Raw genomic sequence first — 115,343 nt, 5'->3', positions numbered from 1 at the left:
CGCCACCGACGCCGAACTGACCAAGGCGCAGGCGCAGAAGCTCGCCGGGACCTCGCACGACGGCATGGCGCGTGCCGTGCGGCCGGTCCATCTGCTCAACGACGGTGACACGGTCTTCGCCCTCGCCACGGGCGAGCGCCCCCTGGACGCCGCCGCACCCCTCGCGCTCAACGAGATCCTCGCCGCGGGCGCGGACATGGTGACGGCCGCGATCGTGCGGGCGCTGCTGGCCGCGGAGTCCGTCCGGACGCCGGGCGGGACGTTCCCCGCGTACCTCGACCTCTACGAGAAGGGCCGCGAGCGGGCCTCATAAATGTGCCCGCGCTCACACCATGCGGAGGGAACTACTCCGCGTGTCGGGCCGCTCTTTAGTCGTACTGGATCAGAACACGTACTTGGAGCAGCTCGTGACAAGGTCAGTCATAGTCAACCCCCGGCGCCGTGCCCTGCTGGCAGCCACCGCGCTCGCTGCCGTGGGCGCGCTGACCCTCACAGCCTGCGGCGGGGACGCGGACGCCGACAACGACAAGAAGGGTGCGAGCGCCGCCGCCAAGGGCGCCGACATCACCATCTCCTCCAAGGACGGCGCCACCGACGCCTCGATCAACGCCACCGGCGTCAAGGTCAAGGGCGGCAAGCTGACGAGCGTGAAGATGACGTCCGTGACGTCCGGCGCCGCTGTCGAGGGCACCATCTCCGGTGACGGCACCACCTGGAAGCCCAAGGCCCAGCTGGAGCGCGGCACCAAGTACAAGGTGACCGCCAACGCCAAGGACCCCAAGGGCAACGCGGCGACGGAGAACGCGACGTTCACCACCGTCTCCTCGGCCAACAGCTTCATCGGCAGCTACACCCCCGACGGCGGCGCCAAGGTCGGTGTCGGCATGCCGGTCTCCTTCAACTTCGACAAGCCGATCACGGAGAAGAAGGACGTCCAGTCGCACATCACGGTGACGTCCACCAGCGGCCAGAAGGTCGTCGGCCACTGGTTCGGCAACCAGCGGCTGGACTTCCGGCCCGAGGAGTACTGGAAGGCCGGCTCCAAGGTCACCATGAAGATCAACCTCGACGGTGTGAAGGGCGGGAACGGCATCACCGGCGTGCAGCACAAGACGGTCACCTTCACCGTCGGCCGCGCGCAGGTCTCCACCGTCGACGTCAAGACCAAGAAGATGACGGTCGAGCGGGACGGCAAGGTCATCAAGACCGTCCCGATCTCCGCGGGCAGCCCGTCGAACCCGACGTACAACGGCAAGATGGTGATCTCCGAGAAGTTCACCCAGACCCGGATGAACGGCGACACGGTCGGCTTCGGCGGGGAGTACGACATCAAGGACGTGCCGCACGCCATGCGCCTGTCCACGTCGGGCACCTTCATCCACGGCAACTACTGGGGTTCGCCGTCCATCTTCGGCAGCGCCAACACCAGCCACGGCTGTGTGGGCCTCCAGGACGCGCGCGGCGCCGGCGACCCGAACACCATGGGCGCCTGGTTCTTCGACAACTCCCTGATCGGTGACGTCGTGAACGTCACGGGCTCCCCGGACAAGACGATCGCCCCGGACAACGGCCTCAACGGCTGGAACATGTCCTGGAGCGAGTGGACGGCGGGCAGCGCGAGCTGACGCACCCTCCGGGGGCGCGTCTCCCGTCTCCCGGCGCGCACCTCGCGCGCCCCCCAACTGAGCGAGCCACGTGGGAACTTCCCTCGTGGCTCGCGCGTTTTCCCGTTCCCGGACATGATGTCCGACCCAGGGGCTACGGTATGCACTCACCAGGTGACATGCAGCAACGCCGGGAGAAGCCTTGAGCGTTCCGTACGAAACGGCGTACGAGCCATCCGAGTCGCCCGAGCCACACTCTCCGGAGGAGCACCTCGAGCGACTCCTCGGCCGTGCCTTGAACTCCTTCGACCTGCCCGACGAGGTCATAGGCCGCCTCGAGTCGGCTCTCGCGCACGACAGTTCCCTGCACTCCGCGCACCACAGCGCGGGTCTGCACCGCGAGACGTACAGACACACCTGGCTGCTCGCCGACGCCACCGTGCTCACGCTCTGGGAGCTGGTCCACAACACCGCGCCGGGCAGCGCCCCGACGTATGAGGTCTACGCCGACGAGGAGGAGGCGGGCGTCGCCACCTCGCGGCTGCCGCTGCCGCCCGACCCGCCGTCGTGCGGCCGGCCCGCCTTGCTCCAGCTGCCCGCCGACTCCGGGCCCAGCCACGCGTACTCCCCCGACAACTCGGCGGACCACGCGCGCCGACTGCTGCGTCGCGCGGAGAACACCGAGGACCGGCCCGGGGAGGACATCGCGCGCCTGCTGCGCGCGGCGTTCGCGCACCAGATAACGCAGGCGTTCGGCCGTCCCGGCCTGAGCGGTGAGGCGCGTCTGAGCTTCTCGCTCTACGAGCACGCGTTCCTGCTCTTCGACGGCGGCGAGATCAGTCTGTGGGAGGTCGAGCACACGCTCACGCCCGACGGGCGCCATATGTGCGAGGTGTACGCCACCGAGGACGCGGCCCGCGCGGCGATGGAGCGCAGGGCGACGGGCGCGACTCCGGGGCAGTAGAGCCGAGGGCCTTAAGGGCGGCCGTCGCCGTACTGCTGTACGAGACCGGCGAAGGCCGCCCGCTCGTCCGCGGTGAGTTCCACGGCCTCCGCGCGCGGCGGGCCCTGCTGGCCCGGGAGCGCGCGGAGCGCTTGCGGCGCGCGCCACGCCTGCGCCTCGGGGCGCTCCCTGCGCATCACCCGCACCAGGCCGACGGCCCAGACCGCGGTCGCCACGGCGAGCGCGGCCAGGCCTATCTGCTGAACGATCGAGATATCCCGGAGCATGCGGCCCAGTAGACAACACGCCCGGGGGCTTCCGACAGGGGAGTTATGGGGCTTAGGTCCCGAAGTGACGCATGTCGCATCTCTACTCACTCGCCCCCTGCGCCGACTGGTGAGCCGCCGCGGACGGCGGCCGGGGAAGGTCGCCGGTCTCGACGATATGGCGGGCGACGGCGGTGAGCGGGAGACGATGGCGGCGAGCGAAGCCGCGCATGACGGCGAAGGCGTCGTCGAGGGACAGTTCGCGGCGGGCGGCGAGGAATCCCTTCCCCTGCTCGATGACCACGCGGCTGCGGAGGGCCGTGTGGAGCTGCTCATTGACCGTCTGGGCGTGCTTCAGCGTTCGGGCGTGGAGCAGGCCGATGGTGGCCGCGTCGGCGAATGCCTCGGCCAGGGCGAGGTCATCGGTGGGTAGCGGTCTGTCGCTGGTGCACAGGAGCAGCAGGCTGCCGATGGATTCCTCGCCTAGCCGCAGGGGAACGGCGCCGGCGTACGTGTAACCGGCCTCGCGAGCCTGTGCGGTGAAGCCGCGCCAGGTATCCGGGGTGTGGGCCGGGTCCCCGGGGAGGGCCGGGGTGGCGGTGCGGTAGGCGTCCAGGGCCGGGCCCTCGCTCGGAGCCAGATGCAGCAGCTTTTCCAGTGCGGGACTCGGGTCGCTGGGGGCGGCGCAGTACAGCTGCGGCCCGGGGTGGGCCAGCATGACCGCTGCGTCGGCGATGGCGAAGAGGTCGCAGCAGCGGTTGGCCAGTTGCTGAGAGAAGTCGGTGATGTCGAGGTCCGCGACGAGGGTATCGGCGAGTTCGACGAAGGTTTCGGCGATCTTTCGTTCTCGGCTCATGCGTCGACTCCTCGATGCGCGCGGGCGCCCGTCAAGGGCTTCCGACAGACTCCTGATACTCCATCAGCAGGCCTCCATGCCAAGGCTCGTACTGCCCGAAGTCACCACGTTCCGTGTCCATAAGGCTACTACCAGCCACGCCGTCAGGGGCAGGTGGAGGTGGAGGTGGAGCGGGCTTCGCCCGTGCCCCGCCCGCGTCAGGGAGTCAACGCGGGCTCCCGCTCGGTGTGATCGTCCGTGACCACCGCCTCCTCGGCGCCCTCGGCCTCCGCCTGGTGCTTCGGCTTCGCCGGGAGCGCGAACATGACCAGGAAGATGACCGCGAGCACGCCCACCGCCCACCACAGCGCGTTCTGGAAGCCCGCGACGTACTCCGCGGGGAGCCGGCTCGGTGCGACCCCCTCGTCGATCACGCCGTAGAAGACCACCGACACCAGGCCGAGGCCGAGCGCCGTGCCCATCTGCTGCACGGTGTTGATGAGTCCGGAGGCCGAGCCCGCGTGTTCCCGCGGGACGCCCGAGAGGACCGCGTCCGTCAGCGGCGCCACGATCAGGCCCATGCCCACGCCCATCACGACCAGCGGAAGCGCCATCTGCCAGGACGTGAGGCCCGCGCCGTACCGGCCCGCCTCCCAGATGTAGAGGAGCAGGCCCACCGCCATCGCCAGGGCGCCCGCCTGGAGCACCTTGCGGCCGAAGCGCGGCACCAGTTTCTGCACGGACGTGGCGGCCGCCACCGAGACGGCGACCGAGAACGGCACCCCGGTCAGGCCCGCGTGCAGCGGGGTCCAGCCGAGGCCGTACTGCATGTACAGGGTCCAGACGAGGAAGAAGATGCCCATCGTGACGCCGAACACGGTCTGCACGGCGATGCCCGCGGCGAAGCTCTTCACCTTGAACAGGGACAGCTCCACGAGCGGCGAACCGTCCTTCGCCGTCTTCCACTTCTCGTACGCGACGAGGGCGCCGAAGACGACGAGGGAGCCGGCCATCATCAGGTGGCCCCAGACGGGCCAGCCCAGCTCACGGCCGCGCGTGAGGGGGTAGATCAGCATCAGCAGGCCGAGCGTGACCAGGACGACGCCGACGAGGTCGAGCTTGAGGGCCCTCGGGGCCTTGGACTCGGTGATGAACTTGCGGCCCAGGATGATTCCGGCGACGCCGACCGGCAGATTGATGAGGAAGATCGGCCTCCACTCCAGGCCGAGGATGTTCCACTCGGTGAGCAGCGCGCCCAGCAGCGGTCCGGAGACCGCGCCGAGACCGACGACCATGCCGAAGAGCCCGAAGACCTTGCCGCGCTCGTGGGCGGGGAAGGTCGCGTGCACGATCGACAGCACCTGCGGGACCATCAGCGCGGCCATGCCGCCTTGCAGGATGCGCGACGCGACCAGCATCTCCGGGTTGACCGCGAAGCCGCAGAGCGCGGAGGCGACGGTGAAGCCGGTGATGCCTATCAGGAACAGCCGCTTGCGTCCGTGGATGTCACCGAGCCGTCCGCCCGTGATGAGTCCGGCGGCGAAGGCGAGGGTGTAGCCCGCGGTGATCCACTGGATCTGGCTGAAGGTGGCGCCCGCGTCCCGCTGGATGGACGGGATCGCGATGTTGACGATCGTGACGTCGACCAGGTCCATGAAGGCGGCGGTCATCACGATGGCCAGGGCGAACCAACGGCGCCGGTCCGATGGGGGCCCGGCGTCGGGGAGGGTGCTGGTGCTGGTGGGAGAACTCATGCCGGAAGGCTAGGAGCCATATAGGTCATAAGAGGTCCTACATCACCGGCATCCTGATCCCATGAGGACGACAACTGGAATGAGTACGAGGCCGCGGACGCGGATGACGACGATGTCGTCTCGGGCGCGCGCGTGACGGGGGCTACGGGCGCGCAGACTCCCATCCGGCTGCTGCAACTGCTCTCGCTCCTCCAGACCCCCCGCGAGTGGCCCGGCAGCGAACTCTCCGAGCGGCTCGGGGTGAGCCGGCGGACGGTGCGGCGCGACGTGGACCGGCTGCGGGAGCTGGGCTATCCGGTGCAGGCCGCGCAGGGCGCCCTCGGCGGCTACCGCCTGGTCGCGGGCAAGGCCATGCCTCCGCTGCTCCTCGACGACGAGGAGGCCGTGGCGATCGCGGTCGGGCTGCGGGTCGGGGCGGGGCACGCGGTGGAGGGCGTGGAGGAGGCGTCGGTGCGGGCGCTCGCCAAGCTGGAGCAGGTCCTGCCGACGCGGCTGCGCCACCGGGTCTCCGCGCTCCAGACCGCGACGATGCCGCTGACCAGCGGGGACGGCGCGAGCATCGCGCCGGAGACGCTGACGGTGATGGCATCGGCCGCCGCGGGCCACGAACGCCTGCGGTTCTCCTACCGGGCGGGGGACGGCACACAGACCCGCCGCCTGACCGAGCCGTACCGCCTGGTCTCGACGGGGCGGCGGTGGTACCTCGTGGCGTACGACCTCGACCGCGAGGACTGGCGGACCTTCCGCGTCGACCGGGTGAGCGAGCCGTTCTCCACAGGGGCGCGGTTCGCGCCGCGGGAGCTGCCGCAGGGGGACGCCGCGGAGTTCATCCGGCAGTCGGTCCGGCACGGGCAGCAACCGGCGTACGAGATCGATGTGACGTTCGCCGCGTCGGCGGAGTTCGTCAGGGCGCGGCTGCGGTCGTCGCTCGGCACGGTCGAGCCGCTGGGCACCGGCCGCTGCCGTCTGCGCGGCACGGCGACGGACTCCATCGAATGGCTGGCGGTCCGCCTGGCCGTGCTGAACTGCGACTTCACGGCCCACGGCCCGCCGGAACTGGTGAGGTGCCTCGGCGAACTGGGCCACCGCCTGACCCGGGCGGCGGAATCCCGGCCCGAGGAGTGAGCCCCCAGCCGGAGCAAGGCGGCCTGGGCCTGGGACCGGCCGCCCCTAGGCCACCGCGTCGAAGCCCGTGTCCCGCGCCAGTTTCTTCAGCTCCAAAAGCGCGTGCTTCTCGATCTGCCGGATCCGCTCACGGGTGAGGCCGTGCTCCTTGCCGACCTCCGTCAGCGTCCGCTCGCGGCCGTCGACGATGCCGTACCGCATCTTGATGATGGACGCGGTGCGCTGGTCGAGGCGGCCTATCAGGTCGTCCAGCTCCTCGCTGCGCAGCAGGGAGAGGACGGACTGCTCGGGCGAGACGGCCGAGGTGTCCTCCAGGAGGTCACCGAATTGGGTGTCGCCCTGGTCGTCCACGCCCATGTTCAGCGAGACGGGGTCGCGGGCCCAGTCCAGGACGTCGATGACGCGCTCGGGCGTCGAGGACAGCTCCGCGGCGATCTCCGCGGGCTCCGGCTCCCGGCCGTGCTCGCGGTTGAACTCGCGCTGGACGCGGCGGATCCGGCCCAGCTCCTCCACCAGGTGGACGGGGAGGCGGATGGTGCGGGACTGGTCGGCTATCGAGCGCGTGATGGCCTGGCGGATCCACCACGTGGCGTACGTGGAGAACTTGAAGCCCTTGGCGTAGTCGAACTTCTCGACGGCGCGCACCAGGCCCGCGTTCCCCTCCTGGATCAGGTCGAGGAGGGGCAGGCCGCTGCGCGGATAGCGGCGGGCGACCGCGACGACCAGCCGGAGGTTCGAGCGGATGAAGACGTCCTTGGCCCGCTCACCGTCGGCGACGAGGGCTTCCAGCTCCTCGCGGTCGGCGGTGACCTTGCTGTCCTCGACCTCGCCGTCCAGGATCTTGCGGGCGTACACACCCGCTTCGATGATCTGGGACAGCTCCACTTCCTTGGCGGCGTCGAGCAGTGGCGTACGCGCGATCTCGTCGAGGTACATGCCGACCAGGTCGCGGTCGGCGATCTCCCCGCCTACGGCGCGAACACTGCGTGCCGCATCGGTCTCGCCGGAGGCGGCGGACTTACGACGGGCGACGGCACGGGTTGCCATGCGTGCTCCCTTGCGTGTGGTTGTCCTGGTCGGCCCTGGGGCCTCTGTGTCGGCCCTTACTGGGGCCTCTGTGGCGGATGGCACACCCTCGAGTGCCCTGCATCCGATGGAAACAACGACTGGAATCCGGACAGAATTCCCAAGCCGCGCATCTTTTTTCCCGACGGTGCAGTACCCTGTGCCGCCACGCGGGGAGGCGGGATGATTTCAGAACGTACAGGGGTGCAGGTCAGGCCGGGGGTCGAGACGGATCTCGAAGCCCTCACCGACCTCTACAACCACTACGTACGTGAGACGGCCGTCACCTTCGACACCGTCACCTTCCTGCCGGAGGAGCGTCGCCCCTGGCTGCTCTCCCACCCTGAAGACGGCCCTCACCGCCTCTTGGTTGCTCAGGAGCGGCAGACCGGCACCCGCCCGGGCCGGCTGCTCGGGTACGCCACCAGTAGCCCTTTCCGCTCCCGGCCCGCTTACTCCACTTCCGTGGAAGTCAGCGCGTACTGCGTGCCGGACGCGTACGACGAAGTGGGCAGGAAGTTCGGGCGGTACTGGGACGTCGCCTGGTACGAGCGGCCCCTCGGCCGACGGACCTAGGCCTCAGGGCCGATCCGGGCAGGCGGACCGGCGGCCTACCGTCCCCGCATGACCGACACCGCAGGCATTCTCGACGAGGCCCTGACCCGACTGCACGGCTTCGGCCCCGAACGGCAGGGGCGGCTCACCAATCACGCGCCCATGGCCGTCGAGGCGCTCGCCGCGCGCGGACAGTCCAGAGCGATCCATCGATGGCTTGATCTTTACGCCCGGAAATTGGAGGACCTTCCCGCGTCCTTCGCCCCGATCACCGAGGGCGACTACGAGAGCGCGCTCGGCGACCCGCGCCGGGCCGCGGACTGGATCGCCTACTTCCGCCGGGAGATCGAGGAGCGTCCCTGGCGCGACGTGCTCGCCGAGTGGTGGCCACGGCTGCTCCCCGGGATGTACGGAGGTTCGACGCATCCGGTGATCCGGGTGGGCCACGCCGTGCGCGCCCTGGAGCGGGGCGAGGCCACCGCGCCCCGCCTCGCCGAACTCGCGCACGGCCTCGGCTACTGGGCCGCCCGGCACCACCGGGTCACCGGCCTGGTCGAGCTGCCGGGCGCCGTGTCGGCGGCCGACGCCCTGGACGCGGTGGTGCCCCTCGACGACCGGACGGAGGGCGGCTTCCCCGCACGGCTCGGCCGGGTAGGGGCGCTGCCGGTGTGGGCCGGCTGCGTGGAGAGTCCCGATGAGGCGCGGCGCATGCTGACCGAGCTGGTGGAGGCGGCCACGCACCGGTACGCCACGCACGGCCACGGCGACGAGATCATGCTGGTGCACGCGGCGACCGCGCCGAACGCCGTACTGCGGGCGCTGCCCGCGCTGCCGCGGGAGCTGTGGGCGCCGAGCCTGCGGGCCGCCTGGACGGCGTCCGCGGCGGTCACGGCGATGTACGCGCCGGACGCGGCGGTCGCGTACGAGCCGCGTGGCACGTTCGCCGCGGAGGAGGTCGTCGAGCGGGCCCTCACCCACGGGGACGAGCATGTCATCAAGCTGACGGACACGGCTCTGGACGTGGGCGACGAGCGGGCCCTGGCCGCGGCCCTGCGGGGCGTCGAACTGAACGAGCCGCTCAGGTGATCTGAACGAGCCGCCCACGCGGGCGAGCCCCCCGCGCGGTTCGTTCAAAGTTCAAGAACGAGGCTCGTACAGTGGAGTACATGGATATGGCACCCACTCCTCCCCCGGACGGTGAGCCCCGCTGGCTGAACGGCGATGAGCAGCGCGTCTGGCGGGCCTACCTCCAGGCGACCACGCTCCTCGACGACTTCCTCGACCGTCAGCTCCAGCGCGACGCGGGCATGCCGCACGTGTACTACGGACTGCTGGTCCAGCTGTCCGACGCCCCCCGGCGGCGGCTGCGGATGACCGAGCTGGCCAGGACCATGAAGATCACCCGCTCCCGGCTCTCGCATGCCGTCGCCCGCCTGGAGAAGAGCGGCTGGGTGCGCCGCGAGGACTGCCCCTCCGACAAGCGCGGCCAGCTCGCGATCCTCACCGACGAGGGGTTCGAGGTCCTCGCCAGGACCGCCCCGGGCCATGTCACCGCCGTACGCCGGTCGCTCTTCGACCGGCTCACCCCGGAACAGCAGAAGTCCCTCGGCGAGATCATGACGATCGTCGCCGAGGGACTTCAGCCGAAGGAGGCCGGGGCCGACCTCCCGTGGCTTCGCTAGGGGCTCCGCCGAGACCGGGAAGGGCCGGTCAGTGCACGAGCACCGGGACCTTCAGCTCGTCCTCCGCGCCGTCCTGCGCGGACGCCTCGGGGCCGCCCTGGTGGCCGGTGTTGATGAACGTCGCCGCGATCACCGCGGAGACCACCAGGATGCCGACCGCCCACCAGATGGCGCTGGTGTAGCCCTCGACCATGGCCTGGGCCTGGACGAGCTTCGGATTGGCGGCGCCGGCCGCGTGGTCCGCGAGGTACGCGGAGGTGGCGGAGGCGGCGATGGTGTTCAGCAGGGCCGTACCGATGGCGCCGCCGACCTGCTGCGAGGTGTTGACCATCGCGGAGGCGACACCGGCGTCACGGGGTTCGACCCCGTGCGTGGAGAGCGACATGGCGGGCATGAACGCCGTACCCATGCCGAGGCCGAGCATCAGCTGCGCCGGCATGATCAGCCCGGCGTACGAGGAACCGACCTCCAGCTGCGTCAGGAGCAGCATGCCGACGGCGGCGAGCAGGAAGCCCGGAGCCATCAGCAGACGCGGCGGGACGCGCGTCATGAGGCGGGCGCCGATCTGCGTGGAGCCCACGATCATGCCCGCGATCATCGGCAGGAAGGCGAAGCCGGTCTTGACCGGGGAGTAGCCCTCGACGATCTGGAGGTAGTAGGTGAGGAACAGGAACAGGCCGAACATCGAGATGACGGCGAGGCCGAGCGAGAGGTAGACGCCACCGCGGTTGCGCTCGGTCAGGACGCGCAGCGGGAGCAGCGGCGACTTGACCTTGGCCTCGGTGAGGACGAACGCGGCGAGCAGCACGGCCGACGCGACGAACATGCCGATGGTCACGGAGTCCGACCAGCCGTCGGACTCGGCGCGGGTGAAGCCGTAGACGAGCGCGACCAGGCCGAGGGTGGACAGGACCACGCCGGGGATGTCGAGCGGCGAGCGGTTGCGGGTGCCGGCCGGCTCACGGATGACGAAGTAGGCGCCCAGGGCGGCGACCACCGCGAAGGGGATGTTGACGAAGAACGTCCAGCGCCAGTTCAGGTACTCGGTGAGGAAGCCGCCGAGGATCAGGCCGACGGCGCCGCCGCCACCGGCGATCGCGCCGTAGATGCCGAAGGCCTTGGCGCGCTCCTTGGCGTCGGTGAACATCACCGCGAGCAGGGAGAGCGCGGCGGGCGCGAGCAGCGCGCCGAAGACGCCCTGGAGGGCGCGGGCGCCGAGCATCATGGCCTCGCCGGTCGCGGCACCGCCGAGCGCGGAGGCCGCGGCGAAGCCGATCAGGCCGGTCACGAAGGTGCGCTTACGGCCCCACAGGTCGGCGATACGGCCGCCGAAGAGCAGCAGACCGCCGAAGGCGAGGGCGTAGGCCGTGATGACCCACTGGCGGTTGCCGTCGGATATGCCGAGGTCCTCCTGGGCGGAGGGCAGCGCGATGTTCACGATGGTCGCGTCGAGGACGACCATCAGCTGGGCGAGGGCGATGAAGACGAGGGCTTTCCAGCGCCTCGGATCCGTTTCTGACATGGAGTGAGCCACCTAGCGGTACGAAATGGTCAATACAGCGGAATAACGCAGATAACGCAGAAAAATAGGGGTAACGAGCGAGGTCAGCGCTGCCGGAGGTTCTCCAGAGTCGCCGCCTCCCCCGGAAGTTCGGAGCGGGCGGGTGCCATCAGGCCGTCGAGGAACAGCTGGAGATGGCGGTGGACGAAGCGGTCCATGTTCGGGCAGGGGGTGCCGGGCAGGGGCCGCCCGAGCTGGGAGAGGGCGACCAGCAGGTCACCGACGGCGATGTCGGTGCGCAGCTGCCCGGCCGCGCGGGCCCGCTCCGTGAGGTCCTCGATGGAGCGCTCCAGGCGCTCGCGGGCGTCCAGCAGGTCGGGGTGGTCGGGGTCGAAGCCGGTCTGGAGCATCGGGCACAGGGCGCCGATGCGCTCGTCGGCCGCGGCGTGCACGAAGGTGCGCAGCGCCGCGAAGGAGGCGTCCTTGTCGGCGTCCGCCGTGGCGACGCCCTGCTCGGCGAGGGCCGCGACGCGGTCCGTCACAAAGAGGACGACCTGGCGCACCAGCTCGCCGCGGTCGGCGAAGTGGCGGTAGACCGTGGCGTTGCCGACGCCCGCCCGGCGCGCGACCTCGTCGAGGGGCACGTCGGGTCCGTGCTCCACGAACATCTCGCGCGCGGCGGCGACGATCCGCTCCCTGTTGCGCAGGGCGTCGGCCCGCGGGCGGGGGGCCCGGCGCTGCGGGGCGGTGGCGGTGTCCACGGCTTCTCCTCTGGTCCTCTGCTGGTCTGCCGGTCTGCTGGTCTGCCGGTCTGCCGGTCTGCCGGTCCGGTCTGCTGTCGGTCTGCTCTCAGCGATGCGGGGAGTCAGTCCCCGTTTCGCGCGAACACAGGTCTAAACGGGGAAGGACTCCCCGGATATTTCCCGCACCGGCCCGCATTCCATGTGACCTGAGTCACACCTGAATTCGCGAGAAACCCACGATCGGTCGCACCCAGCGAGCGTCCGCGCACCCCCCGGCACAGGGTGATCGGACAGGGTGCAGCCAGGTCCGGCGGCTGCCGCGGAGCGGAAGGGCCACGTATGCAGCAGCCGATCCGGCGGCGGATACGCCCCGCCCGCCGCGGTGTCGCCCTCGCCTCGGTCACGGTCCTCGCCCTCGCGGTCACCACCTCGGCGAGCACCGGACGCCTGATGGAGGACTCCCCCAGCGCGGCGGGCCCCGTGTCGATGGCGCGCGGCAGCGCGCTCGGGCCGTGCATGATCGGCGGCACGATGGGCGTGCAGATGTCGGAGGGCATGCCCACCCCGTCCGGCTACTCGCGCTCGACCGGCACCGTCCGCGCCCTGAACCTCATGGTCGACTTCTCGGACGCGCCCGGTCAGGGCAGCGCGATGGACCGGCTCGCGGAGTTCTTCCCGCAGACTTCGAAGTGGTTCCGCACCAGCTCGTACGGGCGCCTGGACTACCGGCCGGAATCCCCCGTGCCGGACTGGCTGCGGATGCCGAAGTCGTTCGCGGAGTACGGGATAGAGCGCGGCGCCCCCTTCGACCCGGGCTACCGCGAGCTGGTCGAGGACATCGTGGCCGCGGCCGATCCGGACGTGGACTTCCGCAGTTACGACCTCGTGAACGTCCTGGTGACCCCGAACGCCGGGCCCTCCGCGCTCGACACGGTCCTGTCGGTGACCTTCGCGGGCAACCATGAGGCGCCGGTCGCGGACGGCGTGCCCGTCTCCAACGCGTCCTTCGTCTACAGCCGTCAGGACGACGGCTCGGGCAGCTACCACGAGACGGGCTACCGCGTCCTGCCGCACGAGAACGGCCACGTCTTCGGCCTGCCCGACCTGTACACGCAGGAGGGCGGCGGCGCGGTCGGCCACTGGGACATCATGAGCGAGGACTGGGGCGCCAACAACGACCTGCTCGCCTGGCACAAGTGGAAGTTGGGCTGGCTCGACGACGACCAGATCGGCTGCGCGGCGAAGCCCGGCAGCAGCGAGCACGTCCTGTCGCCACTGGCCCGCTCCGGCGGCACGAAGCTCACCTTCGTCCCGCTGAACGCGAAGACGGGGTACGCGATCGAGGCCCGCACCCCCGGCGGCAACGACGAGGCGGTCTGCAAACCGGGCGTCCTGGTCTACCGCGTGGACGCGGACGTCGACACGGGACACGGCCCCGTCACGGTCTCCGACTCGGCCGCCGACAGCGGCGGCTGCACCCGCAGGCCGAACGTCCACGCCGAACTCTCCGACGCGCCCTACGGCCCCGGCGAGACCTTCACCGACCGCGCGACGGGCGTACGGATGACGGTGGCGGAAGTGACGGACGACGGCGACTACCGCGTGCACGTCACGCGGCCGTAGCTTCCGCGCACGTCACGCGGCCGTAGCGCCGCCGCCCGCCGAGGATCCCGACCCGGCCCCGGGGACCGTCTGCTGCACCTGCCGCAGGAACGCGGCGTTGCTCGGGGTCTTCTTGATGCGGTCGATCACCGTCTCCAGGGAGCCGTGGCTGTCCCTGCCGAGCAGGGCACGTCGCAGTCCGCGTACGGCGGTCAACTCATCGCCCGTCAGGAGCAGTTCCTCCCTGCGCGTACCGGAGGGTGTGATGTCGACGGCCGGGAAGAGGCGCCGGTCGGCGATGACGCGGTCCAGGCGCAGCTCCATGTTGCCGGTGCTCTTCAGCTCCTCGAAGTAGTAGTCGTCGGCGCGTGATCCGGTCTCCACGAGGACGGTGGCGAGCATCGTCAGGGAGCCGCCCTCCTCGGCGAGGCGTGCGGCGCCGAAGAGCCGCTTCGGGCCCTGGATCGCGGCGGCGTCGACGCCGCCGCTGAGGGTCTTTCCGCCGCCGGCCGCCGCGTTGTTGTAGGCGCGGCACAGCCGGGTCAGCGAGTCGAAGAGCATGACGACGTCGCGCCCCTCCTCGACCAGGCGCTTGGCGCGCTCCACGGCGAGTTCGGCGAGCGCGATGTGCTGCTTGGCGGGCCGGTCGAAGGTCGAGGAGAGCACCTCGCCGTGGACCGAGCGCACCATGTCGGTGACCTCCTCGGGCCGCTCGTCGAGGAGGACGACCATGAGGTGGCACTCGGGGTGGTTCGCCGCGATCGCCGCCGCGATCTGCTGGAGCAGTACGGTCTTGCCGGTCTTGGGCGGTGCGACGATCAGGCCGCGCTGTCCCTTGCCGACGGGTGCCACGAGGTCGACGAGCCGCCCCGTGACGGAGCCGCCCGAGGACTCCAGGCGGAGCCTTTCGCGGGGGTGCAGCGGGGTCAGCTCTCCGAAGCGGGGGCGTCCGTGCAGGCCTTCGGGGACGCGTCCGTTGGCCCGGTGGACGCCGGTGAGCGTGCGGGCCCGCCCGGCGCACTCGCCGTCGACGAAGTCGCCTGCGCGCAGGCCGAGTTGGTGGATGAGGGGGGCGGGAACCTGTACGTCGGCGGAGGCGGGCAGGCACCCTTCGCTCCGGAGGAATCCGCGCCCGTCGCGGGCGATGTCGAGAACGCCCTTGCAGGTCAGGGGCGTTGCCGTGAGGGTTTCGGTCACGGTGGCAGTCATGGGGGTGGTCCTTTCGCGGACATGCGAATGAGGGGGCCCGGCGGGGCGGCGATGATCACGCCCCGTACGACGAGCGAAGAGAACCGCTCCATGCGAGCGGCGTGGAAGAAGGCCGGAACGGCCTGTCAGATCCCGAGAGGGAGAAAGTGAACCAGCACGGGCGCCCTGAGATGACCTGGGCGTACACACGTACTGATGGCACGGTAGCACAAGGCGGCACCGGGCCACCGGCGAAAGCTCCTGCGCCTGCCGCGCAGCGCAGGGGTACCGGGTGGGCGGGTAGAGGAGATCCGCCGCGAAGCGGCGGGCCGTCAGCCCCGCGCGGCGGCGCCCCGGCCGACCGGGACCACCACGGGAGTCCCGTCCACCCCGGCCCGCAGAATCTCCGCCTCAATCCCGTAGAGCGTCTTGACGAGCCCGGCGTCGACCACGTCCCGCGGCGCGCCCGTCGCGACGATCCGGCCCGCCAGCATGGCGACGACGACATCCGCGTACCGCGCCGCCGCGGCGAGGTCGTGGACGACCATCACGATCGTCCTGCCCTCCGCCGCGACCTCCCTGACCAGGTCGAGGACCTCCACCGCGTGGCCGATGTCGAGCGCGCTCGTGGGCTCGTCGAGCAGGACGACGGGCGTCTCCTGGGCCAGCGCCATCGCCAGCCAGCACCGCTGCCGCTGCCCGCCGGAGAGCTGGTCGAGGCGCCGCTCGGCCAGCTCCGCCGTACCGGTGGCCTCCAGCGCCCGCGTCACGGCGCGCTCGTCCTCGGCGGACCACTGGCGGAACAGGCCCTGGTGGGGGTGGCGCCCGTACCGCACGAGCCCCGCGACGGTCACCGCCTCGGGGGCCTGCGGGGACTGCGGGAGCAGGGCGACGCGATGGGCCGTCTCGCGCTGCTTGAGCCGCCAGATGTCCGCGTCGCCCGCGAACACCCGGCCGGTCAGCGGCTGGTGGAGCCGCGCCATGCAGCGCAGGAGCGTGGACTTGCCGCAGCCGTTGGGGCCGACGATGGCCACGACCTGGCCGGATTCGACCGTGAGGTCGACGCCGTCGACGGCGGTGTGCCCGCCGCCGTATCCGGCGGTGAGCTGCTCGACGCGGAGTTCCACGGGATGTGCCTTTCCGGGTTCGAGGGGCTCACCCCTTGCCAGTTTGACCTAAGGTAAGGCTAACCTTAGCCAAAACCACGGTCGCTGACGACCACTTCTTCATGTCCCCTTGATCCCGGAGCTGTTGATGACCGTCCCCCGACGCCCCCTCTCCCCCGCCTCCCGACGCGCGACCCAGGCGGTCGCCGCACTCGGCGCGGCGGCGCTGCTCCTGACGGGCTGCGGCTCGGACGACGGCTCCGACAGCGCCTCGTCCGACAAGGGCGGCTCGGCCTCCGCGGGCACCCGCACCATCAAGGACGCCACGGGCACGGCCGTGAAGGTGCCGGCCCACCCGAAGCGGATCGTGACGCTGACCCAGGAGGACCTCGACGCCGTCCTCGCGCTCGGTGTGAAGCCGGTCGGCATCACCAACGGCCAGGGCCTCGACAAGCCCCCGGCCTACCTCGCGGGCAAGGTCAAGGGCATCGACGTGGTCGGCAACCTCCTCCAGCCCGTCATGGACAAGGTCGTCGCGGCCAAGCCCGACCTGATCCTCGCCGGTGACATGCAGGACGAGCAGGTGCTCAAGCAGCTGCGCGAGATCACGCCCGCGACCGTCGTCACGATGGCGCCCACCGACGACTGGAAGCTGACCCTGCGGGGCATCGGCAACGCCGTGGGCGAACTCCCCAAGGCCAACAAGGTCATCGGCGACCACGAGCGCGCCGCGAAGGCAGCGGGCAAGAAGCTCGGCGCGCACAAGGGTGCCGAGGTGTCGATCGTGCGCTGGAACCCGGACGGGCCGAGCTGGATGGAGAAGAAGCAGTTCGCCAGCGGTGTCGCCCTGGAGATGGGCCTGAAGCGGCCGGGGAACCAGGACAAGGACGGCAACGCGCACACTCCCTCGCTCAGCCTGGAGAAGATCAACGAGATCGACGGGGACTGGCTGTTCCTCTCCACCCTGACCTCGGATGGCGAGAAGGCCCTGAAGGACGTCCAGAAGAAGCCCGCCTACAAGGACCTCGGCGCGGTCAAGAAGAAGCACGTGGTGACGGTGAACGGCTCCGTCTGGTCGACCCGTGGCGGCCCGCTCGCCGCCGACGAGGTCATGAAGGACATCAGCGAGGCACTCACGAAGAAGTAGCCGCCACGATCCGGGCGTTCGCGAAGTCGGCCGCCGTCCACGCCATGGCCAGCGCGCCGTCGAGCAGGGCCCGCTCGGCGGCCGGTGAGACGGCGGCCGCGGCGAACTCCGGTTCGTGCGGCCCGCAGGCGCCGCCGCTGATGTCCAGGACGGGGTGGATGGACGGCACGAGGTGCGAGACGTTGCCCATGTCGGTGCAGGCGAAGGCCTCGCGCTCGACGGGTTCGGGCCGGCCGAGCGCCCGGGCGTTCGCCGTCCACAGTTCGAGCAGTCCGGGGTCACCGCGGAAGTCGAGGTAGTCGGGCTCGGGCCGCTCCAGGGTGACCTCGCAGCCCGTGGCCAGGGCCCCGGCGCGGAAGCAGTTCTCGACGCGCTCGCGCAGGTCGCGCAGGTCCTCGGCGGCCAGCGCGCGGATCTCGTACTCGGCCGTGGCGCGGTCCGGTATGGCGTTCGGGGTCGTGCCCGCGGCGGTCGTGATGCCGTGCACCCGCCACTGCGGCGGGAGTTGCTGGCGCAGCAGGCCGAGCGCGACCTGGGCGACGGTCAGGGCGTCGGCGGCGTTGCGGCCCTCGTGCGGGTTGAGGCTGGGGTGCGCGGCCTTTCCGGTGTACGTCACCGAGAGCGTGCCGAGCGCGAAGGAGCGGAAGTCGGCCATCTCGAACGGGCAGGGGTGGATCATCATCGCCGCGTCCACGCCTTCGAAGGCCCCCGCGTCGATGAGCAGCGCCTTGCCCGCGCCGCGCTCCTCGGCCGGCGCCCCGATCACCCGTACGGTCAGGCCGAGCGCATCGGCGTACGGCTCCAGGGCGAGGGCCGCTCCGACACCGGCGGCGGCGATCAGGTTGTGGCCGCAGGCGTGGCCGAGGCCCGGCAGGGCGTCGTACTCGCAGACGATGGCGACCGTGACGGGGCCGCTGCCGACGGTGGCGCTCATCGCGGTTTCCAGGCCGTAGGCGGGCACGGTCACGTCGAAGCCCTGGGCGGCGAGGAGTTCGGCGCACCAGGAGGCGGCGCGGTGTTCCTCGAACGCGGTCTCGGGGTGTGCGTGGATGCGGGCGCTGAGGGCGAGCAGGTCGTCGCGGTGTCCCTCGATCTCCTTGCGGAGCGCTGTCTTGAACACCTTGGGGGTCGTCTTCTCCATGGCGGCCAAGATAGCTTAGGCTTACCTAAGTTAGCACTGGTGGGCCCGCGTGCGGGCCCCGCCACCAGGCCAGCAGGTCCGTTCAGGTCACGTCAGGTTCAGGTTCACGGGAGTCGTCACACACATGCATCAGCGCCCTGATCGCCTTCCCCTGCTCACCGCGCAGGCCGGCATCCTCTACGCGCAGCAGCTGGCCCCGGAGAGCACCGCGCTCAACACGGCGGACCGCGTGGAGATCCAAGGCCCCCTGGACACCGCCCTGTTCGAGACCGCGCTGACGCGCACCATGACGGAGGCCGAGACCCTCGCGCTGCGGGCGGGTGAGGACGCGGACGGCACCCCCTGGCAGGAGGTCGTCCCCGGCGCCGCGCGGACGCGCCTGCACCAACTGGACCTGCGTGCCGAGGCCGACCCGGAGGAGGCCGCCGAGGCCTGGATGCGGGCCGACCTCGCGAGACCGGTGGACCTGACCGCGACCGACGCGGACGGCCTCGTCACCCAGGCCCTGATCCGCCTCTCCGACGACCGCCACTGGTGGTACCAGCGCGTCCACCACTTCGCCGTCGACGCCTACGCCCTCCAGCTCATCGGCAGCCGCGTCGCCGAGCTGTACACCGCCCTCGCCACCGGCCACCAGGGGCCTGCCGAGCGGCGGTTCGCCCCGCTGGCCGAACTGGCCGACGACGAGCGGCGCTACCTCGCGAGCGAGCAGTACGCCACCGACCGCGCCTTCTGGGCAGAGCGCACCGCCGGGCACACCACCCCCGCCACCCTCGCCGCCCGTGCCACTCCGTCCGATCTGCTGCACCGGCGCGCCACCGACCTGCCCGACGGCTCCTTCGAGCGGCTCAGCCGTGCCGCGCAGGCCGTGAAGGCCACCTGGGCCGAGCTGGTCATCGCCGCCACCGCCGGGCATCTGCACCGCGTCACGGGCGCCGAGGACATCGTGCTCGGCCTGCCGCTGACCAACCGGCGCGGCCCCGCCGCCCTGCGCACCCCGGCGATGACCGTCAACGTCCTGCCGCTGCGCATCGCCGTACGCCCCCGCGACACCGGCGCCGAACTCCTGCGCCGCGTCGTCCTGGAGATCCGCGCGGTCCGCCGCCACCAGCGCTACCCGCAGGCCGAGCTCCGCCGCGACCTCGCGCTCGGCACGGCGGGCGAGCCGCTGACCGGGCCCATGGTCAACATCAAGCCGTTCGAGACCGACCTGGACTTCGCGGGCCTGCCCGGCACCGTCCGCAACCTCGCCGCCGGGCCCGTCGAGGACCTCGCGGTCGGCGCCGCCCCGCGCGCCGACGGCACCCTCCGCCTCACCCTGGACGCCAACGCCGGACGGTACGCCGACGCCGAACTCGCCCGCCACGAACGTACGTTGGTCACCTATCTGAACGCCCTGGCCGACCTCCTCCTGTCCGACCCGCACCGCCCCATCGGCACCCTCGACCTCCTCGCCCCCGACGAGATCCGCGCGGCCACCACCGGACGCGCCGAACCGCCCGCCGCGCACACGCTGCCCGAGGTGTTCGCCGCGCAGGCCGCCCGCACCCCCGGCGCCGTGGCCGTCCGCAGCGGCGGCGCCGCCCTGACCTTCGAGCATCTCGACGCGGCCGCGAACCGGCTCGCCCACCGGCTGGCCGCCGACGTGCCCCCCGGTACGGCCGTCGCCCTCGCCCTGCCCCGCAGCACCGACACGGTCGTGGCGCTGCTCGCCGTACTGAAGGCGCGCGGCGTCTGCCAGCCGCTGGACCTCGGCCACCCGGCCGCGCGGACCCTGGACGTCCTGGCCGACGCGCGCCCCGCCTACGTCATCGGCACCCGGGCGACCCTCGCCGCGCTCCCGGACCACGGGCTGCCCGTCCTCGCGCTCGACGACCCGGACACGGCGGCCGCGCTCGCCGCGCTCCCCGCCTCCGCCCCGGACGTCCCGCCGCGGTTCGACGACCCCGCCTACATCATCCACACCTCCGGTTCCACGGGACGCCCCAAGGGCGTCGTCGTCACCCACGCCTCGCTCGCCAACCTCCTCGCCGGGCACGGCACCGACCACATCGCCCCCGCCGTCGAGCGCGCGGGCCGGGACCGGCTGCGCGTCGCGCACAGCGCGTCGTTCGCCTTCGACGCCTCCTGGGACCCGGTGCTGTGGATGGTCCACGGCCACGAACTCCATCTGCTCGACGACGCCGCCTACCGCGACCCCGCGGCGCTCGCCGCGTACGTCGACAAGCACCGCGTCGACTACCTCGACGTCACCCCCTCCTACGCCGAGGCGCTGGTCGCCGAAGGCCTGCTCGACGAGGGCAGACACCGCCCCGCCGTCGTGGTCGTGGGCGGCGAGACCGTGCCGGGGCCGCTGTGGGACAGGCTCGCGGCGATCGAGGGTTCACGGCCGATCAACCTGTACGGGCCGACCGAGACGACCGTCGACGCCTACTACTGGCTGCCGGGGCCCGGCGGCAGCACCACCGGCCACCCCGTGCGCGCCTCCCGCGTCTACGTCCTCGACTCCTCCCTCCGTCCGGCGCCCCCCGGTGTCACCGGTGAGCTGTACGTCGCCGGGGCCTGTCTGGCCCGCGGCTATCTCGGGCGCCCCGACCTGACCGCCGAGCGCTTCGTCGCCGATCCGTTCGGCGCCCTGCACGGCGACCCCGGCGGCCGCATGTACCGCACCGGGGACCTCGTGCGGCGCCGAGCGGACGGCACCCTGGAGTTTCTGGGACGCGGCGACGACCAGGTGAAGATCCGGGGCTTCCGCGTCGAACTCGGCGAGATCCAGGCGCGGTTGGCGGCCCACCCGGCGATCGCCCAGGCCGCGGTGATCGCCCGCGACACCGCGCACGGCAAGCGGCTCCTCGCCTACGCCGTGACCGTCTCCGAGGCAACCGTCACCCCCGACGACCTCCGCGCCCACCTCGCCGAGACCCTGCCCGAGCACATGGTCCCGGCCACGGTCACACTCCTCGCCGAGCTGCCTCGCACCGCCAACGACAAGCTGGACCACCGGGCCCTGCCCGACCCGGAACCGGCGCTCGCCCCCGGCGGCGGCGCCCCCGACGTGACCGACCCCCACACCAAGGCCTTCTGCGATCTCTTCGCCGATGTCCTCGGCCTGGAGTCCGGGTGGCCGTCACCCGACGCCACGTTCTTCGACCTCGGCGGTCACTCGCTGCTCGCGGGCCGCCTCGCCGCCCGTATTCGCGAGCGGTTCGCCACCGCGCTCGGGATCGCCGACATCTTCAAGGCGCCGACTCCCGCCGCGCTCGCCGCACTCGTACCCGCCACGGCCGCCGCGGCCGCCCCCGCCGCCGAGACCGCCCCGCTCGTCCCCGTCCCCCGCACCGACACCCTCCCCCTCTCCCCCGCCCAGCAGCGCCTGTGGTTCCTGCACCGCCTCGAAGGCCCCAGCCCCACCTACAACATCCCGCTCGTCCTCACCCTGGACGGCCCCGTCGACCATGGCGCGCTCCAGCTCGCCCTGCACGATCTGGCCGCGCGCCACGAGACACTCAGAACGCTATATCCCACCACTGACAACGCCCCCGACGACCAGCCCCACCAGCGCATCCTCGCCCCCGAACACCCCCTGGCCCGCCCGGCCCTGCACCACGAAGCGCTCGCCCCGGACACCCCGGACACCCCGGACACCCCGGACCCCCTGGCCGACGCCGTCCGGCACTGCTTCGACCTCGCCGCCGAGCCCCCGCTCAGGGTCACCCTCTTCACCGACCCGCAAAACCCCACCCGTCACACCCTCCTCCTGCTCCTCCACCACATCGCGAGCGACGGCGCCTCCACCACTCCTCTCGCCCGCGACCTCGCCTACGCCTACGCCGCCCGCGCGGCCGGACGCGCGCCCGACTTCGCCCCGCTGCCCTTCCAGTACGCCGATCACGCCGCCCACCAGCAGAAACTCCTCGCCGACGGGCTGGCCGCCACCCACCTCGGATACTGGAAGGACGCCCTCGCCGGCCTGCCCGACCAGCTGGAGCTGCCCACCGACCGGCCGCGCCCGGCCGTCGCGTCGTCCCGGGGCGACACCGTTCCCTTCTCCCTCGGCCCCGCCGCGCACCGCGCCCTCAAGCAGCTCGCGGCGGCCACCGGCACCACCGTCTTCATGGCCGTCCAGGCCGGTCTCGCCGCGCTCCTCACCCGGCACGGCTGCGGCACCGACATCCCCCTCGGCACGCCGGTCGCCGGGCGCGACGACGACGCCACCGCCGACCTCGTCGGGTTCTTCACCAACACCGTCGTCCTGCGCACGGACACCTCCGGTGACCCCGGCTTCCGCGCGCTCCTGGGCCGGGTGCGGGGCGCGACGCTCGCCGCGTACGAGCACGACGCGCTCCCCTTCGACCAGCTCGTCGAGGAGATCAACCCGCCCCGCTCGCTGGCCCGCCACCCCCTCTTCCAGACGATGCTGGCCTGGCAGTCGATCCCCGACGGACAGTTCGCGCTCGGCCCGGACACCACGGCCCGGCTGACCGCCGTCCCGTCCGGCACGGCCAAGTTCGACCTGACCCTCAACGCGGGCGAACTAGCGGACGAGCAGGGCATATCCGGCTTCCTCGAATTCCGCACCGACCTCTTCGACCGCGCCACCGCCAAGGCCCTGGCCGACCGCCTGGCCCGCCTCCTCACCGCGGCCGCGCACACGCCCGACCTCCCCCTCGGGCTCCTCCCCCTGCTCAGCCCCGAGGAGCACCACCACGCCCTGGTGACGGTCAACGCCCAGCCCGGCACGACCGCTTCGCAACCCACCACCCTCGCCGACGTCTACGAGACCGCCGCCGCCCGGCACCCGCACCGCACCGCCGTCTCCCACGACGGCCAGCAGCTCACGTACGCCGAACTGTCCGCCCGCGCCCACCGCCTGGCCCGCCTCCTCGCCGACCGCGGTATCGGCCCCGGCTCCATCGTGGCGCTGGCGCTGCCCCGCTCCGCCGACCTCGTCACCGGCCTGCTCGCGGTCGCCCTCTCCGGTGCCGCCTACCTTCCCCTCGACCCGGACTACCCCGCCGACCGCCTCTCCTACATGCTCGGCGACGCCCGCCCCGCCGCGCTGCTCACCGACACCGCGACCGCGCCCCGGCTGCCCGCCGAGGCCCACGCGCTGCCGCTGATCGCCGTCGACGGCGACACCCCGGACGCGTACGAGGAGAGCCCCCTCACCCAGAGCGACCGCACCCGCCCGCTCACCCCCGACGACCCCGCCTACGTCATCTACACCTCGGGATCGACGGGCCGCCCCAAGGGCGTCGTCGTCACGCACCACAACGTGACGCGGCTGCTGACCGCGACCGACCACTGGTTCGGCTTCGACGAGCACGACGTGTGGACGCTCTTCCACTCGTACGCCTTCGACTTCTCCGTGTGGGAGCTGTGGGGCGCGCTGCTGTACGGCGGCAAGGTCGTCGTCGTACCGCATCTGACCAGCCGCGACCCGGGCGCCTTCCGCGCGCTGCTCGCCGACGAGCGGGTCACCGTCCTCAACCAGACCCCGTCCGCCTTCTACCAGCTCGCCGCCGCCGACCGCGAGGCCCGCGACGGCCGCGAACTCGCCCTTCGGTACGTCGTGTTCGGCGGCGAGGCCCTCGAACTGGCCCGGCTCGACGACTGGTACGAGCGGCACGCGGACGACAGCCCCACCCTCGTCAACATGTACGGCATCACCGAGACGACCGTGCACGTCTCCTACTTCGCGCTGGACCGCGCGACCGCCGCCGCCTCCACGTCGAGCACCATCGGCGTCAACATCCCCGACCTGCGCGTCTATGTCCTCGACGAGCACCTCCAGCCCTGCCCGCCCGGCGTCACGGGCGAGATGTACGTCGCCGGTGAGGGCCTGGCCCGCGGCTATCTCGGCCGCCCGGACCTGACCGCGACCCGCTTCGTCGCCGACCCGTACGCGCACCTCTTCGGCGAGCGCGGCGCCCGCATGTACCGCTCCGGCGACCTCGCGCGCCGCCGCGCGGACGGCACCCTGGAGTACTTCGGGCGCGCCGACCACCAGGTGAAGATCCGCGGCTTCCGCATCGAACTCGGCGAGATCGAGGCCGTCCTCGCCGCCCACCCCGCCGTGTCGGACGCGGCCGTCGTCGTCCGCGAGGACGTGCCCGGCGACAAGCGGCTCATCGGCTACGCGGTGGCCGACGGCACGGCCGTGACCGCCGCCGCTCTGCGCGAGCACACGGCCGGTGAACTCCCCGTCCACATGGTCCCGTCCGCCGTCGTCCTCCTGGACCGACTGCCGCTCACCAGCAACGGCAAGCTGGACCGCAAGGCCCTCCCCGCGCCGGAACGGCCCACCGCCTCCACCGCGGGCCGCGCCCCGCGCACCCCCCGCGAGGAGCAGCTCTGCGCGATCTTCGCGGAGGTCCTCGCGCTGGAGGGAGCCGTCGGCATCGACGACAACTTCTTCGAACTGGGCGGACATTCACTGCTCGCGGTGCGCCTCGCGGGCCGGGTGAAGTCCGCGTTCGGCGCGGACGTCTCCATCGGCACGGTCTTCCAGTCGCCGACACCCGCCGCTCTCGACGCGGTCCTCGACGCGGGAAGCGAGCAGGCCGACCCGCTGGACGTCCTGCTCCCGCTGCGCCCCGCCCGCGAGGGCGACCGCGCCCCCGTCCACTGCGTCCACCCGGCGGGCGGTCTGAGCTGGTGCTACGCGGGTCTGATCCGCCACCTCCCGGCCGACGTGCCGATCTACGGCCTCCAGGCCCAGGGCGTGGGGGCGGCCACCGCCACCGACCCGCTCCCCCGCACCCTGGAGGAGCTGGCCGCGCACTACGTCTCCCGGCTGCGCGAGGTGCAGCCCACCGGCCCCTACCGCCTCCTCGGCTGGTCGACCGGCGGCATCATCGCGCACGCCATGGCCACCCACCTCCAGGAACTGGGCCACGAGGTGGAACTCCTCGCCATCCTCGACGCCTACCCCGCGGAGGGCTTCCGCGAGCTGCCCGAGTCCGACGAGGCCGAGGCCCTGGAGTCGCTGCTCACGATGGGCGGTTACGGCCCGGACAGCCTCGCGGGCGACGAGCTGACCACCGGGAACGTCATCGGCGTCCTGCGCCGCGAGGGCAGCCCGCTCGCGGCCCTTCCCCCAGCCACCTTCGAGGCGCTGCGGGACATCTACCTCAACACCAACCATCTCGTACGGGGTTACGACCACCGCCGCTTCGAGGGCGACGTGCTGTTCTTCCGGGCGACCGTCGACACCATCGACGCGACCCTCACGCCCGAGACCTGGACCCCGTACGTCGGCGGGCACATCGCGAACACGAACGTCGCCTGCTCGCACAAGGACATGACCCTGCCCGAGCCGATCGCGCACATCGCCCGCGTGGTCGCCGACCGACTGACCGAGCTGGAGACCCCGCGATCATGAGTGACGCACCCGCCAACCCCTTCGACGCCGACGGGGAGTTCCTCATCCTGGCCAACGACCGGGGCGAGCACTCGCTGTGGCCACTGTTCGCCGCGGTGCCCGACGGCTGGGTGGCCGTGCACGGCCCGTGCCCGCGTCAGGACGCCCTGGCCCGGGTCGCCGGCCGGTGAGCGGCGGCCTGCTGGTCACGCCCCGGATCCGGCCCAGGGTCGCCGTCGTCATCGTCTACACGGCCGCGATGTGCATGAACGGCCTGGATTCGACGATCGTCAACCCGGCGCTCTTCACCATCGCGGGGGACTTCGGGCGTCCGGTGTCGGCGGCGAACACCGTCGAGACGGCGTTCCTCGTCGCCCTGGCCCTCGCCCTGCCGGTGGCGGGCTGGCTCGGCGACCGCCTCGGCACGAAACGGGTCTTCCTCGGCTCGCTGGCCGTCTTCACGGCGGCCTCCGCCGTGTGCGGTCTCGCGCCGGACCTCACCACCCTGGTGGTGGCGAGGGCGGCGCAGGGTCTGGCGGGCGGGCTGCTCACGCCGGTCGGCATGACACTGCTCTTCCGGGCGTTCCCGCCCGAGGAGCGCGTGAAGCTGTCCAAGGTGCTGATCGTGCCGACCGCGCTGATGCCGGCGCTCGGGCCGCCGCTCGGCGGTTTCCTCACCGAACACCTCTCCTGGCGCTGGCTGTTCTTCGTGAACGTCCCCGTCGGCGCGGCGGCCGTCCTCCTCGGCGCGGTGGCGCTGCGCGAGCACGTGGAGGGGACGCGAGGGCCCTTCGACCGCGTCGGCTTCCTCCTCGCCACCCCGGCCCTCGGTCTCCTCACCTACGCGCTGGGCTTCGGCCCCTCGCAGGGCTGGTCGCGGCCGTCGGTGGCGGTCAGCGCGGTGCTGGGCGCGGCGCTGCTGGTGGCCACGGTGATCCACCAACTCCGGGTCCGGGAGCCCCTGCTGCGCCTGCGGCTGCTCGCCGACCGCGGGTACGGGGCCGCCTCGGCCCTCGCCCTGGTCAGCGCGGCGGGCCTGATGGGCGTCCTCTTCGTCTTCCCGCTGCTCTACCAGGCCGCGCTCGGGGCGTCCGCGCTGGACGCCGGGCTGAGCGTGTTCCCCGAGGCGCTGGGCCTGATGCTGGCGTCCCAGGCCGTGGACCGCCTCCTGCCCCGCCTCGGCCCGCGCCGCCTCGCGGCCCCGGCGCTGCTCCTCGCCGCGGGCGTCTTCGCGGCCCTTGCCGCGCCCGGGGTCGCGGAGAACGCCTGGGCGGTGCGGGGGCTGATGTTCGCGGTGGGGCTCGTGCTCGGCACGGCGGTCCTGACGATCCAGATCGCCGGGTTCGAGGGCATCGCCCCCGCGGACATGGGGCAGGCGATGGGCCTCTTCCAGATCGTCCGGACGCTGGGCGGGGCGGTGGGTATCGCCGCGTGCGCGGCGCTGATCGGCGGGCATGGGGTGGGCTTCTCGGACGCGGGCCCCTACCGGGTGGCGGTGCTGGTGACTGCGGGCTTCGTGGCGGCGGGGGCGGCACTGGCGGTGCGGCTGCCAAGGCTGATGGCCGGGCCGCCTGTTTAACGGCTCGGGAGCTGGTGACGCCGCTTGCGCAGTTCCCCGCGCCCCTGCCCCCGGCGCCGGGGGGCGGGCCGCTGGATCGTGCGGGAGTCGGGCGTACCGTTTGCGCAGTTCCCCGCGCCCCTGAAAGACCCCCCGGCGCCCGGGAGCGGCCCGCCGGATCGTGCGGGAGTTGAGCGCACCGTTGCGCAGTTCCCCGCGCCCCTGAAAGACCCCCCGGCTGCGCAGTTCCGTCAGCCAGGGAGCAGGGTGGTCAGGCCTGTTGCCAGGCCTCCTCTCCAGCATGCGTAGTCGTGGCCGCCGTTGAACTCCTCGTACGTCACCTCGTAGCCCCGTGCCCGCAGGACGTTGCGCAGGCGGCGGTTCTGGGGGAGGAGCATCCATTCCTGGGTGCCCACCTCCAGGTGGAGGCGGATCGGGCGGTGCGGGGTGCGGGCGTATTCGCGGGTGAGCCATTCCGGGCCCCGCCCGTCGGGGGCGTCCTCGTCCGGCCACCAGAACGAACCGGACTGGCTGAGCGCCGCGCCGAAGCGGTCCGGGCGCCGGTGTGCCGCGTACGCCGCCGTGAGGCCACCCGCGCTCTGACCCGCGATGACCGTGCGCTCGGCGGGGGCCGAGAGGTCGTACGCGTCCGCCGCCCACGGCAGCAGCACGTCCGCCAGCCAGTCCACGAAGGCGCCGCTGCAACTCAGGTCCTCCATGCGCCGCCCCATCGTGTCGACGAGGAGCGCGGCCGTCGGCGGCACCGCTCCGTCGGCGTGCAGCGCGTCCAGCGTGGCGCCGATGCCGAGCACCGGGCCCCACATCTCGCCGTCCAGGAGGACGGCCAGGGCGCGGGGCCGTTCCGGGGGCAGGTGCAGGGTGATGTTCCTGCCGTCCACCTCGGCCGCCAGGGACTTGCCGGCCACCACCGCGCGGCGGCCCACGTACGGCTGGGGCGGCGCCTTGGGCAGGGACATCACGGAGGCGGGGTTGCGGCCGTCGCGGGCGGGCAGCCGCGGATCGCCGTTGAACGGGTCGGGGACGGCCTCGGCGAGGACGCGCAGCCACGCCTCGCGGTCGGTGCGGAGGGTGTCCTGCCGGGTGCCCCGGGCGACGTAGAACTGGTACGAGGCCCGGTGGTCGGCCCGCAGGCGGTGGCTGAGCGCCCACACGTCCGTGCCGGGCAGGCGTTCCATCAGGTGCGGGGTGAGGTCGCCCGCGTGGCGGTCCTTGTCGGTGACGGTGTGCAGCAGCGCCAGGATGTCCGCGGCGGGGCGTGCGGGGTCGTCCCGCCAGAGGAACGTGACGAGGCGGTGGGCCGGGTCGCCCGAGGGGTCGGGCTCGACGAGGGGCGTGCCCGTCGTCTCGACGCGGTTCCAGAAGGCCCGTTCGGCGCCGGGGACCCGGGCTCGTACGGCGTGAAGGAGCGTCCGCAGCAGCGGGCTTCGCACAGGGGTGGCCTCTTTCGGGTTCGGTGGTGTCATACGCGTGTCGCCGCCGAGCGGCCCAGCAGCACCCACAGCAGGAACGGGCCGCCGAGGACCGTCGTGACGACGCCGACCGGCAGCTCGGACCCGTCGAAGGCGATGCGCCCGAGCGTGTCGGCCACGACCACGAGCGTCGCGCCGGTCAGCATCGAGCCGACCAGCGGCACCCGCAGCGGGCCAGCGAGGCGGGAGGCGATGACGGGCGAGGCGAGGGCGACGAAGCCGACGGGCCCGCAGATGCCGACCGCGAGACCGGCCAGCGCGACGGCGAGGAGGAGGCAGATCAGGCGGGTGCGCCCGGCGTTGGAGCCGAGCGAGGCGGCGGTGGCGTCGTCGAAGCGGAGCACGCCGAGGTGGCGGGCGACGGCGAGGGCGAGCGGCACCAGGACGGCCAGCCCGATGAGGACGGGCAGGGCGACGGAGTAGCCGCGGCCGTTGAGGCTCCCGGACGTCCACACGTACAGGGAACTGGCCGAGTTGAGGGAGCGGCGCGAGAGCACGACCTGGGTGGCGGCGGAGGCGAGCGCGGACATGGCGAGCCCGACGACGAGGACACGGTAACCGCGCTGACCGAGCCCTCCGGAGACCAGCGTGACGACGACCACGGCGACGAGCGCGCCGATCGGCCCCGCCCACCAGGCGCCGAAGGACCCGGAGGCGCTGAAGGTGACGGAGACGAGGACCGCGGCGGTGGCGCCGTCGTTGACGCCGAGGAGTTCCGGGGTGGCGAGGCGGTTGCGGGCGAGGGTCTGGGTGAGGCACCCGGCGAGGCCGAGCGCCGCGCCCGCGGTGAGCCCGGCGACGATGCGGCCGAGGCGGAACTTCTGTACGAGGAGCACGTCGAAGTGGTCGCCGTATCCGAGGACGGCGCGGAAGGTGCGGCCGACGCTCATGTCGCTCTGCCCCGCGTACGCGGACAGGACGACGGCGACGGCGAGCAGCGCGGCGAGCAGCAGCGAGGCGAGGGTCGCGCGGCGGGCGACGAGGAAGGAGAGGGGGCCGCGGCGCAGGACGAAGGTGTCGGCGGGGGCGGGCTTGGCGGGGCGGCCCTCGGCGGGGGCGCGCTGGGAGCGGGAACGCCTGGTGGGGGTGCTCTCGTCCGTCGCCGGGTCCGTCATGCCCATCGTGGTGAGGGACCTGGAGCGGACGATGAGGATCAGTACGGGCGCTCCGATCAGCGCCACGATGACGGACACCGGAGCCTCGTACGGGCGGGAGACCACGCGGGCCGCGACGTCCGAGACGGTCAGGACGCAGGCGCCGACGAGTCCCGCGAGGAGCAGCCTGGCCGGGAGCCGGGTGCCCGCGATGGCGCGGGCGAGGAAGCCCGCGAGGAGGCCGAGGAAGGAGATGGGCCCGGCGAGCGCGACGGCGGCGGCGGTGAGCAGGGTGACGCCGACGGCGACGACCGTACGGATCAGGGGCGGCCGGTGGCCGAGGCTGCGGGCGAGGTCGTCGCCGAGGGCGAGGGCGGACAGCGGCCGGGCGACCAGGAGCGCGACGAGGAAACCGGCGGCGATAACGGGTGCGAGGCGCCCCAGTTCGCCGTATCCCTCGACCCCGGCGAGCGAGCCGAGCACCCAGAAGCGGAACTTGTCGTAGGTCTCCGCGGAGTTGACGACGATGACGCTGGTGAGCCCGCCGAAGGTGGCGCCGAGCGCCGATCCGGCGAGGACGAGCCGCATGGGAGAGCCGCCGCCCTTGCGCCCGGCGATGAGCAGCACAAGCCCGCTCGCGACCACGGCGCCGCCGAACGCGCAGCCCAGATAGGCGAAACCGGAATCGAACCCGAGCAGCGCGATGCCCGCGACGACCCCGAGCGAGGCACCGGCGTTGACGCCGAGCAGGCCGGTCTCGGCGAGCGGGTTGCGGGTGACCGCCTGGAGCAGGCAGCCGGCGACACCGAGGGCGCCGCCGACGAGCAGAGCGGTGAGGGTGCGCGGGATGCGCAGGTCGCCGACGACGAGAGCGAGGCGTGAATCGTCGCGCGCCCCCTGCCGGTTGAGCAGGTAGTCGAGGACCCCGCCGGGGCCGACCTCGCCCGCGCCGACGCTCAGCGAGAGGGCCACGAGCAGCACCAGGGCGAGGGTGAATCCGGTGACGGCGAGACCGACCGTGCGGCGCGCGGCACGCTCGGGCGCCGGTCCGCGACCGTCCTTTTCAGCCAACTCCCTTGACAATTCGGGCAGTTGGGGTGGTGGGGGTGTGGTGCCCACGGTCGGCATGCGCATAAGGTGAGGCTAGCCTAACTATATCGGCAGGGTCGCGACCTCTGGGCAGAAGTTATACGTTAGGTTAGGCTTACCTAAAAAGTAGGGGGAGGTCGCTCACACATGCCTGACCACATACCGCCTGACCACCTACCGGACGAGTCGCGCGCCGAGGGCGAGTTCGCCGGGCGTACGGCTCTGGTGACCGGCGCGGGCCAGGGCATCGGCGCCGCGGTGGCCACCGCGCTCGCGGCCCGGGGCGCCCATGTCGTCGCCACCGACCGCTCGGCGCACGGCATCGACGAACTGGCCGCCGCCGCACGGGACCTGGCCGGCACGGTCACCCCGCGCGTCATGGACGTCACGGACCCCGCCGCCGTCACGGGCGTCGTCGACGACGTCGTACGCGACCACGGCGCCCTCGACCTCCTCGTGAACGTCGCGGGCATCCTCCGTGCCGCGCCCGTCGCCGAACTGACCGACGCCGACTGGGCCGACACCTTCGCCGTGAACACCACCGGCGTCTTCCACACCTCGCGCGCCGCCGCCTCCCACATGACCGCGCGCGGCCGCGGCTGCATCGTCACCGTCGCCTCCAACGCGGCCGGGATCCCCCGCACCGGTATGGCCGCGTACGCCGCGTCGAAGGCGGCGGCCACGATGTTCACCAAGTGCCTCGGCCTCGAGGTCGCCCGCAGCGGCGTGCGCTGCAACGTCGTCGCGCCGGGCTCCACGGACACCGCGATGCAGCGGGCCCTGTGGCCCGACGGGCAGACGGAGGCGCCGCTCAGCGTCATCGACGGCGACCCGGCGACGTACCGCACCGGCATCCCCCTCGGCCGCATCGCCGCACCCCGGGACATCGCCGACGCGGTGCTCTTCCTCGCCTCGGACCGGGCCCGGCACGTGACCTTGCAGGAGCTGTACGTCGACGGAGGCGCCACGCTGCGCTGAGCCGGCCCGTTTACCCCGAACCATCGCCCCCACGTAGGGGCCCCCTGCCCCAAGAAACGGAGCCCCCCGTGTCGACGGCACCCGAAGTCGCCACGCACGTCACCACGGCCGAGCAGGCCCACCCCGCCGTAGGAGCGGCCACCGCCCTCCTCGACGCCTACAGACCCGGCGAACGCTTCCTCGCGACGCCGACCCGCACCCTGCTCACCGAAGGCGGCGTCCGCGCCCACGTCCCGCACGACGACAGACCCCTGCCGCTCCGCGTCGCCACCACCCTGGCCGACGCCCGCCGCACCGGGTCCGCCAAGCCGTACGTCGTCGGCGCCATCCCCTTCGACCACACCGCGCCCGCCGCGCTCGCCGTCCCCGAAGCGGTGCGCACCGCGCCGCCGCTGACCGCGGACCCGCTGATCGCGCTCCCCGCCGAGACGCCGGACGCCACCGACTGGCGGATCCGCCCGGTACCGGCCCCCGAGGAGTACGGCGCCGGCGTGGCCGCCGCCGTGGAGCGCATGTGGCGCGGCGACTTCAGCAAGGTCGTCCTCGCCCGCACCCTCGAACTCACCGCGCCCGCCCCGCTGGACATCCCGCTGATGCTCCAGCGCCTGGCCCGCCGCGACCCCTCCGGCTACACCTTCGCGCTGCCCACGGCCCCCGGCCGCACCCTGATCGGCGCCAGCCCCGAACTGCTCGTCTCGCGCCGCGGCCACCAGGTCGTCGCCAACCCGCTCGCGGGCTCCACGCCCCGCAGCGACGACCTCGCCGAGGACGTGCGCCGCGCCGCAGCGCTCCTGGAGTCCGCCAAGGACCTGCACGAGCACGCCGTCGTCGTCGACGCCGTACACCAGGCGCTCGCCTCCTTCTGCACGGACCTGACCGTCCCGGCCCGCCCCACCCTGATCCGCACGGCGACCATGTGGCACCTGTCCACCACGGTCACCGGCACCCTCGCCGCCTCCGGGGCCTCCGGCGCCTCCGCCCTCGAACTGGCCTGCGCCCTGCACCCCACCCCCGCGGTCTGCGGCACCCCCACGGCCACGGCCCGCGAGGTGATCCGCGAGACCGAGCCGTTCGACCGCGGCTTCTTCACCGGCATGATCGGCTGGGGCGACGCGAACGGCGACGGCGAGTGGGTCGTCACCATCCGCTGCGCCGAGGCCGAGGAACGCTCCCTGCGGCTGTACGCGGGCGCGGGCGTCGTCGCCGCCTCCGACCCGGCGGCGGAGACCGCGGAGACCGGCGCGAAGTTCCGTACGTTCCTGAACGCGGTGGGAGCCGAGCTGTGAGCGACGTCGAGGCACCCACGTGGCCCGAGGAGTTCGCCGCCCGCTACCGCGCCGCCGGCTACTGGCGCGGCGAGACCTTCGGCGGGCTCCTGCGCGACCGCGCCGCCGAGCACCCCGACAGGATCGCGATCGTCGACCCCGGCGGGGCGAGCGGGACGGCCGGCGCCGCCGGGATCCGCCGCTGGACGTACGGCGAGCTGGACCGCAGGGCCGACCGCCTGGCGGCGGGCTTCCTTGCCCGTGGCATCGCCAAGGGCGACCGGGTCGTCGTCCAACTCCCCAACATCGCCGAGTTCTTCGAGACGGTCTTCGCGCTGTTCCGGATCGGCGCGCTGCCCGTGTTCGCGCTGCCCGCGCACCGCGAGACGGAGATCCGCTACTTCTGCGAGTTCACCGAGGCCGCCGCGTACGTCATCCCCGCCGAGCACGGCGGCTTCGACTACCGCGACCTCGCGGCGAAGGTCCTCGCCGAAGTCCCCGCCCTGCGGCACGTGTTCGTGGCCGAGGGCGACCCCGGTGCCTTCGAGGCCCTGTCGGACGTGCCGGTCGACCCGGCGGGCCCGTTGACGGTCCCGGACCCGCCCGCCCCCTCCGACCTGGCCTTCCTCCAGCTCTCCGGCGGCTCGACCGGCGTACCGAAGCTGATCCCCCGCACCCACGACGACTACATCTACTCGCTGCGCGGCTCGAACGAGCTGTGCGGGGTCGACGCGGACTCCGCCTACCTGGTCGCCCTCCCCGCCGCCCACAACTTCCCGCTCTCCTCCCCCGGTTCGCTCGGCGCGCTCTACGCGGGCGCCCGCGTCGTGCTCTGCCCGCAGCCGGGCCCCGAGGTCGCCTTCCCGCTCATCGAGTCCGAGGGCGTCACGATCACGGGCCTCGTGCCGCCGCTCGCCCTGCTCTGGACGGAGGCGGCGCCGTCGTCGACGTACGACCTGTCCAGCCTGGACGTCCTCCTGGTCGGCGGCGCGAAGTTCAGCGAGGAGGCGGCGCGGCGCGTCGGGCCCGCCCTCGGCTGCACGCTCCAGCAGGTCTTCGGCATGGCGGAGGGCCTGGTCAACTACACGCGCCTGGACGACCCGGACGAGACGATCGTCACCACGCAGGGCCGCCCGATCTCCCCCGACGACGAGATCCGGATCGTCGACGACGAGGACGAGGAGCTGCCCGTGGGCGCGACCGGGCACCTCCTGACCCGCGGCCCGTACACGATCCGCGGCTACTGGCGGGCGCCCGAGCACAACGCCCGCTCCTTCACGGCCGACGGCTTCTACCGCACCGGCGACGTGGTCCGCCTCACCGAGACCGGCCATCTGGTCGTCGAGGGCCGGGCGAAGGACCAGATCAACCGGGGCGGCGAGAAGATCGCGGCCGAGGAGGTCGAGAACCACATCCTCGCCCACCCGTCCGTGCACGACGCGAACGTCGTCGCCGAGCCCGACCCCTATCTGGGCGAACGCACGTGCGCGTACGTCATCCTGCGCACGGGCGCCGAGCCGCTGAAGCCGGTCGCGGTCAAGAGGTTCGTACGGGAACGGGGGCTCGCGGCGTACAAGGTGCCGGACCGGGTGGAGTTCGTGGAGGCCTTTCCGCGGACGGGCGTGGGCAAGATCTCCAAGAAGGACCTACGAGCGGCCGCCTCGGCCCGCCCGGACGCCCCGGGTCGCCCCGTCCCCGCCGTTGAGCCGGCCGCGCAGGCGTGATGGTCCGAGTGCGCGGGTGCCCTGGCGGGCGGGGCAGGACGCGGGGGCCCTGCCGGGGTGTCCGGTTCGCGCGTGCCTGCCGGGTTGCCCGGCTCGCGTATGCCTGCCGGGCCGTCCGGCTCGCGTATGCCTGCCGAACCGCCCAACCCGCGTATGCCCTACCTGACCGCTCAGCCCGCGCATATCCGCCTGACCGCCCAGCCCGCGTATATCTGCCATAGCCCCCCCCCCCGCCAGCCTGAAACGGAACCCTCCACCACCATGGCCCTCCCCACCATCACCCCGTATCCCATGCCGTCGGCCGACGAGCTGCCCGGCAACCGCGTCGACTGGAAGGTCGACCCGTCCCGCGCGGTGCTCCTCGTCCACGACCTCCAGAACTACTTCCTGTCGGCGTACGACCGTGACGCCTCGCCCGTTCCGGAACTCCTCGCGCACGTCGCCGAGTTGAAGCAGGCGGCGGGCCGACTCGGCGTGCCGGTGCTGCACACCGCGCAGCCCGGCGGCCAGACCCTCGCGGAGCGGGGCCTCCAGCAGGACTTCTGGGGTGCGGGCCTCCCCGACGACGAGCAGGCCGCGGCGATCGCCCCGGAGATCGGCCCGGCGCCCGCCGAGACGGTCATCACCAAGTGGAAGTACAGCGGCTTCGTCCGTACCGACCTGCTCGAACGGCTCCGTGAACAGGGCCGCGACCAGCTGGTCATCGTCGGCGTCTACGCACACATCGGCGTCCTGATGACGGCTTGCGACGCGTGGATGCAGGACATCCAGGCGTTCGTGGTCGCCGACGCGGTCGCCGACTTCTCGGCCGACGACCACGCGATGGCGCTGCGCTGGGCGGCGGACAAGTGCGCAGTCGTCACGACGACGGCGGCAGTCTTCGCGGACGCCGGCCAACCCGAAGCCACCGAAGCCGCTCCCCTCGACCACCCGACCCTCGACGAGCTGACCCTCGACCAGCTGCGCGCGGATGTGGCGGATGTCCTCGGCGAGGACCCGGCGGACATCCCCGAGGACGAGAACCTCGTCGACTACGGCCTCGACTCCGTACGCCTCATGACCCTGCTGGCCCGCTGGCGCCGCGACCACGGCGTGACGGCGTCCTTCGCGGACCTGGCGGAGGAGCCGGCGCTGGAGAAGTGGGTGCGGGTGCTGGCGCGGTAGCCCCGCCCGGCTTCAGAACGCGGAGTGGGCGAACCACCGGTCGAGCAGGCCGGTGTCCCCCGCGACCTGGAAGGCGCCGGAATCCCGGCCGAGACGCCCGTAGAGGAGGAGCAGCAGATCAGCGGCGCTCCCGTGCACGGAGGCGTCCACGGACTGCTGCTCGCCGTCGACGAGCCCGAAGCGGTCGACCGACAGCCGAACCACCCAGTCCCGGTCCCGCCCCTGCTCCTGCTGGTCGGTGGCGCGGAAGCGGATGGTCTCGCCCTGGCCGCGAAGCCGGGCGACCCCGGGCGCGAACGGCGTGGCGAAGGGCAGATTGACCAGGAACTCGTCCACGCCGTCGGCCGCGAGCGCCGGGTCGATCACGGGCCGCAGCCCAAGGGCGGCCTCCGCGTCGACGCGGTGCACGAGCGTCTCGTGGAGCATGCGGCGCACCCAGAAACGGGCGTGCGGGTCGGCGCCCCAGGTCCACATGGTCGCGTCGGGATCGACCTCGGCGAAGGTCCGGGCGGCGAGGTCGGCGCCGGCGGCGAGCCAGGCGGCGTACGCGTACGAGTCCTCGCGCTCGGGCAGGTCGAGGTCGACGGCCCGCGTGGCGGGCGGCTCCTGGACGTTGGTCCGCAGCAGCACGGAGAACCACCGGTGCACGCTTCCGGTGTGCCGGACGAGATCGAGGAGCGTCCACCCCGGGCACCCGGGAACGGGAGTGGAGAGATCGGCCCCGCCGAGAAGCGAGACGAACCGCCCGCTCTCGGCGGCGACGGCATGGGCATGGGCCTGGGCCTGGGCCTGGGGATCGGCACCGCCACTGTCACCAGTACCACCACCGGCGTGAGCATCACCGAACGCAGTCACTGGTGGCGCCCCCTTCCACGTCGGCCCCGTCGAGGGCGGCGGTCAGGGTGTTGAGCCGCGCGCGCAGCTCCCGCACCTCGTCCAGGGAGAGCCCGGTGGACGCGGCGATGGTGCGGGGCACGGCGAGAGCCTTCTCGCGCAGGGCGCTTCCCTGCCCGGTGAGCCGCACGGAGACGGACCGCTCGTCCTCGACACTGCGCCGCCGCTCCACGTGCCCGGCCGCCTCCAGCCGCTTGAGCAGCGGCGACAACGTCCCGGAGTCGAGCCGTAGCCGCTCCCCGATCTTCTTGACGGGCAGCTCGCCGTGCTCCCAGAGCACGAGCATCACCAAATACTGCGGGTAGGTGAGCCCAAGATCCTTCAGGGCGGCCCGATAGACGCCGTTGAAGGCACGGGCGGCGGCGTGCAACGAGAAGCAGATCTGGTGATCGAGCAGCAGAAAGTCCTCGTCGCGCGAGAGTGCCGGGCCATCGGCGGGTACGCGTTTCTCCATACCCCTACTCTACAACGCACCCAACTAAGTTGCGCACAACTAAATAGCGTGCTCTACTGTTTCTCGAGGGTCCCCAGGGGTGGCCGCCGAGCCGCCCCCGCCGCGCACAGGAACCCCCGGCACAGGAACCCCCGCCGCGAACAGGAAGAGGAAGAGAAACTCATGGACGCGCTGTACACCGCCGTAGCCACCGCCAACGGCCGCGAGGGCCGCGCCGTCAGCTCCGACGGCCAGATCGACCTCCCCCTCGGCTTCCCCACGGCCCTCGGGGGCAACGGCAAGGGCACCAACCCGGAACAGCTCTTCGCCGCGGGCTACGCGGCCTGCTTCGCCAGCGCGATGGGCAACATCGCGCGCCAGGAGAAGATCGACGTCTCGGACGTCTCGGTGACCGCGGAGGTCAGCATCGGCAAGGACACGGACGGCGGCTTCGGCCTCTCCGTGATCATGCGAGCGGAACTCCCCGACCACCTCCAGGGCCCCGCGGGCGAGGACCTCCTGAAGAAGACCCACGCGTACTGCCCCTACTCGAAGGCGACCCGCGGCAACATCCCCGTGGAACTGGTCATCGAGTAACCAGGGAGCAACCCCCGGCCCCCGAACGACCACCCGCTACACTGAGCGCCGGTGACGCGGTCCCTCCGGACCCGCGCCACCATGCCCCGCCTCCGTAGCTCAGGGGATAGAGCACAGCTCTCCTAAAGCTGGTGTCGCAGGTTCGAATCCTGCCGGGGGCACCAGGCCGGCACGACAAGGGCCCAGGTCCCGGATGACAGATCCGGCCCTGGGCCTTCGTCTTGCGCAGCCCGGCTACGCCTTCAAACACTCTCGATACAGCCTCACTACCGGATCCCGGCTCCTAAATCGCTCCTAAACGATCTCTCCGTTTCCGCAGGTGAGCTACCGAGGATCAGGCGTCGAGAACGCAGACCGCCCCTCCGGGGGCTGTGGCGCTGGAGGGGCGGTCCCCAGTGCCGGACCGTCTGTGAGGGGGGACCAGTTGGGCGGCCGGCTCGGGTCATGGGCGCCACCCTCTCGACCTTGCTCCGCATCGCCCACGCTCTCGGCGTCCCGCTCCGCGACCTCGTCTGAGGGGGTGGGCCCGACCCGTTAGGCCGGGCCCCGACTGCAACTGGCTCAGATGGGCAGGGTGGGAGCCCCTGCTCCGGAGCACATCTCTCGACTGCCCTGCGGCTGGTGGGCGGGTGCACCCGCCCCCGGCTCTACCGAGAAGATGGCGCCACATGCGGCGCAGGCTGATCCTGAGCACTGCCCGGGGTCGAAGCGGTGGCCGCGCTGGTGTTCACACATGATCAGTTCTCCCTTGGGTGGTGGGATGGTGCTGATAGGTGTGGTGCACTCCGCCGCTCGACCAGGTGCGGCCTGCGGGGAGGGTCTAGAGCTTGCGGACGAAGGTCTTCTCGCCGTTGCGCCAGGAGATCGTCACGCCGTGCTGGCCGCCGCCCTCGCGTGCGGACCACACGTCCAAGGCCGCGATCTCGGGCGACTCGGCCGCGCCGATGACGCCGGCAAGCCATGCGTCCGGGGCGTCCGTCACCGCAGCGGCCGTGAAGGGTGCCGGGGTGCCCTCGACCGGGGCGGTGGGCGAATCGTGCTTGGCGCCCTCGGCGAGCTGGCCGATCATCTGCCAGCGGGTCTCGCGTCCGGAGACGGTCACGGCCAGGCCGTAGGGGTGCTTGGTGTCCCCGGCCTCGGAGAGCGGCTGTACGCGCTGGACGTCGGGGGTGTTCTTCAGCAGGTCGGCGGCGAAGTCCTGGAAGGCGGCGGGGCGCATTTGTGATCATTCCTCTCGTGGCGGCGTCGCCAGTTTATGGGCGGGCACCGACAGACCACGGGCCTCTGCGCGAGCTGCCTGAAGCGCCCCGCTCTCCTCCTGCTGTTGGCATGGGCACGGGCACGCTTGCTCTGGAACGAGGTAGAGCAAACCCTCCTCGATACCGAGGGACGTGCCCTGAGCGCATACGTGAGGGGTGGCCGGATCGGCGGTGAGGAGCTGGCGTAGGCACGGCCCGCACGGGACGAGAGCCGGGGGTGGTGGCGCGGGGTCGGATTTCGGCATGGCCTTCCTTCTGCTCTGCTCTGCTCTGCCGGGGTGTGTCGGGCGGCCCGCTCCCCAGGTACCGTCGGGCGGGCCGCCCGGTACCGGCCACAGCCGTTTCCAGGGCTGCGGCCGGGGGTCTAGCGGGGTGTGCGCCGCACGTACGCGGGCAGTTGCGGGCACTTGTCGTGCCGCCAGATGACGGCGCCGCCCGCCGAGATGGAGATCTTCACGGTGGCCGTGCCGGGATTCTGCTCGGTGATCGGCTCATCGCAGTGCCCGCAGTACCGCACGCCCTCGCTCATCCCCGGCCCCTATTCACACGCCGCTTGGGTGGGTGCTCGCCCGCTTCTAGGGCCCGGCGCAGCCGACGCCCCTTGATGCAAATGCGGCGCATGGCCTTGCACCTGGTGCAGTCGTAGGTGTGCTTGACGACAGCCAGACGGATTTCCACCGGGTCCATCTTCGCGTCCCTCGCCCGGGGGGTCACTGTTGTGCTCCCTGGCTGACACTGAGCCCGTAGGCGATGAGAGCTGTCACGGTTTCGGGCTCGCACAGGTCGCCTTCGAATCGCGGGAGGACCGTCCAATGCGTACCGGGCGGTTCCTTGCGGTCGAGCCGCGGCACGACGAGATAGTCGCTCGCGCCGAGGCGTGGCGCGACAGCCTGGTGGGTCCACGCGCGGTCGGCGCGGGGCCGCATGAGGGCGTAGTACGTTCCGCCCATCGTCCGGTTGTCGTAGATCACGGGACCGTTGAGGGCTCGACCGAGGAGCGCGGGGAGCTGCTTCCGGTCGGTGGTGCACATTGCCGCGAGCACAAGCCGTTCGGGGAGGCGAGCCGCCTCGAACCGGTGGCCGAGTGGGAGTAGGGCGACGCCGGTGTCCGCCCACTCCCTCCGGGCCTGCTCGGGTGCTCTCTGAGAATGTGCGAGCCAGTCCGCGACCGTGGTTTTCATCGGCGGCTCCTGCCATCAGCTTCGATCAGGTCTGATGACGACGGTAGGAGCGGTGTGAGCCGACCGATGACCGGAATCCGGTCACCTCGATTCAGGCGGACAGGAGCCCGATGCCTACGGCGAGTTCGGACGCACGGCGGCGCCGGTTGGTCTCTTTCGTCTCGGTCTCCTCAAGGATGATCCGCCGCGCATACCCGTTGTACCTGATCGTTTCCGGTGCGGCCTCGAACGCCTTCTGAAGTGTCGCCACCGCCACGTCAGGCTGCCCATCGAGCTGGTATCCGCGGGCCTCCTCGATGCGGTGGCGGGCCCGCCGTGGCCGCGACTTGATCACCGATTTGTCTGCCTGGGCCGCCTGCCGTACAGACTCCCCGCCCTGGTGCAACTCGACGGCCACTGTGACCGCGTGCGCTCCCATGATGGCGCGTGAGAAGGATGTGACCGGGTGGTAGTAATCGCTCGGCAGCCGCTTGGCCATGTCGTTGGCCTTGTCCCAGTGCCGCCACGCCGTCCCCGTGTCCCGACGGCGGGCCGCCGTATAGCCCAACTCGAACTCCAAGGCCCCCGCGATAGCCAAAAGATCGTCCTCCGCATCAGGAAGAAGAGGATCCAGAAAACGGACTGCTTCGACGTTGATGGCATCGGCTGCGTCGAAGTGCCTTGGCCCGCTATCGCGGTGCGCCTGGGCCAGCAGCCACGCGGCCACCCCGATGGCGTGCGGGTCACCAGAGTCCTGGGCAGCGACCATGCCCCGCTCGGCGATGCGCCAGAGGAGCGCAGAATCGGGCTGGTAAGCGACAAAGAACTGCGCGAGTGAGTATGTCTCGGCGAGCAGCCCTTGCGCGGCGCTACGGTCCCTCGCGGTGTCGGCCGTACGGACGAGGGCCTGCGCATCACGGATCAGGCCAGGCAGCAGCTTGCCGACGACCTCGCGATGGTTCGGAGCAGAGTGGCGTGACTTCCACGCCGCATGCAGCCGCGCCTTTAGATGGGCGACAGGCGACGGTTCGACGCTCGAACAGGGAGAGAAGCTGTCGACAGCGGCCTTGACCGCGCCGAGCCGAGGGTGGCCGGGGCCGATGAAGAGGTCTACGTGCATCTCGGGATGCCCTGTCAGCTCGGCGAGGTCCCTGACGCGGAGGGCCTCGGCAATACGCATCACCATCTCGAGGCCTGGCGCCAGTTGTTGACCGTTCTCGATCTTCCGCAGAGTGTGCAGTGAGACTCCGATGAAGTCGGCAAGCTGAGCACGCGTCATACCGCGCCGCTCACGAAGAATCTGTACTCGTTGGCCGAAGCGCAGCGGATCGGCGTACGGGTCAGGGGTAGCATCAGATGGCACGGTCTCGCCCCTCTCTGAACAGCTCGTCACTGTCAGGGTATGGGGCGGGACCATTTTTGTGGGAGGGCTTTGGCCAGCAATCACCAGGCCGGGCATGACGAAAAGGCCCCCTTCCGCCCGAAGGCGCAAGGGGGGCCTGGTCAGGCTCCGGTGTGCATGTGTTCGCGGACTTGTTCGTGGATGTCGCGGGGGTCTGGGGTGATGCCGGCATCCCGCATGCGATGGATGAGCCGGCCGACGGTCCAGGAGCCGGATGACGGATCCGTTCCTGGACCTTCGTCTTGCGCACCCCGAGGGGCGCTCCAAGAACGAAAGCTACGACCCCCCAATGGTCTTCGAGAAGAAAATGCGGCGCCTCCTCGCAGACGCGGCCCATAAAGTTTCCCCATGGTGATCGCGACTGTCCGTGAGTGGCACGAGGAGGAAGGGTGGGGTGTGCTCGACTGCTCTGAGACTCCTGGTGGCTGCTTCGGCCACTTCTCCGACATCCAGATGGCCGGCTTCCGCAGTCTGATGCCAGGTCAGCAAGTGGACCTCACCTGGGAAGCCCCCGGCTTCAAGCAGGACGGGTACGACTATCGCGCGGTGATCATCGTTCCTCGGTCCGCCTGATGGCCGTCTACGCTGCTCCGGCATGGAGTGGATCTCGCCCCTCAGTACGGCACTTGGTGCCGTCATCGGGGTCGGGTCGACGCTGATCGCCGATCGGCTCAGTCGGCGCAGGGAGCGCGCCGGGCGGAGCCTTGATGTGCGCAGGCCGGCTTTCCCGCGGAGGAGCGGTCCCGGCGCGTACGGGAGTTGTTTTTGGCGCCCGGGGCCTACGAGATTCGTCACCGTCTCGCCATTACCGCCCCTCAGGCGGTCGTTGAGGCCGCGCGCCGCCCGTTTGTCGTCCTGCGGGAGACCCGGGATCTGGTCGCGGGCGGCGTCGCCCACGGCAGTGCGGAGTACGAGGAGCTGGAAGACCGGTTCGACTCGGCCTTGGCCGAGCTTCGGCGCGTTATGCGGCGGGATCTCGGTGTGGGTGGGTAGGGCGCCAAGTTCTGGGCTCTACTGGTGCTGAGCGCGGTGGCAGCGAGGAGGCGCAGTCATGGGTACGCCGATCCCTGGGCCCGAGTGGCGGAGTGACGGTGGCGTGGGGGCCGTTGCCGGCGCCGGGGGGCTGCATCTCTATCAGTTGGCCCTGCATGAGCGGTACGGGCCCGTCGTGCGGTTTCAGTTGCCCGGGGGTGGGAGCGGGGGCGCCGTGTCCATCGCCGATCCTGTGTTGTTGGAAGCCACCGCTCACGTCGACAAGCGGCCCGCCAAGCTCTTCGAGTTCCTGGCCCCCCTGTGCGAGGCGGGGAACTTGCAGGTGCTGGACGCCGAAGAGCACGGGCCGTGGCGGCGGTTGCTGCTCTCCGTGCTGGCGGGGCGGCCCTCGCACGAGCGGCATTTCGCGGGCTTCACCGCGCTCGTGACCGACCTCGCCGACCGCTGGGCCGAGCAGGCAGACCGCGCGCCCGTCGCGTTGCAGAAAGACCTCACCTCGCTCTCGCTGCGGATGATCTGTGAGTACGCGCTCGGAGGCGCCGCCACCTCGGACATCGTGGACCCGGACCGGGTCACCGCCGCCTTCGAGGACGTCCTCGTCGCGCATCTCGGGGCAAGTGAGCCCGTGGGTGGTGAGCAGCGCGGGGTCGGCTCCCTTGCCTATCTGCGCGCCACCGTCGACCGCATCATCGCCGCGTACCGCCGCCCCGGCCGGCCCGTACACGGCGACCGGAGCGATCTCATCGGGGCACTCCTCGCGGCCGGTGAGCGGCCCGCCCGGATCCGTGACACCGTCATGGTCACCCTGCTGGCCGCCCACCACACCACGGGGGTCGCCGTCTCGTGGGCCCTGCATCTGCTGGGGCGCCACCCGGACGTGGCCGCACGCGTCGCCGACGAGCTGGACCGGGTGCTCGGTGAGCGTGCCGTGCCCGACTACGCCGACTTGCGGCGGCTCACGTATCTGGACATGGTCCTCAAGGAGTCGATGCGGCTCTACCCGCCCGGCCCTTACGGCGCCCGCGAGGCGACCGAGGATTTCTCCCTCGGGGGGTACGGGGTTCCGGCCGGGACCACGATCTTTTATCCCTTCTGGGCCATCCACATGAACCCCGCCCACTGGCCCGACCCCGGCACCTTCCGCCCCGAGCGGTTCACCCCGGAAGCGGTGGCCGCGCGGCCGAAGCTCGCGTACGTTCCCTTCGGGCTCGGGCCGCGCAGCTGCGAGGGGGCCGGATTGGCCATGGTGGAGGCCGAGTTGATGCTGGCCGTGCTGCTCAAGCGGTTCCGGTTCCGGCCCGTGCCGGGGCATGAGGTGACGCCCGTCGAACGTTTCGTACTCTGGGCGGCCGACGACATCCGTATGACCGTCACCCCCCGCGGCCTCCCCCACCACGCGACCTAGTCGGCCTCACCGCCCGCCCGCCCGGGTAGGAAGAACATCAGGGCCCACATCACGGCCAGCGCACCGCCGACCCACCGGAGTACGCCCGTGAACGCCTCGCGGTTGGCCGTTCCGTCAGGCGAGCCGCCGGTGGCGGAGAAGTACACCAGGGCGGTCAGCGCGGTGCCGACGGCGATGCCCAGATGCATCGCGGTGTTGAACAGGCCCGAGGCGGAACCGGCGTTCTCGTGCGGCACCTCGGCGAGCGACATATCGGCGAGCGGTCCGCCGACCATGCCGAGGCCGAAGCCGATCAGCAGGACAGGGACGGCCATCGCGGCAAGGGTCAGGTCGGGGCCGGCCTGTCGACCGGCGACCTGAAGCCCGTACGCCGCCGTCGAGCCGAGCGCGATCAGCGCCCCGGCCTGGGGCAGGCGGCGCCCGAGGCGGCCCGCGGTCCGCATCGCGGTCATCGCACCGGCCAGTTCGCCGAGCGCGAGCACCACGAAGGCCGCGGCCGCCATCAGCGGGCTCATGCCCAGGCCGCGCTGGAGGTACAGCGTCCAGGTCATGAAGAACAGGCCGCACAGCAGGCCGAGCGTCAGCTGCGCGGCCAGGCCGCCGGAGAACTGCCTGATCCGGAAGAGGGACAGGGCCACGAGCGGGGCCCTGTCCTGCCCGCGCCGCTGCTGGCGCACGAAGACGCCGAGCACGAGGAGACCCGCGGCGAGCATGGCGAAGCACCACGGCGGCCAGTGGTGGGTACGGCCCTCCGTGAGCGGGAAGATGATCAGGACCACGGCCGACGCGGACAGCAGCATGCCGGTCAGGTCGAGCCGGTCGGCCCTCCGCGCGGTCGACTCGGGGATGAACCTCCGCCCGAGGACGAGCACGGCGAGACCGACGGGCACGTTGATCAGGAAGATCGGCCGCCAGGACAGTCCGGCCAGGTCGGCCTCGGTGAGCACGCCGCCCAGGACCGGCCCCAGGACGCCGGCGAGGGACAGGACGGCCCCGTAGAGGCCGAAGGCCCTGCTGCGGTTCTCGCCTTCGAAGGTGACGTGGAGGGTGGCCAGGACCTGGGGGATCATCACGGCGACCCCGGCGCCCTGGATGACGCGGGCGGCGATCAGCACACCGGGGCCGGTGGCGATACCGCACAGCAGTGAGGCCAGGGTGAAGACGACGGTGCCGATGAGGAGGATCCTGCGGCGGCCGTACAGGTCGCCGAGCCGGCCACCGGTGATCAGTCCGACGGCGACGGTCAGTGAATAGCCCGCGGTCAGCCACTGCACGGCCGCCGGTCCCGCGCCGGTCGAGTCCTGGATGGCGGGCAGTGCGGTGAGGACGACCGACTGGTCGAGGATGTCCATCAGCTCGGCGACCAGGAGCACCACGAGGGCGATCCGGGCGGCCCGGGTCATCTTCGACGGCCGCGGCCGGTCGGGTACGTCGTGAGCCGGGGGCTCGGCGGTGTGCTGCGGCTCGGCGCCGAGCGCGGGGGAGGGCACGGGGGGGCTCCTGATTCGAGGAATGCTCAAGGAATCGGGGAGCCCTGCCGTCAGCCGCCGCACAGGAGTCGACAGACCGAGAGATCGGCGGATCTGGAGACGACAGGCCCGGGGCAGACGGCAGAGCTGCACCCGGGACATGACAGAGAAGAGAACCGCGGGGGGGGGTGACGCAACTCAGGCCGGCGCGACGTCCGCCCCCGGGCACGTCCGAACATCGGAACGTGGGGGAACGCGGACGGCTACTTGGCCTGGGAGATAAGTCGTCACCTCGGAACCACTGCGGAGAAGAAAAACAGGAAGTCCCCAATATTAAGGTCGGCCGAACGCGGGCGACAGCGATTATTTTCCGGTCCGCCCGTCGTCATACTCCCGACAGCGCCGCACGCCCGTGCGAGCAGAGGAACAGAGAGGCAGTCCCATGAGCGACTCCGCGGTGAAGGGCCCCGCCAGCTACTTCCCCTCCATCGAGAAGAAGTACGGGCGGCCGGTCGAGGAGTGGAAGCAGCTGATGCGGGACTCGCCGCTGACCCGGCACATGGAACTCGTCGCCTGGCTCAAGACCGAGCACGGGATCGGGCACGGGCACGCCAACGCGATCGTCGCCCACACGCTCGCCGAGTCCCGGGGCCAGTAACGGGACCGGCCACGACCCGGGGGCGGGGCCCCTGACAGGGGCGTCCGGATCGCACCCGTTCCGGGTGGTTCGGCGGGACGACCCCGGGTACCCGGGGCGCCAAGCGCAGGAGGCGCCCGGGAGTTTCCTGCGTCAGGCTCTCCTCGTTGGAAACGCAGCGTGGAGAGCTGCCCCACCCGTTACGCCGTCGGCCCCGAGCACTCGGAGGTCTCCCGCGCGCGGCCCAGGCTCGCGTCCAGCTCCCTGCGGATGTCCTCCGGCAGGTCGCCCGCGCAGCCCCAGGCGACTATCAGGTCGGCGACGCGGCTCAGTTTGATGTTGGTGTGCTGCGAGGTCTCCCGCAGCACGGTCCAGCCCTGGTCGGGGGTCAGCCTGCCCATCGCGACGACGATGCCGATCGCCTGGTCCACCGTGGCGTGGGATTCGACAGCCTGTTCCAACTGGCTGACTTTGCGTTGCAGCTCGACGACCTTCTCACCCTGCTCGATCGAATCGGCCGGCTCGTCCGGTCGTCGTTGCGGATCCACGTCTGATGACGTCACATCGCCTCCGGGCGGGGTAGGGGCCAGCGCCAGAATGCCACGGTGCATTCGACGGGCACCACAATTCCTTCACGTCCGCTCCCCGCCGATGCCGGAGACCGGCCGTGCGCGCGGGGGCATATGCCGCGTGCAAGCTACCAGGAGCACGGCGACCTGCGGGCGGGCCGGGCGGACTCCCGGGCGCCGCCCTCGTCGCGGGCCGCGCCACCGCCCCCCCACCACCGCGTACGTGACATCCATCGCATAGGGCGCCTTGAATAGCCCTTGTGCGTAGGGGAGTTGATGCCACCGCGCTATCACCGAACGGCATCGGTCCAGCGCCGCCCGCACTCCCGATACTCGTCCCGACCGGAGGCCGCACCCGCAGGCCTCCATCCCGGAAGGGACACACCCCCATGAACAGGACCAGAACGGGCGTCCTCGCCGCCCTCGGCACCGCGGCGCTCGTGGCCACCCTGACCGCCCCCACGGCGTTCGCGGCCCCCGCCCCCGCTTCCGCCCCCGCCGACAAGAGCGCCGGCCAGTCCGCCGCCGCGTTCCGGACATCGGCGTACGCCTCGTCCTCGTACAACGGCGAGAGCCAGGCCGCCAACCGGCAGTTCTTCGAAGCCGTCATGAAGTCGGCGCTGAAGAAGCAGGCGGCGAAGCCCGGCATCCAGGCCGTCACCGTCACCTACAGCACGCGCAGGGCCCCGAGCTTCCGCAGTCAGATATCCCAGAGCACCCAGATCTGGAACTCCTCGGTAAGCAACGTGAAGCTCCAGGAGGGCAGCTCCGGGACCGACTTCGAGTACCGCGAGGGCAATGACTCCCGGGGCTCCTACGCCTACACCGACGGGCGCGGGCACGGCTACATCTTCCTGGACTACCGGCAGAACCAGCAGTACAACTCCCTGCGCGTGACGGCCCACGAGACGGGCCACGTCCTCGGGCTGCCCGACCACTACTCGGGTCCGTGCAGCGAGCTGATGTCCGGCGGCGGGCCCGGCCCGTCGTGCACCAACGCGCGGCCCAACGCCCAGGAGCGGCAGCGGGTCGACAGCATCTGGGCCCGCGGGGTCGCCGTCCTCAAGGACGAGGGCGAGCTGACGAAGATCCGCTGAGTCCGGTTCTCGGTTCCGGATCCGGTTCCGGTTCGCCGGGTTCAGCCCTCGGTGGCCTGTCTCGTACCGCGAGAAGAAAGGAATCCCGACCAACCCGGCCGCGCGTGGCACACTCTCCCACGACATGGGGACTCATGCTCAGGGAAAGCAGCCGGGCCGCCGCGGTCGGCGCCGCCGTGTGCGGACGGGCCTCCAGGGGCTCCTGAAGCGCCTGAAGTGCCTGAAAAATCCGGCCTTTTCAGGGCTCCTGGCACGGCTTCGGCACCTCAAGCTCCCGGGCGGCCCGGCCCACCCCGCCCGCCGGACCCGCCGCCGCTTCCTGGACTACCCCCGCTCCGGCCGCGTGGGCATACGCCGCTGGCTGCCCTCCTGGCGGCAGCTGCTCGGCACCACCGGCCTCCTCCTCCTCGTCACCGCGGCGCTCTTCATCACCGTGTACGTCAGCGTGGACATCCCCGACGAGAACGAGGCGGCCCGCCGCGAGGCCAACGTCTACTACTGGTCCGACGGCTCCCAGATGGTGAGCACCGGCGAGGTCAACCGGCAGATCGTGGAGCTGGACCAGATCGCCCCGTCCGCCGTGGACGCCGTGATCGCCGCCGAGAACGAGACGTTCTACGAGGACTCGGGGGTCTCCCCCACCGGCCTGCTGAGGGCCGTCGTCGCCATGGTCGGCGGGGGCGAGACGCAGGGCGGCTCCACCATCACCCAGCAGTATGTGAAGAACACCTACCTCTCGCAGGACCAGACCGTCACGCGGAAGGTCAAGGAGTTCGTCATCGCGCTGAAGGTGGACCGCAAGAAGAGCAAGGACGAGATCCTCAAGGGGTACCTCAACACCAGCTGGTTCGGGCGCGGGGCCAACGGCATCGAGGCGGCGGCCCACGCCTACTACGGCATCCCCGCCAAGAAGTTGAACCCCAGCCAGGGAGCCATGCTCGCCGCACTGCTGAAGGGCGCCGAGCTGTACGACCCGGCGGGCGGTCCGGGCAACGACCGGCGGGCGCGCGAGCGCTGGGCGTGGATCCTGGACCGGCAGGTCGAGGTGGGCCTGATGACGAAGAAGGAACGGGCGAAGTACCGCGCCTTCCCCGAGCCGCGCAAGCAGCGCTCCTCCAGCCTCGGCGGCCAGACCGGCTATCTCGTCGATATCGCCAACCGGTACGTCAAGCAGCACACCGGCCTCACCGACGAGGAGCTGGCCCGCGGCGGCCACAAGATCCACACCACCTTCGACCGGGGCAGGACCCGGGACCTGGAGCGCGCCGTACGCGGCGTGCTCAAGCGCGACCTCGCGCCGAAAACGCGCCCCGCCGACAAGCACGTGCAGGTCGGCGCCGCGTCCGTACGCCCCTCCGACGGGGCGCTGGTGGCGCTGTACGGCGGCCCCGACGCCACCGAGCACTTCACCAACAACGCGGACACGTCCGGCGTCCCGGTCGGCTCGGCGTTCAAGCCGTTCGTGCTCGCCGCCGCGCTCCAGCACGGGGTGTCCATAGGGGCCGACAGCCACTACGCCCCCGACGGCACCCTGCGCCGCTCCAAGGGCAAGCCGGACCCCGACCACCCCACGCTCGGCGCGGCCCTGCACACCGGCGGCAACGCCACCTACGTACGCCTCGGTGAGGACATCGGCCGGGTGCAGGTGCGCCGCACCGCCATCGACGCGGGGCTGCTGCCGCAGAGCATGGCCCCTCTGGAGCCGACCTTCTCCATCGGCACGTCGACGCCCAGCGCGATCCGGATGGCCACCGCCTACGGCACGTTCGCCAACGGCGGGCTGCGGCACGCCCCGTACTCGGTCACCAAGGTCGTCAAGGACGGCACGGCCCTGCCCGGTCTCGATCGGCCGGGGCCGGGGCGCGCGATGGACGAGGGGGTGGCCCGCGAGGTCACGGACGCCCTCCGCGCGGGCGCCGAGGACCTCGGCCCCGGGGTCGCGGCGGGCCGCACGGGCGCCCAGGACCGGCTGCGGACGGCGTGGTGCGCGGGGTTCACGCGGGACCTCTCGACGGCGGTGACCGTATTCCGCGTGCGCCGGGGCCAGTCGGCGCTGCTGCCGATGTCGGGGGTCGGCGGGGACAAGTCGGGGCGCGGGAACGCGCTTCCGCCCAGGATCTGGAGCGCGTACGCGCAGGCCGACGGCGGCCGTTGACCTTGCCCCTGGGGCAGAGCCCAGAGTCTGCGTCACCGGGCCGACCGGCCCGGTGACGGAGGATGGACCCGTGAACGCACCACCGCCTGACGAACTGCTCTCCATCGGCGTGTTCGCCGCCCGCGCCCGGCTCTCGCCGAAGGCGCTGCGGCTCTACGACCGGCTCGGGCTCCTGGCGCCCGCGTACGTCGACGAGGTCAGTGGCTACCGCTACTACCGCGTGGACCAGGTCGAGCGCGCCCGCACGGTGGCGCTGCTGCGCCGGCTCGACATGCCGCTCGCGGGCATCGCCGAGATGGTGCGGCTCGACGGGGAGCGGGCGGCGCACTCGCTCGACGCCTACTGGGCGGGGATCGAGGAGCGCTTCGCCGAACAGCGGACACTCGCGGCCTACCTCCGTGGACGACTCTCGGGAAGGAACGCCGAGTTGTACTCGACATTCGAAGTGAAGACCGTGGACGTGCCGGAGACGCACGTCCTCAGTGAGACCCGGCACGTGGTCGCCGGGGAGCTGGCCGCCTGGATCGGCCCCTCGGCCGAGCGGCTGGAGAAGGCCGCGAAGGAGTGCGGGGGCATCGCCGCCCCGCACTTCGTCGTCTACCACGCGGACGTGACCGAGGAGAGCGACGGGCCCGCCGAGTCGTGCGTGCCGGTCGTCGACGCCGAGGCGGCCCGGTCCTGGGCGGCCGATCAGGGCCGGGCCTCGGACACCAAGGTCCGCGTGGAGCCCGCACACCGCCTGGCCTACACCCGGATCACCAAGGCGCAGGTCGCCTACCCGCAGATCATCGCGGCCTACGACGCCGTGGAGGCCTGGGCCGCCGAGCGGGGTCTTACCATCACGGGGCCGTGCCGCGAGGTGTACTTCGCGGACTGGGGGCGCAGCGGCCCACAGGACGAGGTGTGCGACGTGGCGTTCCCGGTCTCGGCCGGATAGCGGCACTCACCTCCCCACGCAACCCGGGCGTCATCGCCCTCCCCCGCGCCTATCCTGAGGAAGCATGGGGGACGGGGACGGTAAGCGGGGAGAAGCGGCCGGGGGCGTCAACCCCGATGTCGATCACGGGAGTTGGCGCGTCCGGCTGCGGCGGTGGGCCGCGTCGGGGAGCGGCGACGTGCTCGGCGCGGGAGTGCTGTTCGGCAGCGATCGCGTGCTGACCTGCGCCCATGTCGTACGCGACCCGGCGACGGGCCTGCGCCCCGATCGCGTACAGGTCGAGTTCCCGCTGCTCCAGGGCCTGACCCGCACCCCGCACCGCACCGCGACCGTGGCGGCCGGGCACTGGGTGCCGCCCTTCGGCAAGGCGCAGGGCGACCTGGCGGTGCTCGTCCTGGACGAGCCCGCGCCGGTGCCCTCGCCGGTCAGGCTGCACCGCACGCTGGACTACCGGGGCGCCCCGGTCCTCATCGACGGCTTCCCCGAGTTCCGGTCGGGCGGCCAGTGGCTCACGGGCGCGTGCATGGGGCCCGGCGGCGAGGGCGACGAGCGGGTGCAGATCGACCTCACCGGGGCGGGCGGGCTGCGCGGCGGGTTCAGCGGCTCCGGGGTGCGCGAGGAGGGCGGCGACCGGCTGCTCGGCATCGTCGTGCAGGCCGACGAGAGCGGTGAGCACGGATACATGATCCCGGCGGCCACGGTCGCCAAGTACTTCCGCCGGTTCGCCGAGCGGTATGTGACGGGGCCGCACGCCGTCCCCGGCCACCGCGTCGTACCGGCCGAGGCGGCCCGCGCGGCCCGCCCGCACGGCCTCCAGCGCACGGTGGCCCGCTGGCTGAACGCCGACCAGGACGCCTGGGACACCGAGGTCCTCTTCATCGCCGAGGACGACGAGCGGGCCCGCCAGGCGCTGTACGTCGTCCTGAACATGGCCGACCGGGAACAGGCCCCGCAACTGGCCGTCAGCCCCCTGGACCTCGACGCCGACGAGCCCAGCGCCGCGCCGCTCCTGTCCCGCGCCGGGATCGCGCCGCGCGTCGGCAGCATCGGGCTCGTACTGGATCTGGAGGGCGTCGCGCTCGACGAGCCCTCCCAGCCCGAACTGCGCGAGGCCCTCGCCGTGTTGCGGCACGAGCTGCGGCACGCGGCGCTGCCACGCACCGGCTTACCCCGCCGCCCCGCCGTCGCCGTGCTGTACGCCGACCGGTCCCCCACCGAACCGGCGGCCGCCGTGCGGATCCTGCGCGAACTGGCCGACGGCGGGGCGCGGTTGCTGCTGGTCGTGCGCGACACCGCGCACGGCTTCCCGTACGCGGTGGCCGAGCATTTACTGCCCGCCGAGCGGGCCGCGCAGTGGTTGCAGCGGATCGGCGCCCGCGTCGACGTCCTCGCCGACGCCGAGCGGCGCGCGCGGCGCCTGTTCCACCGCGTGGAGCCGCACGTCGTGGACCCGCCGGCCGCCACCGCGTACGCGGCGCGGGCCGCGCTGTGGACGGTGCAGCTCAGCAACGAACTGCGGCCCCTCGCCGGGCGGGGCGGACCGCGCTTCCTGGAGAAGCTCTCGTACGCCGAACAGGCTGTGGACACCTACCTGTTGCGGGCCGAGGCCGCCGAGAGCGAGCTGCGGCAGGTACTGGACGAGCATCTGCGGCTGCGCGGGCTGCTCCGCGACCACCTGGCACGCCTCGCCGGGCGCGGTCTGGCCGAGCACCCCGCCGCCGTCGGCCCCTACCGCGAGGCGCAGCAGCTCCTGATGGGCGGGCCGTGCCCGCTCGCCGACGCGGAGCGGGCGGTGGAGGCGTTCGCGCGGGTGGTGCGGCGGCTCGCCGAGGCGGAGGGCGGCGGGTGAGCCCGGTCAGGCCCTGCCCGCACCCCGGCTGCGCGGGCACCCTCACGCCCAACGGGTACTGCCTGGCCGGCGGGGAGCGCGTGGACCCGGCCACCGGGCGGCACTCCACCGAGCCGTACCCCGCGCACCCACCGACCCCCGCGCACCCTTCGTATCCCTCCTCCGGCCAGGGGCCCTCCCAGCACTGGATCGTCGGGCCGGGCCCCGCCGCCGCTCCCCCGCCCCGCCCCGCCCGCGTCACGCTCCCCGCGGAGAACCCCGACCCCACGGTCCTGCCCGAGATCACCCTGCGGGACCGCGCGGACAGCGAGGACGCCGCCCTCGCGGCGCCGAGCGGGCTTCCGCTGCCGCCCGGCACACTGCTCGGCGGCCAGTACCGCCTGGTGCGGGCGCTCGGCTACGGCGGGATGGGCGAGGTGTGCCTCGCCCGCGACACCAACGTCGACGACCGTGCCGTCGCCATCAAGATGCTCCACGCCGAGCTGGCCACGGACTCGTACCGCCTCCTCAAGGGCGAGCGCAAAGAGCTGGTCGAGCTGAACCACGACGGTTTCATCCGGGTGTTCAACTACGGGCACCACCCCGGGGTCGGGGACTTCCTGGTCCTCCAGTACGTCGACGGGCTCAACCTCGAAGAGGTGCGGGCCCGCGCCCGCGAGCACCCGGAGGAGTTCGGCCACGAGCGGTTCTGGGAGTTCGCGCTCGCGTACGGCGTACGGATCCTGGCCGGGCTCGCCTATCTGCACGCCCCCGAGCGCGGCAAGGTCTACGGCGACCTGAAGCCCCCCAACGTCATGCACGACGGCTCCACCACCAAGCTCATCGACGTCGGAAGCGTGCGCCGCGCGGGCGCGCCCGGCCTCACCACCCCGCTCTACCGCGCCCCCAGCGTCGGCGACCGCGGTGAGTCGCAGCCGCAGGACGACCTGTTCAGCCTCGGCGAGACGCTGCGCACCCTGTGCGGCCTCGGCGCGACCCGCCACGACCTCGCGGACCTGGCCGCGCTCGGCCCGCTGGACGACCCGTCCGCCGGGCACCGCGGGCTCGGCCCGGTCTCCCTCGCCCGGGCCCTGCGCCGCGCCACCCGCACCCGACGCGCCGACCGCTTCGCCACCGCCCGCGAGATGGCCGAGCAACTGCGCGGTGTCTTCAGGGAGTTGCGGTCGCTGCGCACGGGCGTAGAGACCTTCGAGCCGTCGCCGCTCTTCCTCCAGTCCGCGTACGCCCTCGACGGCGGGCTCGGCGCCGCCCCCGAGGTGTCCCGCTGGGCGGCCCCGCCCTCCGCGCCCCGCTACCCCCCTCCCGGCCCGCCCGAGGTCTCCCGGCGCCTGCCCGTGCCGCGCCCCGACCCGGACGACGACCACCACGGCGAGCTGAGCAGGCTCAGCGACGACGACCCCGCGGCGCTGCTCCAGCACACCGGCGACTGGCGGGACTCCCCCGAGGTGCACCTGCTGCGCTGCCGCCTGCGGCTGCGGCTCGCGCCGGACACCGACCCCGACGCCCTGCCCGCCGCCGAGACCGCGCTGGCCCTGGCCGAGGACGCCATAGGCCCCACGAAGGCCCCGTACGACTGGCGTCTCGACTGGCACCGCGGCCTGCTCGCGCTCGCCCGCTCCCGCGTCGCCGAGGCCCGCGACCACTTCGACCGGGTGTACGGCGCGATCCCCGGGGAGTACGCGCCGAAGCTGGCCCTCGGGCACTGCGCCGAGCACCTGCGGCGGCCCCACGAGGCCCTGACCTTCTACGAAGCCGTACGGCTGCGCAATCCGTCGCTGGGCAGCGCGGCCTTCGGCGCCGCCCGCGCCCGGCTCGCCCTCGGCGGCCCGGACGCCCTCGCCGACGCGATCGCCGCACTGGACGCCGTGCCCCAGCACTCCCGGCACCGCACCGCCGCCCGCACCGCGGCCGTCCGCATCCATGCCGACCACGCCCAGGACGCCGACGGCCTCGGCACGGCACTGCGCCGCCTCGCCGGCCTCTTCTCCGCGCACGGCCTCACCGACGAGCAGGCCCGCGTGCGGATGAAGGCCGAGGTGTGGGGCGTGGCGCACCGGCTGCTCGCCCCGCCCGACGACGCCCCGCGGATGACCGGCGCCGAGCTGCGGGCGGTCGCCGCCAGGGCCGACCCGCTGCTCGAATTCCCGCCGGACGAACGGCGGTTGCGCAAGGACCTGTCCCGCTTCTACCGGGGCCTGGCCCTCCAGGCCGCTCGCGACGCACCCCCGCGGGACACCGAGGTGCCGCTCGCCGAACTCCTCCTTGACCGCGCCTACGCGGTACGCCCCTTCGCCTTACGACACCACAGGGACACCCCATGGCCGGGCAAGAAGATCACCAACTGGATCAGGAACAACGCGCCCACGCAGCAAGGTGGTTGAGCCGCGACGAGAGGGGGCCGCGGGCCCGCGTCGGCCTGGAGGTGAGCCAGGTCGTCGAACTGCCCCGGCCCCGGCCGCCGGGGGCGGAGGAACCGGCGCGGATGTACGCGGTCCTCACGGTGACGGTCCGCAGGCCCGGCACTCTCGCGCCCGCCGCGCCGGACGGTCCGGCCCCGGGCCGGCCCCGCCCCCGCCCCCGCCTCGCGGAGGTACTGCTCATCGACCACTCCTCCTCGATGGTGATCCCGCCGAGCCGCCTCGCCGCCGCCCGCGCGGCCGCCGTCAGCGCGCTGGCGAAGATCCCCGACGGAGCCTTGTTCGCCCTGGTCGCCGGGGGAGACAGGACCGCCATGATCTACCCGAGGCGGCCCGGCCTCGCCGTCGCGCACGCCGAGTCGCGGGCCGCCGCCGAGGCCGCCCTGTACGACTGCACACCGGGCGGCGGCACCGCGATGGGCACCTGGCTGGAGCGGGCCAGGCTCCTCTTCCGCGACCTGCCCGCAGGAGGATCCGGTGCCTACGTACGTCACGCCCTGCTGCTCACCGACGGCAAGAACGAGCCCGGCTACGAGTCGCGCGAGGACCTGGACGACCGCGTCCGGCGGTGCGCGGGGGTCTTCGACTGCGATGTGGTCGGCATCGGGGACGCCTGGGAGACGGACGAACTGCTGCTGATCGCGGGCGTGTTGAGCGGGCGGACTAGGGCAGTGGAGGATCTGACGCGGCTGCCGGGCGAGCTGGCCGCGCTCACCGGCCGGGCCGCCGAACGCGACGTGACCGGCCTCAGGCTGCGCCTCTACCACCGGGCCGGGGTGCACCCCCACTCCTTCGAACAGGTCCACCCCACCCGGACCCCGCTCACCCCCGCCCGCACCGACCTGACCGGCGTCGAGACCGGCGCGGGCGGCCCCGTCGAGGAGTACGAGCTGGGCCCCTGCGGTGAGGAGACCCGCGCCTACCTGCTCTGCGTCGGCGCCCCCTACGACCCGGCGCAGCTCGGCAGGGAACTCCTCCTGACGGAGGTGGAGATCGACGCCGGTGAGCACGGCAGAGAACACCTCGAACTTCCCGCCCCCCAGCCCGTCCTGATGCGCTGGACCGACGACGCCGACCTCTACAGCCGCCTCGATCCCCAAGTGGCCCACTTCCAGCACGAGGAGGAGCTGCACCGCACCTTCGAGCGCGCCTGCGCGGAGCTGAAGCGCGGCGCCCGCGCGGAGGCACAGGCGCTGCTCGGCACGGCCTGGCGGCTCGCGGGAGAGACCGGCGACACGGCGATGCGGGACCATCTGCGCCGCCTCGTCCGCGTCCACGACAGCGAGCGCGGCACGGTGGAACTCCTGGAACACATCGCCAGGTTCGACGTCGAGGCGGCCCGCATCCAGTCGAGCATGACGGTCCTGCCGGGAGGCCGCCCGCCCCGCGCCCGCACCCCCGGCGGCCCCCGGTGACGGCCTCCTGGCACACCGCCCGGCTCGTCGCCACCGACGCCCTGCGCCGGCTGCGCCGCTCCCTGTGGCCCGTCCCGCTCTCCCGGCGGCCGCGCAACCACGCCTACGTGCGGGAGCGGATGATCGCCCTGCCGCTGCTCGCCGTCGTCGCGTCCGTCGCGTTCGGCTGGGCGTACGCGGAGATCCGCGCGGACTCCGCGGCGCTGCGCGGCAGTTATACGCCCGCCCTCGGCGATCTGGCCGACGCGGAGATGTCCCTGCGCATCGCCGACCGCGAGGCGGAGAAGAGCCTCGCCGCCGGGGAGTCGGTGCGGCTCTCCGGCATCGGCAAGCGCTACCTCACGCGCACCACACGGGCCACCCAGAGCCTGAACCAGGTGGCCCGCAGCGGCGCTCTGTCCACCGCCGAGCGCCAGGAGCTGGACGTGGTCTCCGGGCTCGTCGCCGACTACGGCAACTGGATCGTCTTCGCGCAGAACCACGTCGGCGACCCGGCCCTGCGGGACGCCGGTCTGTCGTACGCCCGCAGCATGCTCTGCACACCTCCCGCGCCCCCGCGCGAGACGGGCCCCGGCGGCTACCCGCCGTGCGAGCCGGGCACCGGCTCCGACGCGACCGCCGTGGTGGACCGCATCTCCGCGCTGGAGACGAGCCTGCGCGACCGGTTGGCAGGGCGCGCCGCCCTCGGCGGCGGCGTGTGCGGCGCGGCCGCCGTCGCGGCGATCGCCCTCGCCCTGCTCTCCCTCGGCCTGTGGCGCACCCAGGTCTTCCTCCACCACCGCTTCCATCTGCGCGTCAGCGTCCCGCTGCTCGCGGCCGCGCTGCCGCTGCTCGCCGTGCCGTTCCTGACGGCCGACGCGGTACTGGCCCACCGCGCGCAGCAGCGGGTCGTGGCCACGGCGGGCGCGCTGTCCCGCGCGACCTCACCGGCGATCGAGTCCACCGCCGACGAGCGGCCCTTCGCCGACCCGGACCCCCGCCTCATCGCCTCCCTGGACGCCCGCGCCGACCGTGACCTCGCCGAGGGGCGCCTGTCCTCGCTCGACGGGGCCGCGCCCTGGGTGGCGCCCGTGGGACTGCTCACCGCGGGCCTGATCTACGCCACGCTGCACGCCTACCGCCGCGAGTACGTCCTCATCTCCCGCTCCGGAGCCGCCGTATGAGCAGGCCCCTCGCCGTCCTCCGCGCCTTCCTCGCGGCCTGTCTGCTCGCCGTCACCGCCGGTGCGTGCGCGGGCGAGAGGGAGGAGACGCTCGTTGTCCTCGGCCCCTGGACCGGTGACGAGGGCGAGGCGTTCGAGGCGATGCTGAACAGGCTCGACGACGGCACCGGACGGACGTACACCTACCAGGGGACCCGCTCCCTGCGCGAGACGCTCGTCGCGCAGCTGGAGGCGGGCGACCCGCCGGACGTGGCGATCCTCAACAGCGTCGGCGAACTCACCGAGTACGCCCGCGCGGGCCGTCTGCGCCCGCTGCCCGCCGCGGCCGCCGCCCGCGCCTACCCGCCGTGGGCCCCGCCGCTCACCGTCGACGGCACGCGCCGCACGTACTGGGTGCCGCTCAAGGTCGACCTGAAGAGCCTGGTGTGGAGCAGGGAAGGCCAGTCGGCCGCGTCCCCCGAGTGGTGCGTGGGCCTTGCCTCGCAGGCCACGTCGGGCTGGCCGGGCACCGACTGGATCGAGGACATCCTGCTCCATCAGGCGGGCCCCGACGTCTACACCCGGTGGGCCACCGGCCGCCTCCGCTGGCGCGACCCGCGGGTCCGGGAGGCCTGGACGACCTGGGCGGACCTCCTCGGCGACCGCTCCAAGGCGTCCGTCGACCAGTCCCTCACCATGTCGTACGTGGGGACCCCCGACCCGGCGGACAAGGGCGGGGCGGACCCGCGCGGGCTGCTCGGCTCCGTGACACCGCGCTGCACGCACGAGCACCAGAGCGCCTTCATCCGGTACGTGTACGCCGGTGACCCGGTGCGCGCCGATCCGTCGGCGGGCTTCCTGCGCGGCCGCGCCGCCCACGACGGCGCCTACGAGGTGGCGGGCGACATGGCCGCCGTGTTCAGCGACGACCCGGCGGCCCGCACCCTCGTCGAACGGCTGTCGGGCAAGACGGCCCGCACGCTGTGGCGCTCCGAGGCGAAGGAGGAGCTGCGGCCGTTCTTCCCGGACGCCACCGACCCCCAGCCCACCGACCCGACGGGCCGGCGCATCGCCGCGATCCTCACCGAGAAGGCGCGCGCGCTCTGCTTCGACGCCTCGGACGCGATGCCGCCGGTCCTGCGCGACGCGTTCCACCGCGCCGTCCTTCAGTACTTCGGGAACCCGACGGGCGAGCGCCTCGACGAACTTCTCGGGCAGCTGGACGCGGTGCGCGCGGACGCGGCGCCGGACACGGGGCCCGGCCGCCTGCCCGCTTCCGGGATCTGCGCGGCGCCCGGCGGCTGAGCGCCGGGCGGGCGCGGGGTCCTCAGCGGTTCAGCTCCTCCGGGCAGGGCGTGCCGCGCGGCAGCTGGTAGGGGGAGCCGAGCCGGTAGGTGCCGGCCTTCGGGGCGAGCAGTTCGACCCACTCGTCGCCGTTGTGGTCCTCCTTGGCCTCCACCAGGCAGCCGTGGACGTTGGCGTACTCCTTGGGGCGCCGGTCGTTGAGCGCGCGGCGCTGCTTGGAGTCCTCGGTCTCCTCGGGCCGCGCCACGCCCTTGCCCTCGGCGTCGACGACGCTCAGCCACGGGGAGTACGGGATGCGGATCAGGACGCGTCCGGGCCGGTCCACCCGCAGCTTCATCTCGCCCTGCTCGGCACGCTCGACGACGGCGTGCGGCTCGGCGAGCGGCGTCGGGTCGACGACCTCGTACAGCCGCCAGTCGGAGTCGACCCACACCTGCTTCAGATACGGCAGGCCGTCCTTGATGAGCTGCGCCTCGCGCTTGCCGCCGTCGCCGTCGGGCTCGCCCTCGGGCAGCACCACGTAGTGCACGGCCCAGCGCTGGAGCCATTCGCGGTAGTTCGCGGAGTTGAGGGTGTCGTCGTAGAAGAGCGGGTTGCGCTCCATGTCCGCCTGCCTGTTCCAGCCGCGGGCGAGCTGGACGTGCGGGGCGAACGCGGAGGCCTCGCGGTGGCTGCGGGCGGGCACGATCTCGACGCGGCCCTTGGCGGCGCCCACCTCCCGCAACTCGTCGATCAGGGGCGACACCTCACGCGTCCAGGACGCGACGGGCCTCGTGTGCACGATGTCGTCGCCGGTCTTGTACCCGATCCAGCCGGTGAACCCGGCGAGGGCCAGCACGATCGCGTACCACTTGCGGGACTTCTTCACGGTGAACGGCAGCGCGGCGAGCAGCACGACGCCGGTGAAGCACATCGCGAGGCGCGTGATGTTGGATCCGATCTGGGAGTTGATCACCCAGACGCCGAGCACGAACACGGCGTACACGGCTGTCGTGATCCGCACGGTCTTCCACTGCTTCGGTACGCAGAAGTAGACGCAGACCGCGCTGATCAGCGGCGGGGACGCCGAGCCGATCGACATCGGCTGGGTGCCGGAGAACGGGAAGAGCCACGCGGACAGGCCCACGACGACGGCGGGCGCGACCCCCAGCGCGTACGCGCCCGGGTAGCGCTTGCTGAGGAAGAGCGCGACGGCGACGAGCCCGACGAAGAGGCCGGCCACCGGGCTGCCCATCGTGGCGAGCGCGGCGAACGGCGCGGCGACCAGGGCCTTGGCCCACCGCTTGTAGCGCCAGCGGTACGGCCAGCAGAAGACGGCGGCGACCGCCATGAGCGCGAACATCTGGCCGAGGCCGTAGGTCACACGGCCCGACACGGCGTTGCAGAACAGTGCGAAGACACCGGCGAGGGCGGGCCACATGGGCTGCTTCACGGCCCGGCTGCGGACCAGGATCATCGTGAGGAAGGTGGCGGAGAGCGTCCCGGCGATCATCATCGTCGTCCGCACGCCGAGCACCGACATCAGATACGGCGAGACGACGCTGTACGACACCGGGTGCATGCCGCCGTACCAGGCGAGGTTGTACGCCGAGTCGGGGTGCCGCCCGACGAACTCGGCCCAGGCGTCCTGCGCCGCGAGGTCGCCGCCGCTGTTGGCGAACGCGAAGAACCAGATGATGTGCAGCACGGCGGCGAGCGCCGTCGTGAGGGTCACCGGGTGGCGCAGGAGGCGCCGCAGGCGCTGGTCGACGGCGGAGTCGGCCGCGGTGGGCACCTCGGACGCGGTGGACGCGGTGGACGCGGTGGGCGCGTCGGATTCTCGGGAGGGCGGCGTTGGTATTCGCGGGCCCGTGCCCGGGCTCTCGCCCTCGCTGCTGTCCGGCTGTGCGTCGTTTTCGGCGCGCGTCGGCTCTGTTGTGGCCACTGAAGGCTCTCCCCGTGTCGTCCTGTCCCCGGGGTCGAGGCCTGCGAGGAATCCGTCCCGGAACACCCCGTCCTCGGCTCCGGCGTACTGCCCCCCGAGCTTGTGACGCTAGCACGCACACGGCGGGGGGAGGCCCGGGGTGGGCCTCCCCCCGCCGGGGTGCGGCTGGTTCCCGCCCCGGCTCAGCCGACGCGGCGCAGCTTGGCGCCGAGGCCCGGTTCCGCGAGGTCGTTCTTCAGGGCCACGGGCACCTCGACGGCGTCACCCTTGCCGTCGCCGACGCTCAGCACGCCGACCTTGGTCCCGGCCTTCGCCGTGTGCGGTACGGGCTTGCCCTTGTTCTCCTCCAGCATCAGCTTCACGGTGAGGCCGGACCAGCCCGCCGCGGAGACGTCCTTGGTGGCGACGACCGGAGTCGTGCCGCCCAGGCCGTCGTCGACCTGGCCCACCACGTCGCCCTTCTTCACGATCTTCTTGGCGGTGAGCGCGTCCTGACCGGCCTCGATGAGCTTGCGGGTCACCCCGGTGACCTCGTCGATGTTGGCGACGCCGTTCTTCCCGTACTGGCCGAGGGCGGCGCCGATGATCGTCTGGGTCTCGCCGCCGACCTTCTTCTCCGCGGCGAAGAGGATGTTGCCGCCCGCTGCCGTGGTGGTGCCGGTCTTGATGCCGATGGCGACGGTCGGGACGAGGCCGAAGTAGTTGTTCTGCTGGTCGCCGTTGAGGTCCTTGTAGCTGGGCTGGCGGGAGATCTCGTTGAAGACCGGGTTCTCCATCGCGGCGCGGCCGAGCTTCACGAGGTCCTCGGCGGTGGAGACGGTCGTCTTGTCGAGGCCGCTGGGGTCCGTGTAGTGGGTGTTCTTCATCCCCAGCTCCTTGGCGGTCTTGTTCATCTTCGCGACGAACGCGTCCTCGGAGTGGCTCTTGGTGTCCCAGCGCGCGAGCAGCTTGGCGACGTTGTTGGCGGACGGCAGCATCACCGCTTGCAGCGCCTCGTACTGGGAGATCTTCTGGCCCTCGGTGACCTTGACGACGGACTCGTTCTCCGGCTTGCCCGTCTCGTAGTGCTTCTGCGCGGCGGCGTCGACGGGGATCTTCGGGCTGTCGTGCTCGCCCTTCTTCAGCGGGTGGTCGCGCAGGATCACATAGACCGTCATGACCTTGGCGATGCTCGCGATCGGTACGGGCTTCTGCTCACCGGACGTGCCGAACGAACCGAGTCCGTTGACGTCCATCGCGGCCTGTCCCTGGGACGGCCACGGCACGGACGGCTTGTCGCCCTCGAAGGACACGGACTTCTGCGCGGTGAGGGTCAGGGTGGGCGCGGGCAGCGGCCGCACGGCCTGTACGACCGCAAAGACGACCACCAAAAGCAGCACCAGCGGCGTCCAGATCTTGACCCGGCGCACGGCGGTGCGGACGGGCGTCTCGGGCGGCGGCGGGGTGTTGGTCAGCTCGGCGAGCAGGTCGATGGGGGGCTTGGGGGGCAGCGGCTGCTGCGTGGTCCGTTCCACTGGGGGCGGCGGCGGGGTGACCCCGCCAGCGGCAGGGGCCACGGGCCCGGCCTCCGCCCCGGCCTTCGACTCCCCGGCCTTGGGCGCGGCCTTGCCGGCCGGCTCGTCGAGGGGCTTCAGAGCGACGAACTTACTGGTCCGCTCGGCATCCCGCTCACTGTCCCGCCCGGCCTTTGCAGCGCCCTTTGCGGAACCCTTGCCGGCACCCTTGGCGGGTGCCTCGCCGCCCAGCTTGAGCATGGTGGTCGGCTGATCCACGGCAGGCTTCACGGAGGGAGCCTTGAACACGGCGGTAGCTTGATCAACCCCGGCGAACTTGTCGTCGGGGGCGGGGGGCTTGGTGCCGGGGCCGGTGGGGGGCTCGGGGTTCTGTTGGGCGGGGGCGTCGCTCTTGGCGGCGGGGGTTTCCTTGACCGGGGCGTCGCTCTTGGCAGTCGGGGTTCCCTTGGCCGGGCTGGCACCTTCGGCGGCCGGGGTTCCCTTGGCCGGGGCATCGCCCTCGGCGGCGGAGGTTTCCTTGGTCGGGGCGTCGCTCTTGGCAGCAGGAATTCCCTTGGCCGGGGCGTCGCCCTCGGCAGTCGGGGTTCCCGTACCCGGGGCGTCGCCCTCGGCAGCCGGGGTTCCCGTGCCCGGGGTGACACCCTCGGCAGCCGGGACTCCCTTGGCCGAGGCACCGGCCTCAGCGGCGGAGGTTTCCTTGGTCGGGGCGTCGCTCTTGGCAGTCGGGGCTCCCGTACCCGAGGTGACACCCTCGGCAGCCGGGACCCCCTTGCCCGAGGCACCGGCCTCAGCGGCGGAGGTTTCCTTGGTCGGGGCGTCGCTCTTGGCAGCAGGAATTCCCTTGGCCGGGGCGTCGCCCTCGGCAGCCGGGGTTCCCGTACCCGCGGTGACACCCTCGGCAGCCGGCGCTCCCTCGGCCTGGGCATCGCCCTCAGCCGCGGCTCCCTCAGCCGGGGCGCCCTTGCCCGAGGCACCGGCCTCGACAGCGAAAGCGTCCTGGCCCGAGGCACCGCCCCCGCCGGCGAAAGCTTCCTGGCCCGGGGCGTCACCCCCGGCAGCCGAGGTCTCCTCGGCAGCAGCAGCCCCCTCGCGGGAGGCAGCGGAAACCGCTGCCTCGGCAGAAGCGCCCTCCGCGTGATCGGCGCCCTCGCCAGAAACCGCACCCTCGCGGGACGCACCGCCCCCGGCAGAAGCACCCCCCTCCGCACCGGCGCCCTCGCCAGCCCCCGCGCCTTCGCCAGAAGACTCGTCCGACGTGGCGACCCACGCCGCCACCGCGTCCCGCAGCCGCGCGTCACCCTTCACCGCGCCACCGGAGGACTCCGGGGCACCCGGGTCACCGGAGTCACCCGGGGCACCCGAAGTACCCGAGTCACCCGAGCCACTCGGGGCACCCGGAGTACCCGGAGCCTCGTCCCCCCCGCCGGCAACGGCGCCCCGCGCCGCCGGGACCTCGCGGGCCACCGCGAGGCGCGGGTCCCGTTCCTCCGGTGCCGGCGCGGAGGGATCCGCCGCAGTCGGGTTCCCCGACGACTTCCGCTGCTTCGACCTGTCGGGGGTCTCGCCCGCCACCGATGCCTCCTCGTACGCCATGCCGTATGCCGATGCTGATGCTTGCCGTGTGCTGGCCGTGCGCCAAATCCGGTCCGGACCCACTGTCCGAACCGTGTACCAGTGTCCTGTGTGAGGGCTTAACCCCCGTGGTAGACGAGAACGACATACCTGCTGGTTCCCGTACATCCCGCCCACGCGCTCTCGACAGATGAATGTGAGAGGGGTCACCCTGTCATTCATCCACGCGGGGAGGCATGGATGGGCAGGAGCCGCAGAACAATTCCGGAGGAGCTTCTGCTGCTCGCTTTGGACCCGGCCACGGGTACCACAGCGCAGCCGCAGTCGCTCGACCTCGGTCTGGCCGGAGCACAGCTAGTGGAGCTGGCGCTGGCCGGACGGATAGCCCCAGACGGGGATCGTATCGCCGTGGTGATGCCACGGCCGACCGGAGATCCGACTCTGGACTCCGCACTGGAACTGCTGCGCAGGCGCGGCAGCCCGGTCCGGGCCGTCCACTGGATCGGCGGGCCCCGGCTGGGGCTGCGCCAGATTTACCTCTCGCATCTGGAGCGGTGCGGCATGGTGCATGCCGTGGCGGGCCAGATGTGCGGAGTACTGCCGACGACTCGCTATCAGGCGACGGACACGGCGATCAGCCGGGACATCAGGGCCCGGCTGGATTCGGCGATCCGCACCGGCGTACCGCCGGACCCGCGGACCGCGGCGCTCGCCGCGCTGGCCCACGCGGTCGGTCTCGGCAAGCATCTGTACCCCGGGAACGAGGGGCGTTCATCGCGCTCCCGCCTCCGGGACCTGATCAGGCACGACCCCATGGGCGGTCTCGTGGCGCACGCCGTGATGGACGTCCAGAACGGCGTGGCAGCTCAGCCGCGCCGCAGCGCAGCACCGGCAGCCCCCACGGGTGCCGGCGGCCGGCAGCCGGCCAGGGCGGCGGCGGACCCGGACCGGATCCCGATGCAGCCGCGCCGCGGATCCATGGCACGCGCCGTGGCCCACTGAGCACGGCACCACCAGCACATTCACCGCTCGGCACCAGGAGCGCGTAACCGCTCGGCACCACCAGTACGTGCACCGCTCGGCACCACCCGCACGTCACCGCTCAGCACAAGGCACTTACGCACCAGCGCACCTCTGCACCTACGCACCAGCGCACGCACCACCACACCAGCGCCGCACCGCAGTCCCCCAGACCCGGTTCGGGAGCCGCTGGGCCGCGCGGGGAGTGGGGCCGGACCGTCCGGACGACGACACCCCGGCACCACCACCCCGCGCGGCCGCACACCCTCCGGCGCCGCCAGGGACGGCCCGCACCCCACAACCGCCCGCACGTTCGCACATCCGCTGTTTCCCAGCGGTGCCACACAGGTTGGTGGCACTCTGCTGAGCAGTAGATACGCAAAATCGTGGCAGGCAAGCCGGAGGTGCACGTCCCGTGGCGTCCAATGTCAATCCCACCGTCAGGCGACGTCGCCTGGGCCAGGAGCTGCGCCGGCTCCGCGAGCTGAAGGGCATGACGGCCGAAGAGGTCGCCGAGCGTCTGCTCGTCTCGCAGTCGAAGATCAGCCGCCTCGAGAACGGCCGCCGCTCGATCAGCCAGCGCGACGTCCGCGACCTGTGCGGTGTCTACGAGGTCGAGGACCACCGCATCGTCGACTCCCTGATGCAAATGGCCAAGGATTCGCGGCAGCAAGGCTGGTGGCACTCCTTCGGCGACATCCCGTACAGCGTGTACATCGGCCTGGAGACGGACGCCGCTTCCTTGCGCGTCTACGACCCGCAGGTCGTCCCCGGCCTGCTCCAGACCCGTGCCTACGCCGAGGCGCTGATCACCGGCGCGCTCCCGGAGACCACGACGAGCGACATCGAGAAGCGTGTCCAGGTGCGCATGAGACGCCAGGACCGCATCGCGGCGCCGACGAATCCGCTGCGTCTGTGGACCGTCCTCGACGAGTCCGCGCTGCGCCGTGTCGTCGGCTCCGAGCAGCTGATGCGGGAGCAACTGGAACACCTCGTGGAGCAGTCGAAGCTGCCGCACGTGACGGTCCAGGTGATCCCCTTCGAGCTGGGCGCGCACCCGGGCCTCAACGGCCAGTACGCGATTCTGGAATTCCCCGACGCCGCCGACTCCAGCGTCGTCTACATCGAGGGCGTCACCAGCGACCTGTATCTGGAGAAGGCGAACGACGTCCAGCAGTACAGCGTGATGTACGAGCACCTGCGGGCCCAGGCGCTGAACGTGGAGCAGTCGCGCCGACTCATCACGGAAATCTCACAGGGTTACGCCCGCTGACCGAGGGCTGCGCCACCGCCCCCGCGCGGAAAGACCGGCACGGTACACCCTTGCCGCGTCGGGGCGGAAGACCCCCCTGGTATATGCCATCCGGTCGAGTGAATAGCCCCTTCACGCGCCGAAGTTGGCGAGTAGCGTCATTCACGCCATCGAGCAACAGCGTTGGCGCACACCGCGATGTGCGGTGAAAGCAACTCATCAACTGGTCGAACCGGAGTGAACATGGCAATCCAGCAGGGTGTTTCGCACACGTGGGTCAAGTCCTCGTACTCCACCGGAAACGGCGCGTGCGTCGAGGTCAAGTCCCCCCAGCACACCGGCATTTCGGTGCGCGACTCCAAGGTATCGGCGGGACCGGTCCTCGCCTTCCCCGCCGACTCGTGGAACGCGTTCGTCAGCGAGGTGAGCCGGGGGGCTGCCGATCTCGCGTGACGCCGACACACAACCGCATAAGCAGCACCGAATGAGCCCTCTCGACTGGCCCGCCGTCCCGGCCGAGGGGGCTCGGCCCTGCGCCGGGCCCCGCGCCCTCGCCTCCCGTCAGCGCAACTGGTCGACATACAGGTCCGTGCCCGGGACGGTCGGAATGAAAGGCGCCACCAACTCCACCCGGCCGAGGCCGGATTCGGCCACCGACGCGTCCCGCCCGGTGAAGTGCGCCTCCCAGCACGCGCGCGGATCCTCCTGGAGGAACCACAGCAGCGTCAGCCGGGTGTCCACGCCCTCGACCTGCTTCACGTACGCCATCCGGTCGCCCGGCAGCGGGGTCGGGCGGAAGACCGTCACCATCGCGGCCGGCGAACCGGCGAGCACGCTCGGCAGGTGCCGGGTCCGCAGCCACGTGAGCAACTCGGCTCTCCGCACGGCGCTTTCGGCGTCCACGACCTCAAGGACGAGGCCCTTGTATGGGTGGTCGAGCGCGTGGAAGTCGCGCGGGCCCGCCGCGCCGTCCCGGTAGACGGTCGCCTCGTGGTCCTGGAACGCGGTGAAGACGTGAGTGCGCTCCTGATGGACGCGGCCGTCACGGTTGAGGCGCTTGTTGATCCCCACGGTCCACTTCATGTGGTCGTCGTAGCGGCCTTCCGTGATCCAGTACGTCGAGAGGTAGCAGCCCGCGGTGACCGGCGCGGCGACCGCGGACCCGGCCGGGTAGCGCAGGAGTCGCAGCTCGCGCGTGGCGACCCAGCGGCGCCCCGCGTACATCCACGGCATGGCCATCGCCCCGGCGTAGTAGTGGTCGTCCTCGTACCAGCGGTTGTACGCGTACTCGTGCCCCGGGTGCGGCTCGACCAAGGTGATCAGAGCGTGTCCCGGGCGCACTCCGTAGGGCCCGACGGCGGCCAGTTCGGCGTATGTGTCGCTGCGGGTCTCGTGCGTCATGCCGCTGCCCTGCCCTTCTCTTCCCTCGCCCGGTGGACGCCCATACTCTGACGCCCCGTCAGTAAAACTGCCAGAGCCTGGAGGCGCCCCATGCCGTCGTCGCTGCTCACCGGTAAGACCGTCATCGTCTCGGGCGTCGGCGCCGGGCTCGGCCACCAGGTCGCGGCGGCCGTCGTGCGCGACGGGGGCAACGCCGTGCTCGGGGCGCGTACGCAGGCGCGTCTCGCCGCGTCGGCCGCCGGGATCGACCCCGGGAGCACACGGACCGCGTACCGGGCGACCGACATCACCGACGAGCGCCAGTGCGAGGCCCTCGCCGCACTGGCGTGCGACCGGTTCGGGGGGATCGACGCCGTCGTCCATGTCGCCGCGTGGGACAGCCACTTCGGCGGCCTGGAGGACGCGGACTTCGATACGTGGAAGGGGGTTGTGGACGTCAATCTGCTCGGCACCCTGCGGATGACCCGGGCCTGTCTGCCCGCGCTCAAGGAGCGGCGGGGCGGTTCGGTGGTCTTCATCGGCACGCAGTCGGCGGTGGCGGCGCCCTCGCAGGTGCGCCAGGCCGCGTACGCCGCGTCCAAAGGGGCGCTGACCTCCGCCATGTACTCCCTCGCCCGGGAGCTGGGGCCGCACCGCATCCGGGTCAACACCGTGCTGCCGGGGTGGATGTGGGGGCCGCCGGTGGAGGCGTACGTCCAGTTCACGGCGGAGTCCGAGGGGGTTGCGGCGGCGGAGGTGCGCGGGCGCCTCGCCGCGCGGATGGCGCTCCCCGACCTGGCGACGGACGGGGATGTGGCCGACGCGGTGGTCTTCTTGGCGTCGGACCGGGCGCGGGCGATCACGGGGCAGTCCCTGCTGGTCAACGCCGGGGAGCTGATGCGGTAGTGCGCCGCCTCAGGCGCGCGGGTAGCGGGCCAGCCAGCCCGGGGAGGAGACGGCGGGCCCGTGCAGGGCGGGGCCCTGGGTCATCTCCATGGCGAAGTCGTCCGCCAGCTCCAGCATCGTGGGGCGGCCCTCAAGCTCCGTGAGCCAGCCCGGCGGGAGCGCGGTCTCCCCGTGCAGCGCGCCGAGCAGCGCCCCGCACAGCGCGCCCACGGCTGCCGACGCCCCGCCGTGGTTGACGGCGAGCCGCACGCCGTGGCGGATGTCCGCACCGACCAGGGCGCAGTACACGGCGGCGGCGAGCGCCCCCTCGGCCGTGCCGTCCGCGAGCAGCTCCTCGACGCGCGCGGGCGTGGGCATCCCCTGGCGCACGCTGCCCAGCGCGTGCCGGAGCGCGTCCGCGACGGGCGGGTGGCCGGGGTGGGCGGCGAGCAGGGCGAGGGCCCGCTGGATCGCCCCGTCGAGGGACTCGCCGCGGGCGAGGCCGTGCACGATGACGGCGTGGGCGCCGGCGGAGAGGTAGGCGGTGGGGTGGCCGTGGGTCTGGACGGCGCACTCGACGGCCAGTTGCAGGACGAGCTGCGGCTCCCAGCCGACGAGAAGGCCGAAGGGCGCCGATCTGACGGCGGCCTCGGGGCCGCGCTCGTCGGGGTTCTTGGGGGTGGCCACGGTGCCCATGACGATGTTGCCGAGCCCGAGGAGGCAGGCGCGGGGCGGGTTGCGGCGCGCGTACAGCCACTCCTCGCGGGCCAGCCAGCCGTCCTCCTCGCGCCGCTCGTCCGGGCCCCAGTCGCTCTGGGTGGCGGCCCAGCGGCGGTAGGCGCGGTGCAGGTCGGTCGGCGGGTGCCAGGCGCCGGTGTCGCGGCGGACCTGGGCGCGTATGAGGCCGTCGACGGTGAAGAGGGTGAGCTGGGTGGCGGCCGTCACGGCGCCGCGTCTGCCGTGCGCGGGGGCGGGCTCGGTGAGGCCGTCGGCGCCGTGGGCCGCGCGTATGTCGTCCAGGGAGAGCCCGTCGACGGGCGCCCCGAAGGCGTCGCCCACGGCGGCTCCGAGGAGCGTGCCGCGCACGCGGCTGCGGAAGTCCTGCTGCTCGGCGCGGCCCCAGACACCGGTGGCTGCTGTGCCCACGGGACCTCCCTCAGTGCCTTGACGTGCCTCGCCCGGTTGCGGCTGCGCAGCACTGTAATCGACTGCGAACGACAAAATGCATCGCCAAGTGGAATGTGAAGAGTCGTCCTCGGGGTCGCTTTTGAACGTCGTTCACCAGACCTTCGCAGGTGCTACGGAACCTACGGAATTTCTGGTTCCGGACCGTCCAGGATCCGCTGCATCTGCTCCCGCGCCCACGCGTACCCGGGATCGACCCGCAGCGCCTCCTCCAGGGACGCCACCGCCTCGTCCCGGCGGCCCAGCGCTTCCAGGGACAGGGCCCTGCTGCCCCACGCCCACGCGTAGGCGGGGTCGATCTCCAGCGCCGACTCGTACTCCGCGACGGCCTCCTCGTGACGGCCCGCCGAGCGCAGCACATCGCCCCGCTCGCCCCGGGTGCCCGCCACGTCCGGGGCCAGGCGCTGGGCGCGGTCGAGGTCGGCGAGGGCGCCCGGCCCGTCGCCCAGGTGGTGCCGGACGCGGGCCCTGCGGGTCAGTGCCCAGGCGTAGTCCGGCCACAGGGCGATCGCGCGGTCCAGGTCGACGAGGGCCTCCTGGGGGCGGCCGAGGACGAACTTGGACTGGCCGAGGCTGCCCAGGGCCAGCGGGTCCTCCGGGTCGAGGCCGTGCGCCCGGTCCAGCCAGGGCAGCGCTTCCTCCGGTCGGCCCATGCGCCGGTAGGTCTCGCCGCGCTGGCGTGCCACCCACGCCGCGTCGGGCGCCAGCTCGGCGGCCTCGGCGAGGTGGCGCAGCGCGTTCTCGTACGCGCCGAGCGCCCGGTAGGTCACCGCGAGGTCGTGGTGGCCCCAGGGGTCGGCCGGGGCCAGCGCGATGGCGCGCTCGTGGTCGCCGAGCGCCTCCCGCAAGCGGCCGAGGAGGAAGAGCCGCAGGCCGTGGGCGTTGTACGCGGCGGCCCTGCCCGCGTCGTCGAGACCGCCGCGGGCCAGCAGCAGCTCCAGGACGCGCAGCGCCCCGGACTCCTCGTCGGCGAGCGCCGCCCGGCAGTCGTCGGACCAGGACCGCAGATGCCCCGCGTCCGTGTCGTCGGCCGCGTCCGCGACGGCCCGCGCCCACTCGCGTGCCACGGCCGTGTCCACGCGGCACGCGTCGACCCCGTCCCGCAGCACCGCGGGCAGCGCGGCACGGGGCCGGGCGCACAGCCGGTGGTACAGCTCCTCCACCCGCACGGCCCGCCAAGCGGAACGCGTCCAGGGGCGCCCAGGACCACCCCGGTCCTCCTCCTCCAGCACGCCGCGCCGCCGCCCGTACAGCTCCGCGAGCCGGGTGTGTCCCGCGCTCCACCGCTCGGGCGCGGAGCCGCGGCGCAGGCGCAGCATCGGGGCGCGTACGACACCGTGGTAGCGGGCCGCGCCCCCGCGGTCGGTCCCCACGAACGGCATCGCGCGCAGCCAGGCGTACAGCTCCGCCGGGCTCCCGCCGCCCTCGGCGCCCTCGTCGGTGGCGGCGCGGACGACCTCCTCGTCGAGGCGGCGGGGCAGTGCGCACGCCAGCGCGGCCGCGCGGCGGGCCGGGTCCTGCTCCGCCTTCAGGAAGCGCTCGACGGCCGTGGCGCTCGGGTCGCCCACGTCACCCGGGTCCGCCGGGCCGCTCTCGGCGAGGGTGGAGACGAGGACGGGCAGCCGGCCCGACAGGCGCAGCACCTCCGTGACCACCGGCTCGTCGGTGACGCCCTTGGCGGCGAGCAGGAGGCGTGCCTCGGCGTCCGTGAAGGGCCGCAGCGGCAGATCGGCGGCGAAGTCCGCGGCGCCCTCCCAGCGGGTGGGGTCGAGGGGGCGCTGGCCCGCGGTCACCAGGACGGCGTTGGCGGGGAGTTCGCCAAAGCGGTCGGTCGTCATCATGGCGTGCAGCCAGCGGTCGAGGAACGGCGCCGTCCGCTCGTACGTGTCGAAGAACAGGGCCAGCCAGGGCACGGTGTCGGCGGCCTCGGCCAGTTCGTCCAGGAGCACGGGGGTGAGCACGCGCTCCGGTTCCAGGACGAGGCGGGCGTCCTCCTGGGTGCGGAAGCGGGACCGCAGCCGGTCGGCGCCCCGCGCGAGGCGGTCCGCGTCGACGACCCCGGCGAAGGCGCCCACCACCGGCACCATGCCGAGGCCGACGACCCCGGCGCGGGCCGCCATCGCGCTGCCCATGGACGGCGCGTCCGGATCGGGTTCGCGCACGGCCGCCGCGACGGCCTCGTGGCTGCGCTGCCGGTAGGTGGCGAGGGCCCGCTCCAGCCGCTTCAAGGCCCGCCCCTGCTGGGCGAATTGGGCGGACAGCTCGGCGACCGCCTCGGGGATGCCGGCCGCCGCCTCGTCGACGTGGGCGACGAGCGCGCCGCGGTCCCGCGCCAGCTGCGCCAGCTCCCGCACCAGGGAGGTCTTGCCGACGCCCGCGGGGCCGTGCACGTGGAAGAGGAACCGGTGGCGGTCGTCGTCCGGCGGCAGCTCGAAGTTCTCGCGGAACATCCGCAGTTCCTCGCGCCGCCCCACGAAGCCCGCCCGCCGCCTGCGCCGGATCAGCTCCTGCATCGACACCCTCGCCCGCGCCATCCTGCCCCTCCCGCCTTTCGTGCCTTCCGGCGTACGGCCAGTCTCACGCACGCGTACGTGGCGCGGGGTGAACGGCGGCCGTCGGCCGTCGAACGTCCGGATCACGTAACGGAGTTCCTGCGGTGTACAACCTTCACTTCCGGCCACCTGTCTCCTGTTGTGTCACAGACGTACCTCACAGGAGGCTCAGTGCCCCGCCGCACCCTCATCACCGCCATCGCCGTCACCGCGCTGGCCGCCCCCCTCACACTCTTCGCCGCCTCCGGTACGGCGTCGGCCGCGCCCGTGCCGCCCCGCACGCCGATGACCGACTTCAACCGCGACGGGTACCCCGACCTCGCGGTCTCGGCTCCCTTCGGTACGGCCGGCGGTGTCGAGAGGGCCGGATACATATCCGTCGTGTACGGCACCTCGGCGGGGCCCGGCACGGGCCGCCACCAGGTCATCGACCGCAGCACGCCGGGTGTGCCGGGTGAGGCCGAGGGCAGCTGGGCCTTCGGCTACCGGACGGAGGCCGGTGACCTGGACGGCGACTCGTACACCGACCTGCTCGTGATCGGTGGTGGCGACGACAACAAGACCACCGTGCTGTGGGGCTCCAAGGACGGCCTGACCGGCCAGAACACCGCCCTGCCGTACAGGCACTCCGAGTACGCCCTGGGTGACTTCAACGGCGACGGCAAGCGCGACCTCGTGGTGAACCACACGCCGAGCGACGACCCGGATGTCGACGGGATGACGATCCAGTACGGCCCGTTCACCCGGGACGGCAAGACCCGCACCCAGGACACCTTCCGGACGAGCGACGGCCCGACGGGCATCCGCGGCTTCATCGCCGGCGATATGACGGGCGACGGCGTCGACGACATCGTCAGCACGGCGGGCTTCGAGGAGATGCAGCACTCGGCCCGTTTCTGGAAGGGCTCCAAGACCGGTGTCAGCCACACGTCCAAGTCGCTCGGCACGGCGTACAGCGGCACGGTGGGCGACGTCGACGGCGACGGCTACGGCGACCTGATCACCCGCGACATCGGCGGCGTCACCGAGGAGATCGACTCCGCCCCGGGCAGCATCACCATCCAGTACGGCACCTCCACCGGTCCCTCCAACACGCGCAAGAAGGTCATCACGCAGGACACCGCGGGCGTCCCGGGCACCAGGGAGAGCGGCGACGCGTTCGGCGCGTCCCTGAGCGCCGGTGACGTGAACGGCGACGGCAAGGCGGAGGTCGCCGTCGGCGCTCCCGGCGAGGGCCTCGACACGGCCGCGGGCACCGGCACGGTGACCCTGCTCAAGGGCGCCTCCAAGGCCGCGGGCGGCATGACCGGCAAGGGCGCGGTCGCCTACAGCCAGACCACCGCGGGCGTGCCCGGTGTCTCCGAGGCGGGCGACGACTTCGGCCGCCAGGTCTCCCTCACCGACCTGAACAAGGACGGCAAGGCCGACCTGACCGCCACGGCCCCCGGCGAGGACGGCACGTACGCCGACTCGGGGGCCCTGTGGAACCTCTTCGGCTCCGCGACCGGCCTGACCACGACGGGCGCCACCACGCTCAGCCCGGTGAAGCTCGGCGCGCCGGAGAAGGACGCCAAGTTCGGCCACACGCTCGTCGGCTGACCACCCCCGCCCCGAACCCCTCCCCCCTCTCTCTGGAGAACCAGTTGCGACGCTCCCTCACGGCCGCCCTCGCGGTCACCACGCTCATCACGCCGCTCGCCCTCGTCGCCACGGCGGGCTCCGCGTCGGCCGCCCCGGTGCCGCCGCGCACCCCGCTCGTCGACTTCAACCACGACGGGTACGCCGACGTCGCGATCTCCTCGGTCGGCGGCTGGCAAGGCACGACGCCCGGCACGGTCACGGTCATCTACGGCTCGGCCTCGGGCCCCGACACCGCCCACGCGACCTTCGGCCGCGCCACCCCGGGCGTCCCCGGCGACCCGCAGGACGGCGGACGCTTCGGCTCGCAGACGGCTGCCGCCGATCTCGACGACGACCAGTACACGGACCTCGTCATCAGCGGCGACGGCAACGCCGTCGTCCTGTGGGGTTCGGCGTTGGGCCTGCACGGCGAGAAGAGCACCGAGCTGCCCTGGCGCGGCAGCGACGTCACCGCCGGCGACTTCAACGGCGACGGCAAGCGCGACCTGGTCACGGGCGACATCGAGGGCGAGCCCGACCCCGGCGACGACCTCTTCGGGATGTCGGTGTCGTACGGCCCGTTCACGCGCGACGGCAAGGCCGCGAGCAAGCAGCAGGTGCCCACCCAGCGGGAGTTCGGCGAATCCGCCTTCGTGGTCGGCGACGTCACGGGTGACGGCGCCGACGACATCGTCTCCAGCCACGGCTTCGAGGAGCGGGCGTACGGCAGCCAGTTCTGGAAGGGCGGCAAGAACGGTGTGAGCACCACGTCCACACCGCTCGCCGCCACCTACAGCGGGGCGATCGCCGACGTCGACAAGGACGGCTACGGCGACCTGATCGTCCGCGACATCGGCGGCAACTACGAGGACATGCCGTACCAGAAGGGCACCATCCTCGTCCGGTACGGCACGCCGGACGGGCCCTCCGCGACCCGCACCGCGAAGATCACCCAGGACACGGCGGGCGTCCCCGGCGTCGGTGAGGTGGGTGACGAGTTCGGCTCCTCGATCAGCGCGGGCGACGTCAACGGCGACGGTTACGCGGACGTGGCCGTCGGCATCCCGGGCGAGGACATCGACGCCGTCACGGACGCGGGCAGCACCGTGCTCCTGAAGGGCTCCCGCACCGGCCTGACCGGCACGGGCGCGCAGGCCTTCCAGCAGTCCACGACCGGGGTGCCCGGCGTCTCGGAGAAGGGCGACAAGTTCGGCAGCCAGGTCCTGCTGTCCGACACCAACAAGGACGGCAAGGCCGACCTGACGGCGACCGCGCCCACGGAGGACGGCACCTACGCCGACTCCGGTGCCGCCTGGTACCTGCGCGGTGCCGCGAGCGGCCTCACCGTCACCGGCATCGCGTCCTACAGCCCGAAGTCGCTCGGACTCCCGGAGAACCGCGTGGAGTTCGGCGGCGCGCTGACCCGCTAGCCAGCGCCCGCCCTGCTGCCGCTGAGGGACGTCAGTCCACCAGCGGCAGCAGCTCCGGCAGCTGCCCGTCCGAGGCGCGGGCCGCCCGCTGCCGCTCCTCGGGCACCTCGCCGTAGAGCGTTGTACGCGGCCTCGCGGGCCGCCCGGCCGTCTCCGCGATGGCGACCAGGTCCTCGATGGACCGGTACGAGCCGTAACTGGAGCCCGCCATACGGGAGATGGTCTCCTCCATCAGCGTCCCGCCCAGGTCGTTCGCGCCGGACCTGAGCATCTCGGCCGCGCCCTCCTGGCCCAGCTTCACCCAGCTGGTCTGGATGTTGGGGATGTGCGGGTGCAGCAGGATCCGCGCCATGGCGGTGACCGCGCGATTGTCGCGGGTGGTGGGGCCAGGGCGGGCGATGCCCGCGAGATAGACGGGCGCGTTCGTGTGGATGAACGGCAGCGTCACGAACTCCGTGAAGCCGCCGGTCTCCTGCTGGATGGCGGCCAGCGTGCGGAAGTGGCCGAGCCAGTGGCGGGGCTGGTCCACATGGCCGTACATCATCGTGGAGCTGGACCGGATGCCCAGCTCGTGCGCGGTCTTGATGACCTCGATCCAGGTGGCCGTCGGCAGCTTGCCCTTGGTGAGGATCCAGCGCACCTCGTCGTCGAGGATCTCGGCGGCCGTCCCCGGGATCGAGTCCAGGCCCGCCTCCTTGGCGGCGGTCAGCCACTCCCGTATCGAAAGCCCGGTCCTGGTCGCGCCGTTGACGACCTCCATCGGCGAGAAGGCGTGCACGTGCATGCCCGGCACGCGCTCCTTCACCGCCCGCGCGATGTCGAAGTAGGCGGTGCCCGGCAGGTCGGGGTGGATACCGCCCTGCATGCACACCTCGACAGCCCCCACGTCCCACGCCTGCGCGGCCCGGTCGGCGACCTGGTCCAGGGAGAGGGTGTACGCGTCGGCGTCCGTCCTGCGCTGCGCGAAGGCGCAGAAGCGGCAGCCGGTGTAACAGACGTTGGTGAAGTTGATGTTGCGGGTGACGATGTACGTGACGTCGTCGCCGTTGACCGTCTTGCGGATGTCGTCCGCGACGGCGCAGAGCGCGTCGAGCGCGGGCCCGTCGGCGTGCAGCAGCGCGAGCGCCTCGTCGTCGGTCAGCTTCGTCGGGTCGTCGGCGGCCGTGGCGAGGGCCGCGCGGACATCGCCGTCGATGCGGGAGGGCACCATGCCGGGGGCGGCCTGTTCGCGCAGGGCCTCCCAGTCGCCGTACACCTCGTCGAAGTCGTCGCGCCGGTCGGCGGTGCGGCCCTCCGTGTCGATGGTGCGGTGCAGGTCGGTGCGGCCGGAGGAGGCGACGTACCCCTCGTCGGGCTCCTGCCAGGGGTGGCCCTCGACCGTGGCGTCGGGGCGGGCCAGGCCGGTCTCCGGGTCGGCCAGCGCGCGCAGGTGCGGGAGCAGGCGGGGGTCGAGCCAGGGCTCGCCGCGCTGGACGAACTCCGGGTAGACGCAGAGCCGTTCGGCGAGCGTGAAGCCCGCCGCCGCGGACCGCTCGGCAAGCTCATCGAGGCGCGGCCAGGGCTTCTCGGGGTTGACGTGGTCGATCGTCACCGGGGACACACCGCCCCAGTCGTCGATGCCGGCGCCGATCAGCCGCTCGTACTCGCCCGCGATGAGGTTCGGCGGTGCCTGGATATTGCCCGCCGGGCCCATGATGTGCCGGGCGACGGCGATGGTGGCGACCAGGTCGTCGATCTCGGCGTCGGGCATGCCGCGCATCGCCGTGTCCGGCTTGGCGCGGAAGTTCTGGATGATCAGTTCCTGGATGCCGTGGTAGGAGCGGGCCACGCGGCGCAGCGCGAACAGTGACTCGGCGCGCTCCTCGTACGTCTCGCCGATGCCGATGAGCAGCCCGCTGGTGAACGGGACGGACGAACGGCCCGCGTCCTCCAGGACCCGCAGCCGCACCGCCGGTTCCTTGTCGGGCGAGCCGTAGTGCGGCTGCCCCGGCTCGCTCCACAGCCGCTCCGACGTCGTCTCCAGCATCATGCCCATGCTGGGCGCGACCGGCTTGAGCCGCTGGAAGTCCGTCCACGACATCACACCCGGGTTGAGGTGCGGCAGCAGGCCCGTCTCCTCCAGGATGCGGATCGAGATGGCACGGACGTACGCGAGGGTGTCGTCGTACCCCTCGGCCTCCAGCCACTCGCGGGCCTCGGGCCAGCGGTCCTCCGGCTTGTCGCCGAGCGTGATCAGGGCTTCCTTGCAGCCCATCGCGGCGCCGCGCCGCGCGATGTCCAGGACCTCATCCGGGGACATGAACATGCCGTGCCCGTCGCGGCGCAGCTTGCCGGGAACAGTCGCGAACGTGCAGTAGTGGCACTTGTCGCGGCAGAGCCGGGTGAGCGGAATGAACACGCTCTTCGAGTACGTGATCACGCCCGGCCGGCCGGCCGCCTCCAGGCCCGCGTCGCGCACCCGCGCCGCGGAGGCGGTCAGGTCGTCGAGGTCGTCGCCGCGCGCCTGGAGCAGGACGGCGGCCTCCGTCACATCGAGCGCGACACCGTCCCTGGCCCGCCTGAGCGCGCGTCGCATGGCGTTCGCGGTGGGTCGTCCGGCCTCGTCGGGCTGCGCGCTGTTGGTCATGTCTCCGAGCATACGAGCGACAACGCCTGACCTGTACAGATACTTCCGACCAGGCCCTCGGGGCGCACCCGGGCCACGAATTCACGTGTTCACGTGCCGCTCGGCCGCGTCGAGCGCCCCGCACACCTCCGCGTCCCCGCCCGCGGGCAGCTGCACGATCACCTCGTCGACGCCCAGCTCCGCGTAATGCGCGAGCTTGCCCGCGTCGGGGACGACGCCGGTCAGCGCCACGTACAAGTCGTGCGGCTCGCGTCCGGCGTCCGCCCACGCCGTGCGCAGCGCGGGCAGCGCCTCGCGCAGGCCGCTGCCGCCGATGGGCATCCAGCCGTCGGCGTACTCCGCGATGTGCGCGAAGAGCCCGGGGCCCGCGGCCCCGCCGATGAGGGTGCGCGGACCGTACAGCGGCCCTCTCGCGAGCCGCTTGCGGGGCGCGCGCCGCGGCTTCGGATGGGCCTCGCTCGGCCGCACCGACCCGAACTCGCCCTCGTGCTCCGTGGGTTGATCGGCCCACAGCGCCCGCATGAGCGCCATCCTGTCCCGTACGACGGCCCGCCGCCGGGGCCACGGGACGCCGTGGTCCTCGGCCTCCTCGCGGTTCCAGCCGTAGCCGATGCCGAGGGTGAGGCGGCCGCCCGAGAGGTGGTCGAGGGTCGCGATCTGCTTGGCGAGGTCGATGGGGTCGTGCTGGGCGACCAGGGCGATGTTGGTGCCGAGGGTGATCCGCTCCGTGACGGCGGCGGCCTGGGCGAGGGCGACGAAGGGGCTGAGCATCCGCGCGCACTCGGGCGGCAGCTCACCGCCGGGGTAGGGGGTTTCCGGGGGCACCGGGATGTGGGTGTGCTCGGGGACGTAGAGGCCGTCGAAGCCACGCCCCTCCAGCTCCCGGGCCAGCCGCGCGGGGCCGATCGTGGCGTCGGTCAGGTACAGGGTCGCGGAGATGCGCACGGGTGCCTCCGGAGGTGTCGGTGCTTCCTCGGTGCTTCCTCGGCACTTCCTATCCCCGCAAGGCCGGTTGGTCCAGGGCCGCGTCCTCACTACCGTGGCGCCGGTGAACAGAAGACGGCAGAAGAAGCTGACCGAGCGTCTGGTGTTCGCCGCGCTGACGGGCGACACCGCCGCCGTGGCCACCATCCTGCGCACGGGGGTCGACCCGCGCCTGCCGAACGCCGAGGGCACGCTGCCCCTGTACGCGGCGTCGGTGCACGGCGAGGCCGGGGCCGTGCGGCTGCTTCTGCGGGCGGGCGCCGAACCCGACGCCGAGAGCGGCCACGGCTGCGACCCGAACCTCCGCGAGGACCACGGCACGGGATACTCCCCGCTGCGCTGGGCACGCAACGGCCCGCACCCGGAGACCGAGGCGGCGCTGCTGGCGGCGGGCGCCCCCTAGGGCGGGATGTTTCGCTGCCACCGGGTGGAAATCCGTCAATCGTCTTCCCTTGGCGCACAGTTCACGGCTCAATACCAGGGTTGCCCGCACCACCCACGTCACCATCGACACCCTGGGGAGCCGCAGCATGTGCGAGGACGCCGTACACCCGGCACACAAGGCACTGAACCGGCGCGGACTGTTCGTGACGGGAGCCGCCGCCGCGCTTACGTTGAACAGCGTGAGCTTCGCGAGCGGCGCCGAGCGGCGCGGCCCGGCGCGGAAGCCGGGGAGCAAGGAGACCAGAACGGTCCGCGGCACGCTGCCCGTCGGATCGCCGGACTTCGTGTACCTGCCGGTGGAGGTCCCCGACGGGGTCGCCGAGCTGCGCGTCTCGTACACCTACCAGAAGCCGCCCGTCCCCGCCGGCACCCAGGGCAACGCCCTGGACATCGGCGTCTTCGACGAGCGCGGCACCGAGCTGGGCGGCAAGGGCTTCCGGGGCTGGTCCGGCGGCGCCCGCACCGAGTTCTTCCTCCGCGCCGACGACGCGACGCCCGGCTACCTCCCCGGCCGGATCCGCGCGGGCACCTGGAACATCGCGCTCGGCCCCTATACGGTCGCCCCCGAAGGCCTCCCCTACGAGGTGACGATCACCCTCACCTACGGGGCGCCCGGCACAACCCCGAGGCCGGTCTACCCTCCCGAGCGCGCCAAGGGCCGCGGCCGCGCCTGGTACCGCGGCGACTGCCACCTGCACTCCGTGTACTCGGACGGCAGGCGCACCCTCGCGGAGATCGCCGCGCTCGCCCGCGCCGCCGGTCTCGACTTCATCAACAGCTCGGAGCACAACACCCACTCCGCGCACGCCCATTGGGCCGAGCACGCGGGCGACGACCTGCTGATCATGCTCGGTGAGGAGGTGACGACCCGCAACGGCCACGTGCTGTCCCTCGGCGCGGACCCGGGCACGTTCATCGACTGGCGCTACCGCGCGCGTGACAACCGCTTCGGCAGGTACGCGCGGAAGATCCGTGACGCGGGCGGCCTCGTCGTGCCCGCCCACCCGCACGCCACCTGCGTCGGCTGCAACTGGAAGTTCGGCTTCGGCGAGGCGGACGTGGTGGAGGTGTGGAACGGCACGTACACGCCGGACGACGAGGTGTCCCTGGCCGACTGGGACAGCATGCTCGTCGCCTCCGTACGCGGTGGGCGGCCGTGGATCCCGGCGATGGGCAACAGCGACGCGCACCGCGACCCCGACCGGATCGGCGGCCCGCAGACGGTGGTCCTGGCGGACGACCTGACGCGCGAGGCCATCCAGGAGGGCCTGCGGCGCGGCCGCTCCTACATCGCCGAGTCCAGCTCCGTCGAGCTGACCTTCTCCGCGGCGGGCGGCCGGGGCAGACACGCGGGCATCGGCGAACGCCTCGCCGTGGACCGCGACACCCCGGTCACGGTCCGCCTGGACGTCAAGGGCGCTCCCGGCCGCACGGTCCGGATCGTCACGGACCAGGGTGTCCTGCACACCAGCGCCGCCCTCCCGGAATCCGGCACGGGCACGGTGGAGTGGCGCACGACGCCGTCGTACGCGGCCTACGTCCGGGCAGAGATCCGCCACACCCCGACAACCCCGGGCCTCCCCGGCCCCCTGTGCGCGTTCACGAACCCGATCTTCCTGGGCCGCCACTGACCGCCCGGCCCGAGGAAGCCTCCGCGTGGGCTCCCTCACCCCGGCCAGACGATCGACTGGAGTTCGCTGTACGCGTGCAGGGCGTACGAGCCGACGTCGCGGCCCACTCCGCTCTTCTTGAAGCCGCCGAACGGGGCCTCCATGTTGCGGCCGACGGTGTTGACGCCGACGCCGCCCGATCGCAGGCGCCCCGCGACGCGGAAGGCGCGGGCCACGTCGCCCGACCACACGTAGTCGATCAGGCCGTAGTCGCTGTCGTCCGCGAGGGTGATCGCCGTCTCCTCGGCGGCCTCCGGGGTGGCGCCGTCGAAGGGGACGACCACCACGACCGGGCCGAAGATCTCCTCCCGGACGACCCGCATGTCCGGGGCGCAGTCGGCGAGCAGGGTCGGAGCGACGTAGAAGCCCTTGGCGAACCCGGGCCCGGTGGGGCGCGCGCCGCCCGTGACGATACGGGCGCCCTCCTTGCGGCCGAGTTCCACATACGACTCGACGCGGTCGCGGTGCGCGGCGGAGATGACGGGGCCGACGACCGTGTCCCGCGCGCGCGGATCGCCGACCCTCAGCTGCCCGGCATAGGCGGCAAGGTCCTCCACCAGGCGTTCGTACACCCCGCGTTGGGCGATGACGCGCGTCGGCGCGGTGCAGATCTGGCCGCTGTAGAAGGAGAAGGTGGTGCCGATCCCGGCGACCGCCGCCCTCAGGTCCGCGTCGTCGAAGACGATCGCCGCGCCCTTGCCGCCCAGCTCCATCAGCTGCCGCTTCATGCCGCGCCCGCAGACCTCGCCGATGCGCTGCCCGACGGCGGTCGAGCCGGTGAAGCTCACCATGTCGACGTGCGGGGAGTCGACGGCGGCCTCGCCCACCGACGCGTCCGTGCCGGAGACGACGTTCACGACACCGGGCGGCACCCCGGCCTCCTCCAGCGCGGCCGCCATCGCGTAGACGGACAGGGGGTCCTGCGGGGCCGGTTTGACCACGACCGTGTTGCCCATGGCGAGCGCGGGCGCGACCTTGCCCGCCGCATTCGCCCAGGGGTTGTTGTACGAGGTGATGCAGGTGACGACACCGACGGGCCTGCGCACGGCCACCGCCCCCAGCACCCCGGCCCGCCCCATGGGCCCCGCCTCGTTGATCTGCGGCGGCAGCGGGGCCTCCACCGGTTCGAGGGCCCCTTTCGCGTACCGCTCGAAACGGGCCGCGGCCACCGCGACCTGCATGCCGCGCGCGGTGGCGGTCGTCGCGCCGGTCTCCGCGCGGGCCAGTTCGGCGTACGAGGCGCTGTCGCGCCGGATGACCGAGGCCGCGCGGGAGAGGACCGCGGCCCGCTCCTCGGGAGGCGTACGCGACCAGCTCGCGAAGGCGTCCCGGGCCGCCGACGCCGCCGCGTGGACCTGCGCGCGGCTCGCCTCGGGCGCGAGGCCGACGACCTCCTCGGTCGCCGGGTCGATCACCTCGTAATGCCCGCCGTCGGGCCCGACCCACTCGCCACCGATGAACAGCCGCCGCTCGCGCGTCACTTGGTGCTCACCGTCCTGGTGTCCCGCCCGGAGCGCAGAATCCTTCCCGGTACCGCGCCCGTGACGACGTCGTCCCGAATGACCTCGACGCCGTTCACCCAGACCGCGTCGACGCCGATCGCCTTGGAGTCCAGGCGCGGACTGCCGCCGGGCAGGTCGTGGACGAGCGTGGCCTTGCCCGCGTCGATCCGTTCCGGGTCGAAGAGGACGAGGTCGGCGTGGTGGCCCTCGGTGATCCGCCCGCGCTCGCGCAGCCCGAAGAGCCGCGCCGGGTCGTCGGTGAGCATCTTCACGGCCTGTTCGAGACCGACGAGCCTCCGTCCGCGCAGGCAGTCCCCGAGGAAACGGGTCGTGTACGGGGCTCCGCACATGCGGTCCAGATGCGCGCCGGCGTCGGAGCCGCCCAGCAGGACGTCCTCGTGCTGCCAGGTCTCGGCGCGCAGGGCCCAGGAGTCGGGGTCGTTGTCGGCGGGCATGGGCCAAAGGACCGTACGCAGTTGGTCATGGGCGCATATCTCGACGATGCACTCGAAGGGCTCCTGGCCGCGTTCGGCGGCGATGTCGGCCACGACCCGCCCGGTGAGCCCGGCGTTCGCCTCGGAGTAGGTGTCGCCGATGACGTACCGGTCGAAGCGGGCCAGGCGCCGGAAGACGCCCGCTTCCTCGCTGTCCGCGTGGTGCAGCATCCCGGCACGCACCTCGGGGTCGCGCAGCTTCGCGATCCGCTCGGGCACGGGCAGCCCGAGGACGTCGCCCCAGCCCGGGATGAGGTTGAGCGCGCAGAACGTGCCGAGCGACATGTTCATCGGGGTGAGGATCGGCATGGTGAGGGCGACGACGCGGCCCCCGGCCTTCCGGGCGCGCTCGCTGGGCACGAGCTGGCGCGGTACGCGCTCGGGGACGGCGGCGTCGACGGTGAGGACGTTCCAGTTGAGCGGACGCCCGGCGGCGGCGCTCATCTCCACGAGCAGGTCGATCTCCTCATCGCCGAACCGGTCGAGGCAGCCCGCGACGATCGCTTCGAGCTGGGTGCCCTCGTGCTCGGCGACGGCGCGGGACAGGGCCAGCAGCTCCTCGGGCCTCGCGTGCCGGGAGGCCACCGGCTGCCCGTCGCCGTCGGAGTGGGTCGAGGACTGGGTGGTGGACAGCCCCCACGCCCCGGCGTCCATCGCGTCGTGCAGCAACCGGACCATCTCGTCCAGCTGCTCGGCCGTCGGCTGCCCCCCGACGGCGTCCGCGCCCATCACGTACCTCCGCAGGGCGCAATGCCCCACCATGAACCCGGCGTTGACCGCGACGCGGCCCTCCAGGGCGTCCAGATACTCCCCGAACGAACTCCACGTCCAGGGAGCGCCCTCCTCCAGCGCCACCAGCGACATGCCCTCGACCTTCGCCATCATCCGCCGGGTGTAGTCGGCGTCCTCGGGCCGCCCCGGGTGCAGCGGGGCGAGCGTGAACCCGCAGTTGCCGCCCGCGACGGTCGTCACGCCGTGGTTGAGTGAGGGCGTGGCGTACGGATCCCAGAACAACTGGGCGTCGTAGTGCGTATGCGGATCCACGAACCCGGGCGCGAGCACCCGCCCCCGGGCGTCCTCACCGGTCGCGGCGGGCTCGGTGACGGTGCCGGGTTCGGCGATGACGGCGATGCGGCCGTCGCGTACGCCGACGTCGGCGACGAAGGCGGGGGCACCGGTCCCGTCGACGACGGTCGCGCCCTGGATGAGGTGGTCGAGCATGGCGGGACGTCCCCTTTCGGAGAAACGAGGGTTTCAGCCCGTCCGGCGCTTGAGGACGAGCCCGAAGGGCGATGGGGGGTGCCCCGGCCTCCGTCCGGGAGAGGAGGCCGGGGCAGCTGAGGGGCAGGCCTCAGGAAGAAGCCGCCGCCCGGAACCGGGAGGTCCGGTGCACTGGGTCGGTATCGATCTTCGGGATCACATGCTCACCGATCAGCCTGATCGTGTTCTTCGTGTCCTCGGGCGAGATCCCGATCGGCAGCCCGAAGCTGAGCTGGTCGGCCCCGGCCTGCTCCCACCGCTTGCACTGCCGGAAGACCTCGTCCGGGTCGCCGCAGATCATCAGCTCCTCGGCGATGAGCAGCTCGATGATCTCCTCGCTGTAGGCGGGCAGGAGTTCGGGCCACTCGGGGATGCCCTCGGGCCGGGGGAAGGTGTCGTGGTAGCGGAAGAGCAGCGACTGGAGGTAGTTGAGCCCGCCGCCGACGGCGATCGCGACGGCCTCGGCGTGCGTGGGCGCGCAGATGGCCGTGGACGTCACCATGACGTTGTCGTTGACGAAGTCCCCGATGGCCTCCGCCTCCTTGACGGCGTTCTTGTAGGACTCGACGACCCACTCCATGTCGGAGACCTTCTGCACACTGAATCCGAGGACGCCGAGACCCTTCTTGCCGGCCATGGCGTACGAGGACGGGGACCCGGCGGCGTACCACATGGCGGGATGGGACTGCCCGTACGGCTTGGGCAGGATCTTGCGCGGCGGCAGGGACCAGTGCTTGCCCTGGAAGCCGGTGTACTCGTCCTGGAGCCACATCTTGGGGAACTCGGCGATGGTCTCTTCCCAGATCTCCTTGGTGTGGTTCATGTCGGTGATGCCCGGCATGAAGCCGAGGATCTCGTGCGAACCGGCACCGCGCCCCGTCCCGAACTCGAATCGCCCTTCGGAGAGGTGGTCGAGCATGGCGGCCTTCTCAGCCACCTTGACCGGGTGATTGACGGGCGCGAGCGGGTTGAAGATGCCCGATCCCAGGTGGATGCGGTCGGTGGCGTGGGCGAGGTATCCGAGGTAGACGTCGTTGGCGGAGAGGTGCGAGTACTCCTCCAGGAAGTGGTGCTCGGACGCCCAGGCGTACTTGAAGCCGGACTTGTCCGCCTGGACGACGTACTCGGTCTCCTCGATGAGCGCCTTGTGCTCCGCTTCGGGGTCGACCTCGGCCCGCGCGGCGGGCACGTATCCCTGTACAAAGAGACCGAATTCCAAGGAGGTTCACCGTCCTCGTGAGGGTCCGACCGGCTTTCTGACGGCCCGTCAGATCTTGATGCGTCGACTGTTCCACCGGCCCCCGGGGCCGTCAATAGCTGATACACCGTCAGCTAGCTGGGCCGCGCCGCCGTCTCAGACGACACTGACCCCGGCCAGCCAGCCGCCGTCGATGACGAAGGGCTGGCCCGTGATGTACGCGGAGTCGTCGCCGGTGAGGAAGAGGGCGAGGGCCGCGATCTCCCGGGGCGTGCCGATCCGCCCCATCGGCACCAGCTTCTTGTACAGCGCCGCGACCGCCTCCTTCGCCGCCTCGGGGTCGGCGGCCGGATCGAGCTGCGCGGGATCGGTCATGGGGGTGTCGACCGCTCCCGGGCACACGGCGTTGACGCGGATGTTCTTGGCGGCAAGCTCCAGCGCGGCGACCCGGGTCAGACCGAGGATGGCGTGCTTGGTGGCGGCGTACGCGCCGACGTACGCCATGCCGGTGAGCGCGGTGTAGGAGGCGGTGTTCACGATGGTGCCGCCGCCCGCGGCCTCGATCTCGGGGGCGACGGTGCGGATGCCCAGGAAGCAGCCGACCTGGTTGACCTGGATGACCTGCTGGAACTCTTCGAGGGGCGTGTGGACGAGTTCGTTGAAGCGGAGGATCCCCGCGTTGTTGACGAGCCCGTCGATCTTCCCGAAGGCGTCCTTGGCAGCGGCCACCGCGGCCTGCCAGTCGGCCTCGCTGCCGACGTCGAGGTGGACGTACTCGGCCGCGCCCTCCCCCAGCTCCTCGCGGATCTCCTTGGCGAGGGCCTCCCCCTGGGCGTCGAGCACGTCCGCGACGACGACCTTGGCCCCCTCGGCGGCGAACAGCCGCGCCTCCTGCTCGCCCTGCCCACGCGCGGCGCCGGTCACGATGATGACGCGGCCGTTCAGTTTGCTGGTGCGCATGGGTGCTCCTCGGTGGTCGTGGGGAGGCGGCTGCCTACGGATGTGCGAGATGGGGTGCCACCTCGGCGGCGAACGCCCGCATCTGGTCGGTGAGTTCGGCACGACTTCGGCTGCGGAAGCGGACCTGGATCTGGTCGACTCCCATCGCCGCGTACGCGCGCAGCGACTCCGCGAGGGCGTCCGGCTTGCCGTGCAGGGTCCGGCGTCCGACGGGCCAGCTCGGCTCGCCGACGTACAGGACCTCGGTGATCGCGCCGACGGTGACCGGCTCCTCGTTCCCCGCCTCTTCCCGCAGCCGCCTGAGCCTCGCGATCTGGGCGGGCAGTTTGTCGCGGGGGTCGCCCTGCGGAAGCCAGCCGTCGGCGCGGGTCGCGGCACGGCGGACGGCGGCGGGCGAGGACCCGCCGACCCAGACGGGCACACACGGCTGAGCGGGCCGGGGCCGCTGCCCAAGACCGCCGAAGTCGTAGAAATCACCGTGGTGTTCGGGATACTCCTCCGCCCCGAGCGCCGCCCGCAACGCGTCGATGGCCTCGTCGAGCAGGGGCCCGCGCCGCTCGAAGTCGACACCGAGCACCTCGAACTCCTCCTGCACGTGCCCCGCCCCGACCCCGAGGATCAGCCGGCCGCCGCTGAGATGGTCCAGGGTCGCGTACTGCTTGGCGGTGACGAGGGGGTGACGCAGGCCGACGATGGCGACGTGGCTCATCAGCCGGACGTTCTCGGTGACGGCGGCGAGGTGGGCGAGGGTGGCGACGGGGTCGTACCAGGTGGTTCCCATGCCGTCGGCGAGGCGCCGGGGGATGGCGATGTGGTCGCAGCTCGCGAGATAGGCGAAGCCGGTCTCGTCCGCGGTGCGGGCGATCTCTCGCAGGTCGAGGGGGGTGGCGGCGGCCTCCCAGGGCTCGGCGTAGAGACGGCTCTGGGACTGGATGGGCAACTGCATTCCGTACGGGAGGGACGAACGCTTCGGCGCCTGCGGGGCCATGGGTGACGCACCTGCCTCTCTACGGGGGCTGGAGTTGACGCGGCGCCAGATATGTGCCGGTGGCGCCAGCTTTATAGCTGACGGGGCGTCAGGCAAGGGGTGGGGCGGCGGAGTAGACCCCGCCCACCCTGCCCCCCTACCCCAACCTCCGCAGCGCGGGGCAAACGGATGGGTGGGTGGGGAAGCATCCGCCGCGAAGCGGCGGGACAGGGTCCGCCCCCACAGAGAGGCCCCCCGCCCCGCCAGGGTCACGCCCCCGCCCACAGCCCCTCCCCCGTAAGACCGAGAAGGCGCACCGCGTTGCCCCGCACGATCCGCTCCACGACATCCCCCGCCAAGTGCCCCATCTGCGCCTCCCCGACCTCCCGGGACTTCGGCCACGTCGAGTCCGAGTGCGGGTAGTCCGTCTCGTAGAGCACGTTCCCGACCCCGATCGACTCCAGGTTCCTCAGCCCGAAGGCGTCGTCGAAGAAGCACCCGTACACGTGCTCGGCGAACAGTTCGGACGGCGGGCGGCGGACCTTGTCGGCGACGCCGCCCCAGCCTCGGTTCTCCTCCCACACCACGTCCGCCCGCTCCAGGATGTACGGGATCCAGCCGATCTGGCCCTCCGCGTACATGACCTTCAGGCCGGGGAAGCGTTCGAACTTGCCGCTCATCAGCCAGTCCACCATCGAGAAGCAGCAGTTGGCGAAGGTGATGGTGGAGCCGACCGCGGGCGGCGCGTCCGCCGACGTCGACGGCATCCTGCTGGACGAGCCGATGTGCATGGCCACGACCGTGCCCGTCTCGTCGCACGCGGCGAGGAAGGGGTCCCACGCGTCGGTGTGGATGGAGGGCAGGCCGAGGTGCGGCGGGATCTCGGAGAAGGCGACCGCCCGCACCCCGCGAGCCGCGTTGCGCCGCACCTCGGCGGCGGCCAGCTCGGCGTCCCAGAGCGGAATGAGGGTCAGCGGTATGAGGCGGCCCCGGGCCTCGGGGCCGCACCACTCCTCCACCATCCAGTCGTTGTACGCGCGCACCGACAGGAGCCCCAGTTCGCGGTCCTTGGCCTCGGTGAACGTCTGGCCGCAAAAGCGCGGGAAGGTGGGGAAGCAGAGGGCGGACTGGACGTGGTTGACGTCCATGTCGGCGAGGCGGTCGGGCACGCTGTAGGACCCCGGGCGCATCTGCTCGTAGGTGATGACCTCCAGTTTGATCTCGTCCCTGGCGCAGCCGACAGCCGTGTCGAGGCGGGTGAGCGGCCGGTGCAGATCCTCGTATATCCACCAGTCCCCTATGGGCCCTTCGTCGCCCTGCCGCCCCATCACCGGCGCGAATTTCCCGCCCAAGAAGGACATTTCCTTCAGCGGGGCGCGGACGATACGTGGGCCGCGGTCCTGGTACTTCGACGGGAGCCGGTCCCGCCACACGTGCGGGGGTTCGACGGTGTGGTCGTCCACCGAGATGATCTTCGGGAAGGGCCGCGCGCCCGTCGCGCCACCCGCACTCTCCGCGCTCTCCATGGTCTCCATACGGCCCACGGTAGCGCCGATCTGACGGGCCGTCAGCTATGCGTACACCGCCCCATGACGCGCACCGGAACACCGCGCCACGCGGGACGCCATGTGGAACGCCGTGCGGAACGCCGTGCGAGGACCCTGTGAGAGCCGTCTCCCACGGCTGACGCATCCGCCATGAACAAGGCAAACTGGCGGGGTGCACGAACCGAGGCACGGCCCGGGCCGCCCGAAGCGGCCGCGGTCCCGCCGCGGCATGACCGAATACGGCAAGACGCGGGCAGGGCAGGCCCGCGACCGGCAGGACTTGGGAACGGCAGGGCGGCAGGGGGAGCGATGGTCGATGTACCGCGAGTACCGGAGCAGTGGCGTCCGGCCTCGGGGAACACCCCCGGGGCACGGACCGAGGGGCATCCCGAGGTCCGGACGTCACGCTTCAGCGTGCTCGGACCGGTGCGCGCGTGGCACGGCACGGAACAGCTCCCGACCGGCTCGCCGCAGCAGCGGGCCCTGCTGGCGGCCCTGCTGCTGCGGGACGGCCGCACGGCCACGGCCTCGGAGCTGATCGACGCCCTCTGGGGCGAGGAACCGCCCTCGCAGGCGCTGGCGGCGGTACGGACGTACGCGTCGCGGCTGCGGAAGGTGCTGCCTCCCGGAGTTCTCGTCAGCGAATCCGGCGGGTACGCCCTCCAGGTCGCGGACGGCGCCCTCGACCTGGCCGTCGCGGAAGATCTCTGGGCGGCCGCCGAGAAGGCCCGCGGCATCGGTGACCTCGGCCAGGCCCGCGCACTGGTGAACAAGTCCCTCGGCCTGTGGGACGGCGAGCCCCTGGCCGGCGTCCCCGGTCCCTACGCGGACACCCAGCGCACCCGCCTCGACGAGTGGCGACTGCAACTGATCGAGTCGCGCCTCGACATGGACCTGGAAGCCGGCTGCCACGCGGAGGCGGTGTCCGAGCTGACCGCCCTGACGGCCGCCCACCCCCTGCGCGAGCGCCTGCGCGAACTGCTGATGCTGGCCCTCTACCGCAGCGGCCGCCAGGCCGAGGCCCTCGCGGTCTACGCGGACACGCGCCGCCTGCTCGCCGACGAGCTGGGCGTGGACCCGCGCCCCGGCCTCAAGGAACTCCAGCAGCGCATCCTCCAGGCCGACCCGGCCCTGGCGGAACCCTCGGCCGCGGACCCGGAACCGGCCACGACCGCCGTCCGTCCGGCCCAACTCCCCGCGACCGTGCCGGACTTCACCGGCCGGGCCTCCTTCGTCGGCGAGCTGAGCGACATCCTCTCCTCGGCCGAGGGGCGGGTGATGGCGGTCTCGGCCCTCGCGGGCATCGGAGGCGTCGGCAAGACGACCCTCGCCGTCCACGTCGCGCACGTGGCCCGCGCCCACTTCCCCGACGGCCAGCTCTACGTCGACCTCCAGGGCGCCGGCGCGCGGGCGGCGGAACCGGAGACGGTCCTCGGCGCGTTCCTGCGCGCCCTCGGCACGCCCGACTCCGCGATCCCGGACTCCCTGGCGGAACGGGCGGCCCTGTACCGCTCGGTCCTCGACGGCCGCCGCGTCCTCGTCCTCCTGGACAACGCCCGCGACGCCGCGCAGGTCCGCCCCCTGCTCCCCGGCATGGAGGGCTGCGCCGCGCTCGTCACGAGCCGCGTCCGGATGGTCGACCTGGCGGGCGCGCACCTGGTCGACCTGGACGTGATGTCCCCCGAGGAGGCCCTGCTCCTGTTCACCCGCATCGTCGGCGAGGAGCGGGTCACCTCGGAACGGAAAGCGGCCCTGGACGTCGTCGCGGCCTGCGGCTTCCTGCCCCTCGCCATCCGCATCGCGGCCTCCCGGCTCGCGGCCCGCCGCACCTGGACGGTCTCGACGCTCGCGGCGAAGCTGGCGGACGAGCGGCGGCGCCTGGACGAACTCCAGGCGGGCGACCTCGCGGTCAAGGCCACCTTCGAACTCGGCTACGGCCAGCTGGAGCCGAGCCAGGCCCGCGCCTTCCGCCTCCTCGGCCTCGCGGACGGCCCCGACCTCTCCCTCGCCGCGGCGGCCGCGATCCTCGACCGCCCCTTGGAGGAGACGGAGGACCTCCTGGAGGCGCTGGTCGACACCTCGCTCATCGAGTCCGCGGCACCGGGCCGCTACCGCTACCACGACCTCGTACGCCTCTACGCGCGCGCGTGCGCCGACCGCGACGAGCAGCCGCCGAGCGAGCGGGACGCGGCGATGTCGCGCCTGCTGGACTTCTATCTGGCGACGGCCGCGCGGGTCTACGCGATCGAGCGGCCCGGCGACCGCACGGTGGACCACCTCGAACTCACCGCACACCTGGGCCAGGACTTCAGCGACGACGCGAAGGCCCTGGACTGGCTCCACTCGGAGGCGGCCTGCATCCTGGCCTGCGTCCAGCAGTCCCTGGGCCCGCACACCCTGCGCCGCGCCGTGGACCTCCTCCTGGCGTCCAAGGACCTGGCGGAGTCGGGCGCCAGCTCGCTGCGCTACGAACTGGCCGCGTCGGCGGCGAGGGACGCGGCATCGGCGCTGGGCGACGCGCACGCGCAGGGGCGGGCGCGGGTGACGCTGGCGCAGGTCCACAACAACGCGGGCCGCTTCGAGGCCGCGCGGCTGGAGGCGGAGCACGCCATCGGCCTCGGCGAGAGCACCGACGACCCGTGGACCAGCAGCAACGCGCCCAATGAGCTGGGCATCGCCGCGAACTGCCTGAACCGGCCCGCGGCCAGCGAGCGCTATCTGCTCCGGGCGATCGACGCCTTCCGCGCGGACGGCAACCGCCCGGGTGAGGCCAGCGCCCTGTGCAACCTCTCCCGGGTCCTCGTCGCCCTGGGGCGCACCTCCACAGCGATCGACCTCGTGCGGCAGGGCATCGCGATCTACGACGACCTCGGTCTCACCTTCCGGCTCGCCAACGCCCGTTACGCCCTCGGCATCGTCCTCAGCCACGCGGGCCGCCACCCCGAGGCGATGGACCAGCTGACCGAGGCCTTGCAGGTCTTCGTGGAGAACCGGCAGCGGCTGTGGGAGGGCACGACGCACTACCGCATCGCGCAGGTCCACCTCAGGTCCGGCCGCACCACCCTGGCCGCGCTCCACGCCGAGCAGGCGCTCACCACGGGGTTCATCGGCGGCGACTGGATGCGGGCCAACGTCCTCACACTCCTCGGCAAGGCCCTCGACAGCCTGGGCCAGCTCGACCGCGCACGGGCGTGCTGGCGCGAGGCCCTGGCCATCCACGAGCGGACAGGGGCCCCCGAGACCGGCGAGGTGCGCCGGCTCCTCCACCCCGTGGCAGCGGCCTGACGAGGCCGTCCAGCGCGTTCATCGAACGTTTATGAGCAGCTGCCACTCTCAATGCATCGACCCGTCGCGTCGGGGGGCAGACAGGTCGCACCGGGCCCCACAGAAGATAGGGTGAGCGGCCCTGGAACGCCCGTTCGGCGACCCTCGGGGGAGTTGCCGAGCGGGCGTTCGCCCCAGCACACCGTCAACTCCACGGGGGAGATCCATCATGAGCGACACCACGAAGATGCCCGACCTCACGACCATGGGCGACAGCCACATGCCCGCCCCGCCGAAGGACGGCAAGGCCGTCACGCAGGGCGACAGCCACATGCCGGCCCCGCCGAAGGACGGCACGGTCACCACGCAGGGCGACAGCCACATGCCCGCCCCGCCGCCCAAGGGCGCCTGAGAACTTCATTCCCGACGGGGGTCGGCCGCGGCGGCGCGGAGGGGGAGCCGCCGCGGCCGACGCATGACTCACCACTGGTTCAACCGCGCACAACGCGCCCATCGCGCCCAATGCACACACCGCACCAATCGCACAGATCGCACGGATCGCACGGATCGCACACAGGAGTGGACATGACTCGCACCAAAAAGGCTTTCGTCGCGCTGGCCCTCTCGGCGGCGGTCGCCGGCGGCGCGGCGAGCCCGGCGTTCGCCGGCCAGCAGGCGCCCGCCACCCCGAAGGGAGCCGGCACCGGCCCCCTCTCCCCCCTGGGCGACAGTCACATCCCGGTCACGCCGCAGGGCGACTCCCACATCCCCGTCACGCCGCAGGACTGACCGCGGCCGCCAGTTGGGCCCGGAGGCCGGCCTTCACGGCCGCCACGAACGCGTCCCGCGTCCTGTCGTCCAGCAGGTCGAGGGACAGATACGGGTTCAGGTCCTCCAGTTCGACCAGGAGCAGGCCGCCGGACGGGGTGCGGCACGCGTCCACCCGCTGGATCCCGTGGTCGATCGTGTTCCAGTCGACGAAGCGCTGCGCGAAGGCCAGGTCCTCGGGGGCGGGGGCGTACCGCTCCAGGTGCCAGCGGCGCTCCGGGTCGGGGGCGTGGAGGGCGTACTGGAAGGCGCGGTCGACGAAGTAGAACGACACCTCGTACGTGAAGTCGATGCGCGGCTGGATCAGGATCCCGGAGGCCGCGGCGGGCGCCAGGGCCGCCAGGTCCTTCCTCGGCAGGAACGTGAGGCCGATCGAGTCCGCGCCCTGCTTCGGCTTGACCGCGTACGTGGCCGCTTCCGGGAGCCGGTCGGCCTGCCGGGGGTCGTCGACCGTCGGGATCACGGGGTACCCCGCGGCCGTCAGGTCCAGCAGGTACTGCTTGCCCAGCATGTCCGCCCTGCCGGTGAGCTGGTTGTAGACCCGCGCCCCGCACCCCGCCGCGCGCGCCCTGAAGTCGTCCCAGCCGTCCTGGTAGTTCAGGACCGGGCCGCTGTTGCGGACCATCACCGTGTCGAAGGCGGACGTCTCCATGAGGGGCGCCGCGTCCAGCGGGTGGCACAGGGCCACGTCGAAGTCCTCGCGGAGGCGGGCGGTGAGGTAGATGTCCTCGTCGCAGTAGCGGCGGCCCTTGGCCTCGTAGGCGAGGTCCGTGACGAAGAGGACGCGGGAGCGGGGCGGTGCGGCGTTCATCGCGCAATCGTCGCAGAGTCGAACTCCAGAGCGGAGGGTCGCCTCTGCATGGCAGAGTCATGCACATGGTCACCTCGCCGACGCATCGAAGACGCCTCCGCATCGCCGCCCTCCTGCTGGCGGTCGCCGCGCCCCTGACCGCCTGCGGGAGCGAGACGCGCGCCGGGTCCGCCTCGGACGCACCCCGCGTCGACGCCTCCCCGCAGGCCTCCCGCAGCTCGGCCCCCAGCCCGTCGGCCCCCGGCGCCTCCCCCTACGTGGAACCCGGAGTCGTCGACGGCGCTCCCCACAACGGTGAGAACAACGCCTACCGCCGCCCCGGTGAGATGTCCTCCGCCGACAAGAAGGCGGCGCTGGCGGAGGCCGCCCGTATCAAGCCCGTGCTGAAGCGGCTCTGGCGGCAGAAGAAGTGGGACCCGGACCGGGTGCGCGCCGCGCTCACCGGCGAGCTGGGCTACGAGGTCCGCGAGACGACCAGTGGGGGCGAGCTGCTCGGCGGGGAGCTGGACGTGCGGGAGATGTACGAGCGTTACGAGGACGGTGGCAACATCACGCCCGAGGGCGCGATGATCGGTCTCTACGTAGGGGACGACGCCTGCGTGACCGCCTTCGTCCAGGAATCCAACTACGAGGTCAAGGCCAACGGCCGCTTCCCGGAGACCGGTTGCATCGAGCCGCCCACCGGCCATTGAACAGCCCACCGGCCGCTCGGCCACCCGGCCGCGCCCCGCGCCCCCGGAGACGGCTCGCCCCCGAAATCCCGTGGACAGCCCGGCCCCCCGGCCCGGATAGTGCCGCCCATGACCTCCCTTGTGCGCCACCTCACATTCGACTGCCACGACGCCTACCGCCAGGCCACCTTCTGGGCCGGGGTCCTCGGCGGATCGCTCGCCGACGACGACTTCCCCGGAGATCCCGAAGCCCTCGTCACGGCGGAGGGCATCACCCTCCTCTTCGTGACCGTGCCCGAGGCCAAGACCGTCAAGAACCGGGTGCACGTCGACCTCCAGCCGCAGGACCGCACCCGCGACGAGGAGGTCGAGCGGCTCATCGCGCTCGGCGCGAAACTGGTCGACGACCACCGCAAGCCCACCGGCCGGGGCTGGGCCCTCCTCGCGGACCCCGAGGGCAACGAGTTCTGCGTGGAGTGCGGCGAGGCGGAGCGCGCGGCCCTCATCGCCGCCGAAGCCGCAGCGACCGCCGAAGCCGCGAGGACCACGGCGAGCGCCGAAGCCGCAGCGGCCCCCGCACCCACCCCGCGGCCCTGACCGCCGCCGGGCGGGCCCGCTAGCGCGCCCCCCTCCGCAACTCCCCCTTCACCACCTTCCCGCTCGCGTTCCGGGGCAGCTCGGCCACGAACTCCACCCCTCTCGGGACCTTGTAGTTCGCCATCTCCCGCCGCGACCACGCGATCAGGTCGTCCGCCGTCACCACCGAACCCGGCCGCCGCACCACGTACGCCCTGCCGACCTCGCCCAGCCTCGGGTCGGGCACCCCGATCACCGCGACGTCCGCCACATCCGGGTGGGCGCCGAGGAGTTGCTCTATCTCGGCGGGATAGGCGTTGAAGCCGCCGACGATGAACATGTCCTTGATGCGGTCCGTGATGCGGAGGTACCCCTCCGCGTCCAGGACGCCGACGTCGCCGGTCCGCAGCCAGCCGTCCGCAGAGATCGCGCGGGCCGTCTCCGCGGGGTCCTCGAAGTAGCCCCGCATGACGTGGTGGCCGCGGACCAGGACCTCGCCGGGGTGGCCCGGTGACAGCGTCTCCCCGTTGGGGGACACCACCCGGATCTCCGTGTCGGGGATCGCCCGCCCCGACGTCGACGCGATCAGCTCGGCCGGGTCGCCGCGCCGGCACATGGTGACGATGCCGCTCGCCTCCGACAGGCCGTACGCGGTGAGGACCGTGCCCACGCGCAGTTCGCCGCGCAGCCGCTCCACCAGTCGCAGCGGCACGACCGCCGCGCCCGTCACCACGAGCCGCAGCGCCGACAGGTCGTACTGGTGGCGGGAGGGGTGGTCGAGGAGGGACTGGTGCAGGGTGGGCGGGCCCGGCAGGACGGAGACGCGTTCCGCGGCGATGTTCGCGAGGACCGTGTCGACGTCGAAGACCGGCTGCGGGATCATCGTGGCGCCCCGCATCAGGCAGGCGATGATCCCGGCCTTGTAGCCGAAGGTGTGGAAGAAGGGGTTCACGATCAGATAGCGGTCGCCCTCGCGCAGTCCCGCGAGATCGCTCCACACGTCGTAGCAGCGCAGTGTCTGGGCGTGGGTGATCACGGCGCCCTTGGGCCGGCCCGTCGTACCGGACGTGAAGATGATGTCCGAGGGCACCGAGCCGTCCACCGACGCCGCCCGCGCGCGCACGGCGGCCGCGTCCACGGGCTCGCCGCCCGCAAGGAAGTCCTTCCAGGTACGGAAGTTCTCCGGTGCGTCGTCGGAGAGGACGACCACCTGCTCCAGGTGCGGGATGCCGGGCAGCGGCCCGTCCCCCGGACCGTCGGCCGCCGCGCGGCGCAGGGAGGCCACGTACGACGTGCCGAGGAAGGTGCCGGTGACGAAGAGGAGCCTCGCCCGGGTGCGGGCCAGGACGTAGGCGGCCTCCGCGCCCTTGAAGCGGGTGTTCAGGGGGACGAGGACGGCGCCCGCCGAGACCGCGCCCAGTGCGCAGACGATCCAGTCGAGGGTGTTGGGGGCCCAGACGGCGACGCGGTCGCCCGGCTCGACCCCGCTCGCCATACAGGCGGCCGCGGCACGCTCCACGCGCCCGCCCAGTTCCTCGTACGAGATACGGGTACGGCCCTCGACGACCGCCTCCCGCTCCCCGTACCGCTCGGCGGCCGCCCCGACCAGCCCCGGGATGGACCCCCACCGCAGGTCGCCGCGCATCGCAAGCCCCTCCCACCGCAGTAGCTGACTGCCCGTCAGATTAGCGGTAGCCTGACGCCCTGTCAGCAGTCGAGACGGCGACCGGGTCGCCTCTCCCGCGGAGGTGCCGCTGCCCATGCCCGCACTCAAGGACGCTACAGCGATAGCCGGGATAGGCCAGACCCCCTTCGCCAGACAACTCCCTCAGAGTGAGAAGGAGTTGGCGTGCCGGGCCATTGTCGCGGCGCTCGACGACGCGGGCATCGCGCCCTCGGAGGTGGACGCCTTCGCCTCGTACACGATGGAGGAGACCGACGAGGTGGAGGTGGCCAAGGCCATCGGCGCGGGTGACGTCACTTTCTTCAGCAAGGTCGGCTACGGCGGCGGCGGTTCCTGCGCCACCGTCGCGCACCTCGCCTCCGCGATCGCCACCGGCCAGGCGGGCGTCGGCGTCGCCTGGCGCTCCCGCAAGCGCGGCAGCGGCCCCCGCCCCTGGCGGAACACGGCCGTCCAACTCCCCACGCCCGCCCAGTGGACCCGCCCCTTCGGCCTGCTCCGCCCGGCCGACGAGATCGCGATGCTCGCCCGCCGCCACATGCACGAGTACGGCACCACCCGCGACCACCTCTTCAACGTCGCCCTCGCCTGCCGCAACCGCGCCAACCAGAACCCGGCCGCGATGATGTACGAACGTCCGCTGACCCGCGACATGTATATGACCTCGCGCTGGATCAGCGAGCCGCTCTGCCTCTTCGACAACTGCCTGGAGACGGACGGGGCGTTGGCGTGCGTCGTCGTCTCCGCCGAGCGGGCCCGGGACTGTCGTACGACACCTGTGTACGTCCACTCCGTCGCCCAGGGGCTCCCCTCCCAGCATCACGGCATGGTCAACTACTGGAACGACGACCCGCTCTCCGGGCCCGCCTGGACGGCGGCCCGGCACCTGTGGAAGCAGGCCGACTTCGGGCCGCAGGACGTGGACGTCGCCCAGATCTACGACGCGTTCACCCCGCTCATCCCGCTCTCCCTGGAGGGCTACGGCTTCTGCGGACGCGGTGAGGGCGGCGCGTTCACCGAGGGCGGCGCCCTGGAGAGCGGCGGCAGGCTCCCCATCAACACCGGCGGCGGCGGCCTCAGCGAGGCCTACGTCCACGGCTTCAACCTCATCAACGAAGGCGTGAAGCAACTGCGGGGAACCTCCACCGCGCAGGTCCCGGACGCGTCGACGTGCCTGGTGACGGCGGGCGAGGGCGTCCCGACCTCGGCGTTGCTGCTCAGGGCTTGAAGTGCCCCGTCAGGGGCGCGGGGAACGGCGCGAGCAACCACACCAAACCCGCACCCACAAAGGAACCCCCACATGGCAGACGCGAAGAAAACGGCCGAGCCCCTGCTCACGCCCACCGTGGACGAAGACGGCACCCCTTTCTGGACCTACGCCGCCCGAGGCGAACTCCGCATACAGACCTGCGCCGAACCCACCTGCGGCGCGCCCCGCTTCCCACCCCGCCCCTGCTGCCCCCACTGCCAGTCCTTCGACAGCACGTGGCGCAGGATGAGCGGCCGGGGCCGCATCTGGTCCTACGTCGTCCCCCACCCGCCCCTCCTACCGGCCTACGCCGCCCGGATGCCGTACAACGCGATCGTCGTCGAACTCGCCGATGCCCCCCGCATCCGCCTGGTCGGCAACCTCGTTGCGGCCCCCGACGCCCCCCTGAACTCCGTCGACCCGACGCGCCTGCGCATCGGCGCGAGGGTGCACGTGGTCTTCGCGGACCAGGACGGCGTCACGGTCCCGCGCTGGATCCTGGAGCGCCCGTGACCGCGCGGGGCGCCCTGCGCACGGCCACCGACAAGGACACGGGCGTGGCGGTCCTCACCCTGGACCGCCCGGCGCGGCACAACGCCATCGACCTGGAGACGGCAGCCGAGCTGGCAGCGGCCTGGCGCGGGTTCCGGTACGACGACTCCGTACGCGCGATCGTCGTGACCGGCGCGGGCGACAAGGCCTTCTGCACGGGCATCGACCGCTCCGTGCGGGTGCCGCAGCCGGACTCCCCCTACACGATCGACGACCCGCTCCTCACGATCGGCCCGAAGGCCAACGACCTCTGGAAGCCGGTGATCGCCGCCGTCAACGGCATGGCGTGCGGAGGCGCCTTCTATCTGCTGGGCGAGGCGGAGTTCGTCGTCGCGGCCGAGAACGCCACGTTCTTCGATCCGCATACGACGTACGGCATGGTCAGCGCGTACGAGTCGGTCCACATGGCGCAGCGCATGCCGTACGGCGAGGTCGCGAGGATGTCTCTGATGGGCACGGCCGAACGCGTATCCGCGCGACGGGCGTACGAGACGGGCCTGGTCTCCGAGCTGACCCCGCCGGGCGGGGCGCTGCCGGCGGCCGTGCGGTCCGCCGCGACCATCGCCTCCTACCCCACGGAGGCGGTCCAGGGCACGGTCCGTTCGCTCTGGTCCGCGAGGGAGGCGTCCCGCGCCCACGCCATGGCCCACGCGCCGCACCTGATCGCGCTGGGCAACCTGCCGCCGGAACGCCAGGCGGAGCTGTTCGAGAGCAGGCGGGGCGGCGGCTTCCGGATCCGGTGACCGCCCGCGTGGCAGGCGGCACGCGGGCGGCGTAGCGTCCCTTTTGAGAGACGCGTACGGGTGCGCGCGGCGCTTCACGTGGTCACGCGGGGCGCGGCGCGTGGTGACGTACGAGGAGGCCCGTCATGGTCCGCAACGTCCTCGGGACGGTCCTCGCTCTCATCGGAGCGACGGCCGCCGTATGGAGCCCCTTCCGAGCCTGGTACGACGGCCGTCACGGGCGCCACTTCCGCCTCGACGAACTCTTCTCCGGGGCGGGGGTCACCGGCGCCGACGCGGAACTCTTCGGCTCGCTCTTCCTCCCCTTCGCCTTCGCGGCGCTGCTGACGCTGATCGGCCTCCTGCTGCGCTCCCGGCTGCTCGTGCTGCTCGCGGGCGTGGTCGTACTCGGCTTCGCGGTGCTGTGGATGGTGCGCCAGGGCCAGGCGGCGGGCAGCCTCTCGATATCCGGCGACGGCTCGGGTCTCGGCGTAGGCGTACTCGGCGCACTCGGCGGCGGAGCCCTCCTGCTGCTGGCGGCAGCACTCCTGTCCGGCCGCCGCCGTCCCACTCCCCGCCGCTTCGCCCGCCGCCGGGCGGGCCGGGAGCGGACGAACGGGGCCTACGCCCCCGAGCCCGGGGGCGGGCGCCGCGACCCCGAGTACGGGGACGGGCCCCATGACCCCGACCCCGATCACAACGAGTACGACCCTCACGTCCCGGAGCGCGGGTACGCCCCCCACCGGCCCGCCCAGGAGCGCGAGGACGGGCCCTATGCCCCCGAGTACGGGTACGGGTCGCCCGACCCCGAGTACGGGCCCGGGAACGGGCCCCGCGACCCCGAGTACGGGAACGGCCCCCGCACTCCGGAGCACGAGGACGCCCCTCACGCCCGCGACACGGCCGCCACCCGCGACATCTGGCAGGACGACCCCCAGGCCCGGGGCGCCGCCCCCGGCGCCGGGCCGTGGCAGAACGACCCCTACGCCCGAGGCACCTGGCAAGACGGCGACTCCCGCGGCCCCGGACCCGGCCCCAGCGCCGACACCTGGCAGAGCGACCCCCACCCCGGAGGCCCCGCCCCCTGGCAGGAGAGCCCCGCCTCCGATCAGGAGCCGCCACCGCCGCCGCGCCCGCAGGCCCCGCCCGTCGGGCCGGACGATCCTGCCGGGTGGCGGCAGTCGCCGGAGCCATGAGGCGGTGAGGCGGTGGGGCGGTGGCTACGGTCGGGGTGACGTCCCCGTCCCCCGCTCGGCGTCCAGCGCGTACACGCACCGGTCCTTGCTGCACGCGTACACCACGCCGTCCCGCACCACGGGCGCCCCGGTGATCTCGCCGCCGGTGGCCAGCTTCCAGCGGAGGCGGCCGTCGTCGGCCTTCAGGGTGTACAGCAGGTGGTCCGTCGAGCCGAAGTGGATGCGGCGGTCCGCGACGACGGGCGCGCCGACGACCTCGCCGCCCGCCTGGAAGCGCCACTTGGGGGTGCCGGTGACGGCGTCGAGGGTGTAGAGGCCCTTGCCGCTGCCCACGTGGACGTGGCCGTCCGCGACGAGGACCGGCTCGATGGAGGAGCGGGACTCCGTGGCGATGCGCCAGCGGTCGCGGCCGTCCGTGGCGTCGAGGGCGTACACCGTGCCGAGGTAGTCGGCGAGGTACACGCCGCCGCCCGTCACGGCGGGCCCGGGCGCGAAGGCCGGCGGGCAGAGGAAGGCGGCGGGCGCCTCGAAGTGCCAGCGGACGTGCCCGGCGGCGACGTCGATGGCGAGGACGCGGCTGCCGGCCGAGACGTACACGTAGCCGTCCTGCGCCTGGGTGAGCCGGACCGGCACGCCTCCGCAGGAGGCCGCGTCGCCGACGGGGTAGGACCAGCGCTCCTCACCCGTACGGGCCTCCAGGGCCCGCAGCCTCGCGTCCTTCCAGACGTACACCGTCCCGTCGAAGACGGCGGGCCCCGCCTCCGGCGTCTCGAAGTCGGTCTGGGCGCCCGTGATCTCCCAGAGCTTCTCGCCGTTGGCGGCCTCCCAGGCCTGGACGCCGCCACCGCGCGTGCCGGTGACGACCGTGCCGCGGGCGGCCTGGAGGGAGTACACCCAGGCGTCGGTCGGCAGCCGCCACAGGTCGGAGCCGTCGGCGCCGTCGAGGGCGTAGAGCGTGGGGCCGTCGGAGGCGTGGACGCGTCCGTCGGCCACCGCCATGGACCAGGCGACGTCCCGCGTCTTGAAGCTGCGGCGGCCCGTGCCGACGTCCAGGGCGTGCACCTCGAAGGAGGTGACGTAGACCAGGTCACCGGCCACGACAGGGGTGCCCCACACGTCGTTGGACATCCGGAACCGCCACGGCCGCCAGGTCTTGGCCGCCTCGGGGCCCGGGTCCGGCGCCGCCGAGGGCGCGGGCACGGCGGGCGCCGCCGGGGCGACGCCGTTGGCCGCGGCCTTGGGCGAGGCGGACCGCGACCAGGACGCGGCGAGCCCGGAGGCGCCGGGCATGGCGGAGGCCCGGGAGTCGGCCACCCGCGGCCCGGGTCCGATCGGCACCTTGGCCCCGGCGAGCCGCACGGGCCCGGAGTCGGGCGTGGCCGCGAACGGCGGCCGGGACGGCGGCGCGGGCGGCGGCTGCTGCGGGGGCGGCGGGGCGGTGGCGGGCACCGCCGCGGGGACGGCGGCACCCCGGCCGCCGCTGCGACCGGCCGTGGCCGGCACCCGGGCCGGGGGCCGGCCACCCCTGCGGGCCTCGATGAGCGCGACGGCCCGCTCGGGCAGCCACGCGGACGCCGTACCGCTGTCGTCGTTGTCGGCGCTCTCGGAGGCGAAGAGGTGCGGGGCGAGCTGCGCCTGGAGGTCGGCGGGGCTGGGCCGCAGCGCCGCCTCCATCTGCATGCAGGACTCGATGAGGGGGCGCAGCTCGTCGGGCAGCCCTTCGAGGTCGGGGCCCTCCCTGAGCAGCATGAAGACGGTCTCGACGGGGTTGGCGCCGTGGAAGGGGGCGTGGCCGGTGGCGGCGAAGACGAGCGTGGAGCCGAGCGAGAAGACATCGCTCGCGCCGGTCACGCTGCGGGAGTCCTTGGCCTGCTCGGGTGACATGTACGCGGGCGTGCCGACGGCGACGTTCGTCATGGTCAGCCGGGTGTTGGAGACGCCGGACGCGATGCCGAAGTCGATGACGCGCGGTCCGTCCTCGACGACGAGGACGTTCGACGGCTTGAGGTCGCGGTGGACCAGGCCCGCGCCGTGGATGGACTCCAGGGCCTCGGCCACACCGGCCGCGAGCCAGCGCACGGCCTGGGTGGGCAGCGGCCCGTGTTCATTCACTATTTCTTCGAGCGAGGGCGCGGGGACGTACGCGGTGGCGAGCCAGGGCACGGCGGCCCGCGGGTCGGCGTCCACCACGGCGGCCGTGTAGAAGCCGGACACGGCGCGCGCGGCCTCGACCTCGCGCGTGAAGCGGACGCGGAACAGCTGGTCCTCGGCGAGTTCGGTCCGCACCGTCTTGATCGCCACGCGCCGCCCCGACGCGGAGCGCGCGAGATAGACCAGGCCCATGCCACCGGCGCCCAGCCTGCCGAGCACCTCGAACGGTCCGATCCGCCTCGGATCGTGCTGCGTCAGCTGATCCACCACTTGCCCTGCCACCTCCCCGTACGCGGCCGCCGAAGAAGACAGCCCCGTGCAGCGTCTCACCACCCGAGCCGCTACGGCGGCACGCACCCTGATTCTTCCTGTCCGAGGCGGCCCTGGCGAACCCGGGGCGGGATCGGGGTGTCTCGGGGTTTCTCAGTGTCTCTCGGGGTTTTGCGGGACAAAAAACCCACGCTTCAGTCCTGGAGCACCGCGAAGGTCGCCCCCTGGTTGTCCCGGAGCACGGCGACGCGTCCGTACGGGATGTCATGGGGGGCCAGCTGCACCCGCCCCCCGAGCCGGACGACCGCGGCGGCTGTCGCGTCCGCGTCGGTGACCTGGAAGTAGACGAGGAAGTGGGGGTGTGTCTCGGGCCTGCTGTACCCGTCGGTGGCGGGGGACATCACGCTGCGCCCGCCGATCGCCGTGCCGGGCCCGGCCGGGGCTCCGGGGGGCGACCAGGTGCGGAAGTCGATGCCGTCGAGGTCCAGGTCGTGGACGCCGTAGCCGAAGAGGGTCTCGTAGAAGGGGTCGACGAGGTCCTTGTTTCGCGAGTACACCTCACTCCAGCAGTACGTCCCCGGCCGCCGGCTCCTGCCGAACCCCTGGTGGGTGCCGCCCTGCCAGAGCCCGAAGACGGCGCCCTCGGGGTCGGCGGCGAGGCCCATGGTGCCGAAGGGCCCGACGGGCAGGACCTCCCTCACCATGGAGCCGCCCGCCCGCTTCACCCGTCCGGCGAGCGCGGCCGCGTCGGGGGTGGCGAGGTAGACGGTCCACACGGTGGGCATACGGCCGTCGGCCTTGGGCGCGAGCGCGGCGACGGGCAGGCCTTCGCTGTAGGCCTGGGCGTAGTGCCCGTACTCCGGGCCCGGGTCCTCGCCGAAGGTCCACCCGAACAGCTCGCCGTAGAACCTCTTGCCGCCCTCGACGTCGGGGAGCATCGCGTCGACCCAGCAGGGCACGCCCTCCGCGTATCCGCCCGCTGTGTCCTGCTCTGCGTAGTCCATGCCAGTCAAGCTAGCGGCCCTTTCCGGCCTCCGCAGCACACACGATCGAACCTTTGGTCGATTCACACGGAGTGAGCCCCCGGCCGCCCCCAGCGGCCCCAACCCCATTTGCACTCGGCCGAATCGCGCTCCGATCACCCCTCGGTAAGCTGACGGCATGACAGGACAGGTACGTACCGTCGACGGCCGTGTGGCCGGTCGGCGTGGTCAGGCGACGCGTCAGAAGCTGCTCGACTGCCTCAGCGAGATGCTCAGCTCCTCGCCCTACCGGGACGTCAAAGTCATCGACGTCGCCCGGAAGGCGGGGACTTCACCCGCGACCTTCTACCAGTACTTTCCGGACGTCGAGGGTGCCGTCCTGGAGATCGCGGAGCAAATGGCCGCCGAGGGCGCGGAGTTGACCCAGGTGCTCGACGGGCGCTCGTGGGTCGGCAAGGCGGGCTGGCAGACCTCCCAGGATCTGGTCGAGGGCTTCCTGGACTTCTGGCGCAAGAACGACGCGATCCTCCGGGTCGTCGACCTCGGTGCCGCCGAGGGCGACAAGCGCTTCTACAAGATCCGGATGAAGATCCTCAATTCGGTCAACAACTCCCTTACGGACACCGTCAAGGAACTCCAGTCCAAGGGCAAGGTCGACAAGGACATCAGTCCGGCGGCCATGGCGGGCTCCCTGGTCGCGATGCTCGCCGCGGTCGCCTCGCACCAGCGCGGCTTCCAGACGTGGGGCGTCAAACAGGCCGAACTCAAGCCGAACCTGGCGATGTTGGTGCATTTGGGTGTCACTGGAAAGAAGCCGACGAAGTAGCCTTTTCGGGCTTCCGCTCTCTCTAAGTCCTGTCAGCCTGGCGGCGGATCACTGTGGTGGTCCGCCGTTGTGGTCTCCGGGGTCAGGGCCGTGAACAGGGCTGCTTGGTCCGCTGACCGGGATCTGAGGCGGTGTGGGGGGCCGAAGAGGAGGTCGTCCCCGAGGGCCCGTTTGAAGTACAGGTGCGCGTCGTGCTCCCAGGTGAATCCGATGCCGCCGTGCAGCTGTACGGCCTCGGACGCGGCGGCCCGCAACGCGTCGAGCCCCTGCGCGAGCGCGAGACCACCCACCGCTTCGCCCCCTGCGGCCCACGCCGCGTAGTAGACGGCCGAACGAGCGGCCTCGACCTGCACATACACCTCCGCCAGGCGGTGCTTCACGGCCTGGAAGGACCCGATGGGCCGCCCGAACTGCTCGCGCTGCCGCACATGGTCGAGGGTGCGTTCGAGCGCCCGGCCCGCGGCACCGACGGCCTCGGCGGCCACGACGGTGGCGGCGACATCCCCGACGGCGGCGAGCACACCCGGCACATCGGCGTCGTCGCGGCCCAGCAACTCCGCTTCGACATCGCGCAGTTCGATGCGCCCCTGCGTACGAGTCCCATCGAGCGAGGTCTGCCGCGCCCGCGCCATGCCGCGCGCTCCCTCGCGCACGAGGAAGAGGAGCGTACGGGCGCGGGCGAAGCCTCCCGCGTGCGCGGCGACGACGAGCAGCCCCGCGCTGTGCCCGTCGAGCACCTGCTCGGCCTGCCCGTACAGCCGCCAGACCCCGTCGCGGACCCTGGCCTGCACGCCGCCCGCGCGTCCGCCGCCCGCCCAGTCCCCGGCGTTGTCGCCGACGAGACCGAGCGCGGTGGCGAGCCCGGTGCCGGGCACGGCGAGGGCGGCGGTCAGCTCCCCGGCGGCGATCCGGGGCAGCTGGGCGGCGCGCTGCTCCTCGGTGCCGAGGGCGAGGATCAGCGGGGCGGCGAGGACGGCGGTGGCGAGGAGCGGGGAGGGAACAAGGGCCCGCCCCAACTCCTCGCACGCCAGGGCGAGTTCGGCTGCCGTACAGCCGACACCTCCGTACGCCTCGGACAGGGCGAGGCCGGGCAGGCCGAGGCTTTCGGCGAGGGTGGCCCACAGGGCGGGGTCGTGACCAAGGGGGGTGCGCACGGCGGCCTTGACCTCGTCGGGCCCGCAGCGCTTGGTGATGAGTTCGCGCAGGGTGCGGCGGATCTCGTCCTGCTCCGCGCTGAAGGCGGCGTCCATCGGCAGGCTCCTCCCCCGGGGGCGGCCCCCTGCGGCCGCGCCTATTTCTGACGGGCCGTCATGTTAGGGCGGCGGCAGGGAGATGCCCAGAGCCGAGCGCGACGGAACCGCTCGCGCAGACGCCCGCACCTCGGACCGGGTCCGGCTTCAGACATACCTTCAGCTTCGGCTTCGGCGGACCCGGCCCGAGGAGGGCCTCAGCGGCGCTCGGGCAGGTCGGCCTCCGCCGGCAGCGCGGTGAGGGCGCGCGGCGCCTTCGCCGACGGTGTGGCGGGCGCGGGCTTCTTCCCGCAGAAGGCCGCCTCCAGGGTGCCGCCGAGCGCGGTGTTCGCGGCGCCCCGGTTCGAGGTGTTCGCCATGGCGGAGAGCGCGCGGCGGCCGTCACGGGTGGCGAAGGTGTACGTGTAGTAGCCCTGCACAGTGCCGGTGTGGCCGTACACCTGGGTGCCGCAGGACAGGTCGTAACGGCGCAGTCCGAGCCCGTAGAACCGGGTCTGGGTGGTGTCCGTCGGGGTGACCGTGGTCATGGCGTCCAGCATGCGGGACGAGAGCAGCTTGCCCCGCATCAGCGCGGTCGTGAAGGTGTTCAGGTCGGCCGGGTCGGAGATGACCGCGCCGGCGCTCTGGGCCCAGGAAACGGTCTGCTCCGTGGAGTCGACGAGCGGCGCTCCCGCCTCGTCGGGGTGGAGGTAGCCGCGTACGTGCGTCCCCTTGATCCGGGTCTCCGGGTGGACGTAGGAGGTGTGGCTCAGCGCCAGCGGCTTGATGATGCGCCGTTCGTACTGCTCGGCGACCGGGGTCCCCGCGGCCTTCTCGATGAGCATGCCTACGACGACGAAGTTGGTGTTGGAGTACTTGTAGGAGACTCCGGGCTCGGTGGTGCGGGGTGCGGCCAGCGAGAGGTCGACCAGCTCCCGGTAGGTGAAGACGCGGTTGCGCACGGCCTCGAAGCCGGGCACGGTCTTGGCGAACATGGCGTCCGTGTAGTCGGCGAGGCCGCTGCGGTGGGTGAGCAGGTGGCGGACCGTGATGCGCTCGTCGGGCAGCAGCCCGGGGAGGTAACGGTTGACCGGCGCGTCGAGTTCCAGCCGCCCCTCGTCGACCAGTTGGAGCAGTACGACGCTGGAGAAGGTCTTGCTGACGCTGCCGATACGGAAGCGGGCCCGGGTGTCCATGGCCTTGCCGGAGACGCGGTCGCGGACGCCCTCGGTGCGCGTGCGGACGCCGCCGGGGCCGGTGAAGCGGGCCATCGCGCCCGGAGCGCCGTTGGCCATGGCGGCCTTCAGGGCGGCGGTCACGCCGTCCATGTCGGGGGCGGGGGCGGAGGGGGCCACGGGACCGGCGGGGGATGTGGGGGCTGCCGGTACGGCGGGGGCCGCGGGTGCCGCGGAGGCCGCGGTGGCGGGGGCGAGAACGCCCGCGAGGGCGGCGATCAGGGTGGCGCTCATGGCCAGGCGTCTGTGGGTCGACAGGGGCACGTGACTTCCTCGTTCTCGGCTCAGCGGGGACCGGCACGCGCGTGCGGCGTGCCGTGGGGGCCGGGGAGGGGCGACCACTGCGCGCTGTCCCGGATCCTCATGGAGCATGAGTGCCAACGCGCCACGCCGGTTCCTGTCACGGGCCGCCGATATCCGGCGGTGGAACCCGTCCCGGGCGCTCCACCCGAGTACAGGCGACCTACTCCACCGACCATAACCTGATGTACCGTCAGATCCATGCCGCTGGCCTCCCGATCCCACCCCCGTTCCCACTCGGGTTCCCGTTCCCGCAGGGTCGCCGCAGTCGGTGTCGCCCTCTCGGACTGCGGCCGGGTGGATGAGGCCACGCCCTATGCCCTGCACGCCCAGGCGGCCCGCCGCGCGCTCGCCGACTGCGGCCTGGACCGCGAGGTCATCGACGGCATCGCGTCGGCGGGCCTCGGCACGCTGGCGCCCGTGGAGGTCGCCGAGTACCTCGGTCTGGCGCCCCGCTGGGTGGACTCCACCTCGGTCGGCGGCGCCACCTGGGAGGTCATGGCGGCGCACGCGGCGGAGGCGATAGCGGCGGGGCGGGCGAACGCCGTACTCCTCGTCTACGGCTCGACGGCCCGCGCCGACATCAAGGCGGGGCGCCGCACATCCAACCTCTCCTTCGGCGCGCGCGGCCCGCTCCAGTTCGAGGCCCCCTACGGGCACTCCCTGATCGCCAAGTACGCGATGGCCGCGCGCCGCCACATGCACGAGTACGGCACGACGCTGGAGCAGCTCGCCTCGGTGGCCGTGCAGGCACGGGCCAACGCGGCGACGAACCCGGACGCGATGTTCCGCACCCCGATCACGGTGGACGAGGTGCTGGCGGGACCGATGATCGCGGACCCGTTCACCAAGCTGCACTGCTGCATCCGTTCCGACGGCGGTTGCGCGGTGCTGCTGGCGGCGGAGGAGTACGTGGCGGACTGCGCGTCGGAGCCGGTGTGGGTGCTCGGCGCGGGCGAGCACGTCTCGCACACGACGATGTCGGAATGGGAGGACTTCACGGTCTCCCCGGCGGCGGTGAGCGGCCGCCTCGCCTTCGAACGGGCGGGGATCCGTCCACAGGATGTGGACGTGGCGCAGATCTACGACGCGTTCACCTATATGACGCTGGTGACGCTGGAGGACCTCGGCTTCTGCGCAAAGGGCGAGGGCGGCGCGTACGTGGAAGAGGGCCGCCTGCTGCGCACGGGCGCCCTCCCGACGAACACAGACGGCGGCGGCCTCTCCGCCCAGCATCCCGGAATGCGGGGCCTGTTCCTGCTGGTGGAGGCGGTACGCCAACTGCGGGGCGAGGCGGGCCCCGGCCAGGTGAGACGCCCGGACGGCACTCTGCCGGAACTGGCGGTGGCCTCGGGGACGGGAGGCTGGTTCTGCTCGTCGGGGACGGTGGTGTTGGGGAGGGGGTGAGGGGCGAGGTCCGGGGCCGGGGCACGGGGGATGAGGGCGGTCGGGGTTCACCGGGGCGCGGCACGCCACAATCGACGTATGACGACTTCCGGATCCCCACGACCTGCCGCCGCGCGGCCCGCCGCGGCGCGGGGCGCCTCCGCGCACCCCGTGTCCGAGTTCCAGAGGCTGCTGAGGGCGCAGCGCGTCTGGGACGTCGAGTTGCCCGGCTTCGATCCGGCGGTGGCGCCCGCGGCGCCGCTGCCCCTCTTCCACACGTGGTTCGCGGAGGCGGTGGGCGCGGGGCAGGCCGAGCCGCACACGATGGGTCTCGCGACGGTCGCGGAGGACGGCGGGCCCGACGTACGGACCGTGATGCTGCACGACGCGGACGAACGCGGCTGGCACTTCGCCTCGCACGCGAGCAGCAGGAAGGGCCACCAGCTCGCCGCCCGCCCGGAGGCCGCCCTGCACTTCTACTGGGCCTCGCAGGGCCGGCAGATCCGGATCCGGGGCCGGATCACCACGGCGCCGCACGCCGAGAGCCTCGCCGACCTGCACGCCAGGTCGACGGGCGCGCTCGCCGCGGCGCTGGTGGGCCGGCAGAGCGAAGTGCTGGACGCGTACGAGGAGTTGGAGCGCTCGTCGGCCGCCGCCTGGGACCGGGCCCAGGCCGAGCCGGACGCGGACGCACCGACCTGGACGCTGTACGTGCTGGAGCCCTTGGAGGCGGAGTTCTTCCAGGGCGACGCGCGGCGGCGGCACATCCGGCTGCGGTACCGGAGGGCGCGGGCCGACCAGGCCTGGACCCGGGAGCTGCTCTGGCCCTGAGCCCGGCTCGCCGGGTCAAAGGTCCGGGGTTCATACGCTGAAGTCGTACTGGGTGAAGTCCCGTACGGGTCGGTAGCCGATCCGCTGATAGAGGCCGTTGCTGGTGGGGTTGGCGAGGTCCGTGAAGAGCAGCACCTCGGCGGCGCCCGCGTCGAGGGCGGCGCGGGTGACGGCGACGGTGGCGGCACCGCCGTAGCCGCGGCCGCGCAGTCCGGCCGGGGTGTACACGGGGGCGACGCGGACCTGCCCGGCGATGAGGCGGGTGGCGCCGGCCATCGCGGCGGGCGTGCCGTCCGGGGTCTCCCAGAGGGTGATGCCTCCATAGGCGAGACGGGCGTCCACCCACGCCCCGGGGTCCATGGCGGACGGCTCGCCGACGGCCTCCGTGAACTCCCCGTGCCAGCGCGCCAGCAGCTCCCGGTCACCCTCGTCGGCGAGACGGGCGCGGCCCGGCGGGGCGGGCTCGGGCGGGGTGAGGGGGCCGAGCCGGTAGAGCCGCTGCCGGTAGCCGGGCGCGGCGGTGACCCCGGTGCGCTTCTCCCAGGCACGGGCGAAACCCTCCGCGGTCTCCTCGTCGGCGGCGACGCCCGGCAGATCGGGCGTGAGGTCGGCGAGCTGCCGGGCGAGGGCGTCGACGGCTTCCGGGCCGAGGGGGCTGAGGACCGGCCGATACGGCGGGGTACGCAGAAAAGCCCCGCGGACGTGGCCGCCCTCATCGACGTACGCACCGAAGTGGGGCGCCCCCTCCCCGTACGCGTGGAGCCCCGACACGCGCAGGGTGTCGGTGACGCTGAGGAGGGCGGTGTGCAGGGCGGGCTCGGACCGCAGAAACGCGTCGGCGCGGGTGCGGAAGGCGTCGAGGTCTTGGGTTAACTGCCAGTGGGGGTATGGGTCATTGGAGCTGTGGGAGCCCGGCCTCATCATCATGTCGCCGACTCGTCGTCGGACGTACGTTCGTTCACCCACCGCACGGCGTCCGCGAGGTTCGCGGCGGTGCCCGCGGGTTCGTACGAAAATCCGTTCCACTCCTCCAGCGCCCTCGGCTCGTCCGGCCGGAGGTGACCGCCGCCGCCGTGGAGCGGCCGGTGCCGGCGGTAGCGATCGAGCGGCGGGTGGCGCCGCTTGTGGTAGGCGGCGAGCGGATCACCGGAGTCGGCGCGCGGGATCGCGCGGGACGGCTGGTTCGGCGGTCCGGGTCGGGAGTGCTTGCCCATGGACTCGATGGTCTCAGGCCGCGACGGTCGTCGGGCGTGCTACGGCGAGATCGGCGGCGCGGGCGCGGACCTCGTCCACTGCGGCGGTGTTGTAGGGGCGGGCGGCGTCCAACAGCGTGTTGAGCCGGGAGACGACGAGCGTGGAGTCCACCCGGGCGGCTTCGTCGAGGGCCTGCTGAGCGACTTGGGCGGCCTGCTCGGGCTCGCCTTCGTCGAACAGCGCGGCAGCCAGACCGACACGGTCCATGACCTTCACCCGGTCGAAGCCGGGCTTGCGCAGGGCGAGCGCGTCGGTGAAGTGGACGCTCGCGCGGCGGGCCCGTCCGATCCCGGCGAGGTCGCGGGCGGAGACCGCGCGGGCGCCGGCGTGCTCGGCGGCATCGAAGTAGTCCACCCACGCAGGAACGTCGTCGCCCAGACCTTCGGCCACCAGCTCGTCGGCGGCGCCGAGGTGCCGCTCGGCCTGGCGCTCGTCACCGAGGGCCGCGTGCACCCGCCCGGTCTGGGAGGCCACCAGCGCCCTGGTCGCGGGCAGGTTGGCCTTGTCCGCGGCGACGCCGAGCAGTCCCAGGGCGTCGCCGGGGTGGCCCAGGTAGATCATCTGGTGGGACATGCGGGTGACGATCTCCACCCCGCGGTCCGGCTGCCCGGCCTCGGATGCGGCGTAGATGCCGTAGGACCAGTACCGCTGGGCGGTCGCGTACCGGCCGCAGTCGTGGCTGACCCACCCGGCCAGCGCCGCGAGGTCGGCAGTCGCAGTGAACACCCGGGCCTTCAGCTTGGGCGGGACGCCGTCCCGGATGCGGCGGGCGACTTCGGCGAGCTGGGCGACGAGCGCGGACCGATACAGGCCGCCGCCCTTGGAAGCGTCTGCCTTCGTGAAGAACGCGGTGACCTCTTCCAGCGCGGCGGTGGTGTCGGTGTCGAAGCCCTTGGCGCCTGGGCCCAGGCGGCGGGCGGTGGCGCCCAGCATGCGCTCGGCCGCGAGGATCAGCGGGGCGCCGAGGGCGAGCTTGAGGGTGTCGCGGCGGTCGAGGAAGAGGTCCATCTGGGTCCATCCGGCCAGGGTCTGGGCGGCTGCCTCGGTCAGCAGTGGGAGCTGGATGCTATCCAACGTGGGCCCGGTGGACGTCAGGCCGAGATCACCCGGGGTAACCGTCTGGCCCACCGCGCCGGAGATCACCGCGGCGAGCAGAGCGGGCACGGGCGGCCGGGGCCGCTCGCCGTCGATCCAGCGCCGTACGCGGGTGGCGTCGGGGGCGATCTGCCGGTGACCTCCGCAGATCGCTTCTGCTGCGATACGACGGGCTATCTCGCCGTGGGCCAGTCCGGTGGCGCCGATCCACAGCGCGAGGTGCGTATTGCTCGTTCTGCCGGTCATCGCGTCTTACGCCCTCCCTGACTTCTGTCACGGAGCGTGGCAGATTCGCCACGGTTCGCGGCACCTACGGTACTGGTCAGGGCGGGTGCGGGAGGTCGATTCTGCTCAGGTGGTAGCCGCCCGGCTACTGCTTCGGCGCAAGGGGAAGGACTATCTCCATGGCGACGCTTGCACCCCAGGTTCCGTGGGCGATGCGGCTGGTCACCGACCGGCTTCCGGTCGGCCCGCCGTCGTACGCCGCGGTGGCGCTCGATCCGGCGACGCAGACCGCCCGCTACACCGACGCCGTCGGCCACGTGGTGGAGATGGGCAAGCACGGCACCAGCAAGACGACCGGCACCGCGTCGATGTCCGGCGGCGGCGACGGGCAGAACCCGCAGCCGCAGACCCAGGACGACAACACCACCGACTACGAGTCGGACTGATCCGATGACGGCTCCCCTCGTCCTGGTCATCACGTCCCTGGAGGACGTCACCGCGGACCGCGTGATCGCCGCGCTGAACGAGCGTGCAGTGCCTGTCTCCCGCATCGACCCGGCCGACATCGGGCCCGGCCTGGTCTTCGGTGCCCGCATCGGCGCCGGGGCGTCGGCGTGGGGTGGGCGACTGCGGACGGCCAGCCGCGAGGTGGAGCTGGGGGAGGTGGCGGCGGTGTACTACCGCCGCCCCACTCCGTACGTCTCCCGCTTCGCACACCTGCCCGGCCAGCAGCGCGACTTCGCCACTGCCGAGGCCCGGCACGGGCTCGGCGGGGTGCTCAACCAACTGCACGGCGCGATGTACGTCAACCACCCGTCCGCCGTGACGGCCGCGGACTTCAAGCCCACTCAGCTCCAGCAGGCGGCCCAGCTCGGCCTGACGATCCCGCCGACCCTGGTCACCAACGACGTCGAGCAGGCCCGCGAGTTCGCCGCCGAGCACAGCCCGGTGATCTACAAGCCGTTCCGCGGCCTGCCGCGTTCCGAGGACGGGCACACCGGCGCGATCTGGGCCCAACGCGTCGATCCGGACTCCTTCGACGACTCCCTCACGGTGACCGCCCACCTGTTCCAGTCGGAGATTTCCAAGACCGGCGACGTCCGGGTGACCGTGGTCGGCCGCCGTGTGTTCGCCCAGCAGATCGCCGCGCCGGACGGCTCGCTGGACTGGCGCCGCGGCGACTGGGACCAGCTCCTGCACGCCCCCATCGCCGTCCCGGCCCTGATCGAGGCGGCACTGCACAGCTACCTGAGCGCGTTCGGCCTGGTCTTCGGCTGCTTCGACTTCGCCCTCACCGGTGACGGCGACCGCCCGGAGGACTGGGTGTTCATCGAGTGCAATCCCAACGGCCAGTGGGGCTGGCTGCCCGACGCCGGCGACATCACCACGGCGTTCGCCGACATCCTGAGCACGGAAGGAGGCGGAGCCCGATGATGCCCGCCGACCTGGAGACCGACGCCGCCCGGCTGCGTGAGGCGCTGGCCAAGACCCTTGCCGACGACGGCGTCCTTGCCGATCCCGGCTGGCGCCAGGCGGTGGAGACGGTGCCCCGGCACGCCTTCGTACCCGGGTTCTACCTGCCCGCCGACGAGCGCGACGGGCAGGGCCTGACTGTGTGGGAGGCGGTCACCGCCGAGTTGGACTATGGCCGGTGGCTGGCCGCCGCGTACTCCGACACCACGCTGATCACCCAGTTCGACAGCGACGAACCGGACTGGAAGGCGCCGCAGGTGCGGCACGGCGGTGCCCCCACCTCGTCGTCCACGCTGCCGTCGCTCGTGGTGCGGATGTGGGCCGACGCCGACGTGCAGGAAGGGCACACGGTGCTGGAGGTCGGCACCGGCACCGGCTACTCCACCGCGCTGGCCTGCGAACGTCTCGGCTCCGCCGACGTCACGTCCATCGAGGTCGACCCCCACCGGCTTCAACAGGCGGCCAGCGCCCTGTACGGCTACGGGTACACGCCGACGCTGGCGGTGGCGGACGGGCTGTACGGCTACTGGCCCGAAGCGTCGTTCGACCGGATCGTGGCCGCCTGCTCCTTCCGCGCTGTGCCCCCGGCGTTGCTGGCGCAGGTCCGGCCGGGCGGGAAGATCCTGCTCACCCTGTCCGGCTGGCTCTACGGCTACGCCCGCGTCCTGCTGACCGTGAACGACGACGGCACCGCCGAGGGGCGGCTGCTGGGCGGCACGGTGTCGTTCATGTCCGCGCGCACCCACGCGGCGCCGGCGTTCGGCAACCCCGCCCACTGGGCCTGCGGGCTCCCGGAGACAGGCCGGGCGGCCCGGCACAGCCCGGAGCGGCTCACGGCCGCGACCGCGGAGGCGTTCCACCTGCGCTTCCTCGCTCAATGCGCCGTGCCGGGCGCGCAGATGACGACCGTGGGCGAGGTGGTCCACCTGGTCGACGTCGTCACCGGCTCCGCCGCCGCCCTCACCCCCGGCGAGGGCGGGTGGGAGGTGCGCGAGGGCGGCCCGGTGAAGCTGTGGGAGCGGATCGAGCGGATGCTGTCTGCGTACGACGAGGCGGACCGCCCAGGGCCGGAGACGTTCACTCTGCACGTCTACGACGGCGGGCAGCACCTGCGGCACCCACACCTGCCCGGCCTTCCACTGCCCCGCCCCTGAGCTGGGCGATGGGCAGCCGAGCGCGGACGGCGGGCCTTGGTGCCGGGCCCGGACAGCAGGCCCGGGCGGCGGACGCGGGCGGCGGGCCCGGGCGGCGGACGCGGGCAGAGGAGCGGGCCGCCGAACCCAGGCGCCCAGCCACGCGCCCCCACGCCCGACGCCCCCCACCCATCAGCCCACCCCAGCCCTAATCACCCACCCCTGCCGCCCCTTCCACCGCCCCGCCCCTGAGCGGGGCGATGGGCAGCCGAGCGCGGACGGCGGGCCTTGGTGCCGGGC

91 protein-coding genes, 1 tRNA gene and 2 pseudogenes (1 of these 94 running past the window's edge) are annotated in these 115,343 nt (G+C 72.5%); 53 read left to right on the top strand and 41 right to left on the bottom strand.

Features of this window, described 5'->3' with window-relative positions; translation table 11 throughout:
* From IG54_RS0120815 to IG54_RS0120805, 3 genes are all read left to right on the top strand, one after another.
* Nucleotides 1-313, top strand: the 3' portion of a protein-coding gene (locus IG54_RS0120815) for a P1 family peptidase (protein WP_030786346.1). The gene continues 734 nt to the left of window position 1, outside the view; only the last 313 of its 1,047 coding nucleotides appear in the window; the start codon falls outside the window, past its left edge; it ends in the stop codon at nt 311-313.
* Nucleotides 314-407: 94 nt separating this feature from the next.
* A complete protein-coding gene (locus IG54_RS0120810) occupies nt 408-1,625 on the top strand; it encodes a L,D-transpeptidase (protein ID WP_234336276.1) in 1,218 nt (405 codons plus the stop codon).
* A gap of 181 nt (nt 1,626-1,806) precedes the next feature.
* Nucleotides 1,807-2,568, top strand: a complete 762-nt coding sequence (locus IG54_RS0120805) for a DUF6227 family protein (protein WP_030786342.1) — start codon at nt 1,807-1,809, stop codon at nt 2,566-2,568.
* An 11-nt stretch (nt 2,569-2,579) separates the two neighbouring features.
* Here IG54_RS0120805 and IG54_RS0120800 read toward each other — a convergent pair whose 3' ends face one another.
* The 3 genes from IG54_RS0120800 to IG54_RS0120790 all read right to left on the bottom strand — a co-directional run bounded on the left by IG54_RS0120800 (nt 2,580) and on the right by IG54_RS0120790 (nt 5,402).
* Nucleotides 2,580-2,834, bottom strand: a complete 255-nt coding sequence (locus tag IG54_RS0120800) for a hypothetical protein (RefSeq protein ID WP_030786340.1) — start codon at nt 2,832-2,834, stop codon at nt 2,580-2,582.
* Nucleotides 2,835-2,916: 82 nt separating this feature from the next.
* Nucleotides 2,917-3,669: a GAF and ANTAR domain-containing protein gene (locus IG54_RS0120795; RefSeq protein ID WP_030786338.1), complete on the bottom strand. Its 753-nt coding sequence runs from the start codon at nt 3,667-3,669 to the stop codon at nt 2,917-2,919.
* A gap of 197 nt (nt 3,670-3,866) precedes the next feature.
* Nucleotides 3,867-5,402, bottom strand: a complete 1,536-nt coding sequence (locus IG54_RS0120790) for an MFS transporter (protein WP_051819735.1) — start codon at nt 5,400-5,402, stop codon at nt 3,867-3,869.
* 132 nt (nt 5,403-5,534) lie between these two features.
* Here IG54_RS0120790 and IG54_RS0120785 point away from each other — a divergent pair, with 132 nt between their 5' ends.
* Complete coding sequence (locus IG54_RS0120785) at nt 5,535-6,527, top strand: helix-turn-helix transcriptional regulator (protein ID WP_030786333.1); 993 nt, start codon at nt 5,535-5,537, stop codon at nt 6,525-6,527.
* 45 nt (nt 6,528-6,572) lie between these two features.
* Here the strand turns inward: IG54_RS0120785 and IG54_RS0120780 are convergent, their stop codons facing one another.
* Nucleotides 6,573-7,574, bottom strand: a complete 1,002-nt coding sequence (locus tag IG54_RS0120780; RefSeq protein ID WP_030786332.1) for a sigma-70 family RNA polymerase sigma factor — start codon at nt 7,572-7,574, stop codon at nt 6,573-6,575.
* Nucleotides 7,575-7,775: 201 nt separating this feature from the next.
* On the opposite strand from IG54_RS0120780, the gene IG54_RS0120775 reads away from it, so the two are divergent.
* The 3 genes from IG54_RS0120775 to IG54_RS0120765 all read left to right on the top strand — a co-directional run bounded on the left by IG54_RS0120775 (nt 7,776) and on the right by IG54_RS0120765 (nt 9,829).
* Nucleotides 7,776-8,168: a GNAT family N-acetyltransferase gene (locus tag IG54_RS0120775; RefSeq protein ID WP_030786331.1), complete on the top strand. Its 393-nt coding sequence runs from the start codon at nt 7,776-7,778 to the stop codon at nt 8,166-8,168.
* A 48-nt stretch (nt 8,169-8,216) separates the two neighbouring features.
* On the top strand, nt 8,217-9,233 hold the full coding sequence (locus tag IG54_RS0120770; protein WP_030786328.1) for a questin oxidase family protein: 1,017 nt from the start codon (nt 8,217-8,219) through the stop codon (nt 9,231-9,233).
* A gap of 80 nt (nt 9,234-9,313) precedes the next feature.
* Complete coding sequence (locus IG54_RS0120765; protein ID WP_037897507.1) at nt 9,314-9,829, top strand: MarR family winged helix-turn-helix transcriptional regulator; 516 nt, start codon at nt 9,314-9,316, stop codon at nt 9,827-9,829.
* 28 nt (nt 9,830-9,857) lie between these two features.
* Here IG54_RS0120765 and IG54_RS0120760 read toward each other — a convergent pair whose 3' ends face one another.
* Together IG54_RS0120760 and IG54_RS0120755 are read right to left on the bottom strand one after the other, a co-directional pair.
* Nucleotides 9,858-11,351, bottom strand: coding sequence for an MFS transporter (locus tag IG54_RS0120760; RefSeq protein WP_030786323.1), 1,494 nt, complete (start codon nt 11,349-11,351; stop codon nt 9,858-9,860).
* Between the two features lie 83 nt (nt 11,352-11,434).
* Nucleotides 11,435-12,091 (bottom strand): TetR/AcrR family transcriptional regulator, encoded by a 657-nt coding sequence (locus IG54_RS0120755; RefSeq protein WP_030786312.1) that lies wholly within the window; start codon nt 12,089-12,091, stop codon nt 11,435-11,437.
* Between the two features lie 321 nt (nt 12,092-12,412).
* On the opposite strand from IG54_RS0120755, the gene IG54_RS0120750 reads away from it, so the two are divergent.
* Nucleotides 12,413-13,696 (top strand): M6 family metalloprotease domain-containing protein, encoded by a 1,284-nt coding sequence (locus tag IG54_RS0120750; protein WP_030786310.1) that lies wholly within the window; start codon nt 12,413-12,415, stop codon nt 13,694-13,696.
* 12 nt (nt 13,697-13,708) lie between these two features.
* Here IG54_RS0120750 and rho read toward each other — a convergent pair whose 3' ends face one another.
* Nucleotides 13,709-14,884, bottom strand: coding sequence for a transcription termination factor Rho (rho, locus tag IG54_RS0120745; RefSeq protein WP_051819733.1), 1,176 nt, complete (start codon nt 14,882-14,884; stop codon nt 13,709-13,711).
* A 311-nt stretch (nt 14,885-15,195) separates the two neighbouring features.
* Nucleotides 15,196-15,990: an ABC transporter ATP-binding protein gene (locus tag IG54_RS0120740; RefSeq protein WP_030786306.1), complete on the bottom strand. Its 795-nt coding sequence runs from the start codon at nt 15,988-15,990 to the stop codon at nt 15,196-15,198.
* 127 nt (nt 15,991-16,117) lie between these two features.
* Here IG54_RS0120740 and IG54_RS0120735 point away from each other — a divergent pair, with 127 nt between their 5' ends.
* Complete coding sequence (locus tag IG54_RS0120735; protein WP_030786303.1) at nt 16,118-17,116, top strand: ABC transporter substrate-binding protein; 999 nt, start codon at nt 16,118-16,120, stop codon at nt 17,114-17,116.
* Here the strand turns inward: IG54_RS0120735 and IG54_RS0120730 are convergent.
* Entirely contained in the window at nt 17,103-18,257 is a 1,155-nt protein-coding gene (locus tag IG54_RS0120730; RefSeq protein ID WP_037897495.1) for a M20 family metallopeptidase, read from the bottom strand. The two genes, IG54_RS0120735 and IG54_RS0120730, sit on opposite strands and share 14 nt — an antisense overlap.
* Nucleotides 18,258-18,381: 124 nt before the next feature.
* On the opposite strand from IG54_RS0120730, the gene IG54_RS0120725 reads away from it, so the two are divergent.
* From IG54_RS0120725 to IG54_RS0120715, 3 genes are read left to right on the top strand one after another with little or no spacing between them, the layout of a single operon-like run.
* Complete coding sequence (locus IG54_RS0120725; RefSeq protein WP_030786297.1) at nt 18,382-25,641, top strand: amino acid adenylation domain-containing protein; 7,260 nt, start codon at nt 18,382-18,384, stop codon at nt 25,639-25,641.
* Entirely contained in the window at nt 25,638-25,811 is a 174-nt protein-coding gene (locus IG54_RS0120720; RefSeq protein ID WP_030786294.1) for an MbtH family protein, read from the top strand. Before IG54_RS0120725 ends, IG54_RS0120720 begins: the two co-directional genes overlap by 4 nt.
* Nucleotides 25,808-27,199 carry a DHA2 family efflux MFS transporter permease subunit gene (locus IG54_RS0120715; RefSeq protein ID WP_078594315.1) on the top strand — a complete coding sequence of 464 codons (1,392 nt, stop codon included), beginning with the start codon at nt 25,808-25,810 and terminating at the stop codon, nt 27,197-27,199. Before IG54_RS0120720 ends, IG54_RS0120715 begins: the two co-directional genes overlap by 4 nt.
* A 230-nt stretch (nt 27,200-27,429) precedes the next feature.
* Here IG54_RS0120715 and fes read toward each other — a convergent pair whose 3' ends face one another.
* The gene (gene fes / locus IG54_RS0120710; RefSeq protein WP_051819732.1) at nt 27,430-28,662 is read right to left on the bottom strand and encodes an enterochelin esterase; all 1,233 of its coding nucleotides are present in this window, start codon (nt 28,660-28,662) and stop codon (nt 27,430-27,432) included.
* Nucleotides 28,659-30,890, bottom strand: a complete 2,232-nt coding sequence (gene fhuB / locus IG54_RS0120705) for a Fe(3+)-hydroxamate ABC transporter permease FhuB (protein WP_106977053.1) — start codon at nt 30,888-30,890, stop codon at nt 28,659-28,661. The genes fes and fhuB overlap by 4 nt, the downstream gene beginning before the upstream one ends.
* A 108-nt stretch (nt 30,891-30,998) precedes the next feature.
* On the opposite strand from fhuB, the gene IG54_RS0120700 reads away from it, so the two are divergent.
* The 5 genes and pseudogenes from IG54_RS0120700 (at nt 30,999) to IG54_RS43590 (ending at nt 35,982) form a co-directional block, all read left to right on the top strand.
* Complete coding sequence (locus IG54_RS0120700; RefSeq protein WP_030786286.1) at nt 30,999-31,829, top strand: 2,3-dihydro-2,3-dihydroxybenzoate dehydrogenase; 831 nt, start codon at nt 30,999-31,001, stop codon at nt 31,827-31,829.
* Nucleotides 31,830-31,897: 68 nt separating this feature from the next.
* Nucleotides 31,898-33,115, top strand: coding sequence for an isochorismate synthase DhbC (gene dhbC, locus IG54_RS0120695; protein ID WP_030786285.1), 1,218 nt, complete (start codon nt 31,898-31,900; stop codon nt 33,113-33,115).
* The gene (locus IG54_RS0120690; protein ID WP_030786283.1) at nt 33,112-34,818 is read left to right on the top strand and encodes a (2,3-dihydroxybenzoyl)adenylate synthase; all 1,707 of its coding nucleotides are present in this window, start codon (nt 33,112-33,114) and stop codon (nt 34,816-34,818) included. The genes dhbC and IG54_RS0120690 overlap by 4 nt, the downstream gene beginning before the upstream one ends.
* A 261-nt stretch (nt 34,819-35,079) precedes the next feature.
* A pseudogene (locus tag IG54_RS0120685) lies at nt 35,080-35,700 on the top strand (isochorismatase family protein); the annotation flags it as partial.
* A gap of 63 nt (nt 35,701-35,763) precedes the next feature.
* Nucleotides 35,764-35,982 carry a phosphopantetheine-binding protein gene (locus IG54_RS43590; protein ID WP_324615421.1) on the top strand — a complete coding sequence of 73 codons (219 nt, stop codon included), beginning with the start codon at nt 35,764-35,766 and terminating at the stop codon, nt 35,980-35,982.
* A gap of 12 nt (nt 35,983-35,994) precedes the next feature.
* Here the strand turns inward: IG54_RS43590 and IG54_RS0120680 are convergent, their stop codons facing one another.
* Both IG54_RS0120680 and IG54_RS0120675 read right to left on the bottom strand, forming a co-directional pair.
* Nucleotides 35,995-36,837: a maleylpyruvate isomerase family mycothiol-dependent enzyme gene (locus IG54_RS0120680; RefSeq protein WP_063756245.1), complete on the bottom strand. Its 843-nt coding sequence runs from the start codon at nt 36,835-36,837 to the stop codon at nt 35,995-35,997.
* On the bottom strand, nt 36,821-37,330 hold the full coding sequence (locus IG54_RS0120675; RefSeq protein ID WP_051819730.1) for a MarR family winged helix-turn-helix transcriptional regulator: 510 nt from the start codon (nt 37,328-37,330) through the stop codon (nt 36,821-36,823). Before IG54_RS0120675 ends, IG54_RS0120680 begins: the two co-directional genes overlap by 17 nt.
* 162 nt (nt 37,331-37,492) lie before the next feature.
* Between IG54_RS0120675 and IG54_RS0120670 the strand changes: the two genes are divergently transcribed.
* Entirely contained in the window at nt 37,493-37,906 is a 414-nt protein-coding gene (locus IG54_RS0120670) for an organic hydroperoxide resistance protein (protein ID WP_030786277.1), read from the top strand.
* An 88-nt stretch (nt 37,907-37,994) separates the two neighbouring features.
* Nucleotides 37,995-38,070, top strand: a tRNA-Arg gene (locus tag IG54_RS0120665).
* Nucleotides 38,071-38,726: 656 nt separating this feature from the next.
* On the opposite strand, the gene IG54_RS0120660 is transcribed toward IG54_RS0120665, so the two are convergent.
* From IG54_RS0120660 to IG54_RS0120645, 4 genes are all read right to left on the bottom strand, one after another.
* Nucleotides 38,727-39,125 carry a hypothetical protein gene (locus IG54_RS0120660; protein ID WP_030786274.1) on the bottom strand — a complete coding sequence of 133 codons (399 nt, stop codon included), beginning with the start codon at nt 39,123-39,125 and terminating at the stop codon, nt 38,727-38,729.
* A 404-nt stretch (nt 39,126-39,529) separates the two neighbouring features.
* Nucleotides 39,530-39,694 carry a hypothetical protein gene (locus tag IG54_RS42065; protein ID WP_158708891.1) on the bottom strand — a complete coding sequence of 55 codons (165 nt, stop codon included), beginning with the start codon at nt 39,692-39,694 and terminating at the stop codon, nt 39,530-39,532.
* 181 nt (nt 39,695-39,875) lie between these two features.
* The gene (locus IG54_RS39320) at nt 39,876-40,346 is read right to left on the bottom strand and encodes a hypothetical protein (protein ID WP_051819728.1); all 471 of its coding nucleotides are present in this window, start codon (nt 40,344-40,346) and stop codon (nt 39,876-39,878) included.
* Nucleotides 40,347-40,437: 91 nt separating this feature from the next.
* Nucleotides 40,438-41,688 (bottom strand): helix-turn-helix transcriptional regulator, encoded by a 1,251-nt coding sequence (locus tag IG54_RS0120645; protein ID WP_030786268.1) that lies wholly within the window; start codon nt 41,686-41,688, stop codon nt 40,438-40,440.
* Between the two features lie 387 nt (nt 41,689-42,075).
* Here IG54_RS0120645 and IG54_RS0120640 point away from each other — a divergent pair, with 387 nt between their 5' ends.
* Together IG54_RS0120640 and IG54_RS0120630 are read left to right on the top strand one after the other, a co-directional pair.
* Nucleotides 42,076-42,300, top strand: coding sequence for a cold-shock protein (locus IG54_RS0120640; protein WP_030786266.1), 225 nt, complete (start codon nt 42,076-42,078; stop codon nt 42,298-42,300).
* Between the two features lie 478 nt (nt 42,301-42,778).
* Nucleotides 42,779-44,125, top strand: coding sequence for a cytochrome P450 (locus IG54_RS0120630; RefSeq protein WP_030786261.1), 1,347 nt, complete (start codon nt 42,779-42,781; stop codon nt 44,123-44,125).
* Here IG54_RS0120630 and IG54_RS0120625 read toward each other — a convergent pair.
* A complete protein-coding gene (locus tag IG54_RS0120625) occupies nt 44,122-45,615 on the bottom strand; it encodes an MFS transporter (protein WP_030786259.1) in 1,494 nt (497 codons plus the stop codon). The two genes, IG54_RS0120630 and IG54_RS0120625, sit on opposite strands and share 4 nt — an antisense overlap.
* A gap of 421 nt (nt 45,616-46,036) precedes the next feature.
* On the opposite strand from IG54_RS0120625, the gene IG54_RS0120620 reads away from it, so the two are divergent.
* The gene (locus IG54_RS0120620; RefSeq protein WP_030786256.1) at nt 46,037-46,252 is read left to right on the top strand and encodes a DUF4287 domain-containing protein; all 216 of its coding nucleotides are present in this window, start codon (nt 46,037-46,039) and stop codon (nt 46,250-46,252) included.
* A gap of 179 nt (nt 46,253-46,431) precedes the next feature.
* Here the strand turns inward: IG54_RS0120620 and IG54_RS0120615 are convergent, their stop codons facing one another.
* Entirely contained in the window at nt 46,432-46,794 is a 363-nt protein-coding gene (locus IG54_RS0120615; RefSeq protein ID WP_234336275.1) for an ANTAR domain-containing protein, read from the bottom strand.
* A gap of 395 nt (nt 46,795-47,189) precedes the next feature.
* Between IG54_RS0120615 and snpA the strand changes: the two genes are divergently transcribed.
* The 8 genes from snpA (at nt 47,190) to IG54_RS0120575 (ending at nt 59,116) form a co-directional block, all read left to right on the top strand.
* Nucleotides 47,190-47,897 carry a snapalysin gene (snpA, locus tag IG54_RS0120610; RefSeq protein ID WP_030786250.1) on the top strand — a complete coding sequence of 236 codons (708 nt, stop codon included), beginning with the start codon at nt 47,190-47,192 and terminating at the stop codon, nt 47,895-47,897.
* A 124-nt stretch (nt 47,898-48,021) separates the two neighbouring features.
* The gene (locus tag IG54_RS0120605) at nt 48,022-50,052 is read left to right on the top strand and encodes a transglycosylase domain-containing protein (RefSeq protein WP_078594309.1); all 2,031 of its coding nucleotides are present in this window, start codon (nt 48,022-48,024) and stop codon (nt 50,050-50,052) included.
* 70 nt (nt 50,053-50,122) lie between these two features.
* Entirely contained in the window at nt 50,123-50,989 is an 867-nt protein-coding gene (locus IG54_RS0120600; protein ID WP_030786242.1) for a MerR family transcriptional regulator, read from the top strand.
* 64 nt (nt 50,990-51,053) lie between these two features.
* Nucleotides 51,054-52,838 carry a S1 family peptidase gene (locus IG54_RS0120595; protein WP_030786238.1) on the top strand — a complete coding sequence of 595 codons (1,785 nt, stop codon included), beginning with the start codon at nt 51,054-51,056 and terminating at the stop codon, nt 52,836-52,838.
* Nucleotides 52,835-55,219 carry a tetratricopeptide repeat protein gene (locus tag IG54_RS0120590; protein ID WP_234336273.1) on the top strand — a complete coding sequence of 795 codons (2,385 nt, stop codon included), beginning with the start codon at nt 52,835-52,837 and terminating at the stop codon, nt 55,217-55,219. The genes IG54_RS0120595 and IG54_RS0120590 overlap by 4 nt, the downstream gene beginning before the upstream one ends.
* Nucleotides 55,216-56,670 carry a vWA domain-containing protein gene (locus IG54_RS0120585; RefSeq protein WP_030786232.1) on the top strand — a complete coding sequence of 485 codons (1,455 nt, stop codon included), beginning with the start codon at nt 55,216-55,218 and terminating at the stop codon, nt 56,668-56,670. Before IG54_RS0120590 ends, IG54_RS0120585 begins: the two co-directional genes overlap by 4 nt.
* On the top strand, nt 56,667-57,833 hold the full coding sequence (locus IG54_RS0120580) for a hypothetical protein (protein ID WP_051819720.1): 1,167 nt from the start codon (nt 56,667-56,669) through the stop codon (nt 57,831-57,833). The genes IG54_RS0120585 and IG54_RS0120580 overlap by 4 nt, the downstream gene beginning before the upstream one ends.
* The gene (locus IG54_RS0120575; RefSeq protein ID WP_030786227.1) at nt 57,830-59,116 is read left to right on the top strand and encodes an extracellular solute-binding protein; all 1,287 of its coding nucleotides are present in this window, start codon (nt 57,830-57,832) and stop codon (nt 59,114-59,116) included. Before IG54_RS0120580 ends, IG54_RS0120575 begins: the two co-directional genes overlap by 4 nt.
* Nucleotides 59,117-59,138: 22 nt before the next feature.
* Here the strand turns inward: IG54_RS0120575 and IG54_RS0120570 are convergent, their stop codons facing one another.
* Both IG54_RS0120570 and IG54_RS39675 read right to left on the bottom strand, forming a co-directional pair.
* Nucleotides 59,139-61,040, bottom strand: a complete 1,902-nt coding sequence (locus tag IG54_RS0120570) for a glycosyltransferase family 87 protein (protein ID WP_030786224.1) — start codon at nt 61,038-61,040, stop codon at nt 59,139-59,141.
* 182 nt (nt 61,041-61,222) lie between these two features.
* Complete coding sequence (locus IG54_RS39675; RefSeq protein WP_324615420.1) at nt 61,223-63,859, bottom strand: D-alanyl-D-alanine carboxypeptidase; 2,637 nt, start codon at nt 63,857-63,859, stop codon at nt 61,223-61,225.
* 507 nt (nt 63,860-64,366) lie between these two features.
* Between IG54_RS39675 and IG54_RS0120560 the strand changes: the two genes are divergently transcribed.
* The 3 genes from IG54_RS0120560 (at nt 64,367) to IG54_RS0120550 (ending at nt 66,851) form a co-directional block, all read left to right on the top strand.
* A complete protein-coding gene (locus IG54_RS0120560) occupies nt 64,367-65,128 on the top strand; it encodes a GOLPH3/VPS74 family protein (protein ID WP_030786217.1) in 762 nt (253 codons plus the stop codon).
* 433 nt (nt 65,129-65,561) lie between these two features.
* Nucleotides 65,562-66,419, top strand: coding sequence for a helix-turn-helix domain-containing protein (locus IG54_RS0120555; RefSeq protein WP_030786215.1), 858 nt, complete (start codon nt 65,562-65,564; stop codon nt 66,417-66,419).
* Between the two features lie 222 nt (nt 66,420-66,641).
* Nucleotides 66,642-66,851 (top strand): DUF397 domain-containing protein, encoded by a 210-nt coding sequence (locus tag IG54_RS0120550; RefSeq protein WP_030786213.1) that lies wholly within the window; start codon nt 66,642-66,644, stop codon nt 66,849-66,851.
* A 108-nt stretch (nt 66,852-66,959) separates the two neighbouring features.
* Here the strand turns inward: IG54_RS0120550 and IG54_RS0120545 are convergent, their stop codons facing one another.
* Entirely contained in the window at nt 66,960-67,799 is an 840-nt protein-coding gene (locus tag IG54_RS0120545; protein WP_030786212.1) for a hypothetical protein, read from the bottom strand.
* 90 nt (nt 67,800-67,889) lie between these two features.
* On the opposite strand from IG54_RS0120545, the gene IG54_RS0120540 reads away from it, so the two are divergent.
* Nucleotides 67,890-68,684, top strand: a complete 795-nt coding sequence (locus IG54_RS0120540) for an SDR family oxidoreductase (protein WP_030786211.1) — start codon at nt 67,890-67,892, stop codon at nt 68,682-68,684.
* A gap of 9 nt (nt 68,685-68,693) precedes the next feature.
* Here IG54_RS0120540 and IG54_RS0120535 read toward each other — a convergent pair whose 3' ends face one another.
* Nucleotides 68,694-69,809, bottom strand: a complete 1,116-nt coding sequence (locus IG54_RS0120535; RefSeq protein WP_030786210.1) for an ADP-ribosylglycohydrolase family protein — start codon at nt 69,807-69,809, stop codon at nt 68,694-68,696.
* A gap of 161 nt (nt 69,810-69,970) precedes the next feature.
* Complete coding sequence (locus IG54_RS0120530) at nt 69,971-72,382, bottom strand: tetratricopeptide repeat protein (protein WP_030786208.1); 2,412 nt, start codon at nt 72,380-72,382, stop codon at nt 69,971-69,973.
* 189 nt (nt 72,383-72,571) lie between these two features.
* On the opposite strand from IG54_RS0120530, the gene IG54_RS0120525 reads away from it, so the two are divergent.
* Together IG54_RS0120525 and IG54_RS0120520 are read left to right on the top strand one after the other, a co-directional pair.
* Nucleotides 72,572-73,999, top strand: a complete 1,428-nt coding sequence (locus IG54_RS0120525; RefSeq protein WP_037897494.1) for an FG-GAP-like repeat-containing protein — start codon at nt 72,572-72,574, stop codon at nt 73,997-73,999.
* 44 nt (nt 74,000-74,043) lie between these two features.
* Nucleotides 74,044-75,450 (top strand): FG-GAP and VCBS repeat-containing protein, encoded by a 1,407-nt coding sequence (locus IG54_RS0120520; protein ID WP_030786205.1) that lies wholly within the window; start codon nt 74,044-74,046, stop codon nt 75,448-75,450.
* 31 nt (nt 75,451-75,481) lie between these two features.
* Here IG54_RS0120520 and IG54_RS0120515 read toward each other — a convergent pair whose 3' ends face one another.
* Complete coding sequence (locus tag IG54_RS0120515; protein WP_030786202.1) at nt 75,482-78,076, bottom strand: bifunctional FO biosynthesis protein CofGH; 2,595 nt, start codon at nt 78,074-78,076, stop codon at nt 75,482-75,484.
* 81 nt (nt 78,077-78,157) lie between these two features.
* Nucleotides 78,158-79,021, bottom strand: a complete 864-nt coding sequence (locus IG54_RS0120510; RefSeq protein ID WP_030786200.1) for an LLM class F420-dependent oxidoreductase — start codon at nt 79,019-79,021, stop codon at nt 78,158-78,160.
* 103 nt (nt 79,022-79,124) lie between these two features.
* Here IG54_RS0120510 and IG54_RS0120505 point away from each other — a divergent pair, with 103 nt between their 5' ends.
* Nucleotides 79,125-79,463, top strand: a complete 339-nt coding sequence (locus IG54_RS0120505; protein WP_030786199.1) for an ankyrin repeat domain-containing protein — start codon at nt 79,125-79,127, stop codon at nt 79,461-79,463.
* Nucleotides 79,464-79,590: 127 nt separating this feature from the next.
* Nucleotides 79,591-81,135: a CehA/McbA family metallohydrolase gene (locus tag IG54_RS0120500; RefSeq protein ID WP_030786197.1), complete on the top strand. Its 1,545-nt coding sequence runs from the start codon at nt 79,591-79,593 to the stop codon at nt 81,133-81,135.
* Between the two features lie 35 nt (nt 81,136-81,170).
* On the opposite strand, the gene IG54_RS0120495 is transcribed toward IG54_RS0120500, so the two are convergent.
* The 6 genes from IG54_RS0120495 to IG54_RS0120470 all read right to left on the bottom strand — a co-directional run bounded on the left by IG54_RS0120495 (nt 81,171) and on the right by IG54_RS0120470 (nt 89,090).
* Nucleotides 81,171-82,655 (bottom strand): aldehyde dehydrogenase family protein, encoded by a 1,485-nt coding sequence (locus tag IG54_RS0120495; protein WP_030786195.1) that lies wholly within the window; start codon nt 82,653-82,655, stop codon nt 81,171-81,173.
* Nucleotides 82,652-84,391 (bottom strand): N-acyl-D-amino-acid deacylase family protein, encoded by a 1,740-nt coding sequence (locus tag IG54_RS0120490; RefSeq protein WP_030786192.1) that lies wholly within the window; start codon nt 84,389-84,391, stop codon nt 82,652-82,654. Before IG54_RS0120490 ends, IG54_RS0120495 begins: the two co-directional genes overlap by 4 nt.
* Nucleotides 84,392-84,521: 130 nt before the next feature.
* Entirely contained in the window at nt 84,522-85,649 is a 1,128-nt protein-coding gene (locus tag IG54_RS0120485) for an LLM class flavin-dependent oxidoreductase (protein WP_030786190.1), read from the bottom strand.
* 135 nt (nt 85,650-85,784) lie between these two features.
* Nucleotides 85,785-86,588, bottom strand: coding sequence for an SDR family NAD(P)-dependent oxidoreductase (locus tag IG54_RS0120480; RefSeq protein ID WP_030786189.1), 804 nt, complete (start codon nt 86,586-86,588; stop codon nt 85,785-85,787).
* 34 nt (nt 86,589-86,622) lie between these two features.
* Complete coding sequence (locus tag IG54_RS0120475; protein ID WP_030786187.1) at nt 86,623-87,576, bottom strand: LLM class F420-dependent oxidoreductase; 954 nt, start codon at nt 87,574-87,576, stop codon at nt 86,623-86,625.
* Nucleotides 87,577-87,824: 248 nt separating this feature from the next.
* Nucleotides 87,825-89,090: an amidohydrolase family protein gene (locus tag IG54_RS0120470; protein ID WP_051819718.1), complete on the bottom strand. Its 1,266-nt coding sequence runs from the start codon at nt 89,088-89,090 to the stop codon at nt 87,825-87,827.
* Nucleotides 89,091-89,411: 321 nt separating this feature from the next.
* Between IG54_RS0120470 and IG54_RS0120465 the strand changes: the two genes are divergently transcribed.
* The 3 genes from IG54_RS0120465 to IG54_RS0120455 all read left to right on the top strand — a co-directional run bounded on the left by IG54_RS0120465 (nt 89,412) and on the right by IG54_RS0120455 (nt 93,155).
* Entirely contained in the window at nt 89,412-92,387 is a 2,976-nt protein-coding gene (locus IG54_RS0120465) for an AfsR/SARP family transcriptional regulator (RefSeq protein ID WP_030786183.1), read from the top strand.
* A gap of 208 nt (nt 92,388-92,595) precedes the next feature.
* Nucleotides 92,596-92,778 (top strand): hypothetical protein, encoded by a 183-nt coding sequence (locus IG54_RS0120460; RefSeq protein ID WP_030786180.1) that lies wholly within the window; start codon nt 92,596-92,598, stop codon nt 92,776-92,778.
* A gap of 173 nt (nt 92,779-92,951) precedes the next feature.
* The gene (locus IG54_RS0120455) at nt 92,952-93,155 is read left to right on the top strand and encodes a hypothetical protein (RefSeq protein ID WP_030786175.1); all 204 of its coding nucleotides are present in this window, start codon (nt 92,952-92,954) and stop codon (nt 93,153-93,155) included.
* Here the strand turns inward: IG54_RS0120455 and IG54_RS0120450 are convergent.
* Nucleotides 93,139-94,005: a hypothetical protein gene (locus IG54_RS0120450; protein ID WP_037897493.1), complete on the bottom strand. Its 867-nt coding sequence runs from the start codon at nt 94,003-94,005 to the stop codon at nt 93,139-93,141. The two genes, IG54_RS0120455 and IG54_RS0120450, sit on opposite strands and share 17 nt — an antisense overlap.
* Before the next feature lie 65 nt (nt 94,006-94,070).
* On the opposite strand from IG54_RS0120450, the gene IG54_RS0120445 reads away from it, so the two are divergent.
* Complete coding sequence (locus IG54_RS0120445; protein WP_030786168.1) at nt 94,071-94,697, top strand: hypothetical protein; 627 nt, start codon at nt 94,071-94,073, stop codon at nt 94,695-94,697.
* 108 nt (nt 94,698-94,805) lie between these two features.
* Nucleotides 94,806-95,184: pseudogene (locus tag IG54_RS0120440) on the top strand (VOC family protein); the annotation flags it as partial.
* A gap of 108 nt (nt 95,185-95,292) precedes the next feature.
* On the opposite strand, the gene IG54_RS0120435 reads toward IG54_RS0120440, so the two are convergent.
* Nucleotides 95,293-96,897, bottom strand: a complete 1,605-nt coding sequence (locus IG54_RS0120435) for a FadD3 family acyl-CoA ligase (protein WP_030786163.1) — start codon at nt 96,895-96,897, stop codon at nt 95,293-95,295.
* 115 nt (nt 96,898-97,012) lie between these two features.
* Here IG54_RS0120435 and IG54_RS0120430 point away from each other — a divergent pair, with 115 nt between their 5' ends.
* The 4 genes from IG54_RS0120430 (at nt 97,013) to IG54_RS43585 (ending at nt 100,652) form a co-directional block, all read left to right on the top strand.
* Complete coding sequence (locus IG54_RS0120430) at nt 97,013-98,161, top strand: lipid-transfer protein (RefSeq protein WP_030786161.1); 1,149 nt, start codon at nt 97,013-97,015, stop codon at nt 98,159-98,161.
* 72 nt (nt 98,162-98,233) lie between these two features.
* Nucleotides 98,234-98,695: a Zn-ribbon domain-containing OB-fold protein gene (locus IG54_RS0120425; protein WP_030786159.1), complete on the top strand. Its 462-nt coding sequence runs from the start codon at nt 98,234-98,236 to the stop codon at nt 98,693-98,695.
* Complete coding sequence (locus tag IG54_RS0120420) at nt 98,692-99,477, top strand: enoyl-CoA hydratase/isomerase family protein (RefSeq protein ID WP_199809564.1); 786 nt, start codon at nt 98,692-98,694, stop codon at nt 99,475-99,477. The genes IG54_RS0120425 and IG54_RS0120420 overlap by 4 nt, the downstream gene beginning before the upstream one ends.
* Nucleotides 99,478-99,602: 125 nt before the next feature.
* Nucleotides 99,603-100,652, top strand: coding sequence for a hypothetical protein (locus tag IG54_RS43585; RefSeq protein ID WP_324615419.1), 1,050 nt, complete (start codon nt 99,603-99,605; stop codon nt 100,650-100,652).
* A gap of 24 nt (nt 100,653-100,676) precedes the next feature.
* Here the strand turns inward: IG54_RS43585 and IG54_RS0120410 are convergent, their stop codons facing one another.
* Nucleotides 100,677-103,073, bottom strand: coding sequence for a PQQ-binding-like beta-propeller repeat protein (locus IG54_RS0120410; protein ID WP_030786151.1), 2,397 nt, complete (start codon nt 103,071-103,073; stop codon nt 100,677-100,679).
* A gap of 194 nt (nt 103,074-103,267) precedes the next feature.
* Nucleotides 103,268-104,077, bottom strand: a complete 810-nt coding sequence (locus IG54_RS0120405; protein ID WP_030786149.1) for a VOC family protein — start codon at nt 104,075-104,077, stop codon at nt 103,268-103,270.
* Nucleotides 104,078-104,234: 157 nt separating this feature from the next.
* Between IG54_RS0120405 and IG54_RS0120400 the strand changes: the two genes are divergently transcribed.
* Nucleotides 104,235-104,882: a TetR family transcriptional regulator gene (locus tag IG54_RS0120400; protein ID WP_030786146.1), complete on the top strand. Its 648-nt coding sequence runs from the start codon at nt 104,235-104,237 to the stop codon at nt 104,880-104,882.
* Nucleotides 104,883-104,914: 32 nt separating this feature from the next.
* Here the strand turns inward: IG54_RS0120400 and IG54_RS0120395 are convergent, their stop codons facing one another.
* Nucleotides 104,915-106,132 (bottom strand): acyl-CoA dehydrogenase family protein, encoded by a 1,218-nt coding sequence (locus IG54_RS0120395; protein ID WP_051819716.1) that lies wholly within the window; start codon nt 106,130-106,132, stop codon nt 104,915-104,917.
* Between the two features lie 197 nt (nt 106,133-106,329).
* Nucleotides 106,330-107,580 carry a serine hydrolase domain-containing protein gene (locus IG54_RS0120390; protein WP_051819739.1) on the bottom strand — a complete coding sequence of 417 codons (1,251 nt, stop codon included), beginning with the start codon at nt 107,578-107,580 and terminating at the stop codon, nt 106,330-106,332.
* A 267-nt stretch (nt 107,581-107,847) separates the two neighbouring features.
* Between IG54_RS0120390 and IG54_RS0120385 the strand changes: the two genes are divergently transcribed.
* Both IG54_RS0120385 and IG54_RS0120380 read left to right on the top strand, forming a co-directional pair.
* Nucleotides 107,848-109,053, top strand: coding sequence for a thiolase C-terminal domain-containing protein (locus IG54_RS0120385; RefSeq protein ID WP_030786136.1), 1,206 nt, complete (start codon nt 107,848-107,850; stop codon nt 109,051-109,053).
* Nucleotides 109,054-109,131: 78 nt separating this feature from the next.
* Nucleotides 109,132-109,863, top strand: a complete 732-nt coding sequence (locus tag IG54_RS0120380; RefSeq protein ID WP_078594305.1) for a pyridoxine/pyridoxamine 5'-phosphate oxidase — start codon at nt 109,132-109,134, stop codon at nt 109,861-109,863.
* Between the two features lie 30 nt (nt 109,864-109,893).
* Here IG54_RS0120380 and IG54_RS0120375 read toward each other — a convergent pair whose 3' ends face one another.
* Genes IG54_RS0120375 through IG54_RS0120365 form a run of 3 tightly spaced genes read right to left on the bottom strand, consistent with a single transcriptional unit; the run spans nt 109,894 to nt 112,458 of the window.
* Nucleotides 109,894-110,784 (bottom strand): GNAT family N-acetyltransferase, encoded by an 891-nt coding sequence (locus IG54_RS0120375; RefSeq protein ID WP_030786130.1) that lies wholly within the window; start codon nt 110,782-110,784, stop codon nt 109,894-109,896.
* 2 nt (nt 110,785-110,786) lie between these two features.
* A complete protein-coding gene (locus tag IG54_RS0120370; RefSeq protein ID WP_030786127.1) occupies nt 110,787-111,077 on the bottom strand; it encodes a DUF6087 family protein in 291 nt (96 codons plus the stop codon).
* Between the two features lie 13 nt (nt 111,078-111,090).
* Complete coding sequence (locus tag IG54_RS0120365; RefSeq protein ID WP_030786122.1) at nt 111,091-112,458, bottom strand: hypothetical protein; 1,368 nt, start codon at nt 112,456-112,458, stop codon at nt 111,091-111,093.
* 158 nt (nt 112,459-112,616) lie between these two features.
* Here IG54_RS0120365 and IG54_RS0120360 point away from each other — a divergent pair, with 158 nt between their 5' ends.
* The 3 genes from IG54_RS0120360 to tgmC are packed head-to-tail and all read left to right on the top strand — an operon-like array spanning nt 112,617 to nt 115,064.
* Complete coding sequence (locus tag IG54_RS0120360) at nt 112,617-112,883, top strand: putative ATP-grasp-modified RiPP (RefSeq protein ID WP_030786119.1); 267 nt, start codon at nt 112,617-112,619, stop codon at nt 112,881-112,883.
* Between the two features lie 4 nt (nt 112,884-112,887).
* Nucleotides 112,888-113,871, top strand: coding sequence for an ATP-grasp ribosomal peptide maturase (gene tgmB, locus IG54_RS0120355; protein WP_030786116.1), 984 nt, complete (start codon nt 112,888-112,890; stop codon nt 113,869-113,871).
* Complete coding sequence (tgmC, locus tag IG54_RS0120350; RefSeq protein ID WP_030786113.1) at nt 113,868-115,064, top strand: ATP-grasp peptide maturase system methyltransferase; 1,197 nt, start codon at nt 113,868-113,870, stop codon at nt 115,062-115,064. The genes tgmB and tgmC overlap by 4 nt, the downstream gene beginning before the upstream one ends.
* The last annotated feature ends 279 nt before the right edge of the window (nt 115,065-115,343 follow it).

Source organism: Streptomyces sp. NRRL S-920, from assembly GCF_000717945.1.
GTDB lineage: Bacteria > Actinomycetota > Actinomycetes > Streptomycetales > Streptomycetaceae > Streptomyces > Streptomyces alboniger.
This window is presented reverse-complemented; position numbering and strand designations above follow the sequence as displayed.

What these genes read in the sequence shown, in the direction of transcription:
- IG54_RS0120800 (WP_030786340.1), bottom strand. Translation starts at nt 2,834, where the DNA reads ATGCTCCGGGATATCTCGATCGTTCAGCAGATAGGCCTGGCCGCGCTC.
- IG54_RS0120795 (WP_030786338.1), bottom strand. Translation starts at nt 3,669, where the DNA reads ATGAGCCGAGAACGAAAGATCGCCGAAACCTTCGTCGAACTCGCCGAT.
- IG54_RS0120790 (WP_051819735.1), bottom strand. Translation starts at nt 5,402, where the DNA reads ATGAGTTCTCCCACCAGCACCAGCACCCTCCCCGACGCCGGGCCCCCA.
- IG54_RS0120780 (WP_030786332.1), bottom strand. Translation starts at nt 7,574, where the DNA reads ATGGCAACCCGTGCCGTCGCCCGTCGTAAGTCCGCCGCCTCCGGCGAG.
- IG54_RS0120775 (WP_030786331.1), top strand. Translation starts at nt 7,776, where the DNA reads ATGATTTCAGAACGTACAGGGGTGCAGGTCAGGCCGGGGGTCGAGACG.
- IG54_RS0120770 (WP_030786328.1), top strand. Translation starts at nt 8,217, where the DNA reads ATGACCGACACCGCAGGCATTCTCGACGAGGCCCTGACCCGACTGCAC.
- IG54_RS0120765 (WP_037897507.1), top strand. Translation starts at nt 9,314, where the DNA reads ATGGATATGGCACCCACTCCTCCCCCGGACGGTGAGCCCCGCTGGCTG.
- IG54_RS0120760 (WP_030786323.1), bottom strand. Translation starts at nt 11,351, where the DNA reads ATGTCAGAAACGGATCCGAGGCGCTGGAAAGCCCTCGTCTTCATCGCC.
- IG54_RS0120750 (WP_030786310.1), top strand. Translation starts at nt 12,413, where the DNA reads ATGCAGCAGCCGATCCGGCGGCGGATACGCCCCGCCCGCCGCGGTGTC.
- rho (WP_051819733.1), bottom strand. Translation starts at nt 14,884, where the DNA reads ATGACTGCCACCGTGACCGAAACCCTCACGGCAACGCCCCTGACCTGC.
- IG54_RS0120735 (WP_030786303.1), top strand. Translation starts at nt 16,118, where the DNA reads ATGACCGTCCCCCGACGCCCCCTCTCCCCCGCCTCCCGACGCGCGACC.
- IG54_RS0120730 (WP_037897495.1), bottom strand. Translation starts at nt 18,257, where the DNA reads ATGGAGAAGACGACCCCCAAGGTGTTCAAGACAGCGCTCCGCAAGGAG.
- IG54_RS0120725 (WP_030786297.1), top strand. Translation starts at nt 18,382, where the DNA reads ATGCATCAGCGCCCTGATCGCCTTCCCCTGCTCACCGCGCAGGCCGGC.
- IG54_RS0120720 (WP_030786294.1), top strand. Translation starts at nt 25,638, where the DNA reads ATGAGTGACGCACCCGCCAACCCCTTCGACGCCGACGGGGAGTTCCTC.
- fes (WP_051819732.1), bottom strand. Translation starts at nt 28,662, where the DNA reads ATGACACCACCGAACCCGAAAGAGGCCACCCCTGTGCGAAGCCCGCTG.
- fhuB (WP_106977053.1), bottom strand. Translation starts at nt 30,890, where the DNA reads ATGCCGACCGTGGGCACCACACCCCCACCACCCCAACTGCCCGAATTG.
- IG54_RS0120700 (WP_030786286.1), top strand. Translation starts at nt 30,999, where the DNA reads ATGCCTGACCACATACCGCCTGACCACCTACCGGACGAGTCGCGCGCC.
- IG54_RS0120675 (WP_051819730.1), bottom strand. Translation starts at nt 37,330, where the DNA reads ATGGAGAAACGCGTACCCGCCGATGGCCCGGCACTCTCGCGCGACGAG.
- IG54_RS0120670 (WP_030786277.1), top strand. Translation starts at nt 37,493, where the DNA reads ATGGACGCGCTGTACACCGCCGTAGCCACCGCCAACGGCCGCGAGGGC.
- IG54_RS0120660 (WP_030786274.1), bottom strand. Translation starts at nt 39,125, where the DNA reads ATGCGCCCCGCCGCCTTCCAGGACTTCGCCGCCGACCTGCTGAAGAAC.
- IG54_RS42065 (WP_158708891.1), bottom strand. Translation starts at nt 39,694, where the DNA reads ATGAGCGAGGGCGTGCGGTACTGCGGGCACTGCGATGAGCCGATCACC.
- IG54_RS39320 (WP_051819728.1), bottom strand. Translation starts at nt 40,346, where the DNA reads ATGAAAACCACGGTCGCGGACTGGCTCGCACATTCTCAGAGAGCACCC.
- IG54_RS0120640 (WP_030786266.1), top strand. Translation starts at nt 42,076, where the DNA reads ATGGTGATCGCGACTGTCCGTGAGTGGCACGAGGAGGAAGGGTGGGGT.
- IG54_RS0120630 (WP_030786261.1), top strand. Translation starts at nt 42,779, where the DNA reads ATGGGTACGCCGATCCCTGGGCCCGAGTGGCGGAGTGACGGTGGCGTG.
- IG54_RS0120620 (WP_030786256.1), top strand. Translation starts at nt 46,037, where the DNA reads ATGAGCGACTCCGCGGTGAAGGGCCCCGCCAGCTACTTCCCCTCCATC.
- snpA (WP_030786250.1), top strand. Translation starts at nt 47,190, where the DNA reads ATGAACAGGACCAGAACGGGCGTCCTCGCCGCCCTCGGCACCGCGGCG.
- IG54_RS0120605 (WP_078594309.1), top strand. Translation starts at nt 48,022, where the DNA reads ATGGGGACTCATGCTCAGGGAAAGCAGCCGGGCCGCCGCGGTCGGCGC.
- IG54_RS0120595 (WP_030786238.1), top strand. Translation starts at nt 51,054, where the DNA reads ATGGGGGACGGGGACGGTAAGCGGGGAGAAGCGGCCGGGGGCGTCAAC.
- IG54_RS0120575 (WP_030786227.1), top strand. Translation starts at nt 57,830, where the DNA reads ATGAGCAGGCCCCTCGCCGTCCTCCGCGCCTTCCTCGCGGCCTGTCTG.
- IG54_RS0120560 (WP_030786217.1), top strand. Translation starts at nt 64,367, where the DNA reads ATGGGCAGGAGCCGCAGAACAATTCCGGAGGAGCTTCTGCTGCTCGCT.
- IG54_RS0120550 (WP_030786213.1), top strand. Translation starts at nt 66,642, where the DNA reads ATGGCAATCCAGCAGGGTGTTTCGCACACGTGGGTCAAGTCCTCGTAC.
- IG54_RS0120545 (WP_030786212.1), bottom strand. Translation starts at nt 67,799, where the DNA reads ATGACGCACGAGACCCGCAGCGACACATACGCCGAACTGGCCGCCGTC.
- IG54_RS0120540 (WP_030786211.1), top strand. Translation starts at nt 67,890, where the DNA reads ATGCCGTCGTCGCTGCTCACCGGTAAGACCGTCATCGTCTCGGGCGTC.
- IG54_RS0120530 (WP_030786208.1), bottom strand. Translation starts at nt 72,382, where the DNA reads ATGGCGCGGGCGAGGGTGTCGATGCAGGAGCTGATCCGGCGCAGGCGG.
- IG54_RS0120515 (WP_030786202.1), bottom strand. Translation starts at nt 78,076, where the DNA reads ATGACCAACAGCGCGCAGCCCGACGAGGCCGGACGACCCACCGCGAAC.
- IG54_RS0120500 (WP_030786197.1), top strand. Translation starts at nt 79,591, where the DNA reads ATGTGCGAGGACGCCGTACACCCGGCACACAAGGCACTGAACCGGCGC.
- IG54_RS0120490 (WP_030786192.1), bottom strand. Translation starts at nt 84,391, where the DNA reads ATGCTCGACCACCTCATCCAGGGCGCGACCGTCGTCGACGGGACCGGT.
- IG54_RS0120480 (WP_030786189.1), bottom strand. Translation starts at nt 86,588, where the DNA reads ATGCGCACCAGCAAACTGAACGGCCGCGTCATCATCGTGACCGGCGCC.
- IG54_RS0120475 (WP_030786187.1), bottom strand. Translation starts at nt 87,576, where the DNA reads ATGGCCCCGCAGGCGCCGAAGCGTTCGTCCCTCCCGTACGGAATGCAG.
- IG54_RS0120470 (WP_051819718.1), bottom strand. Translation starts at nt 89,090, where the DNA reads ATGGAGACCATGGAGAGCGCGGAGAGTGCGGGTGGCGCGACGGGCGCG.
- IG54_RS0120465 (WP_030786183.1), top strand. Translation starts at nt 89,412, where the DNA reads ATGGTCGATGTACCGCGAGTACCGGAGCAGTGGCGTCCGGCCTCGGGG.
- IG54_RS0120460 (WP_030786180.1), top strand. Translation starts at nt 92,596, where the DNA reads ATGAGCGACACCACGAAGATGCCCGACCTCACGACCATGGGCGACAGC.
- IG54_RS0120455 (WP_030786175.1), top strand. Translation starts at nt 92,952, where the DNA reads ATGACTCGCACCAAAAAGGCTTTCGTCGCGCTGGCCCTCTCGGCGGCG.
- IG54_RS0120450 (WP_037897493.1), bottom strand. Translation starts at nt 94,005, where the DNA reads ATGAACGCCGCACCGCCCCGCTCCCGCGTCCTCTTCGTCACGGACCTC.
- IG54_RS0120445 (WP_030786168.1), top strand. Translation starts at nt 94,071, where the DNA reads ATGGTCACCTCGCCGACGCATCGAAGACGCCTCCGCATCGCCGCCCTC.
- IG54_RS0120435 (WP_030786163.1), bottom strand. Translation starts at nt 96,897, where the DNA reads ATGCGCGGCGACCTGCGGTGGGGGTCCATCCCGGGGCTGGTCGGGGCG.
- IG54_RS0120430 (WP_030786161.1), top strand. Translation starts at nt 97,013, where the DNA reads ATGCCCGCACTCAAGGACGCTACAGCGATAGCCGGGATAGGCCAGACC.
- IG54_RS0120425 (WP_030786159.1), top strand. Translation starts at nt 98,234, where the DNA reads ATGGCAGACGCGAAGAAAACGGCCGAGCCCCTGCTCACGCCCACCGTG.
- IG54_RS43585 (WP_324615419.1), top strand. Translation starts at nt 99,603, where the DNA reads ATGGTCCGCAACGTCCTCGGGACGGTCCTCGCTCTCATCGGAGCGACG.
- IG54_RS0120405 (WP_030786149.1), bottom strand. Translation starts at nt 104,077, where the DNA reads ATGGACTACGCAGAGCAGGACACAGCGGGCGGATACGCGGAGGGCGTG.
- IG54_RS0120400 (WP_030786146.1), top strand. Translation starts at nt 104,235, where the DNA reads ATGACAGGACAGGTACGTACCGTCGACGGCCGTGTGGCCGGTCGGCGT.
- IG54_RS0120395 (WP_051819716.1), bottom strand. Translation starts at nt 106,132, where the DNA reads ATGGACGCCGCCTTCAGCGCGGAGCAGGACGAGATCCGCCGCACCCTG.
- IG54_RS0120390 (WP_051819739.1), bottom strand. Translation starts at nt 107,580, where the DNA reads ATGAGCGCCACCCTGATCGCCGCCCTCGCGGGCGTTCTCGCCCCCGCC.
- IG54_RS0120385 (WP_030786136.1), top strand. Translation starts at nt 107,848, where the DNA reads ATGCCGCTGGCCTCCCGATCCCACCCCCGTTCCCACTCGGGTTCCCGT.
- IG54_RS0120380 (WP_078594305.1), top strand. Translation starts at nt 109,132, where the DNA reads ATGACGACTTCCGGATCCCCACGACCTGCCGCCGCGCGGCCCGCCGCG.
- IG54_RS0120375 (WP_030786130.1), bottom strand. Translation starts at nt 110,784, where the DNA reads ATGAGGCCGGGCTCCCACAGCTCCAATGACCCATACCCCCACTGGCAG.
- IG54_RS0120370 (WP_030786127.1), bottom strand. Translation starts at nt 111,077, where the DNA reads ATGGGCAAGCACTCCCGACCCGGACCGCCGAACCAGCCGTCCCGCGCG.
- IG54_RS0120365 (WP_030786122.1), bottom strand. Translation starts at nt 112,458, where the DNA reads ATGACCGGCAGAACGAGCAATACGCACCTCGCGCTGTGGATCGGCGCC.
- IG54_RS0120360 (WP_030786119.1), top strand. Translation starts at nt 112,617, where the DNA reads ATGGCGACGCTTGCACCCCAGGTTCCGTGGGCGATGCGGCTGGTCACC.
- tgmB (WP_030786116.1), top strand. Translation starts at nt 112,888, where the DNA reads ATGACGGCTCCCCTCGTCCTGGTCATCACGTCCCTGGAGGACGTCACC.
- tgmC (WP_030786113.1), top strand. Translation starts at nt 113,868, where the DNA reads ATGATGCCCGCCGACCTGGAGACCGACGCCGCCCGGCTGCGTGAGGCG.